110 protein-coding genes, 1 tRNA gene, 1 pseudogene and 1 riboswitch (2 of these 113 cut by a window edge) are annotated in these 115,343 nt (G+C 55.1%); of the genes and pseudogenes, 74 read left to right on the forward strand and 38 right to left on the reverse strand.

Features of this window, described 5'->3' with window-relative positions; translation table 11 throughout:
• The 14 genes from CHU32_RS14590 to tatB all read left to right on the forward strand — a co-directional run.
• Positions 1-142 carry the 3' portion of a TorD/DmsD family molecular chaperone gene (locus CHU32_RS14590; RefSeq protein ID WP_103676935.1) on the forward strand. The gene continues 452 nt to the left of window position 1, outside the view, so the window shows 142 of its 594 coding nt (coding positions 453-594); the start codon falls outside the window, past its left edge; its stop codon occupies positions 140-142.
• Positions 139-2,421, forward strand: coding sequence for a molybdopterin-dependent oxidoreductase (locus tag CHU32_RS14595; RefSeq protein ID WP_103676936.1), 2,283 nt, complete (start codon positions 139-141; stop codon positions 2,419-2,421). The genes CHU32_RS14590 and CHU32_RS14595 overlap by 4 nt, the downstream gene beginning before the upstream one ends.
• Positions 2,418-2,975: a 4Fe-4S dicluster domain-containing protein gene (locus CHU32_RS14600; protein WP_103676937.1), complete on the forward strand. Its 558-nt coding sequence runs from the start codon at positions 2,418-2,420 to the stop codon at positions 2,973-2,975. The genes CHU32_RS14595 and CHU32_RS14600 overlap by 4 nt, the downstream gene beginning before the upstream one ends.
• Positions 2,975-3,742 (forward strand): dimethyl sulfoxide reductase anchor subunit family protein, encoded by a 768-nt coding sequence (locus CHU32_RS14605; protein ID WP_103676938.1) that lies wholly within the window; start codon positions 2,975-2,977, stop codon positions 3,740-3,742. The genes CHU32_RS14600 and CHU32_RS14605 overlap by 1 nt, the downstream gene beginning before the upstream one ends.
• A gap of 80 nt (positions 3,743-3,822) precedes the next feature.
• A complete protein-coding gene (gene hypA, locus CHU32_RS14610; protein ID WP_103676939.1) occupies positions 3,823-4,164 on the forward strand; it encodes a hydrogenase maturation nickel metallochaperone HypA in 342 nt (113 codons plus the stop codon).
• 80 nt (positions 4,165-4,244) lie between these two features.
• Positions 4,245-5,375, forward strand: coding sequence for a hydrogenase 2 small subunit (gene hybO / locus CHU32_RS14615; protein ID WP_103676940.1), 1,131 nt, complete (start codon positions 4,245-4,247; stop codon positions 5,373-5,375).
• Positions 5,372-6,382, forward strand: coding sequence for a hydrogenase 2 operon protein HybA (gene hybA / locus CHU32_RS14620; protein ID WP_103750874.1), 1,011 nt, complete (start codon positions 5,372-5,374; stop codon positions 6,380-6,382). Before hybO ends, hybA begins: the two co-directional genes overlap by 4 nt.
• Entirely contained in the window at positions 6,375-7,544 is a 1,170-nt protein-coding gene (gene hybB / locus CHU32_RS14625) for a Ni/Fe-hydrogenase cytochrome b subunit (protein ID WP_103676942.1), read from the forward strand. The genes hybA and hybB overlap by 8 nt, the downstream gene beginning before the upstream one ends.
• Entirely contained in the window at positions 7,541-9,241 is a 1,701-nt protein-coding gene (gene hybC / locus CHU32_RS14630) for a hydrogenase 2 large subunit (protein ID WP_103676943.1), read from the forward strand. The genes hybB and hybC overlap by 4 nt, the downstream gene beginning before the upstream one ends.
• Positions 9,241-9,735, forward strand: coding sequence for a HyaD/HybD family hydrogenase maturation endopeptidase (locus CHU32_RS14635; protein ID WP_103676944.1), 495 nt, complete (start codon positions 9,241-9,243; stop codon positions 9,733-9,735). The genes hybC and CHU32_RS14635 overlap by 1 nt, the downstream gene beginning before the upstream one ends.
• Positions 9,725-10,216 (forward strand): [NiFe]-hydrogenase assembly chaperone HybE, encoded by a 492-nt coding sequence (gene hybE / locus CHU32_RS14640; RefSeq protein ID WP_103676945.1) that lies wholly within the window; start codon positions 9,725-9,727, stop codon positions 10,214-10,216. Before CHU32_RS14635 ends, hybE begins: the two co-directional genes overlap by 11 nt.
• 2 nt (positions 10,217-10,218) lie before the next feature.
• Positions 10,219-10,467, forward strand: coding sequence for a hydrogenase maturation factor HybG (hybG, locus tag CHU32_RS14645; protein WP_103676946.1), 249 nt, complete (start codon positions 10,219-10,221; stop codon positions 10,465-10,467).
• A gap of 60 nt (positions 10,468-10,527) precedes the next feature.
• A complete protein-coding gene (tatA, locus tag CHU32_RS14650) occupies positions 10,528-10,752 on the forward strand; it encodes a twin-arginine translocase TatA/TatE family subunit (protein WP_103676947.1) in 225 nt (74 codons plus the stop codon).
• 2 nt (positions 10,753-10,754) lie between these two features.
• Positions 10,755-11,102, forward strand: a complete 348-nt coding sequence (gene tatB / locus CHU32_RS14655; protein ID WP_103676948.1) for a Sec-independent protein translocase protein TatB — start codon at positions 10,755-10,757, stop codon at positions 11,100-11,102.
• Positions 11,103-11,672: 570 nt separating this feature from the next.
• On the opposite strand, the gene parE is transcribed toward tatB, so the two are convergent.
• From parE to nudF, 5 genes are read right to left on the reverse strand one after another with little or no spacing between them, the layout of a single operon-like run.
• Entirely contained in the window at positions 11,673-13,565 is a 1,893-nt protein-coding gene (gene parE, locus CHU32_RS14660; RefSeq protein ID WP_103676949.1) for a DNA topoisomerase IV subunit B, read from the reverse strand.
• Positions 13,566-13,592: 27 nt separating this feature from the next.
• A complete protein-coding gene (gene yqiA / locus CHU32_RS14665; RefSeq protein WP_103676950.1) occupies positions 13,593-14,168 on the reverse strand; it encodes an esterase YqiA in 576 nt (191 codons plus the stop codon).
• Complete coding sequence (cpdA, locus tag CHU32_RS14670) at positions 14,168-14,995, reverse strand: 3',5'-cyclic-AMP phosphodiesterase (RefSeq protein ID WP_103676951.1); 828 nt, start codon at positions 14,993-14,995, stop codon at positions 14,168-14,170. The genes yqiA and cpdA overlap by 1 nt, the downstream gene beginning before the upstream one ends.
• A gap of 24 nt (positions 14,996-15,019) precedes the next feature.
• The gene (locus CHU32_RS14675) at positions 15,020-15,442 is read right to left on the reverse strand and encodes a DUF1249 family protein (RefSeq protein WP_103676952.1); all 423 of its coding nucleotides are present in this window, start codon (positions 15,440-15,442) and stop codon (positions 15,020-15,022) included.
• The gene (nudF, locus tag CHU32_RS14680) at positions 15,439-16,071 is read right to left on the reverse strand and encodes an ADP-ribose diphosphatase (RefSeq protein WP_103676953.1); all 633 of its coding nucleotides are present in this window, start codon (positions 16,069-16,071) and stop codon (positions 15,439-15,441) included. The genes CHU32_RS14675 and nudF overlap by 4 nt, the downstream gene beginning before the upstream one ends.
• A 199-nt stretch (positions 16,072-16,270) precedes the next feature.
• On the opposite strand from nudF, the gene tolC reads away from it, so the two are divergent.
• The 3 genes from tolC (at position 16,271) to CHU32_RS14695 (ending at position 19,690) form a co-directional block, all read left to right on the forward strand.
• Entirely contained in the window at positions 16,271-17,713 is a 1,443-nt protein-coding gene (tolC, locus tag CHU32_RS14685) for an outer membrane channel protein TolC (protein WP_281258337.1), read from the forward strand.
• A 139-nt stretch (positions 17,714-17,852) separates the two neighbouring features.
• Positions 17,853-18,524 carry a DUF1190 family protein gene (locus tag CHU32_RS14690; RefSeq protein WP_103750875.1) on the forward strand — a complete coding sequence of 224 codons (672 nt, stop codon included), beginning with the start codon at positions 17,853-17,855 and terminating at the stop codon, positions 18,522-18,524.
• A gap of 5 nt (positions 18,525-18,529) precedes the next feature.
• A complete protein-coding gene (locus tag CHU32_RS14695) occupies positions 18,530-19,690 on the forward strand; it encodes a glutathionylspermidine synthase family protein (protein WP_103676956.1) in 1,161 nt (386 codons plus the stop codon).
• A 361-nt stretch (positions 19,691-20,051) separates the two neighbouring features.
• Here CHU32_RS14695 and ygiD read toward each other — a convergent pair whose 3' ends face one another.
• Positions 20,052-20,840 (reverse strand): 4,5-DOPA-extradiol-dioxygenase, encoded by a 789-nt coding sequence (gene ygiD / locus CHU32_RS14705; RefSeq protein ID WP_103750876.1) that lies wholly within the window; start codon positions 20,838-20,840, stop codon positions 20,052-20,054.
• Positions 20,841-21,035: 195 nt separating this feature from the next.
• Between ygiD and zupT the strand changes: the two genes are divergently transcribed.
• Positions 21,036-21,809, forward strand: coding sequence for a zinc transporter ZupT (gene zupT, locus CHU32_RS14710; RefSeq protein ID WP_103676958.1), 774 nt, complete (start codon positions 21,036-21,038; stop codon positions 21,807-21,809).
• Positions 21,810-21,900: 91 nt separating this feature from the next.
• Here the strand turns inward: zupT and ribB are convergent, their stop codons facing one another.
• On the reverse strand, positions 21,901-22,554 hold the full coding sequence (gene ribB / locus CHU32_RS14715) for a 3,4-dihydroxy-2-butanone-4-phosphate synthase (protein ID WP_103750877.1): 654 nt from the start codon (positions 22,552-22,554) through the stop codon (positions 21,901-21,903).
• A gap of 91 nt (positions 22,555-22,645) precedes the next feature.
• Positions 22,646-22,794, reverse strand: a riboswitch (FMN riboswitch).
• 117 nt (positions 22,795-22,911) lie between these two features.
• On the opposite strand from ribB, the gene ubiK reads away from it, so the two are divergent.
• Positions 22,912-23,214 carry a ubiquinone biosynthesis accessory factor UbiK gene (gene ubiK / locus CHU32_RS14720; RefSeq protein ID WP_103676960.1) on the forward strand — a complete coding sequence of 101 codons (303 nt, stop codon included), beginning with the start codon at positions 22,912-22,914 and terminating at the stop codon, positions 23,212-23,214.
• A 241-nt stretch (positions 23,215-23,455) separates the two neighbouring features.
• Here ubiK and glgS read toward each other — a convergent pair whose 3' ends face one another.
• The 4 genes from glgS to CHU32_RS14745 form a co-directional block, all read right to left on the reverse strand.
• Positions 23,456-23,638 carry a cell surface composition regulator GlgS gene (gene glgS / locus CHU32_RS14725; protein ID WP_103677025.1) on the reverse strand — a complete coding sequence of 61 codons (183 nt, stop codon included), beginning with the start codon at positions 23,636-23,638 and terminating at the stop codon, positions 23,456-23,458.
• A 398-nt stretch (positions 23,639-24,036) separates the two neighbouring features.
• Positions 24,037-25,470 carry a bifunctional D-glycero-beta-D-manno-heptose-7-phosphate kinase/D-glycero-beta-D-manno-heptose 1-phosphate adenylyltransferase HldE gene (gene hldE / locus CHU32_RS14735; protein ID WP_103676962.1) on the reverse strand — a complete coding sequence of 478 codons (1,434 nt, stop codon included), beginning with the start codon at positions 25,468-25,470 and terminating at the stop codon, positions 24,037-24,039.
• Positions 25,471-25,522: 52 nt separating this feature from the next.
• Positions 25,523-28,381, reverse strand: a complete 2,859-nt coding sequence (glnE, locus tag CHU32_RS14740) for a bifunctional [glutamate--ammonia ligase]-adenylyl-L-tyrosine phosphorylase/[glutamate--ammonia-ligase] adenylyltransferase (RefSeq protein WP_103676963.1) — start codon at positions 28,379-28,381, stop codon at positions 25,523-25,525.
• 21 nt (positions 28,382-28,402) lie between these two features.
• A complete protein-coding gene (locus tag CHU32_RS14745) occupies positions 28,403-29,704 on the reverse strand; it encodes a CYTH domain-containing protein (RefSeq protein WP_103676964.1) in 1,302 nt (433 codons plus the stop codon).
• 229 nt (positions 29,705-29,933) lie between these two features.
• On the opposite strand from CHU32_RS14745, the gene CHU32_RS14750 reads away from it, so the two are divergent.
• Positions 29,934-30,554 (forward strand): TIGR04211 family SH3 domain-containing protein, encoded by a 621-nt coding sequence (locus tag CHU32_RS14750; protein ID WP_103676965.1) that lies wholly within the window; start codon positions 29,934-29,936, stop codon positions 30,552-30,554.
• A 68-nt stretch (positions 30,555-30,622) separates the two neighbouring features.
• On the forward strand, positions 30,623-31,864 hold the full coding sequence (locus tag CHU32_RS14755; protein ID WP_103676966.1) for a multifunctional CCA addition/repair protein: 1,242 nt from the start codon (positions 30,623-30,625) through the stop codon (positions 31,862-31,864).
• Between the two features lie 10 nt (positions 31,865-31,874).
• On the opposite strand, the gene bacA is transcribed toward CHU32_RS14755, so the two are convergent.
• Positions 31,875-32,696 (reverse strand): undecaprenyl-diphosphate phosphatase, encoded by an 822-nt coding sequence (gene bacA, locus CHU32_RS14760; protein WP_103677026.1) that lies wholly within the window; start codon positions 32,694-32,696, stop codon positions 31,875-31,877.
• A gap of 214 nt (positions 32,697-32,910) precedes the next feature.
• Positions 32,911-33,279 carry a bifunctional dihydroneopterin aldolase/7,8-dihydroneopterin epimerase gene (gene folB / locus CHU32_RS14765; protein ID WP_103676967.1) on the reverse strand — a complete coding sequence of 123 codons (369 nt, stop codon included), beginning with the start codon at positions 33,277-33,279 and terminating at the stop codon, positions 32,911-32,913.
• Between the two features lie 107 nt (positions 33,280-33,386).
• On the opposite strand from folB, the gene plsY reads away from it, so the two are divergent.
• The 9 genes from plsY (at position 33,387) to ureG (ending at position 41,127) form a co-directional block, all read left to right on the forward strand.
• A complete protein-coding gene (gene plsY, locus CHU32_RS14770) occupies positions 33,387-34,025 on the forward strand; it encodes a glycerol-3-phosphate 1-O-acyltransferase PlsY (protein WP_103676968.1) in 639 nt (212 codons plus the stop codon).
• 579 nt (positions 34,026-34,604) lie between these two features.
• Positions 34,605-36,071, forward strand: a complete 1,467-nt coding sequence (locus CHU32_RS14775; protein WP_103676969.1) for an MFS transporter — start codon at positions 34,605-34,607, stop codon at positions 36,069-36,071.
• 120 nt (positions 36,072-36,191) lie between these two features.
• Positions 36,192-37,019: an urease accessory protein UreD gene (locus tag CHU32_RS14780; RefSeq protein ID WP_103676970.1), complete on the forward strand. Its 828-nt coding sequence runs from the start codon at positions 36,192-36,194 to the stop codon at positions 37,017-37,019.
• A gap of 9 nt (positions 37,020-37,028) precedes the next feature.
• Entirely contained in the window at positions 37,029-37,331 is a 303-nt protein-coding gene (locus CHU32_RS14785; protein ID WP_103676971.1) for an urease subunit gamma, read from the forward strand.
• 9 nt (positions 37,332-37,340) lie between these two features.
• Positions 37,341-37,661, forward strand: a complete 321-nt coding sequence (locus tag CHU32_RS14790; RefSeq protein ID WP_103676972.1) for an urease subunit beta — start codon at positions 37,341-37,343, stop codon at positions 37,659-37,661.
• Complete coding sequence (gene ureC / locus CHU32_RS14795) at positions 37,654-39,357, forward strand: urease subunit alpha (RefSeq protein ID WP_103676973.1); 1,704 nt, start codon at positions 37,654-37,656, stop codon at positions 39,355-39,357. Before CHU32_RS14790 ends, ureC begins: the two co-directional genes overlap by 8 nt.
• Positions 39,358-39,366: 9 nt before the next feature.
• Positions 39,367-39,825: an urease accessory protein UreE gene (gene ureE, locus CHU32_RS14800; protein WP_103676974.1), complete on the forward strand. Its 459-nt coding sequence runs from the start codon at positions 39,367-39,369 to the stop codon at positions 39,823-39,825.
• On the forward strand, positions 39,826-40,500 hold the full coding sequence (locus CHU32_RS14805) for an urease accessory protein UreF (protein ID WP_103676975.1): 675 nt from the start codon (positions 39,826-39,828) through the stop codon (positions 40,498-40,500).
• A 9-nt stretch (positions 40,501-40,509) separates the two neighbouring features.
• Complete coding sequence (gene ureG, locus CHU32_RS14810; RefSeq protein WP_103676976.1) at positions 40,510-41,127, forward strand: urease accessory protein UreG; 618 nt, start codon at positions 40,510-40,512, stop codon at positions 41,125-41,127.
• A gap of 345 nt (positions 41,128-41,472) precedes the next feature.
• Here ureG and tsaD read toward each other — a convergent pair whose 3' ends face one another.
• The gene (gene tsaD / locus CHU32_RS14815; protein ID WP_103676977.1) at positions 41,473-42,486 is read right to left on the reverse strand and encodes a tRNA (adenosine(37)-N6)-threonylcarbamoyltransferase complex transferase subunit TsaD; all 1,014 of its coding nucleotides are present in this window, start codon (positions 42,484-42,486) and stop codon (positions 41,473-41,475) included.
• A gap of 236 nt (positions 42,487-42,722) precedes the next feature.
• On the opposite strand from tsaD, the gene rpsU reads away from it, so the two are divergent.
• The 5 genes from rpsU (at position 42,723) to CHU32_RS14840 (ending at position 50,073) form a co-directional block, all read left to right on the forward strand.
• Positions 42,723-42,938, forward strand: a complete 216-nt coding sequence (gene rpsU / locus CHU32_RS14820; RefSeq protein WP_001144069.1) for a 30S ribosomal protein S21 — start codon at positions 42,723-42,725, stop codon at positions 42,936-42,938.
• A gap of 116 nt (positions 42,939-43,054) precedes the next feature.
• Complete coding sequence (gene dnaG / locus CHU32_RS14825; protein ID WP_103676978.1) at positions 43,055-44,800, forward strand: DNA primase; 1,746 nt, start codon at positions 43,055-43,057, stop codon at positions 44,798-44,800.
• Positions 44,801-45,009: 209 nt separating this feature from the next.
• The gene (gene rpoD, locus CHU32_RS14830) at positions 45,010-46,854 is read left to right on the forward strand and encodes an RNA polymerase sigma factor RpoD (RefSeq protein WP_103676979.1); all 1,845 of its coding nucleotides are present in this window, start codon (positions 45,010-45,012) and stop codon (positions 46,852-46,854) included.
• Between the two features lie 161 nt (positions 46,855-47,015).
• Positions 47,016-48,065 (forward strand): 7-bladed beta-propeller protein YncE, encoded by a 1,050-nt coding sequence (gene yncE, locus CHU32_RS14835; protein ID WP_103676980.1) that lies wholly within the window; start codon positions 47,016-47,018, stop codon positions 48,063-48,065.
• Positions 48,066-48,075: 10 nt separating this feature from the next.
• Positions 48,076-50,073 (forward strand): TonB-dependent receptor domain-containing protein, encoded by a 1,998-nt coding sequence (locus CHU32_RS14840; protein ID WP_103676981.1) that lies wholly within the window; start codon positions 48,076-48,078, stop codon positions 50,071-50,073.
• Positions 50,074-50,102: 29 nt separating this feature from the next.
• Here the strand turns inward: CHU32_RS14840 and mug are convergent, their stop codons facing one another.
• Positions 50,103-50,609 (reverse strand): G/U mismatch-specific DNA glycosylase, encoded by a 507-nt coding sequence (gene mug, locus CHU32_RS14845; RefSeq protein WP_103676982.1) that lies wholly within the window; start codon positions 50,607-50,609, stop codon positions 50,103-50,105.
• Between the two features lie 125 nt (positions 50,610-50,734).
• Between mug and CHU32_RS14850 the strand changes: the two genes are divergently transcribed.
• The 4 genes from CHU32_RS14850 to CHU32_RS14865 all read left to right on the forward strand — a co-directional run bounded on the left by CHU32_RS14850 (position 50,735) and on the right by CHU32_RS14865 (position 53,028).
• A tRNA-Ile gene (locus tag CHU32_RS14850) sits at positions 50,735-50,810 on the forward strand.
• 141 nt (positions 50,811-50,951) lie between these two features.
• Complete coding sequence (locus tag CHU32_RS14855) at positions 50,952-51,449, forward strand: hypothetical protein (RefSeq protein WP_103676983.1); 498 nt, start codon at positions 50,952-50,954, stop codon at positions 51,447-51,449.
• A gap of 350 nt (positions 51,450-51,799) precedes the next feature.
• Positions 51,800-52,489 carry an acireductone synthase gene (gene mtnC / locus CHU32_RS14860; RefSeq protein WP_103676984.1) on the forward strand — a complete coding sequence of 230 codons (690 nt, stop codon included), beginning with the start codon at positions 51,800-51,802 and terminating at the stop codon, positions 52,487-52,489.
• Positions 52,486-53,028, forward strand: coding sequence for a 1,2-dihydroxy-3-keto-5-methylthiopentene dioxygenase (locus CHU32_RS14865; RefSeq protein ID WP_103676985.1), 543 nt, complete (start codon positions 52,486-52,488; stop codon positions 53,026-53,028). The genes mtnC and CHU32_RS14865 overlap by 4 nt, the downstream gene beginning before the upstream one ends.
• Positions 53,029-53,063: 35 nt before the next feature.
• On the opposite strand, the gene CHU32_RS14870 is transcribed toward CHU32_RS14865, so the two are convergent.
• The 4 genes from CHU32_RS14870 to CHU32_RS28450 all read right to left on the reverse strand — a co-directional run bounded on the left by CHU32_RS14870 (position 53,064) and on the right by CHU32_RS28450 (position 55,340).
• On the reverse strand, positions 53,064-53,669 hold the full coding sequence (locus tag CHU32_RS14870; protein ID WP_103676986.1) for a methylthioribulose 1-phosphate dehydratase: 606 nt from the start codon (positions 53,667-53,669) through the stop codon (positions 53,064-53,066).
• Between the two features lie 133 nt (positions 53,670-53,802).
• Positions 53,803-54,669, reverse strand: a complete 867-nt coding sequence (locus CHU32_RS14875; protein ID WP_103676987.1) for an SDR family oxidoreductase — start codon at positions 54,667-54,669, stop codon at positions 53,803-53,805.
• A gap of 12 nt (positions 54,670-54,681) precedes the next feature.
• The gene (locus CHU32_RS14880; RefSeq protein WP_218113739.1) at positions 54,682-55,200 is read right to left on the reverse strand and encodes an O-methyltransferase; all 519 of its coding nucleotides are present in this window, start codon (positions 55,198-55,200) and stop codon (positions 54,682-54,684) included.
• Positions 55,179-55,340: a hypothetical protein gene (locus CHU32_RS28450; RefSeq protein WP_218113741.1), complete on the reverse strand. Its 162-nt coding sequence runs from the start codon at positions 55,338-55,340 to the stop codon at positions 55,179-55,181. Before CHU32_RS28450 ends, CHU32_RS14880 begins: the two co-directional genes overlap by 22 nt.
• Before the next feature lie 103 nt (positions 55,341-55,443).
• Here CHU32_RS28450 and CHU32_RS14885 point away from each other — a divergent pair, with 103 nt between their 5' ends.
• The 5 genes from CHU32_RS14885 to CHU32_RS14905 all read left to right on the forward strand — a co-directional run bounded on the left by CHU32_RS14885 (position 55,444) and on the right by CHU32_RS14905 (position 58,653).
• On the forward strand, positions 55,444-56,091 hold the full coding sequence (locus tag CHU32_RS14885; RefSeq protein WP_103676988.1) for a TetR/AcrR family transcriptional regulator: 648 nt from the start codon (positions 55,444-55,446) through the stop codon (positions 56,089-56,091).
• Between the two features lie 81 nt (positions 56,092-56,172).
• Entirely contained in the window at positions 56,173-56,454 is a 282-nt protein-coding gene (locus CHU32_RS14890; RefSeq protein ID WP_103676989.1) for a PTS sugar transporter subunit IIB, read from the forward strand.
• A gap of 3 nt (positions 56,455-56,457) precedes the next feature.
• Complete coding sequence (locus tag CHU32_RS14895; protein WP_103676990.1) at positions 56,458-57,822, forward strand: PTS galactitol transporter subunit IIC; 1,365 nt, start codon at positions 56,458-56,460, stop codon at positions 57,820-57,822.
• Positions 57,822-58,277, forward strand: a complete 456-nt coding sequence (locus tag CHU32_RS14900; RefSeq protein ID WP_103676991.1) for a PTS sugar transporter subunit IIA — start codon at positions 57,822-57,824, stop codon at positions 58,275-58,277. Before CHU32_RS14895 ends, CHU32_RS14900 begins: the two co-directional genes overlap by 1 nt.
• Before the next feature lie 52 nt (positions 58,278-58,329).
• Positions 58,330-58,653, forward strand: a complete 324-nt coding sequence (locus CHU32_RS14905) for a helix-turn-helix domain-containing protein (RefSeq protein ID WP_103676992.1) — start codon at positions 58,330-58,332, stop codon at positions 58,651-58,653.
• 4 nt (positions 58,654-58,657) lie between these two features.
• Here CHU32_RS14905 and CHU32_RS14910 read toward each other — a convergent pair whose 3' ends face one another.
• Positions 58,658-59,485: an SDR family oxidoreductase gene (locus tag CHU32_RS14910; RefSeq protein ID WP_103676993.1), complete on the reverse strand. Its 828-nt coding sequence runs from the start codon at positions 59,483-59,485 to the stop codon at positions 58,658-58,660.
• Between the two features lie 92 nt (positions 59,486-59,577).
• Between CHU32_RS14910 and CHU32_RS14915 the strand changes: the two genes are divergently transcribed.
• Entirely contained in the window at positions 59,578-60,504 is a 927-nt protein-coding gene (locus tag CHU32_RS14915) for a LysR family transcriptional regulator (RefSeq protein WP_176691674.1), read from the forward strand.
• On the opposite strand, the gene CHU32_RS14920 is transcribed toward CHU32_RS14915, so the two are convergent.
• Both CHU32_RS14920 and CHU32_RS14925 read right to left on the reverse strand, forming a co-directional pair.
• Positions 60,479-60,877 (reverse strand): RidA family protein, encoded by a 399-nt coding sequence (locus tag CHU32_RS14920; protein WP_103676994.1) that lies wholly within the window; start codon positions 60,875-60,877, stop codon positions 60,479-60,481. The two genes, CHU32_RS14915 and CHU32_RS14920, sit on opposite strands and share 26 nt — an antisense overlap.
• A 130-nt stretch (positions 60,878-61,007) precedes the next feature.
• Complete coding sequence (locus tag CHU32_RS14925) at positions 61,008-61,901, reverse strand: AraC family transcriptional regulator (protein WP_103676995.1); 894 nt, start codon at positions 61,899-61,901, stop codon at positions 61,008-61,010.
• Between the two features lie 174 nt (positions 61,902-62,075).
• On the opposite strand from CHU32_RS14925, the gene CHU32_RS14930 reads away from it, so the two are divergent.
• Positions 62,076-62,912 carry an oxidoreductase gene (locus CHU32_RS14930; protein ID WP_103676996.1) on the forward strand — a complete coding sequence of 279 codons (837 nt, stop codon included), beginning with the start codon at positions 62,076-62,078 and terminating at the stop codon, positions 62,910-62,912.
• A 31-nt stretch (positions 62,913-62,943) separates the two neighbouring features.
• On the opposite strand, the gene CHU32_RS14935 is transcribed toward CHU32_RS14930, so the two are convergent.
• Positions 62,944-63,828: a LysR family transcriptional regulator gene (locus tag CHU32_RS14935; protein WP_103676997.1), complete on the reverse strand. Its 885-nt coding sequence runs from the start codon at positions 63,826-63,828 to the stop codon at positions 62,944-62,946.
• 114 nt (positions 63,829-63,942) lie between these two features.
• Between CHU32_RS14935 and CHU32_RS14940 the strand changes: the two genes are divergently transcribed.
• The 3 genes from CHU32_RS14940 (at position 63,943) to CHU32_RS14950 (ending at position 68,161) form a co-directional block, all read left to right on the forward strand.
• Positions 63,943-64,686, forward strand: a complete 744-nt coding sequence (locus tag CHU32_RS14940; protein WP_103676998.1) for a sulfite exporter TauE/SafE family protein — start codon at positions 63,943-63,945, stop codon at positions 64,684-64,686.
• Between the two features lie 228 nt (positions 64,687-64,914).
• Positions 64,915-67,383, forward strand: a complete 2,469-nt coding sequence (locus tag CHU32_RS14945; protein ID WP_176691675.1) for a membrane-bound PQQ-dependent dehydrogenase, glucose/quinate/shikimate family — start codon at positions 64,915-64,917, stop codon at positions 67,381-67,383.
• Between the two features lie 334 nt (positions 67,384-67,717).
• Positions 67,718-68,161 (forward strand): GFA family protein, encoded by a 444-nt coding sequence (locus CHU32_RS14950; protein ID WP_103676999.1) that lies wholly within the window; start codon positions 67,718-67,720, stop codon positions 68,159-68,161.
• An 8-nt stretch (positions 68,162-68,169) separates the two neighbouring features.
• On the opposite strand, the gene CHU32_RS14955 is transcribed toward CHU32_RS14950, so the two are convergent.
• Complete coding sequence (locus tag CHU32_RS14955; RefSeq protein ID WP_103677000.1) at positions 68,170-69,060, reverse strand: LysR family transcriptional regulator; 891 nt, start codon at positions 69,058-69,060, stop codon at positions 68,170-68,172.
• A gap of 131 nt (positions 69,061-69,191) precedes the next feature.
• Here CHU32_RS14955 and CHU32_RS14960 point away from each other — a divergent pair, with 131 nt between their 5' ends.
• Both CHU32_RS14960 and CHU32_RS14965 read left to right on the forward strand, forming a co-directional pair.
• Entirely contained in the window at positions 69,192-69,926 is a 735-nt protein-coding gene (locus tag CHU32_RS14960; RefSeq protein ID WP_103677001.1) for an SDR family oxidoreductase, read from the forward strand.
• Positions 69,927-69,949: 23 nt separating this feature from the next.
• The gene (locus CHU32_RS14965; protein WP_103677002.1) at positions 69,950-70,159 is read left to right on the forward strand and encodes a tautomerase family protein; all 210 of its coding nucleotides are present in this window, start codon (positions 69,950-69,952) and stop codon (positions 70,157-70,159) included.
• Between the two features lie 40 nt (positions 70,160-70,199).
• Here the strand turns inward: CHU32_RS14965 and CHU32_RS14970 are convergent, their stop codons facing one another.
• Together CHU32_RS14970 and CHU32_RS14975 are read right to left on the reverse strand one after the other, a co-directional pair.
• Positions 70,200-71,510: a GGDEF domain-containing protein gene (locus CHU32_RS14970; protein ID WP_103677003.1), complete on the reverse strand. Its 1,311-nt coding sequence runs from the start codon at positions 71,508-71,510 to the stop codon at positions 70,200-70,202.
• Between the two features lie 222 nt (positions 71,511-71,732).
• A complete protein-coding gene (locus CHU32_RS14975; RefSeq protein WP_103677004.1) occupies positions 71,733-72,833 on the reverse strand; it encodes a glycerol dehydrogenase in 1,101 nt (366 codons plus the stop codon).
• A gap of 342 nt (positions 72,834-73,175) precedes the next feature.
• Here CHU32_RS14975 and CHU32_RS14980 point away from each other — a divergent pair, with 342 nt between their 5' ends.
• The 3 genes from CHU32_RS14980 to CHU32_RS14990 all read left to right on the forward strand — a co-directional run bounded on the left by CHU32_RS14980 (position 73,176) and on the right by CHU32_RS14990 (position 76,125).
• The gene (locus CHU32_RS14980; protein WP_103677005.1) at positions 73,176-74,084 is read left to right on the forward strand and encodes a dihydrodipicolinate synthase family protein; all 909 of its coding nucleotides are present in this window, start codon (positions 73,176-73,178) and stop codon (positions 74,082-74,084) included.
• 256 nt (positions 74,085-74,340) lie between these two features.
• Positions 74,341-75,228 (forward strand): HoxN/HupN/NixA family nickel/cobalt transporter, encoded by an 888-nt coding sequence (locus tag CHU32_RS14985; RefSeq protein WP_103677006.1) that lies wholly within the window; start codon positions 74,341-74,343, stop codon positions 75,226-75,228.
• 141 nt (positions 75,229-75,369) lie between these two features.
• Positions 75,370-76,125 carry an IclR family transcriptional regulator gene (locus CHU32_RS14990; RefSeq protein ID WP_103677007.1) on the forward strand — a complete coding sequence of 252 codons (756 nt, stop codon included), beginning with the start codon at positions 75,370-75,372 and terminating at the stop codon, positions 76,123-76,125.
• A gap of 11 nt (positions 76,126-76,136) precedes the next feature.
• On the opposite strand, the gene CHU32_RS14995 is transcribed toward CHU32_RS14990, so the two are convergent.
• Positions 76,137-76,919, reverse strand: a complete 783-nt coding sequence (locus CHU32_RS14995) for a siderophore-interacting protein (RefSeq protein WP_103677008.1) — start codon at positions 76,917-76,919, stop codon at positions 76,137-76,139.
• Positions 76,920-77,135: 216 nt separating this feature from the next.
• On the opposite strand from CHU32_RS14995, the gene CHU32_RS15000 reads away from it, so the two are divergent.
• Complete coding sequence (locus CHU32_RS15000; protein ID WP_103677009.1) at positions 77,136-77,657, forward strand: PadR family transcriptional regulator; 522 nt, start codon at positions 77,136-77,138, stop codon at positions 77,655-77,657.
• Here CHU32_RS15000 and CHU32_RS15005 read toward each other — a convergent pair.
• Positions 77,654-79,174, reverse strand: a pseudogene (locus CHU32_RS15005) (methyl-accepting chemotaxis protein). The gene CHU32_RS15000 and the pseudogene CHU32_RS15005 sit on opposite strands and share 4 nt — an antisense overlap.
• Before the next feature lie 420 nt (positions 79,175-79,594).
• Between CHU32_RS15005 and ygjG the strand changes: the two are divergent.
• Positions 79,595-80,986 carry a putrescine aminotransferase gene (ygjG, locus tag CHU32_RS15010; RefSeq protein WP_176691676.1) on the forward strand — a complete coding sequence of 464 codons (1,392 nt, stop codon included), beginning with the start codon at positions 79,595-79,597 and terminating at the stop codon, positions 80,984-80,986.
• Between the two features lie 236 nt (positions 80,987-81,222).
• Here ygjG and CHU32_RS15015 read toward each other — a convergent pair whose 3' ends face one another.
• The 6 genes from CHU32_RS15015 to CHU32_RS15040 are packed head-to-tail and all read right to left on the reverse strand — an operon-like array spanning position 81,223 to position 87,764.
• Positions 81,223-82,134, reverse strand: a complete 912-nt coding sequence (locus CHU32_RS15015) for a DUF1861 family protein (RefSeq protein WP_103677011.1) — start codon at positions 82,132-82,134, stop codon at positions 81,223-81,225.
• A complete protein-coding gene (locus tag CHU32_RS15020) occupies positions 82,135-83,193 on the reverse strand; it encodes a glycoside hydrolase family 130 protein (protein ID WP_103677012.1) in 1,059 nt (352 codons plus the stop codon).
• Positions 83,177-84,760 carry an alpha-glucosidase gene (locus tag CHU32_RS15025; protein WP_103750878.1) on the reverse strand — a complete coding sequence of 528 codons (1,584 nt, stop codon included), beginning with the start codon at positions 84,758-84,760 and terminating at the stop codon, positions 83,177-83,179. Before CHU32_RS15025 ends, CHU32_RS15020 begins: the two co-directional genes overlap by 17 nt.
• Before the next feature lie 10 nt (positions 84,761-84,770).
• Positions 84,771-85,598, reverse strand: a complete 828-nt coding sequence (locus tag CHU32_RS15030; RefSeq protein WP_103677014.1) for a carbohydrate ABC transporter permease — start codon at positions 85,596-85,598, stop codon at positions 84,771-84,773.
• Positions 85,599-86,465, reverse strand: coding sequence for a carbohydrate ABC transporter permease (locus CHU32_RS15035; RefSeq protein WP_103677015.1), 867 nt, complete (start codon positions 86,463-86,465; stop codon positions 85,599-85,601).
• A 9-nt stretch (positions 86,466-86,474) separates the two neighbouring features.
• Positions 86,475-87,764, reverse strand: coding sequence for an ABC transporter substrate-binding protein (locus CHU32_RS15040; protein WP_103677016.1), 1,290 nt, complete (start codon positions 87,762-87,764; stop codon positions 86,475-86,477).
• A 193-nt stretch (positions 87,765-87,957) separates the two neighbouring features.
• On the opposite strand from CHU32_RS15040, the gene CHU32_RS15045 reads away from it, so the two are divergent.
• The 4 genes from CHU32_RS15045 (at position 87,958) to CHU32_RS15065 (ending at position 94,279) form a co-directional block, all read left to right on the forward strand.
• The gene (locus CHU32_RS15045; protein ID WP_103677017.1) at positions 87,958-88,992 is read left to right on the forward strand and encodes a LacI family DNA-binding transcriptional regulator; all 1,035 of its coding nucleotides are present in this window, start codon (positions 87,958-87,960) and stop codon (positions 88,990-88,992) included.
• Between the two features lie 27 nt (positions 88,993-89,019).
• Positions 89,020-90,393: a phosphohexomutase domain-containing protein gene (locus CHU32_RS15050; protein WP_103677018.1), complete on the forward strand. Its 1,374-nt coding sequence runs from the start codon at positions 89,020-89,022 to the stop codon at positions 90,391-90,393.
• A 13-nt stretch (positions 90,394-90,406) separates the two neighbouring features.
• The gene (locus CHU32_RS15055; RefSeq protein ID WP_103677019.1) at positions 90,407-91,471 is read left to right on the forward strand and encodes an ABC transporter ATP-binding protein; all 1,065 of its coding nucleotides are present in this window, start codon (positions 90,407-90,409) and stop codon (positions 91,469-91,471) included.
• A gap of 789 nt (positions 91,472-92,260) precedes the next feature.
• On the forward strand, positions 92,261-94,279 hold the full coding sequence (locus CHU32_RS15065; protein WP_103750880.1) for an oxidoreductase: 2,019 nt from the start codon (positions 92,261-92,263) through the stop codon (positions 94,277-94,279).
• Here CHU32_RS15065 and rlmG read toward each other — a convergent pair.
• On the reverse strand, positions 94,276-95,412 hold the full coding sequence (rlmG, locus tag CHU32_RS15070; RefSeq protein WP_103676583.1) for a 23S rRNA (guanine(1835)-N(2))-methyltransferase RlmG: 1,137 nt from the start codon (positions 95,410-95,412) through the stop codon (positions 94,276-94,278). The two genes, CHU32_RS15065 and rlmG, sit on opposite strands and share 4 nt — an antisense overlap.
• 83 nt (positions 95,413-95,495) lie before the next feature.
• On the opposite strand from rlmG, the gene CHU32_RS15075 reads away from it, so the two are divergent.
• From CHU32_RS15075 to sstT, 14 genes are all read left to right on the forward strand, one after another.
• Positions 95,496-95,987 (forward strand): M48 metallopeptidase family protein, encoded by a 492-nt coding sequence (locus CHU32_RS15075; RefSeq protein ID WP_103676584.1) that lies wholly within the window; start codon positions 95,496-95,498, stop codon positions 95,985-95,987.
• Positions 95,988-96,067: 80 nt separating this feature from the next.
• A complete protein-coding gene (locus CHU32_RS15080; RefSeq protein WP_103676585.1) occupies positions 96,068-97,093 on the forward strand; it encodes an AAA family ATPase in 1,026 nt (341 codons plus the stop codon).
• Positions 97,068-98,219, forward strand: a complete 1,152-nt coding sequence (locus tag CHU32_RS15085) for a vWA domain-containing protein (protein WP_103676586.1) — start codon at positions 97,068-97,070, stop codon at positions 98,217-98,219. Before CHU32_RS15080 ends, CHU32_RS15085 begins: the two co-directional genes overlap by 26 nt.
• Positions 98,220-98,230: 11 nt before the next feature.
• Positions 98,231-99,964: a hypothetical protein gene (locus CHU32_RS15090; protein ID WP_103676587.1), complete on the forward strand. Its 1,734-nt coding sequence runs from the start codon at positions 98,231-98,233 to the stop codon at positions 99,962-99,964.
• Between the two features lie 14 nt (positions 99,965-99,978).
• Positions 99,979-100,275, forward strand: a complete 297-nt coding sequence (locus tag CHU32_RS15095; protein WP_103676588.1) for a DUF1871 family protein — start codon at positions 99,979-99,981, stop codon at positions 100,273-100,275.
• Complete coding sequence (locus tag CHU32_RS15100; RefSeq protein ID WP_103676589.1) at positions 100,275-100,976, forward strand: SanA/YdcF family protein; 702 nt, start codon at positions 100,275-100,277, stop codon at positions 100,974-100,976. The genes CHU32_RS15095 and CHU32_RS15100 overlap by 1 nt, the downstream gene beginning before the upstream one ends.
• A 21-nt stretch (positions 100,977-100,997) precedes the next feature.
• Positions 100,998-102,317: an SWIM zinc finger family protein gene (locus tag CHU32_RS15105; protein ID WP_245880225.1), complete on the forward strand. Its 1,320-nt coding sequence runs from the start codon at positions 100,998-101,000 to the stop codon at positions 102,315-102,317.
• Positions 102,314-103,861: a DUF5691 domain-containing protein gene (locus CHU32_RS15110; RefSeq protein WP_103676591.1), complete on the forward strand. Its 1,548-nt coding sequence runs from the start codon at positions 102,314-102,316 to the stop codon at positions 103,859-103,861. Before CHU32_RS15105 ends, CHU32_RS15110 begins: the two co-directional genes overlap by 4 nt.
• Entirely contained in the window at positions 103,858-104,952 is a 1,095-nt protein-coding gene (locus CHU32_RS15115; RefSeq protein ID WP_103676592.1) for an ATP-binding protein, read from the forward strand. The genes CHU32_RS15110 and CHU32_RS15115 overlap by 4 nt, the downstream gene beginning before the upstream one ends.
• Before the next feature lie 19 nt (positions 104,953-104,971).
• Entirely contained in the window at positions 104,972-107,296 is a 2,325-nt protein-coding gene (locus tag CHU32_RS15120) for a DUF5682 family protein (protein WP_103676593.1), read from the forward strand.
• Positions 107,281-108,459 (forward strand): VWA domain-containing protein, encoded by a 1,179-nt coding sequence (locus CHU32_RS15125; protein WP_103676594.1) that lies wholly within the window; start codon positions 107,281-107,283, stop codon positions 108,457-108,459. The genes CHU32_RS15120 and CHU32_RS15125 overlap by 16 nt, the downstream gene beginning before the upstream one ends.
• 97 nt (positions 108,460-108,556) lie before the next feature.
• Positions 108,557-109,555 (forward strand): Gfo/Idh/MocA family protein, encoded by a 999-nt coding sequence (locus tag CHU32_RS15130; protein WP_103676595.1) that lies wholly within the window; start codon positions 108,557-108,559, stop codon positions 109,553-109,555.
• Positions 109,556-110,020: 465 nt separating this feature from the next.
• Positions 110,021-110,989 carry a TerC family protein gene (locus CHU32_RS15135; protein WP_103676596.1) on the forward strand — a complete coding sequence of 323 codons (969 nt, stop codon included), beginning with the start codon at positions 110,021-110,023 and terminating at the stop codon, positions 110,987-110,989.
• Positions 110,990-111,246: 257 nt separating this feature from the next.
• Entirely contained in the window at positions 111,247-112,491 is a 1,245-nt protein-coding gene (gene sstT, locus CHU32_RS15140) for a serine/threonine transporter SstT (RefSeq protein WP_103676597.1), read from the forward strand.
• 16 nt (positions 112,492-112,507) lie between these two features.
• On the opposite strand, the gene CHU32_RS15145 is transcribed toward sstT, so the two are convergent.
• The 3 genes from CHU32_RS15145 to uxaC form a co-directional block, all read right to left on the reverse strand.
• Positions 112,508-113,062 carry a YgjV family protein gene (locus CHU32_RS15145; RefSeq protein ID WP_103676598.1) on the reverse strand — a complete coding sequence of 185 codons (555 nt, stop codon included), beginning with the start codon at positions 113,060-113,062 and terminating at the stop codon, positions 112,508-112,510.
• Positions 113,063-113,143: 81 nt separating this feature from the next.
• Entirely contained in the window at positions 113,144-114,631 is a 1,488-nt protein-coding gene (locus CHU32_RS15150) for a UxaA family hydrolase (RefSeq protein WP_103676599.1), read from the reverse strand.
• Between the two features lie 18 nt (positions 114,632-114,649).
• Positions 114,650-115,343, reverse strand: the 3' portion of a protein-coding gene (gene uxaC, locus CHU32_RS15155; RefSeq protein WP_103676600.1) for a glucuronate isomerase. Its footprint extends 719 nt past the window's final position; only the last 694 of its 1,413 coding nucleotides appear in the window; its start codon lies off the right edge, out of view — the gene reads right to left on this strand; it ends in the stop codon at positions 114,650-114,652.

A 115,343-nucleotide genomic window follows, 5' to 3' on the forward strand; every position in this document is an offset into this window, starting at 1 on the left:
GTTTATTTCTGAACACCTGGCGTTATGGTTGCCTCAGTTTGTCGAAAAAATAATAAACAATGCAGTAACACCCTCTATTAAAGCCGCTGCAATGCTGCTGACCAATTGGTTTGGTGAATTAAAATCGAGAGTATTATTATGAGCAATGATTCCGGACGTCTTAATCGACGTACCTTTTTAAAAGGACTCGCCACCTTAGGCGCGGCGTCTGCCCTGCCAGGCGGATTATTAACCTCACGCTGTGCGTTAGCGCAGCCACCTATTCCCTTTAATCCTGATACCTACAAAATTTTTCGTAACGCCTGCCCGCGTAACTGCTACGACACCTGTAGCCTGAAAACCTGGGTGAAAGATGGGGTCATTACCTATGTCGAAGGTGCGAAAGAGTCCACTTATACCCATGGTATGCCCTGCGTGAAGGGACTAAGCTACCCGCGTCGCGTTTACAGCCCGGACCGCATCAAATATCCGATGATCCAGGACGTACGCGGCAGCGGCAACTGGCGTCGCATTTCGTGGGATGAGGCCATGGACCGCATCGCGCGCAAGATGCTGGAAATTAAGAAAAAAGATGGCTCCATGCTCGGGCTGGCAATGACCAAATACTCCGGCAAGTTCGGCGTGCTGAACTATGCCGTTGAAGGGATGATGTCCTCCCTCGGCTATACCACCCGCTTTGCCGGTACGCCATGCTGGCCTGCCGGTATTGACGCCCAGAACTACGACATGGGCGATATGTGGTGTAACGACCCGGAAGATATGGTGAAGGCAAAGTACATCATCATCTGGGGCGGCAACCCGGCGTGGTGCTCAATGCACTCCATGAAGTACATCTATCAGGCGCGCGAAAAAGGCGCGAAGATTGTAGTAATCGACCCGCTGCTGTCGCAGACCGCCGCCAAAGCGGACCTTTACCTGCGCGTGCGCCCGGGCTCTGATGGCGCGCTGGCGCTGGGTATGGCGCGGCATCTTGTCGATAAGGGCCTGGTCAATCGGGATTTCGTTGATAACTACTCCCACGGCTATCCGGAGTTTGAAGCCTATCTGCGCAACAACATTACCGTCGAATGGGCGGCTGAAATTTGCGGCCTGTCAGCTGACGTCATCCGCACCCTTGCCGAAGAGTTTACCGCCGTAAATCCGGCCACCGTATGGATTGGCTACGGCATGCAGCGCCACGTCAACGGCGGGGCCAACGTCCGCGCTATCGACGCCTTTGTTGCCATGACCGGCAATATCGGCGTGGAGGGCGGCGGCGCGCGTTACGGTCATCTGCACACCTGGGGCTTTAACTATAACGCCATGATGCAAAAGCCACCGGCAGGCTCAATTGGCTTTGTGGGTGCGAAAGGCGCAACCAGCGAGTTTGGCGGCAGCGCTGAAGGCGGCGCAGCGGCGCAGTATTCCGATCGTTCGCTGAACATCAACCAGACCGCGCAAAGCATTCTCGACGCTAATGATCCGCCGATCCGCATGCTGTGGGTGGCCTGTAAGAACCCGTTCTCGCAGGATTTCGACCGCAGCAAGATGGAAGAAGCGTTCGCCAAACTGGAAATGGTGGTGTGCGCCGAGCAATTCTTCAATGAAACGGTCCAGCATGCGGATATCGTCTTGCCGGTCACCACCGCCTTTGAAGAGTGGAACGTTGACGCCTCCTACTGGCACTACTGGCTGTCGATCAACCAGCCCGCCATTAAGCCGATGTACGAAGCAAAATGTGATCTGGAAATCGCTACCCTGCTGTCACGCACCATCAATAAGCTGGAACCGGGTTCCTGCACCTTCCCGCAGGAGTTCGATCACAAACGCTGGCTGGATCTCGAGTTCAACGACGGAATGGCGAAGATGTTCGGTATTTCCTCATGGGACGATCTGCTGGACGGCCCGAAAAAAGCCATTATGCCCAGCACCGCCGCCTGGTATGACCGCAAGTTCAAAACTCCGTCGGGAAAATACGAATTTAAATCCGAACTGTGCGAGAAAAACGGCCATACCGCATTGCCGGAGTATAAACCGGAGGCACAAAGCAGCCTGCCGTTCCATCTGTTTACGCCACACGTTCAGTTCGGGCTGCACTCGCAGTTCATCAACCTCGACTGGATGCAGGTGTTCTATCCGGAACCTTTCGTCTACATGCACCCGGCGTCAGCGAAGAAAAAACAGATTGCCGAAGGCGACCTGGTCAAAGTCTTTAACGACACCGGTGACGTCGAACTGCGCGTTAAGGTCACCACCAACGTGCCGGAAGATTTCCTCGTGATGTACGAGGCCTGGTTCCCGAAACGCAAATATAACGTGCAGAACGTGGTGGCTGACACCCCTGCCGATATGGGTCTGATGAAAACCGGCGCACCAGGAGCCGCCATTCACAGCCAGTTTGCTGACATCGTGTTGATCCGTAAGGGAGAGTCTGCCGCATGAGACGCGCATTTTTAGTTAATAGTGATAAATGTATTGGCTGCCGTGGCTGTGCGATGGCGTGCAAGAGTTTTAACCATCTGGAGCCGGAGCGTTTCTGGCGCTACGTCTATCCGCTGGATAAAGCCATTTTCCCGCACGAAGAACGGGCGTTTTATTCGCTTGCCTGTAACCACTGCGAAAACCCGGCCTGCGTAGAAGCCTGCCCGGTCGGTGCCTATCATCGCCGCGAAGACGGCATTGTGGTGCATAACCAGGAGCTGTGCATTGGCTGTAAAAACTGTATTCGTAGCTGCCCCTACGGCGCGCCGCGCTTCAACGAAGAGCTGAAGAAAAGTGAAAAATGCAGTATGTGCTACGAACGTCAGGATATCGGCATGAATCCGGCCTGCGTCGATGCCTGCCCGGTGGGCGCACTGACCATTATCGATCTGGAGAGTAACGACCTGCCGACCAACGCGGTGCAGTATCCGCCAGGCTACCCACAGATGCCGAAGCTGAACCCAGGAACGCGCTTTATTCTGGCGCACGAGCCAAAACAGCCGGGAGATAAATAATGGAAAAATACGAATTACCGCTGGTTATCTTTACCGTCTTAAGCCAGACCTCGGTGGGTATGGCGCTGGTGCTGACCTGGCGTACCTTTAAGGGCGAGATCGAGGGCAGCCGTATTTACTGGCTGATTACCGGTCTGGTACTGGGTGTGGCATCTATTGCGGCGGTGCTGCACCTGGCGCACCCGCTGTTTGCCTATAACGCGCTGCGTAACCTGCAACACGCGTGGCTGAGCCGGGAGATCCTCGGCGCGACGCTGTACGGCGCGGCGATCGGCATTACCTTCCTGGCGAAAGGGCATAAAATCCCCGCCCTGATTGCCTCGCTGCTGGGCGTAGCATTAGTGGCGGTTCAGGGGATGACCTACGCCGCTCCCGCCATGATGGCTATCGCTAACGGAATGACGATGCTGTTCTTCTTCCTCACCGTCTGGGTGATGGGCTGCGCCGCCATTCCGCTGCTGCGTATTAACCCGCTGGTACCGGCGCTGCGTCAGGGCATCCTGATGTTCATGGTGGCAATGATTGCCGCGCCGTTAGTCTGGACCAGCGGTGGCACTGTTATGAAAATGACTGCCAGCACCTGGCTGACCTCGCCGCTCTATCTGGCAAGCCTGGTCTGTTTTATCGCAGCGTTCATCATGACGCGCAAAAACGCCGTCATGCCGAAAGCCACTCTGCTACTGACGCTGGCCGCCGTGCTTCTCAGCCGGTTGACCTTCTTTGGCGATACGGTGAGTTCGATCGTTAATCTTGGTCATCTGTATTAATTAAACGCGGCATAAAACCTCGCTCCCCGCTGCGGCCGGGGGCGGGGACTGACTAACTCCATTTCTGCGGAATACGGCCTATGCATGAGCTGACACTGGCGCTCAATATTGTTCAGATCCTCGAAGAACAGGCGGTAAGCCGAAAGTTTAACCGGGTGAAGCAGGTCTGGCTGGAGATGGGGACGCAAAGCTGCGTGGAGGAAAGCGCATTACGCTTTGGCCTCACGTCGGCAACCCGCAACACGCTGGCAGAAGACGCGCAATTTCATATTGTGCAAACGCCAACGCGCGGCTGGTGCCATAGCTGCTGTCAGGTATTCGAAACTCGCCAGCCAACGGCGGGTTGCCCGCTGTGCCACTCCGTGCAAATTCAGCATGAACAGGCCGACGCACTGCGTATTCGCGAGCTGGAAGTTGAATAACCCGGACGCCGTTCGTCATTTATCGCCGTATTAATCAGCAAAGACATTCAAACCATTAAGAGTATCCTGGAAACTAAACCATGAGTGAACGAGAGAATACGCTCTTTAATGAGGGCGTAAGCCGTCGTAGTTTTATTACGCTCTGTACCGCGCTGGCGGCCTCGCTGGGGTTAAGCGGTAAGGCCTCCGCGCAGATTGCCGGAGCGCTGACCTCCCCTTCCCGTCCGCCGGTGATCTGGATTGGCGCGCAGGAGTGCACGGGCTGCACCGAGTCACTGCTGCGGGCAACGCATCCGACCGTCGAGAATCTGGTGCTTGACGTTATCTCGCTGGAATACCACGAAGTGCTTTCCGCCGCCTTTGGCCAGCAGGCAGAAGAGAACAAACATAACGCCATCGAACGCTACAAAGGTCAGTATGTGCTGGTGGTTGACGGATCTATTCCGTTAAAAGATGGCGGTATCTACTGCATGGTTGCTGGCAAACCAATCGCTGAACATATTCGCGAGGTCGCCGCGAATGCCAGCCACGTGATTGCCATTGGCTCCTGCGCCGCGTGGGGCGGTGTACCGGCCTCCGGCTGTAACCCGACCGGCGCGGTCTCGCTCCAGGACGTGATCCCGGATATTCCGGTGATCAACATTCCGGGCTGCCCGCCGAATCCGCATAACTTTCTCGCGACCGTCGCGCACCTCATCACCTTTAACCGTGCGCCAAAACTGGACGATAAACGCCGCCCCGCGTTTGCTTACGGTCGGCTAATCCACGAAAACTGCGAACGTCGTCCGCATTTTGACGCCGGACGCTTTGCCAGAGAGTTTGGTGACGAAGGCCATCGTCAGGGCTGGTGTCTGTACCATCTGGGCTGTAAAGGGCCGGAGACTTACGGCAACTGCTCCACGCTGGAGTTCTGCGACGTTGGCGGCGGCATCTGGCCGGTGGGGATCGGGCATCCGTGCTACGGCTGCAACGAAAAAAATATCGGCTTCACCAAAGGTATCGCTCAACTGGCGAATGTCAGCCAGCCGACGCCGCGTGCGGAAGTGCCGGATGTCCGGCGTACCGAAGGTGGTGCCGTTTCCCTGAGCGCTATCGGACTGCTGGGCGCGGTCGTTGGCGCGATCGGCGGCGTTAGCGTGATGGCAGTCAAGCAACTGGGGCAACCGCAGGCGACGGATAAAAAAGACGTGAAGACGGAGGAGCGGGCTTGAACAGACGTCACTTCTTTAAGGTCGCCTCCGGCGGACTGCTGCTGGCCGGGGCTGCGCCTGCCCTGCGAGCCGCAGAAACGCCGCGTCAGGCTGCCCCCGGCGCGGTAGGGATGCTATTCGACTCGACGCTCTGCGTGGGGTGTCAGTCCTGCGTGGCGGTCTGCCAGCAGATCAACAATCCGGGCGAGGCCGATTATCATCCCACTGATAATGGCCCGTCTGACAACACCTCGTCGGTTAACGACAAGCTCAGCGCGCGGACCAATAACATTATCCAGATCTGGCGCAGCGGTAACGGCGAGCATAAAAACCAGCTTCAGGACGGGTACGCCTTTATTAAAAAGCAGTGTATGCACTGTGTGGACCCGAACTGCGTCTCCGCCTGCCCGGTCTCGGCGCTGCAAAAAAATCCGGCCACCGGCATTGTGGGATACAACCCGGACGCCTGCACCGGCTGCCGCTATTGCATGGTCGCCTGCCCGTATAACGTGCCGAAATATGATTACAGCGATCCTTTCGGCGCGATCCATAAATGCGAACTGTGTAACCAGAAAGGCGTGGAGCGGCTGGACAACGGCCAGCTACCTGGCTGCACCGAAGTCTGTCCTACCGGCGCGGTGATTTTCGGCCATCGCGACGCGCTGCTGAAAGAGGCAAAAGCGCGCCTGGCCCTGACGCCCGGCTCGCGCTACGACTATCCGCGCCAGCAGGTCGGCAGCAAAGATACGTATTCGCAAACCGTCGCGCATTATCAATCGTCGGTGTATGGCGAAATCGAAGGCGGTGGCACGCAAGTGCTGGTGCTCTCCGCCATTCCTTTCCAGGAATTTGGCTTGCCCGCGCTGGGGCCGCAGTCAACCGGCTCCCGCGCCGAGCACGTCCAGCATACGTTGTACAAAGGCATGATGCTGCCTGCGGCGGCGCTGGCGGGTATCACCTGGCTGGTACACCGTAACAACAAGCAGCACGATGCCGCCCAGTCTGAAGAGGAGAAATCTCATGAGTGATCATACCCATCCGCTTCGTCCGCTGGGCGGAAAATTGTTTACCCGCGCGATCTATCTGTTCGCGCCGTTTGCGGCGATCTGCGGTCTGCTGATCGTCAAACGCCTGGTGATGGGAATGGGCGATGTCACCGCGCTGAACGGTGGCTACCCGTGGGGCGTGTGGATCTCTTTTGATCTGCTGGTCGGCACCGGCTTCGCCTGCGGCGGCTGGGCGCTGGCGTGGGCGGTGTATGTGTTTAATCGGGGGGATTATCACGATCTGGTCCGCCCGGCGCTGCTCGCCAGTCTGTTTGGCTATGGGCTTGGCGGGCTGTCGATCACCATCGATCTGGGACGCTACTGGAATGTGCCGCACTTCCTGATGCCCGGCTACTTCAATACCAATTCGGTGCTGTTTGAAACGGCCGCCTGTATGACAATTTACATCGGCATTATGTCGCTGGAAATGCTGCCCGCGCTGCTGGAGCGGCTGGGCTGGCAACGTCCATTGCGCAAGCTCAACCGGGTGATGTTTATTTTCATCAGCATCGGCGCGCTGCTGCCCTGTATGCACCAGTCATCGATGGGTTCCCTGATGATGATTGCTGGATACAAAGTCTACCCGCTCTGGCAAAGCTACGAGTTTTTGCCGCTGTTCTCGGTGCTGACCGCGTTCCTGATGGGCTTTTCGATCGTAATTTTTGAAGGGTCGCTGCTGAGAGCCAGCGCAACGTTTACCGCTGATGAAACGCCGCTGTTCAGCAAGCTCAGCCGGGTGATTAAGGCGTTGCTGTGGATCTTCGTCGTATTGCGGGTGGGCGAGATTATCTGGCGCGGCAAAGCTGGCCTGGTGCTGGCGGGTAACGGCTATTCCTGGCTGTTTATCACAGAACTGGCGCTGTTTATCCTGCCGCTGCTGATTTTGCATTCCGCCAGCCTTTGCCGCAGCCCGCGCGCCCTGTTCCTGTGCGCACTGTCCGTGCTGCTCGGCGCGGCGATGTGGCGTATCGATTATTCGCTTATCGCCTTTGATCCGGGCAACGGCTATCACTACTTTCCGACCGCCAGTGAACTGCTGATTTCCATCGGCTTTGTGGCGATTGAAGTCGTCGCTTACATCCTGATTATTCGTCTGCTGCCGATTTTACCGGCCAACGCAGCCCCTGTTGAGGTAAAACCATGAGTCAACGTATCACCATTGATCCTGTAACACGCATTGAAGGTCATCTGCGGATCGACTGTGAAATTGAAGACGGCAAAGTGGTGAAGGCCTGGTCGTCCGGCACCATGTGGCGCGGGATGGAGGAGATCGTCAAAGGCCAGGACCCGCGCGACGCGTGGATTATCGTCCAGCGTATTTGCGGCGTCTGCACCACCATTCATGCCATCGCCTCGGTGCGCGCGGTGGAAAATGCGCTGCAGATGGAGATCCCGCTGAACGCGCAGTATATCCGTAACCTGATCCTCTCCGCGCACCAGATCCACGATCATATCGTGCATTTTTATCAGCTCTCCGCCCTCGACTGGGTGGATATCACTGCCGCGCTGAAGGCCGATCCGTCTAAAGCGGAAGCCATGCTGAAAAATGTGTCCACCTGGCCGCTGAACAGCGCCGCAGAGTTTACCCGCGTACAGCATAAAGTTCAGGCGCTGGTGGACAGCGGACAACTGGGAATTTTTGCCAACGGCTACCAGGGCCATCCGGAAATGAAACTGTCGCCGGAGGTGAGCCTGATTGCGGTGGCGCACTATTTGCAGGCGCTGGAATGCCAGCGCGACGCCAACCGCATCGTGGCAATCCTCGGCGGCAAAACGCCGCATATCCAGAACCTGGCCGTCGGTGGCGTGGCAAACCCGATTAATACCGATGCGCCCGGCGTGCTTAACCTTGAACGTCTGATGTACGTGAAGTCGTTTATCGACAAGCTCAGCGATTTTATTGAGCAGGTGTATAAAGTGGACGCGGCAATTTTTGCCGCCAGCTACCCTGACTGGATGAAACTCGGTAAGGCGGCGGATTATTATCTGGCGGTGCCGGATATGCCGGTCAGCCGTAAAGGTGATGTATTCCGCATTCCCGGCGGGTATATGCAGGGCGCTGACTTCAACACTTTCCAGCCGATCGCCTCCCATAGCGATCCGTTTTTGATCAACGGCATTGAAGAGAGCGGCAAGCACGCCTGGTATCAGGATAACAGCCCGCAGAAACCATGGCAGGGCACCACCATTCCGCACTATACCGGCTGGCATGAGGACGACAAATACTCGTGGGTGAAAGCGCCAACCTTCTACGGCAAAACCGTGGAGGTCGGCCCGCTGGCGTGGCTGCTGTGCGGTCTGGCGTCGAAGCACGCCGGGACCGTGACGCATTATGACAGTATTGCCGCGCAGTATCAGGCGCTGACTGGCCATGCCTTAACCCACGATGCCCTGCAATCAACCTGGGGCCGCATTCTGGGACGCGCGGTTCGCACTTCCGTGCTGTGCGACGAACTCCAGGCGCAGTATCAGTTGCTGGTGGACAACATTGCCAAAGGCGATTGTGAGACCTTCATCAAACCGGTGTTCCCGGAAGGTGAAATTCGCGGCGTCGGCTTTGAAGAGGCGTCGCGCGGTATGTTGTCGCACTGGATCGTGATCAAGGACGGCAAAATTGCCAACTACCAGGCGGTCGTACCGTCAACCTGGAACGCCGGACCGCGCAATTTTAACGACGAACCGGGGCCGTATGAGCGCGCGCTGGTCGGCACGCCGGTGGTGGATGCGCAAAAACCGCTGGAAGTGGTGCGTACTGTTCACTCCTTTGACCCGTGCATGTCTTGCGCGGTGCATATGGTCGATTTACGCGGTAAGACGTTGAGTAAGGTAAAAATTCTGTAATGAATATCCTGCTGCTTGGCGTCGGAAACCTTCTGCTCAGTGATGAAGGTGTCGGCGTGCGGACCCTTGAAGCGCTGGAACAGCGCTTCTCTTTTCCCGACGGTGTAGTGCTCCAGGACGGCGGCACCTCGGGGATGGAACTGCTGGAAGTGATGGCCAGCCGCGATCTGATCGTGGTGGTGGATGCGGTACAAAGCGACAGTGAACCCGGGAGTCTGTTTATTCTTGAAGATAAAGACGTGCCCGCGTATTTCACCGAACGCCTTTCTCCGCATCAGCTTGGGCTGGCAGACGTGCTGATGGCGCTGCAAATGACCGACGAGTTTCCGCGCAAGCTGGTTCTGCTCGGTATAGAGCCTGCGTCGCTGGCACCGGGTATGGTACTCAGCCCGGTGGTGGCCCGCGCCATGGAAGCCGCCATTACTCAGGTTATTCGCATTCTGAATAATCACGGTATACAGGTTACCGCGCTGGAGGACAATCATGCCGGGTGAACGCATTGAAGGCTATGCTACCGATCCGTCTGCCCTGATTGAGCGCCTTTTTCAGCAGGTGGCGGAGCGCAGTATGGTCGGCCTGCCCTTTTACCGCCCGCAATTGCCAATTAAAGCCTGCGCCTTTCAGTTGCTTGAAGGGCAATTGTTCGGCGCGCTGCTGACGCCGTGGATGCTACAGCTAATGCTGCTGCCGGGACCGGGGCAGCGCTGGGATTACCGACGTGCCGACGAGCGGCTGGCGCTTGCCTTTCCGCAGGGCGAGATCCTGTTTCGCCCGGGAGAGATCGCACCGGATCTTTACTACCTGTCGTGCTCATTACTGTCGCCAGTCGATCCGGCGCTGAGCGCCGAGCGGGCGGTGGCGCTGGCGGAAAACAGCGTCAGGCTGGCGCTCTCGCTGCCGGTACGTCAGACGTCGGTGATTAATACCGGACGTCGCGCACTTCTGCGCGGCGCACTTTCCGCGAATAAGGGGTAGCCATGTGCATCGGCGTACCGGGAAAAATTGTCGCAGTGGGCGATTGCGTCCACGAACCGGCGTGGGTGGAAATTAATGCCATCAGGAGACAAATCAATATCTCCCTGATTTGCGAAAATTCGCCGCAGGAATTACTGGGCTGTTGGGTGCTGGTTCACGTCGGTTTTGCGATGAGCATGATCGATGAAGACGAAGCCGACAACATCATGGAGATGCTGAAAAAAATCACCGGGGAAGCCATGCTTCCCTGACTCCTACTTCAATAATGCCGCCAGAGCGGCGGTATTTTTTACTGACTATAAGGTTCCATCATGGGCGAAATTAGCGTTACCAAATTATTAGTGATCGTGGTGCTGGTTGCACTGGTCTTCGGCACCAAAAAACTTAGCTCGCTGGGCTCCGATCTCGGGACCGCGCTAAAAGGGTTTAAGAAAGCGATGGGCGACAGCGATAGCACGTCCCAGGATGCCGACTTTCATAATGAGCAACAGGCAGGAAGCCTGAAAGACACCGCCAGCAAATCAGAACAGGCATAACCATGTTTGGCTTTGGCTTCGGCGAACTGCTACTGGTTTTTGTTATCGGGCTGATTGTCCTGGGTCCGACGCGTCTGCCGGTGGTCGCCAGAACGGTGATATCGTGGATCGCCACCATCCGCTCGCTGGGTCAGTCGTTGCAAAATGAACTGGCACAGGAACTAAAGGTGCTGGAACTGGAGGACAAGCTGAAAGCGCTGGAATCCCTGAGCGCAGAAAGCCTGACGCCAGAGTTGAAAAGCTCGCTGGAGGCGCTGCGTCAGGCAACGGATGCCCTGCGACGTCCGCTGGAGGCTGAAGTGATCCCTGCGCCGACAATAGGGACAATCCAGTCAGCACCGGAGGAATGACGCTTTTCGCGCAGCCTCGGATTAGCGTCACTCTGTACCACGGTTGCCCGGCGGCGCTGCGCTTGCGCGGGCCTACGGGTTACGCATAACTTATTGATGTTGATGACTTTCGTAGACCAGGTAAGGCGCAGCCGCCACCCGGCAGCGCAACACCCCGGCGTAAGACTGTACCACGGTTGCCCGGCGGCGCTGCGCTTGCGCGGGCCTATGGGTTACGCATAACTTATTGATGTTGATGAGTTTCGTAGACCGGGTAAGGCGCAGCCGCCACCCGGCAGCGCAACACCCCGGCGTAACTCTGTACCACGGTTGCCCGGCGGCGCTGCGCTTGCGCGGGCCTACGGATTACGCATAACTTATTGATGTTGATGAGTTTCGTAGGCCGGGTAAGGCGCAGCCGCCACCCGGCAGCGCAACGCCCCGGCGTAAGACTGTACCACGGTTGCCCGGCAGCGCTGCGCTTGCGCGGGCCTACGGGTTACGCATAACTTATTGATGTTGATGACTTTCGTAGGCCGGGTAAGGCGCAGCCGCCACCCGGCAATACGGTGTACAGAAGGGAGAAAACCGTTAACCGTCGATTTCCGCCAGGTCGCCTTTCTCCTGCAACCAGTTACGGCGATCTTCGGAGCGTTTTTTGGCAAGCAGCATATCCATCATCGCATTGGTGCGCTGGTCATCTTCGTCGCTGATAGTAAGCTGCACCAGGCGGCGGGTATTCGGATCAAGCGTGGTTTCACGTAGCTGCATCGGGTTCATCTCGCCCAGCCCTTTAAAGCGCTGCACATTAGGTTTGCCCTTTTTACGTTTAAGCTGCTCCAGCACGCCGGTCTTTTCTTCTTCGGTCAGCGCGTAATACACTTCTTTCCCCAAATCGATACGGTATAACGGCGGCAGCGCGACATAGACGTGGCCATGTTTGACAAGGGTGCGGAAGTGCTTCACAAACAGCGCGCACAGCAGCGTGGCGATGTGCAGCCCGTCAGAGTCGGCATCTGCAAGAATACAGATTTTGCCGTAGCGCAGCTGGCTCAGATCTTCACTGTCCGGGTCGATGCCGATCGCCACCGAAATATCGTGCACTTCCTGCGAGGCCAGCACTTCGTCGGAAGAGACTTCCCAGGTGTTGAGGATCTTACCCTTCAGCGGCATGATCGCCTGATATTCACGGTCGCGCGCCTGCTTGGCGGAGCCACCTGCCGAATCCCCTTCCACCAGAAACAACTCGGTGCGATTGAGATCCTGCGCGGTACAGTCCGCCAGTTTACCCGGCAACGCCGGACCGCTGGTCAGTTTCTTACGTACCACTTTCTTCGCCGCACGCAGGCGGCGCTGGGCGCTGGAAATCGCCATCTCGGCCAGCATTTCTGCGGCCTGTACGTTCTGGTTCAGCCACAGGCTGAAGGCGTCTTTCACCACGCCCGAGACAAACGCTGCGCACTGGCGCGACGAGAGACGTTCTTTAGTCTGCCCGGCAAACTGCGGGTCCTGCATTTTCACCGACAGCACGTAGGCGCAGCGGTCCCAGATATCTTCAGCGGAGAGCTTCACGCCGCGCGGCAGAATATTGCGGTACTCGCAGAATTCGCGCATGGCGTCGAGCAGCCCCTGGCGCAGGCCGTTAACGTGCGTGCCGCCCTGCATCGTCGGGATCAGGTTAACGTAGCTTTCAGTCAGCAGCTCACCGCCTTCCGGTAGCCACAGTAGCGCCCATTCCACGGCTTCAGTGTCGCCCGCCAGATTGCCAACGAAAGGTTTTTCCGGCAGCGTAGGTAAACCGTTGACCGCCTCGCAGAGATAGTCATTAAGACCATCTTCGTAGCACCAGCGCTGTTCAGCGTTGTTTACGTTATCTTTAAAAGTGATTTCCACGCCCGGGCAGAGCACCGCTTTGGCTTTCAGCAGGTGCGTCATGCGCGAGACAGAGAAGCGCGGACTGTCGAAAAAGCTTTCGTCCGGCCAGAAATGAACGCTGGTACCGGTATTGCGTTTTCCGCAGGTACCGACCACTTTTAAGTCTTCGACTTTTTCACCGTTCTCAAACGCGATGCGATAAACCTGCCCATCGCGGCGGACCGTCACTTCTACGCGCTTTGACAGGGCGTTAACGACGGAGATCCCCACGCCGTGAAGACCACCGGAAAACTGGTAGTTTTTGTTAGAGAATTTGCCGCCCGCATGCAAACGGCAGAGGATCAGCTCAACCGCCGGTACGCCCTCTTCCGGGTGAATATCCACCGGCATACCACGGCCATCGTCAATGACTTCCAGCGACTGATCGGCATGTAAAATGACGTCCACGCGTTTGGCGTGGCCTGCCAGTGCTTCATCCACACTGTTATCAATGACTTCCTGACCCAGGTGGTTAGGACGAGTAGTGTCAGTATACATTCCCGGACGGCGGCGAACCGGCTCAAGCCCGGTGAGTACCTCAATGGCATCAGCGTTATATGATTGCGTCATGGTGTTTTCGTAGGTCGTTCTGGCCGCTTAGCGCAGGCCGAGAAAATCGATAATCTGTGAGAAATGATCGTCAAAGCCAACAAATGCATGATTTCCGCCCTCTTCAACGGTCTGACGGCAGGCGTCAAAATAGTCCACCGCCTGACGGTAATCAAGCACCTCGTCCCCGGTCTGTTGCAGCAGCCAGATAAGATCCGGCGCTTCCAGCGGGTCGATTTGCATCACTTTGAGATCGTAAATATGGCGAGACTCTAGCACATATTGCTGGCCTGTGTAGGGATTCTCGTTATGGCCCAGGTAATCCGCCAGCAGTTCAAAAGGACGAACCGCCGGATTGACCACCACGGCCGGTAACATAAAGCACTGCGACAGCCAGGTGGCATAATAACCGCCCAGCGACGAGCCGACGATACCCAGCGGCTCGCCACCCAACTCCAGCACCAGCGACTCCAGCAGTTCCGCTGCCTGGGCCGGGAAAACGGGCAACTGCGGCGTCACCATCTCAATATCAGGATAGTGTGTTGCCAGCCAGTCACGCAGCGCGGTCGCTTTTGCCGAGCGCGGCGAGCTATTAAAACCGTGCAGATAAAGAAGCGTAGACATCAATATCCTTCTGAGGCGGTATCCGGGCTAAATTGGGTGCTCTGTAAACGGCACACCTGCGTTACCACCGTGCCGTCGTCGTGCAACTCCAGCCAGCGCCAGCCGGGAGCGATGGTGTCGAGCGTAAAGCTGGCGCAGTGAGGCTTAAATTGAACGCAGGTGGATGGCGTTGCCATCATCCGGCGGCCGTTCCAGTCGAGGTCCAGCTCCTGGTGAATATGCCCGCACAGCATGTGTTTTACACGGGGAAAGCGCGTCAGCACGTTATCCAGCTCTTGCGCGTTGCGCAGGCTGTGTTGATCGAGCCAGCCGCAGCCGGCCGGGAGTGGATGATGGTGAAGTAACAGCAACGTATGGCGGTCGGTCGACTCGGCTAACTTACGCTCCAGCCATTCAAGCTGAAACTCGCTTAGCTCACCGTGTGGGACGCCGAACACCTGGCTGTCGAGCAGCAGAATTTGCCAGTGGTCACCCACCCACACTCGCTTTGCCGGCGAAATACCAGCTTCCTGAAGCGCGCTGTACATGGCAGGCTGAAAATCATGGTTCCCCGGTAACCAAACGCAGGGCGCAGCGAAGCCTGCGATACCCTCAGCAAAGTGCTGATAGGCCGCAGCAGATTGATCCTGAGCTAAATCACCTGTCGCCACGATGAGATCGCATTCACGCTGTTGGGCATGAATAGCGGTCAGTACCGCCTGATAGCTTTCCCAGGTATTTACGCCCAGTAGCGTCTCGTGTTTTTCAGCAAACAGGTGAGTATCAGTAATTTGCAGTATCTTCACTTTGGCCCCACCAGCCAAAGGAAGCGTTAACAGGCTTTCCAAATGGTGTCCTTAGGTTTAACGACGCTATAAAACCGGAATCGCCATCGCTCCATGTGCTAAACAAAATCGTAGCCAGTCGGCTAAAAACTGATTAATTTGATGCTTTTCGTCGCGTTGATGCAACTTTTTATTCGGATAATCATACCGCGCTTTGAAGCGAAAGATCTGCTGGGTTGAACACACTTCCGCGACCATGGCGTCATGATACAGGCGAACCGACATTGATGGCAGGCTCCAGTAACTGACGGCGGGCGCGGTTTGCTCAATCTCCACCAGCGTAGTGTAGCGGGTAGACTCCTGAATAGTTAACCGGTACTGCGCGTTGGCCACCTGATAACTTGCGGTCTCGCCTGGCGCGTCATTTCGCGGCAGCAGACGGCGGAGCTGGGCGAAATTGGTTTCGCACAGACGCATCATTTCGGGGAAGTCAGGTGTATAACGCTTCATTTTTTCCACTCATTCATTAACTCTTGATAATGTAGCTGTAGCCATTGCAGCGCGATGACCGAAGCCGCGTTGTCGATTTTCCCCTCTTCAACCCATTGATAAGCCTGTTCCCGACTTACCACATGAACCCGAATATCTTCGTTTTCATCAGCCAGACCGTGGATTCCTTCTGCGGTCGTGGCGTCCACTTCCCCCACCATTAAGGAGAGGCGTTCACTGGTGCCACCCGGACTTGCCAGATAGCTCATAAATTTTTTTACGCGCCCGACGTCAAGGCCCGCTTCTTCTACCGCTTCGCGCCGCGCGACCTGCTCGACACTCTCGCCCTCTTCAATCATTCCGGCGACCAGTTCCAGCAACCACGGGCTTTCGCTAGTATCGTAGGCGGCAATGCGGATCTGCTCCACCAATACCACTTCATCGCGCACCGGGTCAAAGGGTAGCAAGACGGCGGCGTGCCCGCGTTCAAAAATTTCACGCTGCACTTCGCCGCTCATTTCACCGCTAAACAGGCGATGGCGGAAACGGTATAAATCGAGTGAAAAAAAACCGCTGTACAGTTTTTCACGTGCAATAATTTCTATATCATTTTTTGTATAGGTTACCGCCAGTCCATTTTGTCTGGTCATGATTATCTCCGGGTGACAATAGTGATGAAATTGTGGATTTCTCGCCAGTTTAACTACGGTTTCACAAACTCTATGGTAGATTGGTGCCCATTGATGCCAGATGGCACATAACGCCAACCTTTGAGACTGGCAGATTCTGATACAATCGGCGATTATTTTTTGAATTTGTTTTAGCGCTAAAAATGCTTCTCAACAAGGAATGCAAATGAAGAAATTGCTCCCCATCCTTATCGGCCTGAGCCTGACCGGCTTCAGCGCAGTAAGCCAGGCAGAGAACCTGTTGCAGGTTTATCAGCAGGCGCGTTTAAGCAACCCGGACCTGCGTAAGTCAGCAGCCGATCGCGATGCGGCATTCGAAAAAATTAACGAAGCGCGTAGTCCCTTACTGCCACAGCTGGGCCTGGGTGCAGATTATAACTACAGCAATGGTTTTCGCGATAGTAATGGTCTGGACACCACGTCAAAAAGTGCCTCCCTGCAATTAACGCAGACTATCTTCGATATGTCGAAATGGCGCGCCCTGACGCTGCAAGAAAAATCAGCCGGTATTCAGGACGTCACCTGGCAGGCCGATCAGCAAACGCTGATCCTGAACACGGCCACAGCATATTTTAATGTACTAAGCGCCATCGATGCACTTTCCTATACCGAAGCGCAGAAACAGGCTATCTATCGCCAGTTAGACCAGACGACCCAGCGTTTTAACGTCGGGCTGGTGGCAATTACCGACGTCCAGAACGCCCGTTCACAGTACGACACCGTGCTGGCGAATGAAGTTACTGCCCGTAACAATCTGGATAACGCAGTAGAATCACTGCGCCAGGTCACCGGTAATTATTATCCTGAGCTGGCCTCACTGAACGTCGACACATTTAAAACGAACCGCCCTGAAGCAGTGAACAATCTGCTGAAAGAGGCCGAAAAACGTAACCTGACGTTGTTACAGGCACGTCTGAATCAGGATCTGGCACGCGAGCAAATTCGCCAGGCGCAGGATGGCCATCTGCCCACTCTGGATTTAACCGCTTCAACCGGCGTGTCTGACACCTCATACAGCGGTTCAAAAACCCGTGGCGCGGCCGGATCGCAATACGATGATAACAACGCAGGCCAGAACCAGGTAGGCCTGAGCTTCTCGCTGCCAATTTATCAGGGCGGGATGGTGAATTCTCAGGTTAAACAGGCGCAGTATAACTTCGTCGGTTCCAGCGAACAGCTGGAAAGCGCGCATCGCAGCGTCGTGCAGAACGTGCGTTCCTCTTATAACAACATCAATGCTTCTATTAGTAGCATCAATGCCTATAAGCAGGCCGTGGTTTCCGCCCAAAGCTCTCTGGATGCTTCTGAAGCCGGTTACACCGTTGGTACGCGTACTATTGTTGATGTACTGGACGCGACCACCACACTGTATAACGCCAAGCAGCAACTCTCCAGCGCTCGCTACAACTACCTGATTAATCAGCTCAATATCAAAAATGCCCTTGGCACGCTGAACGAACAGGATCTGGCCTCGCTGAACAGTACGCTGGGTAAAACCGTGCCAACGACGCCGGAAAGCGTGGCACCGGAAGACGCCTCGCAGGCGGCCAGCGCGGACGGCTATTCCGCGACGGCAGTGCAACCCGCTTCAGCGCGCCGTTAAGCCATTTCGTCAGGCGGGACGCCAGTCCCGCCTGAACGTAAGACAACGTAAAGATCCCCTTCCCGCTTCATTTTCGCCCCCCCATCCTCTATCCTGAGCACTATTCATCACGCAATACCTCTGGGTCTGGAAAATAACGATGAAACGGACAAAAACCATTAATTATGCCACGTTCCGCAAAAGCTGGAGCGCGCGCCACCTTCCACCGGGCGCCTTTGCCGTTACTGCCGCGTTTATGCTGGCAGGCTGCGAGAAAACCGACGAAACGGTGTCAACTTATCTCAACGCTGACGACTGCGCCTCGGCGAACCCTGGCAAGAGCGCGGAATGTACTACCGCGTATAACAACGCGCTGAAAGAAGCGGAACGTACCGCACCGAAATACGCCACGCGGGAAGACTGCGTCGCGGAATTCGGCGAGGGCCAGTGCCAGCAGGCTCCCGCGCAGGCGGGTATGGCCCCGGAAAATCAGGCGCAGGCCCAGTCCAGCGGCGGCTTCTGGATGCCGCTGATGGCGGGCTATATGATGGGCCGCCTGATGAGCGGCGGCGCAGGTTTTGCCCAGCAGCCGCTGTTTAGCTCGCGTAACCCGGCAAGCCCGGCCTACGGACAGTACACCGACGCCAGCGGTAAGAATTACGGCGCTGCCCAGCCGGGCCGCACTATGAACGTGCCGAAAACCGCGATGGCCCCGAAACCGGCCACCACCTCAACCATCACTCGCGGCGGCTTTGGTGAATCGGTAGCAAAACAATCCGCCATGCAGCGCAGTAGCGCCTCGGGCAGTTCCTCCCGTTCAATGGGCGGCTGACCGGCATGGAAAGGATCAGCATTAGCGAACGCCCCAACTGGCGGGAGAAGGCCACCGAATACGGGTTTAATTTTCACACTCTGTACGGCGAGCCGTACTGGTGTGAAGAGGCTTACTACAAACTCACGCTGGCGCAGGTCGACAAGCTGGAAGAGGTGACGGCAGAACTGCATCAGCTATGCCTGAAAGTGGTGGAGAAAGTCATCGCCAGCGATGCGCTGATGACCAAATTCTGCATTCCGAAGCATACCTGGGGTTTTGTTCGCCAGTCGTGGCAAACCCATCAGCCCTCGCTGTACTCGCGCCTCGATCTGGCGTGGGACGGCACCGGCGAACCGAAGCTGCTGGAGAATAACGCCGATACGCCAACCTCGCTGTATGAAGCGTCTTTCTTCCAGTGGCTGTGGCTGGAAGATCAGCTTAATGCAGGCCAGTTACCTGCGGGAAGCGATCAGTTTAATAGCCTTCAGGAAAAGCTGATTGAACGCTTTAGCGAACTGCGTGAGCAGCATGGTTTCCAGCTCCTGCATTTAACCTGCTGCCGCGATACGGTTGAAGATCGCGGCACGGTACAGTATCTCCAGGACTGCGCTGCCGAAGCGGGCCTTGCTACTGAGTTCCTGTATATCGAAGATATTGGCCTTGGCGAAAAAGGTCAGTTTACTGATTTGCAGGATCAGGTCATCAGTAATTTGTTTAAGCTGTACCCGTGGGAATATATGCTGCGCGAAATGTTTTCCACCAAGCTCGAGGACGCTGGCGTGCGCTGGCTCGAACCGGCGTGGAAGAGCATTATTTCTAACAAAGCGCTGCTGCCGATGCTGTGGGAAATGTTCCCGGATCACCCGAACCTGCTGCCGGCGTACTTCGCGCAAGACGATCATCCTGTAATGGATAAGTACGTTGTGAAGCCGATTTTTTCCCGCGAAGGGGCCAATGTCTCGATCGTCGAAAACGGCAAAATCCTCGAAGAAGTTGAGGGGCCATATGGTGAGGAAGGGATGATCGTCCAGCAGTTTCACCCGCTGCCGAAGTTCGGTGACAGCTATATGCTGATTGGCAGCTGGCTGATTAACGACCAGCCTGCGGGGATTGGGATTCGCGAAGATCGGGCGCTGATTACCCAGGATTTGTCACGGTTTTATCCGCATATTTTTGTGGAGTAAGCCACGCGATCCCTTTAACAGGGGATACATGTGACAAAGGTGGTCCTTCCGTTCACTTCAATTTCCCGGGATCAACGGCATTATCGTGTCGGTGAACGTGCCAGGGCGGCTCAAAAGCCGCCGCCCAGGCGACCCGGGCGTCCGGCCCGTAAATCGCCGCTTCGCGGTTCCCTCGTCTTATTCCCTCCGGCTTCGGGTCGGGCGCGAGCTTTACATCCTGTAAAGCACACGCCCGCGACGCGCGTCCATGCGCGTCGCCCCGGCCTGCGGGAAACGACTCGGCGATTTACAGCCGGACACAACCCGCGCTGATAGCCTGAAAACTCACTCAGCCGTTTTGCTTACTGATAGCTTTAATTATCTATCCCACCAGCACCGACAACATACTCAAACTCCCCATCTCAATGCCGTCAACCGGGATGGTCACCGGCTCTTCACCATCCCATGCGCCGAGAATATAAAGCAGCGGCAGGAAATGGTCTGCCGTCGGGTTCGACAACGCGCCGCCCTCGTGATCCAGATAGTTCACCAGCGGATGTTCCTCCACCTCGCCCTGCCAGGTCAGATTCGCTTTCACGAAATCGTTAAACGATGTGGCCCACGGGTACGGCGTGTTTTCACCGTGCCAGCGCACGGTGCGCAGGTTATGGACGACGTTACCACTGGCAACCAGCATAATGCCTTCATCGCGTAACGCGGCCAGCTTACGCCCCATTTCAAGATGCCACGCGGCCGGTTTGGTGCTGTCCACGCTGAGCTGCACCATCGGAATATCCGCGTTGGGGTACATTTTGATCAACACGCCCCACGAACCGTGGTCAAAACCCCATGCTTCTTGATCCAGCGTAACCGGGACCGGCGCAAGCAGATCGACCAGACGCTGAGCCAGCGCGGGCGAACCCGGTGCCGGGTAATGCGTGTCGTACAGCGCCTGCGGGAAACCGCCGAAATCATGGATTGTTTTTGGGGTTTCCATCGCCGTCACGCCAGTACCACGCGTGAACCAGTGCGCGGAGATCACCACAATGGCTTTGGGACGCGGCAGGCTTTGACCCAGTTGCTGCCAGGCTCGTGTATAACGATTATCTTCAAGCACATTCATCGGGCTACCATGGCCTAAAAAAAGTGCTGGCATACGGGAACGGGACATGGTGATATCCTTACAAAGAGTATAATTTGATAACATCACAGTACGCCTTTTTTACATCTGATGAACTCAGATAAGCGTGATGATGATCGTCAGAAAATTTGAATGTAAGGATTGTTAAAGGCCGGGCATACCCTCTCGGACATTATGGAAGATGCCTCTATCATGAATGAGAATCATTATCAAAAGGAGTAGTAAATGTCAGTACCTTTAATTCTGACCGTGCTCGCCGGCGCTGCCACCTTTATTGGGGCAGTTCTCGGCGTACTGGGCCAGAAGCCATCCAACCGCTTACTGGCGTTTTCGCTCGGCTTCGCCGCCGGGATCATGCTGCTCATTTCGCTCATGGAGATGCTACCTGCCGCGCTGGCGACGAAGAATATGCCGCCGGTCCTCGGCTACGGCATGTTTATCGTCGGGCTACTGGGCTACTACGGGCTGGATCGTCTTCTTCCTCATTCTCATCCGCAGGATCTGATGCAGGAAAGCGCCCTTCCTGCCACGCGTAAAATCCGCCGCACGGCCATTCTGCTGACGCTGGGTATTAGCCTGCACAACTTCCCGGAAGGTATCGCCACCTATGTCACGGCGAGCAACAATCTGGAGCTGGGGTTCGGCATCGCGCTGGCGGTTGCGCTGCATAATATTCCGGAAGGTCTGGCAGTTGCCGGTCCGGTATACGCGGCGACAGGTTCGCGGGGGAAAGCGGTATTCTGGGCGGGGATTTCAGGCCTCGCGGAAATTTTCGGCGGGGTGCTGGCCTGGCTTATCCTCGGTAGCATGATGTCGCCAGTGGTGATGGCCGCCATTATGGCTGCCGTTGCGGGAATTATGGTGGCGCTGTCGGTAGATGAACTGATGCCACTGGCAAAAGAGATCGACCCGCATAATAACCCAAGTTATGGCGTGCTGTGCGGGATGTCGGTGATGGGGTTAAGTCTGGTGCTGCTGCAAACGATTGGATTTGGCTGAAGTTTTTAGCGCCGGGAAGTACGTGCCCGGTAATGCCACGCTCAAACCATAGGCCCGGTAAGCGCAGCGCCACCGGGCAGGATTGCCGCTCTTAGCTGGCTTTTTGCTCGTGTTCCTGACGATACGCTACCAAATCTTCAATGGTGACCACTGCCATATTATGCTCGCGCGCAAATGTAATACACTCCGGCGCGCGCGCCATCGAACCATCGTCGTTGGTTAACTCACACAATACGCCGGTCGGCTTAAAGCCCGCTAACGTTACCAGATCGATGGTCGCTTCAGTATGACCACCACGCGTCAACACGCCGCCCGGCTGCGCGCGCCGCGGGAAGACATGGCCAGGACGGTTAAGGTCAGACGGTTTTGCGTTATCGGCAATCGCGGCGCGGACGGTGGTCACACGGTCAGCGGCAGACACGCCGGTGGTCACGCCTTCAGCAGCTTCAATGGTAACGGTGAAGCCAGTACCGTAAGCGCTGGTGTTGTTTTCAACCATCATCGGCAGGTCAAGCTGCTGACGACGCTCTTCGGTAATGCACAGGCAGACGATGCCGCTGCCGTGACGGATGGTCAGTGCCATCTGTTCAGTGGTCATGGTTTCTGCGGCGAAGATCATATCGCCTTCGTTTTCACGACTTTCGTCGTCCAGCACCATTACACCGCGGCCTTCGCGCAGCGCAACAACAGCCTGTTCTACGCGCTCAAACGCATTACCAAAGGAAGAAAAAAGAGTCTGATTCATGGTAAAAAAACCTCATTAACATTATGGTTACCAGAATCAGGGCAGACTTAGGAGTCAAAAAAATAACGTGCGCAGGCCGGGCCTGTTGGATCGTTACTCTCTCCCATCCGGACTTTAACCGTCGGCCCCGGAATTACACCGGATCTGCTGACCTTCCGGCAAAGCCAGAAGCGCTCGCGGGCTTTCGACAAAGGTCGATTTACCGCCGGTGGGGAATTACACCCCGCCCTGAGAATAAGCACAGCAACTATAACGCTGTTAACCACATTGGGCAATCCATTCATTTCAAACAATTGTTTATAGAGTGGCTTTCTCAAACTACAATAATGGCAGAGCCTATCTGATCAGGAAACGACAATGATTGACCCGAAAAAAATTGAACAAATCGCCCGTCAGGTCCATGAATCGATGCCGAAGGGAATTCGCGACTTCGGGGAAGATGTAGAAAAGAAAATCCGTCAGGTACTGCAATCGCAGCTTACCCGTCTGGATTTAATCAGTCGTGAAGAGTTTGATGTTCAGACCCAGGTACTGCTGCGTACCCGTGAAAAGCTGGCGCTACTAGAACAGCGTCTGACCGATCTTGAGGGCCGTTCACAGACCACCACGACGGAAGTGAAACCTGCTCCGGCGATCCCACCGGTCGATTCGCAGGACTAATCGCCCGGTAAAGTGGCCCGGTATTTATCGGGCCATCGAGTTGATGACAAACCTGTTTTGCTACTGTGTTCGCTGTTTTGCCGGGTGGCGGCTTCGCCTTACCCAGCCTACAAAAAACATGAACATCAATACGTTATGCGTAAACCGTAGGCCTGTGCAAGCGAAGCGCCGCCAGGCATAATTCCACGGTATAATGTTTGTCAGCAGCCTGAATGGCCCGGTATTTACCGGGCCATTATTTTTATTCGCATACCGTCTGACGTTGATAAAACTCGTAGCGCTGACAGAACCAGCTACGATGCTCTTCATCCATATTTCCGGTTACGTTACTGATATCGATCTGGCGTCCTTCCCTCTGCATCCTGGCAAAACTGCGCGCCAGAAAGTCAAAGTTCTGTACCGAGTACAAGTCCTGTTCGTTCATTTCTACCGCATCTCCCATGTTTTTTTTAAGCGTAGGTCAAATTCCGCAAGGCGTACGTGAGAGTGAAACAAAATTGATCTGAGTGGGTAAAAAGTGTGCGATTATTTATGTGCGGGAGAGAATGATGCCGGATGGCGCTGCGCTTATCCGGCCTACGTCTGATGCAATCTGTCGCCCCGGTAAGCGCAGCGTCATCGAAGAATAACAACGCCAGACCGTAGCCCCGGCAAGCGCAGCATCACCGAAGAATAACAACGCCAGACCGTAACCCCGGCAAGCGCAGCGTCACCGCGGAATAACAACGCCAGACCGTAGCCCCGGCAAGCACAGCATCACCGAAGAATAACAACGCCAGACCGTAGCCCCGGTAAGCGCAGCGTCACCGGGGAAGTAGCCGCTTACTTTTGACTGTCTTTCTGGATCTTACGAATGATATTGGTCGTCGAGCAGCCATCTTCAAAATTGAGCACCAGCACCTCGCCGCCGTTGGCCCAGACTTCTTCACTGCCGGCGATGTCTTCCGGTTTGTAGTCGCCGCCTTTCACCAGCAGATCCGGCAGAATGCCAGCAATCAGACGTTGCGGCGTATCTTCTTCAAACGAGACCACCCAGTCCACCGCTTCCAGCGCGCCGAGTACGATCATCCGCTGTTCCAGCGGGTTAACCGGACGCGAGTCACCTTTCAGCCGTTTAGTGGACGCGTCGCTGTTGACCGCGACAATCAGGCGATCGCCGAGTTTGCGGGCGTTAGCGAGATAAGACACGTGACCGGCATGGAGAATATCGAACACGCCGTTGGTCATCACCACTTTCTCGCCGCGTTTGCGCGCCGCCGCTACGGCTTCCCGAAGTTCCTCTTCATCCATCACGCCAAAGCCGGTTTCCGAACGGCCACGCACCGCGTTTTCCAGCTCAATGGGCGACACCGTTGAGGTCCCCAACTTGCCGACCACCACGCCTGCCGCGGCGTTGGCGAAGTAGCAGGCCTCTTCCAGCGTATTACCCGCAGCCAGCGTCGCCGCCAGCACGCCAATCACCGTATCGCCTGCGCCGGTGACGTCATAGACTTCCTGCGCCTGCGTCGGCATATGCAACGGTTCTTTGCCCGGTTGCAGCAATGTCATCCCCTGCTCGGAGCGCGTCACCAGCAGGGCGCTAAGATCGAAATCGGCAATAATCTTCATGCCACGTTCAACCAGTTCCGCTTCGCTCTGGCATTTCCCGGCTACCGCCTCAAACTCGGAAAGGTTCGGCGTTAATAATGTCGCGCCACGGTAGCGCTCAAAATCAGTGCCTTTCGGGTCAATCAGCACCGGCACGTTGGCCTGACGCGCCAGGGCAATCATTTGCCGGACGCTCTCTAACGCGCCTTTGGCATAATCAGAGAGCACCAGCGCCCCCACATGGCTGAGCGCCTGCTGAATACGATCGTGCATCGGCTGCGGATCGACCCCGGCGAAGCCTTCTTCAAAATCGAGACGGATTAATTGCTGATTACGCGACAAAACGCGCAGTTTGGTGATGGTCGGATGCGTCGGCACAGAAACGAAATCGCACTTCACGTTAACATCAGCCAGCGATTGACTCAGCGCACGCGCGGCGTCGTCAATTCCGGTCAGGCCAACCAGACGCGACGCCGCGCCCAGCGAAGCTATGTTCATCGCCACGTTCGCCGCGCCGCCAGGACGCTCCTCGATGGTATCCACTTTCACCACCGGCACCGGCGCTTCCGGTGAAATACGGCTGGTAGGGCCGTACCAGTAGCGATCCAGCATCACGTCACCAACGACCATGACGTCTGCGCGGGTAAATTCTGGCAGCGTTACTTTCATTCCTGTCTCCTGAGAGATTCATCAGTCATACGTTTTATTGCGCGCGATAATATCACACCTGTTCTGATGTGCACGGCTCCACCAGCCACTTCTGCCAGCTGGCGCTAACCAGCGCGCGTTCTGCGGCAAACGCATCCTGCGGCAAATGCCCCGGCTGCTCCTGAAGCGCGAGGTGGTGCAGTTCATCGCGCAGCGTAGTATATGCCCCGGTCAGTGCCTGCGCCTCCTGCTCATCCATAATGTCATTTTGCGCCAGCAGTTCCAGGATGCGCACATTGTCTGACCAGCGGGTGAGCTTCGGTTGTTGATGGGCGTAACGCAGCACCAGATACTGCGCGATAAATTCGATATCAGTAATGCCGCCCGCGTCGGTTTTGATATCAAAGCGATCGCGGTGTTTGTTGCCAAGATGGGCGCGCATTTTCTCGCGCATCTCACGCACCTCGGTTTGCAATTTCTCGCCCTCACGCGGCGCGCTTAAAATATCACGGCGGATGGCGTCAAACTGCTGATTGAGCAACGGATCGCCGTACACCACCCGGGCGCGTACCAGCGCCTGATGCTCCCAGGTCCACGCCTCATTTTTCTGATAATCAGCAAAGGCTTCGGCAGTGGTGACTAACATCCCCGCCGCGCCAGAAGGCCGCAGCCGGGCATCGACGTCATACAGAATGCCCGACGAGGTACGGGTACTGAACAGATGCATAATCCGCTGCGCCAGCCGCAGGTAGAACTGACGGCCGTCGATGTCGCGGTCGCCATCGGTCATAACGTCCATTGGACAATCGTGCAGAAACACTAAATCGAGATCGGAACTGTAGCCCAGCTCCCAGCCGCCGAGCTTACCGTAGCCAATCACCGCAAAGCCACGACCTTCACGCTCGCCGAGATGCGCAGGACGTCCGTAACGGGCGACCATTTGCGTCCACGCCTGCTGGACTACCGCGTCAATCATCGCCTCCGCCAGCCAGGTTAAGTGATCGCTCACTTTCATCACCGGTAGCGTCCCGGCGATATCCGCCGCCGCAATACGCAGCAGTTGCGCCTGTTTAAACTGGCGCAGCGCTTCAAGCTGCTGTTCTTCGTCTTCCTCTGGCACCCGCAGCAAATACTGGCGTAGTTCATCGCGGTAGGCATCGGTGGCGGTAGGCTGATAAAGCGTACCCGGATCGAGAAGCTCATCCAGCAGCAGCGGATAACGCGCCAGCTGGCTGGCCACCATCGGCGAGGCGGCGCAGAGGGTAATCAAGTGTTTAAGCGCGCCGGGAAACTCGCTCAGCAATTCGAGGTAGGTCGTGCGGGTGACGATGCCGGTAAGTAGCGGCATCAGGCGGGAGAGCGGCACCGGAACGTCGTCACGCGAGCAGACATCGGCCAGCAGATGCGGCATCAGGTGATCCAGCACCTGCCGACCGCGTGGGCCAATGGTGCGTTTATCCAGCTCTTTACGGAAATCGGCGATCAGCGCCACCACTCGCTGTCGGTCCACATCGCTGAGATGCGCCAGTACCGGCGTCGCGTCTTCCTCCTGCAACGCATCCTGCCACAGTTCGCGCCAGCTTTCCGAAAGTTGCTCGTCATGGCTGTCAGGATCATCATCACCGATCAGCTCGTTAAAGACCTGACGCACGCGGCGCATATGCTGTTCCAGCGCGGTTTCCAGCGTCGCCCAGTCGGCGAGGCGCATCCCCCACGCCAGCCGCGCCCGGTTAAGATCGTCGCCCGGCAGGGTCTGGGTCTGCTCATCGTTAATGCTTTGCAGCAGATTCTCCAGCCGCCGCAAAAACAGATATGCTTCGCGCAGGGCCGTTACATCCTCTTCCGGCAGCAGATGCAGCGCTGAGATAGCCGTCAGCGTCGGCAGCAATGCGCGAAGCTGTAATGACGGTTCGCGCCCGCCGCGAATAAGCTGGAACACCTGCACGATAAACTCAATTTCGCGGATACCGCCCGCGCCGAGTTTGATGTTGTCCTTCAGGCCGCGACGCCTGACTTCACGGGCGATCATGCCCTTCATATTACGTAAGGACTGGATGACGCTGAAATCGATATAGCGGCGGAAGACAAACGGACGCAGCATAGCGCGCAGTTCGCTGGCGTAAACGCCCTCGTTATCGCCCATAATGCGCGCTTTAACCATCGCATAGCGCTCCCAGTCGCGGCCCTGCTCCTGGTAATAATCTTCCAGCGCGGCAAAACTTAGTACCAGCGGGCCGCTGTCGCCAAATGGCCGCAGGCGCATATCCACCCGATAAACAAAACCGTCCTGAGTGGGCTGATCCAGCGCTTTAATCAGCCGTTGCCCGAGGCGGGTAAAAAACTGCGCGTTATCCAGCTCGCGACGCCCGCCCTGCGTGGAGCCTTTCTCCGGCCAGGCAAAAATCAGATCGATATCCGAAGAGAAGTTCAGCTCGCCGCCGCCCAGCTTGCCCATCCCCAGGATCAGCAGCGGCTGCGCCTCGCCACGGGCGTTGCACGGCGTGCCCCACTCCCGGCAGCAGGCCGCGTACAGCCAGTCGCGGGCGGCGACAATCAGCGTTTCCGCCAGCGCGCTGAGTTGCTGTAACGTCGCTTCTTCGCTCACCAGCATCAGCGCCTGCGCCCAGGCAATGCGCACCATGATCCGGCGACGGAACAGGCGCAGGGCGTGCATCAATACCGCATCGTCGTTCACCGACGCCAGCGTCTCCTGCAACCATTGCGCATACTGCCGCCACTCCTCCGCCTGCGGCGGATCGCTCTCCAGCGCCGTCAGCCATTCAGGATGCGCCACCACGCCCTGCTGAACGAAATCACTGAAAGTAAGCACTGACTGCGCCTGCTCACTGAGCGTCTGTACCGGAAAATCGTCCGGCAGGCGCTCAAGTACGGTATGCCAGTGCTGCTGTAAGGGCGTAGAAAGCGGCATCATCGGGGATATCCTTTACCTGAATTAACGTTTACCGCTGTGCAGCCAGAACGGCTCCATGGCCAGCGCTTCATTGCGGAAATGTTCAATTTCAATGTGCTGGCGTTTCTTGATGGCGTAAAGCAGGCCCTGCCAGTTCTCCAGCCACGCCTGGGCGACGACGGGATCGTAATTTCCCGCCAGCAGGGTAATGCTGTCGATATCACGGCTCAGGCGGGGGATCTGATCGGCATAGCTGTCACCCAGCGGATACGCGAAGGTTTTGCGCAGTTCAGCCGCGTGGCGCGAGAGGGAAATATCCGCATAACGCTTGAAGGAGTCAGCAAATTTGGCCTGCGCTTTGGCGTCGAGAAAGGGTTGCCAGCCGCGGGTAATCAGCCATTCGGTCAGGTTGAGTTTTGCCAGCGCAATGTTGGCGCTGCTGGCGGCCGTCTCTGCCGATACGTCTGATGCCAGCGTGGCTTCTGACAGCGTGAGCAGGTCACGTAAGCGAGCGCTCGCTTTGCGCGGCACAATGCCGCCAAACAGCGTAAGCGTATGACGAATGAGGCTGATAGCCGCCTGCACGCCCGCTTTCGCCGCCGCATTGCCGCGGACCCACAGTTCTTCGTGATATTGCCACTGAGAAAGCGCTTTTTCGAGCGCCGCCTCGAACGCCTGCTCAACGCTGGCTTTGCGCGGCACAGACAAGATTGTCAGCGGCCTGAGCGGGCGCTCCGGGTTGCCCTGCGCCAGATGATAACCACGCGCGGCTTTGCTCAGGCTACCCTGGCGCAGCACCTCCAGATTCACCAGTTGGCGCGCCAGCTTCAGCAAATCCTGGGTGTCACCGGATAACAGCTCCAGCTCCAGTTCGCTAATCGGCTCCTGCGCGTCACCGGCTTTGACCTCACCGCGATCCAGGGCGATTTCAATACGGCTCGCGCCAACGTCCACCAGCCATTTCTCCCGCTGGAAATCGGTGCTGAACAGCGGCTGTACCTGCTCTGCCAGATGCGCAGGCAGCTCGCCTTCTGGCCAGACTTCAGCCGGGAAAAGCGACAGATCCAGCTCCGGCTGACTCAGTTCGATATTGTATTCCGGGCGCTGATGCAGCCCGCCAACCACGCGTCCGGCGACCTTAATGGTCATTTCATAACGACCGTTATTGCCGCGAATGCGCAGCCCTCTGTCGTGCTGGCGCAGCCAGTTGTCCGGCGTCTCATAGTAGATATTGAGCAGCGGGCTGGCAGGGATGTGTTCTGCCGACAGCGTGTTCAGGTGATTGCGCAGCGTCTCAACGCCGTCGTGGTTAACGATAAACTTCAATTCGATTTCTTGAGCCATGGCTGAATTCTTATGATTACGTTGTTACGAAAGACAATTAGCACGAACTTACGCGCATCTTTTTTGTCAGTAGATAGTATTTTGCGGCAAAATACCATGCACTGTGCGCGTTGAGGGCATAAAAGTTTGGCTTTTCGACCTGGATGATTCCGATTGCTGCTTACGCCATTACGTCGTCAGACTGTTGCCACGACATTCGTTCCACTTCTATGACAATAACGATGATCTAATGCCTAAATTACGCTTGATTGCCTTAACTTTACTCACGCTTAGCGTTTCCACCGTCACGCACGGTGAAGAAAAGCGTTACGTTTCGGATGAACTAAACACCTGGGTGCGCAGCGGCCCGGGAGATAATTATCGTCTCGTTGGCACGGTAAATGCCGGCGAAGAAGTGGCCCTGCTCCAGACGGACGCGGGCACGAATTATGGCCAGGTGCGCGACAGCAGCGGCCGTACCGCCTGGATTCCGCTTAAAGAGCTGAATACCGAACCGAGCCTGCGCTCGCGCGTGCCGGATCTGGAAAATCAGGTAAAAACCCTCACTGATAAGCTCAACGGTATCGACACCACCTGGAACCAGCGCACCGCGGAAATGCAGCAAAAAGTTGCACAAAGTGATAGCGTCATTAACGGCCTGAAGCAGGAAAATCAGAAGCTTAAGAATGAGCTTATCGTGGCACAGAAAAAAGTCAGCGCCGCCAATTTACAGCTCGATGACAAGCAGCGCACCATCATTATGCAGTGGTTTATGTATGGCGGCGGCGTGCTGGGTATCGGGCTGCTGTTGGGACTGGTGCTGCCGCATATGATCCCAAGCCGTAAGCGCAAAGACCGCTGGATGAATTAAGCCAGATTCGCCTTCTCCTCTACACTTACGTATGATTTGGCAACAGACAACGCGTAAGGAGAGGTGGAGTGAAGAGTTATCTGGTCGGTGGCGCAGTCAGGGACAGGTTATTAGGGCTACCGATTAAAGACCGGGATTGGGTCGTGGTTGGCGCAACGCCACAAGAAATGCTCGACGCGGGCTACCAGCAGGTAGGCCGCGATTTCCCCGTGTTTCTCCATCCTGAAAGCCATGAAGAATACGCGCTGGCCCGCACCGAGCGTAAATCTGGCTCCGGTTACACTGGCTTCACCTGCTATGCCGCCCCGGACGTGACGCTGGAAGAAGATTTACAGCGGCGCGATCTGACGGTGAACGCGCTGGCGCAGGATACCGACGGCAAACTTATCGATCCGTATCACGGACAGGCGGACCTGCAAAACCGTCTGCTGCGCCATGTTTCCCCGGCCTTTAGCGAAGATCCGCTACGCGTATTGCGCGTGGCGCGCTTTGCTGCGCGCTACGCGCATCTTAGTTTCCGCATTGCCGAAGAAACGCTGGCGCTGATGCGCGAGATGACCGCCGCCGGAGAGCTGGCGCATCTGACGCCGGAGCGGGTGTGGAAAGAGACGGAAAGCGCGCTCGGTACCCGCAATCCGCAGGTTTATTTCCAGGTTCTCCGCGACTGCGGTGCGTTAAAAGTACTGTTTCCAGAGCTGGATATTCTGTTTGGCGTTCCCGCCCCGGCAAAATGGCATCCGGAAATCGACACCGGGATTCACACTTTAATGACGCTCTCAATGGCGGCGATGCTCAGCCCGGAGATTGACGTGCGCTTTGCTACCCTGTGCCACGATCTGGGTAAAGGTCTGACCCCCAAAGAACTGTGGCCCCGCCACCACGGCCACGGTCCGGCGGGCGTCCGGCTGGTCAGCGAGATTTGTACGCGCCTGCGGGTGCCGAATGAGATCCGCGATCTGGCAAAGCTGGTGGCCGAGTATCACGATCTGATCCATACCTTCCCGCTGCTACAACCGAAAACCATCGTTAAACTGTTCGACTCCATTGATGCCTGGCGCAAGCCGCAGCGCGTGGAGCAGATTGCGCTGACCAGCGAAGCCGACGTGCGCGGTCGTACCGGCTTTGAAGCCAATGATTATCCGCAGGGACGTCAGCTCCGCGCCGCCTGGGAGGTTGCCCGCGCGGTGCCAGTTAGTGAGGTGGTAAAAGCCGGTTTTCAGGGGCCGGATATTCGTGAAGAGTTAACCCGACGCCGCATCCGCGCCGTGGCTCAGTGGAAGAATAAAAACTGCCCTCAGCCGGAAAGCTGAGGGCGGGCGCTTACATAAAGACTGCGTACACCGCTGCCGCGACGATAAAACGGTAAATCGCGAACGGAATAAACGAGATACGTTTGATGATATGCAGGAAGGTTTTGATGGCAATCAGCGCCACCACGAATGCGGTGATGAAACCGACAGCAAACATCGGGATATCGGCAACCGACAGGAAACCAATGCTTTTATAGAGATCCAGCGCGGTGGCCCCCATCATCATTGGCACCGCCAGCAGGAATGAGAATTCAGAGGCCGCGTAACGGCTGACACCCATCAGCATCCCGCCTGAGATGGTCGCACCTGAGCGGGAAAAGCCCGGCCACAGCGCCAGACACTGAAAGCAACCAATCATAAACGCCTGGCGATAAGTCATATCGTCCACACCCACCGCACGCGGCTCTTTCGGCTTCAGGCATTCAGCGGCGATCAGCAGCAGGCCGCCGACCACCAGCGCATACATGACGTTAATTGGGTTAAACAGCGATTTAATCGTGTCGTGGAACACCAGCCCCAGCACCACCGCCGGGATCATTCCAAGCAGGATATGAATAAGCGACAGGCGACCTTTCCCCGTCCCTTCATGCTGCGGCTTGCGACCAAAATGAATGCCAATGAGGCCAAACAGACGCCGCCAGAACATCACCACTACCGCCAGAATGGACCCTAACTGGATCACGACCTCGAAGGTTTTCGCCGTTTCGTCTTCAAAGCCCAGCAGGTGCCCGACGATAATCATGTGCCCGGTACTGGAAACAGGCAGGAACTCCGTCAATCCTTCGACTACGCCCAGGATCGCCGCAATCAGCAGCGAATGCATATCGCTCATTAAGTAAACCCCTAAAAGATAAATGAATGAAGCCTGTACCCTAAATAATTCAAGTTGCAGAAAGGCAGTGACGCAGTGAACCCCGGGAGCGTACTCCAGTACGTGACTGGGGTGAGCGAGGAAAGCCAACGCATATGCAACTTGAAGTATGACGGGTATAAAATAATCCTGCATTATGACCAGCGTCATCGCGCTGGGTTTAATAATACTTTATTTAAATGTTTTCTTTAGGAATATTGCCACGCTCAATAACAACCCCGACGCTGGCCGCGCGTGCTACCGCCCCCGGTTTGCTGACTTTAATGCGTACCCACGGCGACGGAAAACGTGACAGCAGCAGAGTGGCCACCTCCTCCGCGACGCGTTCTACCAGCGCAAAACGTCCGCCTTCAACATGACTGACCACCAGCTCGCTGACGTCGGCGTAGCTCAGGCAGTCTGCAACATCATCGCTGGCCGCCGCTTTACGGTTATCCCAGGCCATTTCGATATCGAACATCAGCTTTTGTTCGATGGTTTGCTCCCAGTCATACACGCCAATAGTGGTGATTACCGAAAGTTGCTCTATAAATACAATATCCATCATGACCTGCCTGCTTTTTGGCTAAACCGGATACCACTTCCGGCGAATTATGCGTATTATCCACAGATGCAGAGAATAAACCGATTTTTTCTAAACGGAACAGCGTTATGAGTGCAATCGCGCCTGGAATGATCATCCTCGCCTACCTTTGCGGCTCAATTTCCAGCGCCATTCTGGTCTGCCGCATTGCAGGTTTACCCGATCCGCGCGAAAGCGGCTCCGGTAATCCGGGGGCGACCAACGTCTTAAGAATTGGCGGCAAGGGAGCAGCCGTAACCGTACTGATTTTTGATGTCTTAAAAGGCATGTTGCCGGTCTGGGGCGCGTACGCCCTCGGCGTCGCGCCGTTCTGGCTGGGGCTGATTGCTATCGCCGCCTGCCTCGGGCACATCTGGCCAGTCTTCTTTCACTTTCGCGGCGGTAAAGGCGTGGCGACCGCGTTCGGCGCGATTGCGCCTATTGGCTGGGATTTGACCGGCGTAATGGCGGGGACCTGGCTGCTGACGATTTTGCTGAGCGGCTACTCGTCGCTGGGCGCGATTGTCAGCGCGTTGATCGCGCCGTTCTACGTCTGGTGGTTCAAACCACAGTTCACCTTCCCGGTATCAATGCTTTCGTGTCTGATCCTGCTGCGTCATCACGACAATATCCAGCGGCTCTGGCGGCGTCAGGAAACCAAAATCTGGACGCGGCTGAAGAAGAAAAAGCCAAAAGATGCGGGCGAGGACGGCGGGCGTAATGCCTGATGGCGCTTCGCTTATCAGGCCTACAGATTATTCATAATCACTGGCCACAATGGTGTCGTAATGCCTGATGGCGCTTCGCTTATCAGGCCTACGGATTATCCATAACCACTGGCCGCAATGGTGTCGTAATGCCTGATGGCGCTTCGCTTATCAGGCCTACAGATTATTTATAACCACTGGCCGCAATGGTGTCGTAATGCCTGATGGCGCTTCGCTTATCAGGCCTACAGATTATTCATAACCACTGGCCGCAATGGTGTCGTAATGCCTGATGGCGCTTCGCTTATCAGGCCTACAGATTATTCATAACCACTGGCCGCAGTGGTGTCGTAATGCCTGATGGCGCTTCGCTTATCAGGCCTACAAAACGTTTCAGCGTTACGTCTCCATAATAAATGATCCTCCCATCGTAGGCCGGATAAGGCGTAGCCGTCATCCGGCATTACGCCGCGCTGGTCACTTGCGTCACTATCCGCCATTGCTGCCCTTCCGTTATGACTTATAACCAAATGTGATTTAGCTCACTTTCCTGCGCTGGGTACTCTTTCACAACACATCGCCAACACAACTATACAAAAAATGACTGAAATCACTGAACCTGCTGCCGTTACAACGTCAGGCAACGCTCCCGGCGGCGACATTAAATGGGTGCGGAACGCCTCTGATGTTACGCAACTGGTTAACGCCGGATCGCAGGGGCGCGCCAATGCGCGGATCGTCATCGGCATTGCGCTCGGCGGTATCTTCCTTGATGCTTACGATCTCGGCGCGCTGGCGTTTGGCATCAAAGATATTACCCGTGAATTTAACCTGACGCCCGCCGGCACCGGGATGGTGGCCTCTGCTATCACCTTCGGCGCGATTGTTGGCGCGTTAATTGGTGGCTATCTCACCGACAAAATCGGGCGCTATCGGGTATTTATGGCCGACATGATTTTCTTCGTGGTAGCCGCCATCGCCTGCGCCTTTGCGCCGAATGAATACGTGCTCGCCGGGGCACGCTTTGTGATGGGGCTTGGCGTCGGCATCGATCTTCCCGTGGCGATGGCCTTTCTCAGCGAATTCGCCAGGCTAAAAGGCCCCGGTAACAAAGCCGCCAGCGTTGCCATGTGGTGCCCGACCTGGTATGCCGCGATCAGCATCTCTTATCTGCTGGTGCTGTTCTTTTATGCCATTTTGCCGGAAAGCCACAGCGACTGGCTGTGGCGCATCATCCTTGGTTTTGGGGCCATTCCCGCGCTGGTGATTATCGCCATTCGTAGCCGCTACATGAGTGAGTCCCCGGTCTGGGCGGCAAACCAGGGCAATCTGAAAGAGGCCGCATCGATACTGCGTAAGGCGTATAACATTAACGCGCATGTGCCGCAGGATGCGCTGGACAGGCCCGCGCCGGTGGTGAATAAAGCCAGATGGCAAAATTATCTCAATCTGTTTCGCGGCGTGTATTTACGCCGTACCACGCTGGCAACGCTGCTGTCGGTGGTGTCGTCATTTGCCTATAACGCCGTGGCGTTTGGCCTGCCGGTGATTATCTCCAGCTTCTTTGTGCAATCCATGCTGACCACCATTCTGATTTCGCTGGCGCTGAACCTGCTGTTTGCCTTTGTCGGTGGCCTGCTGGCCGTGCGGCTGGTGCCGCGTTTCGGCGCGTGGCGGATGTCACTTGGCGGCTATGCCTGTCAGTTGATTGCGCTACTGGTGCTGGCGCTGATCGGGCGACCGGACGGCGCGACGGAAGGCGTCATTTCCGTTGCCATGCTGGCGCTGTTCTTATTTGGCCAGGGCTTTGGCCCGGGGGCGCATACCATGGCGTTTGCATCGCTCAGCTATCCGACCTCGCTGCGCGGCGTCGGCGTTGGCCTCAATCAGACGCTGATGCGTAGCAGCTCAACATTATCGCTATTTCTGTTCCCGCTGCTGGTAGCTTCGCTGGATACCGCCGTGTTCTGGGTTATCGCCCTCGCACCGCTGATCGGCCTGCTGTCGCTACTGGCGATCCACTGGGAGCCGTCAGGCTACGACATCGACGCGGAAGACTACCGCTAATCCCCCTGAACGGCGCAGCACTGCGCCGTTTGCCTTATCCATCCATAAGCGTCTCATATGACAGAGTTGATTTCTGCCAGGGCATACTGAAGCAGGACATCAAGCGCGGACGGATGCAGTATGGCAGTTGCCCAGGTTACTGATAAAACATACAAAGGCTGGCAGGCTTCGCTTGCGTTGCAGTTTTTTCATACCCCGGAAAAAACGCTGCTGCGCTCGGCCCGTCACTACGGCCCACTTACGGTACAGCGGCCTTTTTATCCTGAAGATGACACCTGTCATCTTTACCTGCTGCATCCGCCCGGCGGAATTGTGGGTGGCGATGAGCTGGATATTACCGTGACGCTGGACGCCAGAAGCCATGTACTGCTCACCATGCCCGGTGCCAGTAAATTTTATCGCAGCGCCGGGGCCACGGCCCGGCTGACGCAACACTTTTATCTGGCCGCAGACGCCGCGCTGGAGTGGCTGCCGCAGGATGCCATTTTCTTTCCCGGCGCGCAGGCCCGGGTGCAAACCGTTTTTCATCTTTGTACCGGCTCCCGCCTGCTGGCCTGGGATCTGCTGTGTCTCGGTCGCCCGGTTATCGGCGAAACCTTTGATCATGGCTGTCTGAATAACCGGCTGGAGGTCTGGAAGGACGACCAGCCGCTGCTGATTGAACGCCTGCACCTGGCGGATGGCGATCTGTCGCCCGTCGCTGACCATCCGTGGGTCGGCACGCTGCTGTTTTACCCGGCCAATGAAACATTGCTGGAAAGCGTGCGTGAAAAACTTGATGTGCTGGGCGCGTTTGCTGGCGCGACGCTGACAGAAGGCCTCCTGACGGTGCGCTTTCTTGGCGACGATAATCTGATTTGCCTGCGGGCGATGCGCGACATCTGGTGTGCTATGCGCCCTCACCTGCTGCAAAAAGCGCCTGTCCTTCCCCGAATCTGGCAGACATAAGAGGTCCCTGTGGAACTGACGCCGAGAGAAAAAGATAAGCTGCTGCTCTTTACTGCGGCCCTGGTGGCGGAAAGACGCCTCGCCCGCGGTCTGAAACTTAACTATCCGGAAGCCGTGGCACTGATCAGCGCATTCATTATGGAAGGCGCGCGCGACGGCAAAAGCGTGGCGGCGCTGATGGAAGACGGACGCCACGTTTTAAGCCGCGATCAGGTCATGGAGGGCATCCCGGAAATGATCCCCGATATTCAGGTCGAGGCCACGTTTCCGGACGGATCGAAGCTGGTCACCGTCCACCATCCGATTATCTGAGGAGGAAGCATGATCCCAGGCGAATACAAGATCCAGCATGGCGACGTTGAGATCAACACCGGACGTCCAACCCTGACGGTGATTGTCGAAAACCACGGCGATCGGCCGATTCAGGTCGGATCGCACTATCACTTTTACGAGGTGAATCCGGCGCTGAAGTTCGATCGTGAACGGTGCAAAGGGTATCGGTTAAACATCGCTTCCGGTACGGCGGTACGTTTTGAACCCGGACAGAAGCGCGAGGTGATACTGGTGGCGGTCGCTGGCGCACGGCGGATCTTCGGTTTTCGCGGTGATGTGATGGGTAGTCTGGAGGCAGATCATGACTAAAATTTCCCGCCGGGCGTGGGCGGATATGTTCGGTCCCACCACCGGTGACAAAGTGCGACTGGCGGATACTGAGCTGTGGATCGAGGTGGAAAAAGACTTCACCACGCCCGGCGAAGAGGTGAAATTCGGCGGCGGCAAGGTGATCCGTGATGGCATGGGCCAGGGGCAAATGCCCGCCAGCGAGTGCGTGGATTTGGTGCTGACCAACGCGCTGATTGTCGATCACTGGGGGATCGTTAAAGCCGATATCGGCGTAAAAGACGGGCGGATTTTTGCGATCGGTAAAGCCGGTAATCCGGATATTCAGCCCGATGTGACGATCCCGATTGGTGTGGCAACGGAGGTCATCGCCGCCGAAGGTAAAATCGTGACGGCGGGCGGCGTGGATACGCATATTCACTGGATCTGTCCGCAGCAGGCGGAAGAGGCGCTGATTTCCGGCGTTACCACCATGATCGGCGGCGGCACCGGTCCGGCAGCCGGCACCAACGCAACGACGTGTACTCCCGGCCCGTGGTACATCGCCCGTATGCTTCAGGCGGCGGACACGCTGCCGGTGAACATCGGCCTGCTCGGCAAAGGCAACGGGTCGAACCCGGCGACGCTGCGTGAACAAGTCGCCGCGGGCGCAATCGGCCTGAAAATTCATGAGGACTGGGGCGCAACACCCGCTGCTATTGATTGTGCGCTGACGGTAGCGGATGAGCTGGATATTCAGGTGGCACTGCACAGCGACACCCTGAACGAGTCCGGTTTCGTTGAGGATACGCTGGCGGCAATCGGCGATCGTACAATTCATACCTTTCATACTGAAGGCGCAGGCGGCGGGCACGCGCCGGATATTATCACTGCCTGTGCGCACCCCAATATTTTGCCCTCTTCGACTAACCCGACGTTGCCCTATACCGTTAACACCATTGACGAGCATCTCGACATGCTGATGGTCTGTCATCATCTTGACCCGGATATTGCCGAAGACGTGGCGTTTGCCGAATCACGCATCCGTCGGGAGACCATTGCCGCTGAAGATGTGCTGCATGACATTGGCGCGTTTTCCCTGACCTCTTCGGATTCGCAGGCGATGGGGCGCGTCGGCGAGGTGATCCTGCGTACCTGGCAGGTGGCGCACCGGATGAAGGTCCAGCGCGGCGCACTGCCCGAAGAAACGGGCGATAACGATAATGCTCGCGTTAAGCGCTATATCGCCAAATACACCATCAACCCGGCGCTGACGCATGGGATCGCCCATGAAGTCGGCTCAGTTGAAGCGGGCAAACTGGCGGATTTAGTGGTCTGGTCGCCCGCCTTTTTTGGCGTCAAACCGGCGACCATCGTCAAAGGCGGGATGATCGCCGCCGCGCCGATGGGCGATATCAACGCCTCCATTCCCACCCCGCAGCCGGTGCACTACCGTCCGATGTTCGGCGCGCTGGGCGCGGCTCGCCATGCCTGCCGGATGACGTTTATTTCGCAGGCGGCACAGGCAGATAACGTGGCGCAACGGCTAAATTTACAAAGCGTTATCGGCGTAGTGAAAGGCTGTCGAACGGTGAAAAAGCGCGACATGATCCATAACGCGCTGCAACCTAACATTACTGTTGATGCTCAGACCTATGAGGTGCGGATAGACGGGGAACTGATTACCAGCGAACCAGCAGACGTGCTGCCTATGGCTCAACGCTATTTTTTGTTTTAAGGAGTCGCAATGCTCTATCTCACCACCCGAATTACCGCCCCTTCCCGCGTGACGGCGACGGTAACGCTGCCCATTGATGTACGTGTCAAAAGCCGGGCCAGAGTCACCCTCAGCGACGGCCGCGACGCCGGATTAATGCTACCGCGCGGCCTGCTGCTGCGCGGGGGCGATGTATTAAGCAGCGATGATGGACGAGAGATTGTTGAGATTATTGCTGCTGACGAACCGCTCTCGGTGGTGCGCTGTGCCGATCCTTTTCTGCTCGCCAAAGCCTGCTATCACCTTGGCAACCGCCACGTGCCGTTGCAGATCCTGCCGGGTGAGCTGCGTTATCACCACGATCATGTGCTGGACGATATGCTGCGCCAGTTGGCGCTCGAGGTGACGTTTGCTCAACTGCCGTTTGAGCCAGAAGCCGGAGTCTATTCCGCCGGGGCCCATTCACACTCACATTCGCACGCGCATTAAATGACGGACCCGGTTCAATTACTGCGCCTGATGCAGCTTACCAGCAGCAGCCTGCCGGTCGGCTCGTTTACCTGGTCGCAGGGTCTGGAATGGGCGACAGAAGCCGGCTGGATTACAGATAGCGCCACCTTTCATCGCTGGCAACGACAGCAGATGGAGCACAGTTTTTTTCGCGTTGATCTGCCGATTTTTGCCCGCCTGTACCGGGCCTGTGCGGAAAACAATATCGACGAGGCCCGACGCTGTACGGCGTACCTGCTGGCCTGCCGCGAGACCCGGGAACTGCGGGAAGAAGAACGTAATCGCGGTGCGGCGTTCACCCGCCTGATAACCGACTGGGAGCCGGACTGCTCCCCGGCATGGCGCGCCCTGTTTGCCCAAAGCCAGCTCTGTGGTATGGCCTGGCTCGGCGTGCGCTGGCATCTCGACCTGCGTGCGCTGGCGCTCAGCCTCGGCTATAGCTGGATCGAAAGTGCAGTGATGGCAGGCGTTAAGCTGGTGCCGTTCGGCCAGCAGGCGGCACAGCAGTTGATCCTTTCCCTGTCTGAGCGCTATGCGGCAGGCATGGAACGGGCGCTCGCGTGTGAAGCGTGCGATATCGGGTCAGCCACCCCGCTCAGCGCTATCGCCTCTGCACGTCATGAAACCCAATATTCGCGTTTATTCCGTTCCTGAGGAGGGAGCATGTCACAGATTACTCATCCGCTGCGCGTCGGCGTCGGCGGCCCGGTCGGGTCCGGTAAAACGGCGCTGCTGGAAGCCTTATGCAAGGCCATGCGTAACACTTATCAACTGGCCGTCGTGACTAACGACATCTACACCAAAGAGGATCAGCGCATCCTGACCGAAGCGGGCGCGCTGGAGCCGGAGCGGATTGTCGGCGTCGAAACCGGCGGTTGCCCGCATACGGCTATCCGTGAAGATGCTTCGATGAACCTGGCGGCAGTCGAAGCGCTGAGCGAAAAGTTTGGTAATTTGGATCTGATTTTTGTCGAGAGTGGCGGCGATAACCTGAGCGCGACGTTCAGCCCGGAGCTGGCGGATTTAACGATTTATGTCATCGACGTGGCGGAAGGGGAAAAGATCCCGCGTAAAGGCGGCCCGGGGATCACGAAATCCGATTTTCTGGTCATCAATAAAACCGATCTTGCCCCGTATGTCGGCGCATCGCTGGAGGTAATGGAGCGCGATACCCTGCGCATGCGCGGCGATCGGCCATGGACGTTCACCAACCTGAAAAGCGGCGACGGGCTGGGGAAAATTATTGCGTTCCTGGAAGATAAAGGGATGTTGAAGCGGTAAATGGCCTGGTACTGTAGAGCGATTTTCCTGGTGGCGCTGCCGGGCTGGTCGGGCCTGTAGCGGCTTTTTTATGCGTCGCTCCCCCTCACCCTAACCCTCTCCCTGAGGGAGAGGGAACCGTACGGAGATAATACCGACCCCGGAGCCTCTTACTCCCTCAGGGAGAGGGAGCCGCACGGAGAGAATACCGACCCCGGGGCCTCTTACCCCCTCTCCCTCAGGGAGAGGGCCGGGGGGAGGGTGGCTTACGCCGCAGGCAACTCCGCCAGCGGCCAGCGCAAGCAATACCGACCCCGGAGCCTCTTACCCCCTCTCCCTCAGGGAGAGGGCTGGGGTGAGGGTGGTTTACGCCGCAGGCAACTCCGCCAGCGGCCAGCGCGGGCGTACGGTCACACCGAGATCCGCCGTGGCCCCGGCTTTAAACCGTACCATTCCGGCATAGGCGATCATCGCGCCGTTATCGGTGCAGAACTCTGGTCGGGCATAAAACACCTCGCCCCGGCGTTTTTGCATCATCTCTGCCAGCTTCGCGCGCAGGGTACGGTTAGCACTGACGCCCCCCGCCATCACCAGACGCTTAAACCCGGTCTGATCCAGCGCACGCTTGCACTTAATCATTAAGGTATCCACCACCGCATCTTCAAATGCGCGGGCGATATCGGCACGGGTCTGCTCGTCCGCCTCATTATTACGGATCGTATTCGCGGCGAAGGTTTTCAGCCCGGAGAAGCTGAAATCCAGCCCCGGACGGTCAGTCATCGGGCGTGGAAACACAAAACGTCCTTCCGTTCCCTGGGCGGCCATTTTCGATAGCATCGGGCCGCCGGGGTAATCCAGTCCCAGCAGTTTGGCGGTTTTATCAAATGCTTCGCCCGCCGCATCGTCAATCGACTCACCCAGCAGCTCGTACTGGCCAATACCGGTGACGCTGATAAGCTGGGTATGTCCGCCGGAAACCAGCAGTGCGACGAACGGGAACTCAGGCGGATTTTCTTCCAGCATCGGGGCCAGCAGGTGCCCTTCCATATGATGCACCGCAATCGCCGGAACGCCCCAGGCAAATGCCAGCGAACGTCCGACCGTGGCACCGACCAGCAGCGCGCCGACCAGCCCAGGCCCTGCGGTGTAGGCCACCGCGTCAATCTCTTTTGCCGCAAGCCCGGCTTCTTTCAGCGCCGCCTGAATCAGCGGCACGGTTTTGCGCACGTGATCGCGGGAGGCCAGCTCCGGCACCACGCCGCCGTAGTCAGCGTGCAATTTCACCTGACTATACAGTTGATTGGCTAACAGACCGTTTTCGTCGTCGTAAATGGCGATGCCGGTCTCATCGCAGGATGTTTCAATACCCAGTACACGCATGGCTTGTTTTACCTCATTTCAGTACCGCGCAGTGTAGGACCAATGCGGGTTGAAGTAAAACTTTGTTCGCCCAGGCCACAAGGCTCGTGTATACTCCCCACCCTTATTAAAGTCCCTTTCAAAATCGCATCGGTGCTTTACAAAGCAGCAGCATTTGCAGTAAAATTCCGCACCATTTTGAAATAAGCTGGCGTTGATGCCAGCGGCAAACCGAATTTATTAAAGGTGAGAGTTAGATGCCGGTAATTAAAGTACGTGAAAACGAGCCGTTCGACGTAGCACTGCGTCGCTTCAAGCGTTCCTGCGAGAAAGCAGGTGTTCTGGCGGAAGTTCGTCGTCGTGAGTTCTATGAAAAACCGACTACCGAACGTAAGCGCGCTAAAGCTTCTGCTGTGAAACGTCACGCGAAGAAACTGGCTCGCGAAAACGCACGCCGTACTCGTCTGTACTAATGTTTTGAGAGCACAGGCTCTCATTTAACAGACTGAGTTGTAGTGGTAAGGCCGTGCTTCCGGAAGGAATGCGCGGCTTATTTTCGTTTACGAGTTGGTAAAATTGTACGGGGCTTATGGCTGGACGAATCCCACGCGTATTTATCAATGACCTGCTGGCGCGCACCGACATCGTCGATCTTATCGACGCGCGGGTGAAGCTTAAAAAGCAGGGCAAGAATTTCCATGCGTGCTGTCCGTTCCATAACGAAAAAACCCCCTCTTTCACCGTTAACGGTGATAAGCAGTTTTATCACTGCTTCGGCTGTGGTGCGCACGGCAACGCCATCGACTTTTTGATGAACTACGACAAGCTCGAGTTCGTCGAAACCGTTGAAGAACTGGCCGCCATGCATAACCTGGAGATTCCTTACGAAGCAGGCAGCGGGCCAACGCAGATTGAGCGTCATCAACGGCAGACCCTTTATCAGTTGATGGATGGCCTGAATACGTTTTATCAGCAATCCCTTACGCATCCCGCCGCAGAACCCGCGCGCCAGTATCTGGAAAAACGGGGGCTTAGCAGCGACATCATTGCGCGGTTTGCCGTAGGCTTTGCGCCACCGGGCTGGGATAACGCATTAAAACGTTTTGGTGGTAACAGTGAAAACCGTCAGTCGTTAACCGACGCGGGCATGCTGGTCACCAACGATCAGGGACGCAGCTACGACCGCTTCCGCGACCGGGTAATGTTCCCGATTCGCGACAAGCGTGGCCGGGTTATCGGTTTTGGTGGACGCGTACTGGGTAACGATACGCCGAAATACCTGAACTCCCCGGAGACCGATATTTTCCATAAGGGCCGTCAGTTGTACGGGCTTTATGAAGCGTTACAGAACGCGGCGGAACCGCCGCGTTTGCTGGTGGTCGAAGGCTATATGGACGTGGTGGCGCTGGCGCAGTTTGGCATCAATTATGCCGTCGCGTCGCTGGGGACCTCTACGACTGCCGATCATATTCAGTTGCTGTTCCGCGCCACGCAGAATGTGATTTGCTGTTATGACGGCGACCGCGCCGGACGTGATGCCGCATGGCGCGCGCTGGAAACCGCGATGCCGTATATGACCGACGGTCGGCAACTGCGCTTTATGTTCCTGCCCGACGGCGAAGACCCGGATACGCTGGTACGTAAAGAGGGTAAAGAGGCGTTTGAAGCGCGAATGGAACATGCTCAGCCGCTGTCAGCGTTTTTGTTTAATAACCTGTTGCCACAGGTCGATTTAAGTACCCCGGATGGCAGCACGCAGTTGGCAGCCCTCGCGCTACCACTGATTAACCAGGTACCAGGCGACGCGCATCGCATTCAGTTACGCCAGACGCTGGGGCTGAAATTAGGCATTTTCGACGACAGTCAGCTTGATCGTTTAATGCCAAAACAAGCAGAAAGTGGCACGCCACGCCCGGCTCCTCAGCTAAAACGCACGACCATGCGTATACTGATAGGACTGCTGTTACAGAACCCGGATTTAGCACCGCTGGTGCCGCCACTGGCCGGTCTGGATCAAAGTAAGCTGCCCGGGCTTGGCTTATTTGCAGAATTGGTCAACACTTGTTTGTCACAGCCTGGCCTGACCACTGGGCAACTTTTAGAACAGTATCGTGGCACAAATGAAGCCGCCACCCTTGAAAAACTGTCGGTATGGGACGATATAGCAGATAAAGCGATTGCAGAAAAAACGTTCACCGACTCGCTTAACCATATGTTTGATTCGTTGCTCAAGCTGCGCCAGGAAGAGTTAATCGCTCGCGATCGCACGCATGGCCTGAACAGCGAAGAACGCCGGGAACTCTGGACATTAAACCAGGAACTGGCAAAAAAATGAATTTAACGGCTTAAGTGCCGAATATCGTTCGGGTAAATCCCGACAGCCGCACTGAAGGGCAGCGGCAAAAATATAAGCAAGCCCTCATTAAGTCATACAGGCCGTCGTTTCACCTGCGTCAGCGCAGCGTGAAAGATGAAATGTATTATGTTGGCGGTTCATTTCGCCGACCGACACCAACCTCATGAATTAAGTGTGGATACCGTCTTATGGAGCAAAACCCGCAGTCACAGCTGAAGCTTCTTGTCCAACGTGGTAAGGAGCAAGGCTATCTGACCTATGCCGAGGTCAACGACCATCTGCCGGAAGATATCGTCGACTCAGATCAGATCGAAGACATCATCCAGATGATTAACGATATGGGTATTCAGGTGATGGAAGAAGCACCGGATGCCGACGATCTGTTGCTTGCTGAAAACTCAAACAATACCGACGAAGATGCTGAAGAGGCGGCTGCGCAGGTACTTTCCAGCGTTGAATCTGAAATCGGGCGTACCACTGACCCGGTCCGCATGTATATGCGTGAAATGGGTACCGTTGAACTTCTGACCCGTGAAGGTGAAATTGACATCGCCAAGCGTATCGAAGACGGTATCAACCAGGTCCAGTGCTCCGTGGCTGAATATCCGGAAGCGATCACCTATCTGCTGGAGCAGTACGATCGTGTAGAAGCGGAAGAGGCTCGCCTTTCCGATCTGATCACCGGTTTTGTCGATCCGAACGCTGAAGAAGATCTGGCTCCGACGGCAACGCACGTTGGCTCCGAGCTGTCCAGTGAAGAAATGGATGACGAAGACGACGACGATGATGATGACAGCGACGATAGCAGCGACGATGACAACAGCATCGATCCGGAACTGGCGCGCGAGAAATTCGCTGAACTGCGCGAGCAGTACATCGTCACCCGTGACACGATCAAGGCCAAAGGCCGCAGCAACGCGGCATCTCAGGGCGAAATCCTGAAATTGTCTGAAGTCTTCAAGCAGTTCCGCCTGGTGCCAAAACAGTTTGATTACCTGGTTAACAGTATGCGCGTCATGATGGATCGTGTGCGTACCCAGGAACGCCTCATCATGAAGATGTGCGTTGAACAGTGCAAAATGCCGAAGAAAAACTTCATCACTCTGTTTACCGGCAACGAGACCAGCGAAACCTGGTTCAACGCGGCGATTGCGATGAACAAGCCATGGTCTGAAAAGCTGCACGACGTCTCTGACGAGGTGCATCGCAGCCTGCAAAAATTGCAGCAGATTGAAGAAGAGACCGGCCTGACCATTGAGCAGGTAAAAGATATCAACCGTCGCATGTCCATCGGTGAAGCGAAAGCGCGCCGGGCGAAAAAAGAGATGGTTGAAGCGAACTTACGTCTGGTTATTTCTATCGCCAAAAAATACACCAACCGTGGTCTTCAGTTCCTCGATCTGATTCAGGAAGGCAACATCGGTCTGATGAAAGCGGTTGATAAGTTTGAATACCGTCGTGGTTACAAGTTCTCCACTTATGCAACCTGGTGGATTCGTCAGGCGATCACTCGCTCTATTGCGGATCAGGCGCGTACCATCCGTATTCCGGTGCATATGATTGAGACCATCAACAAGCTCAACCGTATCTCCCGCCAGATGCTCCAGGAGATGGGCCGCGAGCCAACGCCGGAAGAGCTGGCTGAGCGCATGCTGATGCCGGAAGACAAAATCCGTAAAGTGCTGAAAATCGCTAAAGAGCCTATCTCCATGGAAACGCCAATCGGCGACGATGAAGATTCGCATCTGGGTGATTTCATCGAGGACACCACCCTCGAGCTGCCGCTGGATTCGGCTACCACCGAGAGCCTGCGTGCCGCCACCCATGACGTGCTGGCTGGCCTGACCGCCCGTGAAGCGAAAGTCCTGCGTATGCGTTTTGGTATTGATATGAATACCGACCACACGCTGGAAGAAGTGGGTAAACAGTTCGATGTTACCCGCGAACGTATCCGTCAGATCGAAGCCAAGGCGCTGCGTAAACTGCGCCACCCGAGCCGCTCTGAAGTGCTGCGTAGCTTCCTCGACGATTAATCGCGTCTGCTCTCGAAAAGCTCCCTCCGGGGAGCTTTTTTTTTGGCATTTTTGTAAGGAATAAAAAACTGACAGGGATAATCGTCCCAACATGCGATTGCAAATGATATTTATTTTCATTATCATTTTTCTTTTCGTAAACAACTGTAAAGAAAAATGACATGAATCTCAAAACATTAAAAAATCAATCCCTCTGCGCGCTCACTCTCTGTATGGCACTTCACGCTGGTTCCAGCCTGGCAAAGGACTTCACCGAGAAGCAATTCACTTCTCAGGCTCTGGGTCACGGAGTGTATGAACTGGCTTATGACGCCGGGCAAAAATCTCTCTATGCCGCCTCCGCGCCCTCTTTCGATAAGGACAAAACCGCCGGGGAAGTGTTTCAGCTTGCCGCCGATTCACTGAAAATTGATAAGCGGATCGCCACCCAACGCCGTCCTTTCGCGGTCTCTCTGGATGAACCCAACCACATTCTCTGGTTAGGCAACGCGCTGGACGGCTCCCTGACCCTGCTGGATACCCGCAGCCACAAAGAACTGAAAACCATCCAGCTCGCAAATGCTGAGAATAATGCCCACGTCCGGGAAGTGGTGCTCGATAAAAAGCACCGTCGTCTCTATGTTTCTGGTATTGGCAGTGAAGGTAAAGGCGTGTTGTGGGTTGTCGACGCGCAACACCAGACGCTACTGCATACGCACAAACAGACCGATGCAGTCGGCTTTGCCGTTGATGAAGCAGGTGACAAAGTGTATGCCGTCACTGGCAAAGGCGAACTGATTACCCTGGACGGCAAAACCTCACAGATACTCTCTCGCGTAAACGTTGATCCTGCCGAGCCAAAACATTACTTCCTGAACATCGCCCTCAACACGGCCAAAGGGGTTGGCTTTATTGCCGATACCAATACCGCCGACGTGCTGGTAGTGGAACTCGCCTCCGGCAAGATCCTCCACCGGGTTGCGACGCCAAACTCCATTGCCGCCGTCTATAACCCTGCGCGCAACGAAGTGTATGTCACCCATCGTAATGCCCGTCAGATCAGCGTTATCGACGCCAGTACTTACAGCCTTAAACACACCATCAAAACGGCAGCCATGCCTAACAGTATGGTGCTTTCTCCTGACAGCAAAACGCTGTTCGTCAGCGTAAAGCAGGATGAAAAAGCCAGCCAGGCTGACTACGTGCTGAAAATCGATTTAACCCAATTCTGAGGACGGCGTAATGATTAACCAGACCCGCACGGCGCTGGCGATGTCGCTCGCCCTCGCCAGCCTTCCTGCGTCCGTTTTCGCGCAAGAAACAACGCCTGACAACGAAGAGCAACTTGTCGTGACCGCCACCGGCTTCGCGCAGGAGCGCCGCGAGGCCCCAGCCACCATCTCCGTGGTCGGCGAAAAAGAGTTGAATACCCGCTCTAACCAGAACGTTACTGAAGCCCTGCGGGAGATGCCCGGTGTACTGGTGGGTAACGGCAACGGCAGCCTGGCGACAGGCGACGTTCAGATGCGCGGCATGGATTCGACCTATACCTCTTACATGGTCAACGGTATCAAACAAGCCACCCGCGAATCCCGCCCTTACGGCCACCATATCGGCACCGAAGCGGCCTTTTTGCCGCCGATGGCCGCTATTGAGCGCATCGAAGTGATCCGTGGGCCAATGTCTTCCCTGTACGGTTCTGACTCCATCGGTGGCGTGGTTAACGTCATCACCAAAAAAGCGTATAACCTCGATAAATGGACGGGCGTGCTGGAAGATAACTACTTCCTGCAGGAGAAGAGTAAGTTCGGTAATACTAACCAGACCAACGCCTTTTTGATGGGGCCGGTCATTCCCGGCAAGCTCGGGGTAAGCCTGGCGGCAGATTATCTTGACCGCCGTGATGACGATAGCCAGTCCGACGAACGCTTTGTGAAGCACCAGGCAGGCAATCTTGATGCGACCATTAACATGGCACCGACCGACACCCAACTGTGGGATTTAAACGTCGTCAAAGGCCATCAGGAGAAATCGCACAACGATAAAGCATGGTACTGGGGCTTTGACCGCGACGCCGCATCACTGTCTCAACATGCCTGGTATGGCGACGACCTGCTGGAGGTGAAGAACTTCATCAGCTATGAGAACGCCAAAACGGAATACCGTGTGCCGGGCATGGACTCGCAGTTTATCCGCCAGCGTAACTATGAGGCTAACAGCGCGAACACCTTCTCGCTTGGCGACCACAAGCTGACGCTGGGGATCAACTTCACCCGCAACGAACTGAATGACACCTTCGGTATCGAAGACAAAGTCGTGCCGGGCGTGACGCCGGTCAGCAAAATCACTCGTGACGGCTGGGCAGTATTTGCTGAAGACGCCTGGATGATGGTGCCAGACTTCACCCTGACTACCTCAGCCCGTCTGGATCACGATAGCTACTTTGGCTATCACGCCACGCCGAAGCTGTATGGCAACTGGACAATCGATGAAAACTGGGCGCTAAAAGGCGGCGTATCGGCGGGCTATAAAAAACCCGATCTTCGTGAGAATAACGAAGGCTTCACCAGTGTTTACGGCGCATACCCTTATTCTTTCATTGGCATCGGTAATGATGACCTGAAACCCGAACAAAGCGTTAACACTGAGCTGGGTGTGTACTGGCAGCAGGATGCGCTGGCGCTGGATGCAACGGCATTCTTCACCAAATTCAAGGATAAGATCAGCGACTATACCATCTGTACCGCAACGGCCACGCAAAAATGCATTTACAACGGTTATGAAGCGGAAGAAGTCTCGCAGTATTTCAACATCGGCGACGCACAAATCTATGGTCTGGAGCTGAACGGGGACTGGCAGGTCACGGCAGCGCTGAAGGCTAACGCCAACTACACCTGGACCCACAGTGAACAAAAAAGCGGTCAGTACAAGGGTGAAGCGCTGAGCGACTACCCAAGCAGTATGGCCAACCTGTCGCTGACGTGGAATGCGCTAACCGATCTGGAGTTGTGGACGAAAGCCAGCTGGCGCAGCAATACGCCAGACACCGGCAAATCGACATCAACCGAGGCGTATGCACTGGTCGATACAGGCGCACGCTACCATCTCAATAAGGACATCACGTTAATGGCGGGGATCTATAACCTGTTCGACGCCAACCCGATTTATACCACGACCTACGATCGGTCATCGCTGCTGGAAGGACGTCGCTACACGATGGGCGCACGCGTCGAGTTCTGATAGTAAAGCCGGAGTCTCAGGCTCCGGCTTTACATTCCCCGCGCCATCAGCGCCTCATCCAGCTCCCGATACGCCGCCACCAGCTTATCCAGCGTCGCACGGTTCAGGCCGCTGGGATTGGGCAACACCCAGACCTGCGTCGCGCCTATCGTCACAGCCTGCTTGCCCCACGCCACGCCGCGCTGGCTGAACGCCTGCTCAAACGCCTGCTTGCCGAGGATCGCCAGTGCATCCGGCTGATAATCCTCAATCTTTTTCACCAGCTCACGCCCGCCCGTGCGCAGCTCATGTAAATTCACCTCACTTGCCTGTACCGTCGGGCGTGCCACCAGCATGGTGATACCGCAACGCGTATCCAGCAAATGCTGCTCTTCTTCCGGCTTAAGCTGCCGCTCGGTAAACCCGGCCTGATGAATAACTTTCCAGAAACGGTTGCCGGGATGGGCGAAATGAAAACCGGTATGCGCCGAGGACTTCCCCGGGTTGATGCCGCAGAACACTACCCGTAAGCCAGGGGCGAGGATATCGTTAATCATGCTTTCTCCGGATGAATAGATCGAAGTGAAAGTATAAGAGATTGAAAAGCCATTGTTTATAAAAACAGCAGGCAGTATTTTATGGCTGGATCGCCTCGTCGAGTTACTTTATAATTCCCCGCCACGGCCCCTTAGCTCAGTGGTTAGAGCAGGCGACTCATAATCGCTTGGTCGCTGGTTCAAGTCCAGCAGGGGCCACCAGATTATCGATTAAAATCAGAATACTAAGCCACTTAATGACTAAGTGGTTTTTTTATAGCTGGGACAATGCATCAATCAGTGTTCCACATGTTCGAGTTTCAGTTCTCTGAGGTTCGATATTGCACAGCAAAAGGAATTGTTATGGCACTCACTAAATGTAAAGAATGCAGTAAAGAAATTTCAAACTCCGCAAGAATTTGCCCTCATTGCGGCGTTAAAGATCCCGGTTTAAGCGCAAAACAGAAATATATTGGCTGTCTGATAGTAATTGTCATTGCAGCGGTTATCGTCTACTTCATGTGCAGCGGTGAAGAGAAGAAAGTTGAGGCCGCAAAGGTGTGTTCTGCCACCGATCTCCAGTGCAACTATGATAAAAACATGTATGACGCTATTACCAAATGTAAGCCGTTGGTCGAACAGGCCGCTAAGAATGAATTTGAATGGAATGATGGCATATTTGGTCTTATATTTTCTCACGCCCGCATTAACAGCCAAAAGAACCAGCTAACCTATATTGGTGACAAGGTTAAATTTACTAATATCTTCAATGCTAAAATATATATGACCTATTCATGTACATTGGATCTGAAAACGAAAGACGTTGTCGATTTTAATATTCATGAGGGAAAGATCCAATAACACAGATTTCATGCAGATCAAGGGCCTGAGAGGCATCTGAGGCCCGTTATTTTTACAGCAGTACACACTTCTGGTACACCAGAGCCTCGCGAACATTCAGTCATCTCTCAATCTGGAAAGCCGGTTTGCCCTCATCCCCCCCCTGACAGCACCTTGATGAGGCCAGATCGCGCATCGCCCGTCTGGCATAAAAAGCGCGGCAATGCCCCTGCCGTGCCTGGTTCAATCCCCGTATTGAACCTCCCGCCCCACAATGTTACCCTCCCTGTTAAAGACGCATAGACGTCCAGACGACTATAACAACATTCCGACTGCGCTCGCCCCGGCGCAACACCGACTCTGGAGAGACCATGATCCGCGCTATTGTGACCGACATTGAAGGCACCACCAGCGACATTCGCTTCGTGCACGACGTTCTGTTCCCCTACGCCCGTGAGCGGCTGGCGGAGTTTGTCAATGCGCAGCAGTACGCTGAACCGGTGAAAACCATTCTCGATAATTTGCGCGAGGAAATTCACCAGCCAGCGGCAACGGCGCAGGAACTGACGGCAACCCTGCTTGCGTTTATGGATGAAGACCGTAAATCGACGGCGCTGAAAGCATTGCAGGGGATCATCTGGCAGGAGGGCTACGTGAACGGTGATTTTACCGGCCATCTCTACCCGGACGTGCTGCCTGCACTGGAAAAATGGAAGTCACAATCTATTGATTTATATGTTTATTCCTCAGGCTCAGTCGCGGCGCAGAAATTGTTATTTGGCTACAGCGACGAAGGTGATATTACTCATTTATTCAGCGGCTACTTTGATACGCGGACAGGTGCGAAACGTGACGCGCAGTCCTACCGTAACATTGCTGAACAACTGGGACATCCCCCGGCGTCGATCCTGTTTTTGTCTGATATTCATCAGGAACTCGACGCGGCGGAAGAAGCAGGATTACGCACGCTGCAACTGGTGCGTGAAGATCGCGATCCGGCCAGTCATCATCCCCAGGTTCAGCGTTTTGACGACATTCATCCGGAGCAGATCCCCTCATGAGCGCATTAACCATTTTCTCAGACAAAGATGCCAGTCAGCACCTCTGGCACAGCACCGATGCCGGTGAGATCCAGCAGCAACTGAATGCCAAAGGCGTGCGTTTTGAACGCTGGCAGGCTGACCGCCAGCTCGGTAATGCCCCGACGCCGGAAGTTGTCATCAACGCGTATCAACACGCGATTGATAAGCTGGTTGCTGAAAACGGCTATCAGAGCTGGGATGTCATTAGCCTGCGTGCCGACAACCCGCAGAAAGACGCAATGCGGGCGAAGTTCCTTAATGAACATACCCACGGCGAGGATGAAGTACGATTTTTCGTCGAAGGCGCAGGGCTGTTCTGCCTGCATATCGGCGATGAGATTTATCAGGTGCTGTGTGAAAAGAATGATTTAATTTCGGTGCCCGCCGGGACGCCGCACTGGTTCGATATGGGTTCGCAACCGAATTTTACCGCCATCCGTATTTTTGATAATCCGGAAGGCTGGATTGCAAATTTCACCGGTGATGCTATTGCCGATGCCTACCCTCGCCTGCCCTGATGTTTACACGCCCGGCTCACTGTCGGGCAGTGTATTTATGCGTAACGGCGGCGCAGTAGTTCACATTCAAACAAGAATTCCAGCCCTTCCAGTTGACGTCGCGCTTCAGCGACATCTTTTCCCCAGCAGGTCAAGCCATGACCGCGCAGCAGAAAGCCGTAGCGCAGTGGTCGGGTCTGCGCATAGTCTTCGATCCGCGCAGCCAGCGCGTCAATATCCTGATCGTTATCGAATATCGCGATCGGCACGGTGTCCAGATGGTTATGCTGGCCACTAAGGGTTTTTTGCATCTCATACCCCTGAAGCGCCAGCGTCTGGCTGGTTTCAAGGCGGGACAGCACGGTGGCGTTAACGGTATGCACATGCAGCACTACACAGGCCTCAGGGAATAGCCGGTAGATCAGCGTATGCAGCCCCGTCTCGGCGGAAGGCTTACGTCCGGAGGGCGCAGTATTATCGGCAATGGCGACCTGTAAAAAATCATCACTGGTCAGGCTGCCTTTGTCGCGCCCTGATTCGCTAAGCCAGCACCACGTTTCATCCTGGCGCACTGACATGTTACCACCGGTTGCCGGTGCCCAGCCTTTCGCCCCGATCCAGTGACAGGTGGAGACCAGGTGTCCGAGTCTTTCTTGCCACATAATGGCTCCTCAATGCATGGTTTTTAGACGTCTAAACGGCTATTTCTGTGATAGTAACATTGTGAGCCTAACTGGACAATATTTGTTATAAAACGGTTACAGAAAGCCCGTATGAGGGGCTTCCTGCGGAGGGTCAGAGAGAGTAGTAAGAAGGGTGATTCAGATCGGTCAGCAGGTCCGCTTCCTGTGGCTGCCAGTTAAGCAGACGACGAGTCTGTTCACTGCTAACCGCCATATCCGCCGCCGCCATCATGGCAAACCAGCCAAAGTGCTCCGCTTCCCGTTCACCCGAGGGCAGACCAAGATTACGGCCAATGGTTTGCGCAATGGTGCGCAGGGGGATCGCCTCTTCGGCGACTGCATGGTAAACCTGTTCTGTCACGCCCTGCTCCAGCGCCAGGCGATAAACCCGGGCTGCGTCAAGACGGTGTACGCCTGACCAGCAGTTATTACTGTTGCCTGGCCAGGCAGAAATCCCCTTCTCCCGCGCCAGACGGATCAGGATCGGCAGAAAACCGTGATCGCCGATGCCGTGAACCGAAGGTGGCAGACGCACGGCAGCAGCGTGGATGCCCCGCGCGTTCAGCGCCCTGGCGGCGGATTCCGATTTACGCAGCGAGGCCGGATTAGGCAAATCCAGCTCCGTTGCGCCTTTGGGTAAGCCGGAAAGACCGGAAGTTACCAGCAACGGACGGTCAGAGCCTGCCAGCGCGTCGCCCAGCAATTCAATGGTCCGCCTGTCCTGCTCGCAGTTCTCGATAAAGCGGGAAAAATCATGATTGAACGCCGTGTGAATCACCGCATCAGCGTTCGCTGCCGCCTGCGTGAGTACCCCGACGTCCTCCAGCGATCCTTTCACGGCCTGCGCCCCTGCCGCCGTCAATCGGACTGCCTGCTCATCTGCCCGAACCAGACCGGACACCTGATGCCCATTGCTCAGCAATTCTTCAACTACCGCGGAACCCAGCCAGCCGCTGGCACCGGTCACAAATACATGCATCGCTCTCTCCCGTTAACCCAGTTTAATGGATAGTTCTACGTCATCAGCAAATGACACGGACAGGAAGCCGTTTGCTGTGTCTCGTACATATGCCAGATACTCCGGGCTATGATCGGCATCATCAGCCACAATCAGCGCACCTGGCCGCAAATGTGGTTCCAGCAGAGCCAGAATCTCCGGATAGAGTGCCTTAGCCCCATCCAGTAATAGCAGATCAATAGAGGCGGGTATATCCTGCGCCAGGGTTTGTAACGCGTCCCCTTCGCGGATCTCTACAAGGTCGGCCAGCCCGCCAGCAAGCATGTGTTCACGTGCCCGCGCCACTTTTGCCGGTTCAAATTCACTGCTGATAAGTACACCGCCACCGTTATCCCGTAGCGCTGCCGCCAGATGCAGAGTAGAGATACCAAATGATGTGCCAAACTCGACAATGGTCTTTGCTCGGGTGCTGCGTGCCAGCATATACAGAAGTTTACCGGTCTGGCGCGAGACGGGTAACCAGAGATCCTTCAGCAGCCCATAAAAATCCATATATTCGTTTTGCTACGCATCAGACGCTCACTTTCATGATGTGAAAGTGTCGCCAGTACCGGGCTGGTAGCGGCATCGGCTTGTTGCAACAATTTATCCAGTAAGGATGACAGCGGTGCAGAGGTCAGGGTAGAGGTCATATCGTGATCCTGAAATAAAAATATGAATAATTCGTCGTATTGATATAATGCGATGAATTATTCACATTCGCTATTCGCATTCTTCAACTGAGTTTTTTCATCAATGACATCACGCCCGATCCCGCGTATTTCCTCACGTAAACAGCCAAAGCAGGCGCGTTCCGCCGGGCTGGTCGCTGCGATTTTGCAGGCCGCTATTCAGGTTTTACAGAAAGAAGGTGCGGCACGTTTTACCACTGCGCGAGTGGCGGAAAAGGCCGGGATCAGTATTGGTTCGCTGTACCAGTATTTCCCAAACAAAGCCGCGATATTATTTCGTCTCCAGTATGACGAATGGCAACAGACCACCGCCCTGCTGCAACGGATTATTGAAGACCAGCGCCAGACGCCTCATGCACGCCTGCGCAAACTGGTGCATGCCTTTATCCAGTCCGAATGCGAAGAAGCGGCGATGCGCGTGGCGCTCAATGATGCAGCGCCCCTTTACCGGGATGCCCCGCAGGCCCGGGAAGCAAAATCAGCAGGAGAAGCGTTGTTTATGGCCTTTACGGCCGAACTGCTTCCACACGCGCCGCAGGCAGTGCGTGCACTGGCCTGCGAAATGCTCATGACAACCTTAAGCAGCGTGGGCCGTGCTCTTTCAGAAACCCCGCGTTCATTATCCGAAATTACCCTACGGGCAGAGGCGCTGGCGGATATGTTCGATGCCTGGCTGGGCAAAACAGCAGAAGACGCACTTTTGTGTACTTAGTGTGTAAAATTACACACTGATCACACATCTGTTTTTCCTCACATGCTTTAATCTCTCTTAACAAACAACGAGGGATTACCGATGAAACATATGATGATTTGTTGCGGCGCTGGCGTCGCTACCAGCACTATTGCCTTAAATAAATTGCAGGACTTTCTGAAAAAAGAGAATTTGCTCGATAAGGTGAGGATCTCCCAGGGTACGGTCGCGGAGGCAAAAACCCGTGACGATGTTGATTTTATTGTTTCCACCTCACCGGTCTCGCTGTCTGTTCCGGTGATTAATGCCCTGCCGCTATTAACTGGCATGGGCGTGGATAAAGTTTTCAGCAGCGTGAAAGAACATATTCTCGCCGAGGGATAATCTATGTTTATTGTCGATTACATCGTTAATTTAGGGGCATCGGTGATGATGCCGCTTATCTTTATGATCCTCGGGCTGATATTACGTATCCCGGTATCACGGGCGATTAAAGCCGGTTTAATGGTGGGTATCGGATTTATTGGCTTAAGTATTACCGTTAATCTGATGATTGATTCCCTGACGCCAGTCAGCCACGCCATTGTCGAACGCTTCGGATTAAATTTCTCGGTTCTGGATGTAGGCTGGCCTGCCGCGGCGGCCGTGGCGATGGGCACGCGCGTCGGCGCGCTGGTGATCCCGGTGTGCGTGGCGATTAATATGCTGATGCTATATACCCGCACCACCCGCGTACTTAACGTTGATGTCTGGAACCTCTGGCATCACGCATTTACCGGGTCACTGGTTACGGTAATTACCGACAGTCTGTGGCTCGGTATTTTTGCCGCCGGTATTAACTGTATTATTACGATGGTAATTGCCGATCGTACCAGCAACGATGTGGAAAAATACCTGAATCTGCCGTCTATTTCCGTGCCACACGGTTTTTCGGCTTCATTTGTACCTGCGGCATGGCTGGTGAATGCCATTGTCGATCGTATTCCGGTCGTACGGGATATTAAAATTGATACCGAAGCCATTCAAAAACGGCTGTCGATTTTAGGCGACCCGGCCTCGCTCGGGGCTATTATCGGCGCGCTGCTGGGAATTATTGCCGGGATTGAGGTGAAAGCGATTTTACAGACCGCGATTACCATGGCGGCGGTGATGACCATTATTCCCCGGATGGCGAAAATGCTGATGGAAGGGGTTTATCCCATTAGTGAACGTATTCAGGAAATTGCACAATCTCGCGCCGGATCGTTTGGCAAAATTGCGATTGGTCTGGATTCGGCGGTGAGCGTTGGCCACCCCGTGACCCTTTCCGTTTCCATGCTGATGATCCCGGTGATGCTGGTGCTGGCCGCCATCGTGCCGGGTAACCAGTTTTTACCATTTGCTTCACTGACCGGTTTACCCTTCGCTTTCGTGCTGGTTACTGCCGTCTGCCGGGGCGATATGTTCCGCACGCTGCTGACAGGTTTATTAACTCTGAGCCTGGCGCTGTTGATCGGTACCAACCTCGCGCCGATTGTCACCAGCACCGCCGTCAGCACCGGTTTCTCTCTGCCGCAGGGTACCACCAGTATCAGCAGCGTGGACTACGCCGGCGCTATGCTGCCGTGGGTCATTATCCAGAGTTTCTACTTTAAAGTGGCGGGCGTTGCGGTACTCAGCCTGTGCACCCTGGGCCTGGTACTGTGGAACCGACGCAAGCTGCAACAGGAAAACAGCCTGATGGCGGAAGCGGCACAGAAGGAGGAGGCGTAATGTTATTTAGCCCGCAACGTGTATTGATTTTCAACGACCCGGTCAGCCGAAGCGATGCCCTGCGCCAGCTGGCCGCTACGCTGGAAGCGGAAGGTCTGGTTAAAGCGTCGTTTGCTGAGGGCGTATTAGCCCGCGAGGCGATTTACCCTACCGGGATCTTTATGGAAACCCACAGCATTGCCATTCCGCACACTGAATTTGAGCATGTAAACCAGACCGGCTTTGCGGTTGGCATCAACCACAGCGGTATTGAATTTCAGCGGACGGATGAACCTGACGAGACCGTTAAACCTGACATTATCGTTATGATGGCCATCGATCCTGCCTGCGAAAAGGTCGCGATCATCCAGTCGCTGTTTGCCCTGCTGGCGGATAAGGCAAAGGTGGAGAATTTGTGTGAACTCGCCCCGGAGGACATCGCAAAAGAGTTCACCAACGCCGTCATCACACGGTAAACTTCCCGTTGTCGGATTTACTGTGTTGACGCCGGAAACGCAAGGGAAAAAGATGCTTCGAATCAGCGATGTTATTGAGCTAACGATGGTCAGCCGTAAGACCATCTATAACGCCATCAACAGCGGGCGGCTGAAGTATCAGCTGGTCACTGTGGATAATCGTCAGGTTCGGATGTTTCATGAAGAGGATGTCCTGCAGGCGTTCCCGAAAAACAGCCGTTCGCTGACCCAGGAGCAGGAGATCCAGGCCTTGAGGGAAGAAGTTGCTTCCCTCAAGTTTGCCTTAACGGAACTGCAAAAAGCGGTTAACGCCATGGACCCGGAAAGCGAATACGAAATGAAAGCGGTGAAAAGCCCGCCGAAAAAAATGCCGTAATGGATCAGACCCTCTTATCCACGCTCAGCGCTACCGTTTTATGTACTTCAAGAAGCTGTAAACGCCCGTTTAATGCCTCCCGGATAGAGTGATACGCCTTACTGCCCAGCGCCAGACGGAACGGCGGGTGGTCGGCATCCGCCGCCGCAATAATCGCATCCACGGTTTTCACCGCATCGCCGTTAATGGCAATGGTGCCTTCTGCCAGCCCCCGTCGTACCTCACCGGCTGGTGTATTATCATAGCAGGCCAATGGCGCAGCGATATCAACGCCTGCGGCGAAATTCGTTTCCGTTGGCCCCGGTTCCGCCAGTATAAAATCAATGCCGAAGGGAGCGACTTCCTGAGCGACAGATTCAACAAACCCTTCAATACCCCATTTGGTCGCATGATAGAGGCTGAAATTGGGCCAGGCCATTTGCCCGCCCTCGGACGAGACCTGCACGATGCGCCCGCCCTTTTGCTGACGCAAATACGGCAGCGCCGCGCGAATGAGCTGAATGGAGCCGGTGAGATTGGTGGCAATTTGCCGCTCAATTTGCGCGTCGCTGACCTCTTCCGCCGCACCAAATAAGCCGTATCCCGCATTGCTGACCAGCACGTCAACGCGGCCCTCAAATGCCTGCTGTACCACGCGGCGTAACGCAGTAGTGTCAGTGACGTCCAGTATCATGACCCGCAAACGCTCACCATAGATCGTCTGCAGATCGTCCAGCGCGCCGGGTTTACGCAGGGTGGCAATCACGCTATCGCCACGCGCCAGCAGACGCTCGGTCATTAATCGCCCCAGCCCGCTGGAGGTGCCGGTAATAAACCAGGTTTTTGTCTTCATGCTCGACTCCGTAAAAGAGGTTAACTCACCACAACAGGTTATGGCACTATCACTGACATGATAAGACTCACCAAATGGCATGCAGAGGTGAAATGAAATCACCAGTGAAAACCCCGACGCTCTCCGATCTGAAAGCGTTTATGGCCGTTGCGGAACAGCGCAGTTTTCGCCGCGCGGCGGATCTGTCCGGCGTTACCCGCTCGACCTTAAGCCACGCCATTCGCACCCTGGAGGCGCGTCTCGGGGTTCGTCTGCTGCACCGAACCACCCGCAGCGTGTCGTTGACCGCCGCCGGAGAACAACTATTGCGACGTATCTCTCCGCATCTGAACGGCCTGGCGCTGGCGCTGGAAGAGGCGGCAGACGCTCAGGGTACCCTGCTCGGGACGCTGCGCATTAACGGCGGTGAAGAAGCAATCTATTTATTGTTGAACACGGTGGTGCCGGAGTACCAGGCGCGCTATCCCGGAGTGGAGCTGGATTTGGTGGTCGACGGCCGGCTGGTAGATATTGTTGCGGAAGGTTTTGATGCCGGGCTACGGCTGGCAGAAGATGTGCCGGCGGATATGGTGGCAGTGCGATTTAGTGAAGACGTGCGTTTTCTGGCGGTGGCATCGCCGGATTATCTGGCCAGGCACCCTGCTCCCGCGACACCGGACGAGCTGGCAAATCATCATTGTATTCGTCAGCGTCTGCCCAGCGGCAGGCGCTATCGCTGGGAATTCGCCCGCCACGGACAGAGCATGGCGCTGGATGTGCCCGGCACGCTGACGCTCAACAGTTCACCGCTGATGGTGGAGGCTGCGCTTAACGGGCTGGGCATCGCCTATGTCCCGGAAATGCATGCCCGAACGGCGCTTGATGACGGCAGGCTGGTCACGGTACTGGAACCGTGGTGCCCGCCGATCCCCGGTCTGTGCCTGTGGTTTCCGGCTAACCGTCACATGCCCGCCAGCCTGCGGGCGCTTATCGAGCTGATAAAAGAAAAACGCGTTAGTCAGTCGGCAGGCGGGCAATGACTTTAATTTCAAAGCGAAAGCCATACAGCCAGGTGACGCCGACTCCCGTCAGCGTCGGCCAGGGCGCGTCCCCCCAGTATTCCGGCAGCACCTTCCAGACCGTATCCAGCGTGGTTTCAGGGTCAACCAGATAAACGGTGACATCCACCACATCCGCGAAGGTACAGTCTGCCGCCGCCAGCACGGACTGTAAGTTATCAAACGCCAGGCGAATTTCCTGCTCCAGTTCAGGTGCGGGTGAACCGTCTTCACCACTGCCGACCTGCCCTGAGACAAATAAAAACCCGCCGGATTTCACAGCAGGTGAATAACGATTTTGCTCATAGAGAACCTGACGTCCGGCAGGAAAGACGATATCTTCTGGCTTTTTCATATGACCCCCCTCTTGCAACACAACAGCGTGTTAAAAGGGATGATAATTGCCCCTGCGCACAACCACTATGCCTGCAAAATGGGATGCGCTGGTGAAGATGATTCAACGATAGTTTACAGGGCGAGAACATTTACACTGGCGGAAACAACGCAAACGCCGCTTTCATTTCTTTCGCCTCCTCACCCGGGCTGCGGCCAAACTGGCGGCGGAATTCGCGGTTAAACTGTGACGGGCTTTCATAGCCCACCCGAAACGCGGCGGCAGCGGCGGTCAGATTATCGCGGATCATCAACAGCCGCGCCTGGTTCAGGCGGATCGACTTAATATATTGCAACGGTGAGGTGCCGGTGACCTGCTTAAAATGCTTATGGAAAGCAGGAACGCTTAATCCGGCATCTCCGGCCAGCGTATTGACCGGGAGCGGCTGCGCGCAGTCGCCGTGAATGCGCTGTAGCGATCGGGCAATACTGGCAAACTGACCGTGGTGGGCCAGCGCGGCGCGGATGGCGCTTCCGCGATCGCCAATCAGCACCCGGTAGTACAGCTCCCGCACAATTTGCGGCCCGAGAATACTCGCTTCCTCCGGGCAAGCCAGCGCGCGCAGCAGACGTAGCGTGGTATCAGCAAGAGGTTGATCGAGCGGAGTGGAAATAATCCCTTCAGGCGCAGCGTCCACGGACGTTGCCGGGCGCTCCAGTACCAGCGCCAGTTCAGATAGCACGCGCAGATCCAGCGTCACTGCCACGGCCAGCAACGGTTCTTCTGCACTGGCTTCAGTTTCTGTCGAGAAAGGCAGCGGCACCGACAGGACCAGATAATGCTGCGGATCGTAATGGTAAACCCGGTTTGCCAGATAGCCTCTTTTATGCCCCTGGCAAACAATCACAATACAGGGCTCATACACCACCAGCGTACGCGCCAGCGGGCGGTTGGAACGCATAAAACGCACGCTCTCCAGCAATGAGCATGTATAACCTTCGTGCGGAGCCAGGCGGTTAAGGAGCGACACCATCTCATCCATCATGCTACCCCCGTTGATAATTAAGCAATCATACTGCCGTTTATCCGTCCCAAAGTGAACGCCGTAAATACAATCAGGCAATCATCAGAGAGGAATGCGCCTGTTTTGCGCTCCCGCATCTCACTAGCATTGAGCGTGCAACCTTACCCGTTCATTTAGCAAATATCAGGAGTCATTATGAGTAAAACATGGCTGATTACCGGCGCGTCACGCGGACTAGGGCTGGAAATGGCACGAGCCGCGCTGGCGGCAGGCGATAACGTCGTGGCAACGGCACGTAACGTCAGCAGCGCCAGTCGCGCCTTTACCCAACACACTGATCGCCTGCTCTTAACGCCGCTGGATGTCACCGACCCTGCTGCACCGCAAGCGGTGGTGGATGCCGCGCTGGCGCGGTTTGGTACAATTGATGTGCTGGTCAACAATGCGGGTTACGGTCAGTTAGGCCTTTTCGAAGAAACGCCAGAAGACGATATACAGCGCCAGCTTGAGACTAACGTCAATGGCCTGATGCGTATGACCCGCGCCGTGTTGCCAGCGCTGCGCCGCCAGCGTTCCGGGCATATTATCAATATCAGTTCTATTGCCGGGCTGGTCAGCTTTGATTTTTGTACGCTGTACGGCACGTCTAAATTTGCGGTGGAAGGCTTCAGTGTTAACCTCGCCCGCGATCTGGCCCCCTTTGGCATCAAAGTCACGGTAGTGGAGCCGGGCATGTTTCGCACCGACTTCCTTGACGATCGTTCGGTGCGCTTTTCTGGCAATCCGCTTGAGGACTACGCGCAAGCCCGCGAAGACGCAGAAACCCTGTATAAGAACTTTAACCACCAGCAGCTCGGCGATCCGGTGAAATTCGGCGCGGCGATTGTCGAACTGGCGAATACCGCAGAACCGCCGCTCCATCTACTGCTTGGCTCTGATGCACTGAAAATGGCTCGCGACGATTTGGCCCTGCGCCAGGCGGAGATTGAGCGCTGGCAGCACTTATCGGCCTCAACCGATCACACTGATTAACTGCTTAAGCGCCGCGCAATGCGGCGCATGCTCAGGCGGTTTTGAGGTGGCGAACTAAGCTCTTCATGCCGGGATCAAGCGCCTGCCACGAACGGTAGCAAATACACAAGGTTCTTCTGGCCCAGCGATCGGACAATGTGAGTGAGTGGAAGCGAAAGCGTGAATGATATTTATCGGCAATCACGGCGGGCACGATCCCAAACCCGATCCCCTTTTCCACCATTTCACACAGCCCTTCGAAGGTACTCATTCTGACCCTGAGATTAAGATCGTTTCCCAATGCGCCGGCATGGGTACAAATATGATCCTGAAGCGCACTGCCCGGATAAAGTCCGACAAAAGGTTCATGGATAATGTCAGTAAAAGAGACCGCCTGCTTTCCATAAGCCGTATGGCCAGGTGGAACAATGACGACCAGATGATCGTTCGCGATGGGTTCAGTTGTTAATCCACTGGTATCCACCGCATCAGAAACAATTCCCGCATTCCCGGAACCGGCTAACAGAAGCGCGATAATATCCTCGCTGGTACGTTCCTCCAGCTCAATATGCACATCAGGATGCGACGCCAGCCAGGGTGCGAGCCGCGCCGGAAGAAATGCAGTTAACGCCGATGTATTGGCATAGAGTTTTAGTGTTCCGCGCACACCTGACGCGAACGTTTTTAATTCTCGCCTCAGTTGCTGATGTTGTTCCAGCAGCGGACGGGCATATTTTGCCAGCGTTTCGCCCGCTCCGGTCAACGTTACGCCTCTGGGATGGCGTACCAGCAGCGGCACGCCGACATCCGCTTCCATCAGCCGCAGCCTTTCACTGGCCGATGCCAGCGCCAGATGTGCTTTTATCGCCCCTTGCGTAATACTGCCCGTCTCGACAATACACATAAATAACTGTAAATCCGCCAGATCCAGTCTCATGACATTCGCCCTTTTGCCTTCGGTTTTACCGTAGCCTGCGAAGAATAATCCGCATTGTGACCCACACCTGCGGGTGTTTCAATCAGGCATCATTGACGACGAAAAGATAATCCGATGAATGATATTGTCTGGTTTTATTTAATAGCCATCTTTATTGCTGCGGGTCTGGTGAAAGGTGTGACGGGGATGGGACTGCCTACCGTGGCAATGGGTTTGCTGGGCACCTTTATGCCGCTGCCCGTCGCGGCGGCGTTGCTGGTGATCCCTTCGCTGGTAACCAATCTCTGGCAATTGTTTTGCGGCCCGGCCCTTAAGGTATTGTGGTCACGGCTATGGCTGATGATGACAGGCATTGTGGTCGGCACCCTGGCTGGATCAGCATTTTTAATCAGTATCGACCCGGGAACATCTGCTTTTCTTCTCGGGGCGGCATTAATGATCTATGCCGGTTACGCCCTGTATTCGCCGGTCCTGAATGTGGCGAAAAGGCATGAGCGCTGGCTCTCACCGATCACTGGCGCAAGCACCGGGATTATCACCGGCGTAACGGGAGTATTTGTGATGCCAGCGGTACCCTATCTTCAGGCGCTTAACTTGAGTAAAGACGAACTGGTACAGGCACTGGGGCTTTCCTTCACCGTCTCTACCCTGGCGCTCGCTGGCGGGTTATATCTACATGATGCGTTTCAGCTTAACCAACTTTCTCTGTCATTATTTTCCGTGATACCAGCATTAGTCGGAATGGGGATAGGGCAAAAGATAAGAGTGAAAATTAGCGCAAAAACATTCCGCAAATGTTTTTTACTTTTTTTAATACTTCTGGGCGTTGAATTAACCCTGAGACCATTACTGTTTTAAATAAAATGTAACCGCTCCTGAATAGTTACTTTCAGAAATAATATTACCACCCAAGTTTAATTTATTGTTTTATATGGTATTGCCGCATGGTTAGCAAGGTGTTAATGAACAAAAAGTGGCGTATTACTTTACGCGTATTGATTTATAAGTCAGACAAACTAACTTTACAAATGCAGTAATTATAAATCGTAAATTTACGTACTTTTAATATGGCATAAGGAAAAGACTTTGGAGACGTCAAATAGAATACCCAGACTATCGGTCTGGAATATCCTGTTTGCCACCGTACTCATCTTATTTGGGGCCGCCATGGTGTATGGCGGCGTCCAGTTAGTCATGTTAGGTGGAAACTGGTATTACCTTTTAGCCGGTATCGGCTGCATCATCGCAGGCGCACTCATCTTCGCCAGACGGACGAGCGCCGTATACTGGTTCGCGCTGGTCTTTATAGGGACGTTAGGGTGGACGATTCAGGAATCGGGGCTGGATTACTGGCGCTGGGTTCCCCGCTTTGACATCATGCTGCTGCTCGGGATTGTCTTTGCTTTCCAGCTCCCGCGCTTAAAACCGGGGCTGAGCCGCACGTTTTCCCGCACGCTGGCAGGCGTGTTTATCCTGGCGTTTATTGTGGCTGCGGTCATTCCGTTTAGCGATCTGAATACCACGCCTGCAACTCACGTTCCGTCGCCAGGCGAGCACTCTTACGCGGCGGATACCGGAACAGGTAAAGCCTCGCAGCCCGATCCCGGTGACTGGTACACCTACGGCGGCTCGCTTGCCTCCCAGCGCTTCGTTAATGCCTCGCAGATCACGCCTGATAACGTGAAGGATCTGAAATTAGCCTGGCAGTTTCGCACCGGCGATTTACCCAAAGCGCGCTGGGGCGGTGAAAATACGCCGATAAAAGTCGGTGATACGTTGTACACCTGTACGCCGCACAATCAGGTGTTCGCCCTTGATGCCGCTACGGGGAAAAAGAAATGGCAGTTCGATCCTAAAGTGAGCGACAAATCCATTCCCTATACGGCGGCCTGCCGTGGGCTGACCTGGTTTGACGCGCAAACCAACAGTCATCTTTCTGTCGGCGAAAATGCATCTGCCGCCACGCCTGCGGTAGCGACTACTGGCGCGGTATGTGAGCAGCGTATTATTTTGGGTACTCTTGATGCCCGCGTAATTGAACTGGATGCGAAAACCGGCGAGGTATGCCGTGATTTCGGCAACCAGGGTACGGTGAATCTCGCTGAAGATATGGGCGAAGTTTATGATGGCTATGTGGCCATCAACTCTGCCCCGGTGGTGATCCGCGACACGCTGGTGGTCGGCCATCAGACCATCGACGGTCAGCGCGCGTTTGGCCCGCCGGGGGTGATTAAAGCCTACGATGTGCGCAGTGGGAAACTGAAATGGGCATGGGATGCAGCTAACCCCGATGACAGCACGCCCAAAACTGGCCCTGACGCCTACAAACGCGGTTCGCCAGATGTCTGGACCTCATTTACCGGTGATGACAAGTTAGGGCTTATCTATCTGCCCGTCGCGAACTCATCAGGCGATTACTGGAGTAGCTCACGCACTGAGGCAGAAAACAAATACGCGGTGTCGCTGACGGCGATTAACGTGGACACCGGTCTTCCGGCATGGTCCTTCCAGACGGCGCATAAAGACGTCTGGGATTACGATCAGGGTTCACAGCCCACGCTGGTGGATTACCCCGGTAAAGATGGCAGTGTACCGGCGATTATCGTACCGACCAAACAGGGCGAGATTTATGTTCTCGACCGCCGGACAGGGAGATCACTGTTTGGCGTTGAAGAACGCGCCGTTCCCGGCGGCGGGGTAGAGCCGGAAGCGCGCTCGCCTACCCAGCCCTACTCGCTGTTCCATCACCTGAGCAAGCCCGATCTGACGCCGAAAGATATGTGGGGATTAACGCCGCTCGATCAGTTAGTCTGCCGTATTCAGTTTCAGAAGGCCGGTTATAAAGGCCAGTACACGCCACCGGAATCTCAGCGCCATACCATTGAGTATCCAGGGTATAACGGCGGTTCCGACTGGGGCAGCGTGGCGGTCGATCCGCAGCGCGGGTTAATCATTGCCAACTACAATGATATGCCGAACTACAACATTCTCGTGCCGCGCGCCAAAGCCGACAAGCTGGGCTGGAAACCGCGCGATGAAATTACTCATAATCCACACGATGAAGGCCATGCTGAAGGTGCAGGCGATCCGCAAATCGGTGTGCCGTATGCGGTAAACGTTAACGCGGGCTGGCGCTTGCCGATAACGGGAATGCTGTGTAAGGAGCCACCTTACGGTGGTATTCGCGCGATCGATATGCGTGACGGCCGCACCGTATGGGATCGCCCTTTAGGAACCGCCCGGCGTAATGGGCCATTTGGCCTGCCGACAGGGCTGCCTATTAACATCGGTACGCCAAATAATGGCGGCTCGGTGGTTACGTCCAGCGGGCTGATCTTCATCGCGGCAGCAACGGATGACCTGATTCGGGCCATTGATATTACCAGCGGTAAAACCGTCTGGAGCGCCCCGCTTCCCGCTGGCGGCCAGGCGAACCCGATGATCTATACTCAAAATGGACGCGAGTATGTGGTCATTGCCGCAGGTGGGCATCACTTTATGGAGACGCCTGCGGGGGATTATGTTCTCGCGTATGCGCTGCCGGAGAAAAAGTAACAGAGTAAGACGCGCGCCGGGATGGCGCGCTCATATCTGGCTCCGCAAAACGATGCCGGGTGGCGGCTTCGCCTTTCCCGGCCTACAAATAATTACCAGTCAACAACGCATTAACCACCAGAAATATTGTCCACGGCGGTATATCTCACAAGTTGTCCACCCGTAGGTCTGTGCAAGCGCAGCGCCGCCAGGCATATCGTCCACGGCGGTATATCTCCCGGGCGCGTTAACACAAGTTGTTCACCCGTAGGCCTGGGCAAGCACAGCGCCGCCAGGCATATCGTCCACGGCGGTATATCTCTTTTACGACACCTCACCATACAGGAGAGAACTTATGACCACATCACTCGAGCCCCATCGCGGACAGTGTCACTGCGGCGCGGTGCAGTTTGAAGTCAAACTCAGCGATAGTTTCAATACCATTCGTCGCTGTACCTGTTCGTATTGCCGGATGCGCGGCGCGGTGGTGGTTTCTGCCGAAGCGGGCGGGATCACTTTTTTTCGCGGCGAAGAGGTGCTGACCAGCTACCGTTTTAATACCGGCAAAGCACAGCACTTCTTTTGTTCGCGCTGCGGCATTTATACTTATCACCAGCGGCGCTCTAATCCCAATCAATTTGGCGTCAATGTCGCCTGTCTGGAAGGCGTCAGCCCATTTGATTTCCCGGCTGTGCCCGTTTATGACGGCGTAAATCACCCTAACGACAACAATGGGGTTTCACTTCTGGCCGGAACCCTGATCTTCAGGCCGACGGAAAAGGACCAAACCGGGGCCTGAGCATGTTGTCATAACGCCCGGGCGAAAATATCGCTGACCCAGTTCAGGAATACATCCAGACGGCGTGAAGCCCGGCGCTCACCCGCATAGATAGCATTGATTTGTAAAGAGCCAGGTGGATATGCCGCCAACACTTCCACCAGCTCACCGCGCCGCAATTGCTCCTCAAAGCGATAGCGGGGAGCCTGAATAAGTCCCAGTCCCTGCGCCGCCAGCGCTGCCGCGGTATCCGAATTATCCGTCATCACCCGGGCGGGTAACAGGCGGGATTCCGTGCGGCCATTGCGAATAAAATTCAGCGGCATCACGTCGCCACTTTGCGATGACACAAAGCCGATCATGTGATGAGAGGCCAGATCGTCAGGGCTGCGCGGGGTTCCGTATGCGGCCAGATAGTCCGGGCTGGCACAGGTAATTTCCGGCAGATAGCCCAGCCGACGCAGTCGCAAGCTGCTGTCCTCCGGCACGCCAACCCGGATCACACAGTCGATGCCCTCACGCACCAGATTAACAAAGCGATCCGTTTGCCCAAAGGTAATGACGATATCCGGATACTGACGGAGAAAGCCAGGCAACTCCGGCACCAGGAACGTCCGTGTCAGCAGGCCGGAGGCGTTGATACGAAGATGGCCACCTGGTGCTGCTTTGCGAAAAACACTCCAGGTATCTTCAATGTCCCCCAGCACCGCCCTGGCGCGGCGGTGAAACTCTTCGCCCTCCGGTGTTGGCTTGACCTCACGCGTGGTACGTGCCAGTAACTGTACGCCAGTTTCCTGTTCCAGCTGTTTTATCGCATTGGTCGCCGTGGACCTGGCAATCCCCAGCGCCTGTGCCGCGTGTAAAAAACTGCCCCCTTCTACAATGCGTACAAAAAGCTGTAGCTGCTGAATTTTGTCCACCGGATGCTCCTCGTTTCAGTCTCCTATTATTAGTGAGAAATGAATTATCATGTCAATTTTCAGACGATTATTTTTAACAAACCGTTGGCTATAGTGCTTGTGAAGATGATTGATTAACGGGAGCACAAGCTATGCAGAACACAAAAGTCGCAATTGTGACAGGCGCGTCGCGCGGTATCGGTGCTGAGATTGCCCGCGGCCTTGCCGCTGACGGCATCGCAGTTGTGGTTAATTACGCGCGCAGCAGTGAGCAGGCTGATGCCGTCGTTGCCGACATTACCTCCACTGGCGGTAAAGCGCTTGCTATACAGGCCGATATTGCCGGGCCTGATGCGGCAGAAAAGCTGTTCCGCGCCGCTGAAGACGCCTTCGGCAACGTCGATATTCTGGTTAATAATGCCGGTGTGATGGAACTGGCACCGATTTCGGCTACCGCCGATGACAGCTTTGAGCGTCAGCTCGCCATCAATCTGGCCGCCCCCTTTCGCCTGATGCGTGAAGCCGCTAAACGTCTGAACGACCAGGGGCGCATCATCAATTTTTCCTCAAGCGTTGTGGGACTGTATCAGCCGCAGTACGGCGTCTATGCGGCAACGAAAGCAGCCATTGAAGCCCTGACGCATATCCTGCCTAAAGAGCTGGGCGCGCGCGCCATCACGGTTAACGCAATCGCCCCCGGCCCGGTGGCAACGGATCTTTTCCTTAACGGGAAAAGCGACGAACTGGTTGAACGAATTAAAAATATGAACCCGCTGGGCCGCCTTGGCGAACCGCAGGACATCATGCAGGTGGTCCGTTTTCTGGCAGGTCAGGAAAGCGGCTGGATTAACGGCCAGATCATTCGCGTTAACGGCGGCGTGATCTGATCCTTTTATAAGTGGAGAAAACGATGCCTTTCGTGAATATTAAAACGCCAGAAGCCGCGCTGAGCGCGGAGCAGAAAGCGGAAATTGGACACCGGATCACTGACCTGCTGGTCGAATACTTCTCTGAACATGCCCGTGCACATACCATGGTGCTGATCGAGGAAGTTAAAGATGGCGGTTATTACCGTGCCGATGCGCCTTTTAGCATTCCCCCGCAATACCGGGCGAGGTAAATGAACTCCCGGTTGATAAAATATTGGCCGGGATTTGCCACTACTCTGTACCGCTGACCACCTGATTACGCCCCTGTTTTTTTGCCTTATAAAGGGCGGTATCAGCCTGATAAATCAATTCGCTGGCAATACTGTGTAACGGTTGTTCGCCAAAGCGGGCTTTCGCATCATAGAGCGTCGCCACACCGATACTGATCGTTAAAAAGCCCGTCGGACTGGAAACATGCGGAATATTTAACGCGGTCACGCTCGCGCGCAGGCGTTCAGCGACGAGGAGCGCACCGTTGATATCGGTACGCGGCAGGATCACCAGAAACTCTTCGCCGCCATAACGGCTGATGTTATCTTCCGGCCGCAGGCTGGCGGATACCAGCGCTTTAGTAACCGCACGCAGGCAATCATCACCGGACTGATGTCCCTGGTTATCGTTGAAATTTTTGAAAAAGTCGATGTCTGCCAGGCAAATAGAGAGCGGTAACCCTTGTTCAAGCGCAAGCGCGATTTCATTGAGCAGAAACTCATCCATATGACGGCGATTAAACAGCCCGGTCAGATGATCCAACTGGGCAAACTGCTGCAGCACCTGGTTTGCACTCGCCAGCTTTTGTTCTGCCAGTCGGCGAGCGGTAATGTCTACCCAGGTTACCGATAACCCGATAACGTTATCCGTGGCATCATAAACCGGTACCGGCTGCGTATAGTAATAACGCTCGCAAAACATGACCTCCCGTCCGGGAATATCCACGCTGTTATCCGCCGCCACAAAATCCTGCAAAAATTGCTGCCAGCATTCGGGCATGACATCAGGAAAATAATCGGCCACATCACCGCTTCCCGCACTGGCAAGCAGTCGCGTCATCGCCTTATTCGACATGACGATGCGCCCGTTTAAATCAATCATGCAAAGTGCAACGGGCGTAGTGTCATAAATGGTCTCCAGCTGTAATACGCGCTCGCCAAGCGTGGAAATATTGCGATCGATACCGCGATAGCCGCTAAGGTTACCCTGGTCGTCAAACAGCGGAATGCCACTGGTTTCCAGTACCACAATAGTGCCATCAATCCGTCTGTTACGGTTTACCAGCCCGGAAAAGGCTCGTTTCGCGGTCACGATCTCCGTAAACGCCAGCCCAACCCGCTCGGCTTCTTCCGGTGGCATAAAATCGAATGGCGTCCGGCCCAGCACATAGTCCGGCGGATAGCCCAGCAGCTCGGTCACCACCCCGGAAACCCAGGTATAGCGCCCCTGGGCATCCACTTCCCATAGCCAGTCAGAATTATGATTAAGCAGATCAAACAGATGCTTTTCATCAACTTCATGGAAATAAGGACGCGTTTTTTCATTCGTCATGGAGATGCTCAAATTGCGTTAAACAAAAACCAGGCCAGGGCAATAGAAGCTATTAAGATACAGGGAAGCGCGAGGCGAGAATAGTGATCATTGATGCAGTGAATATAAATATTCTTAATATATCCGCTATAAATGATTTTTGAACGTCAGATGACGAAAACAATGGGACAGGATGTGGAAAGAAAAAGCCCGGTGGTGTAAACCCACCGGGCGCGGGGCATATTAACGTTTTGCTTTCAGGCGGCGGCCTTCTGCATCTGCCGCACGCATTGCTGCCAGTACATTGACCGGCGTTACCTCGTAAGGCTCGTTATGCATGGTTTCGCCAGCCTGGCAGGAAGCCTCGGCGGCTTTCAGCAGATCGTCATCGCTGACATCCGACAGACCAATATCCGCCAGTGTAGTTGGCAGGCCCAATTCCAGGCAGAATTCATAAACGGTGCTAATCAACTCCGGATCGCGATCGGTCAGCATCAGCATTGCTAACGTACCAAATGCGACTTTCTCGCCGTGCCAGTAACGGTGAGTCTGAGGCAGCACTGTCAGGCCATTATGAATGGCGTGCGCAGCAGCCAGACCGCCGCTTTCAAAGCCAAGCCCAGAAAGCAGCGTATTAGCTTCGATAACGTGCTCCAGCGCAGGCGTGACTTTCTGCTGCTCACAGGCATTTTTCGCCTGGACACCATATTTCAGCAGCGTATCAAAGCACATGCGCGCCAGACCGTATGCTGACATTGGGCCTGGACGACCGGTCATGTTTCCAGCCAGTTTTACACGGCAATCGTCCGCTTCGAACCAGGTCGCCAGCGCATCACCAATGCCGGACAGCAGGAAACGCACCGGAGCCTGAGCAATAACGGCAGAGTCCACGACCACCACATCAGGGTTGCGTGGGATCATCAGATAACGTTTAAACTGCCCTTGCTGGGTATAAATAACCACCAGGGAGCTGCATGGCGCATCGGTTGACGCGAGGGTCGGCACGATAACGATCGGGCGCTTTAAGGTTGCGCCGGTAGCTTTTGAGGTATCCAGCGTTTTCCCGCCGCCAATCCCGACAATAACTTCCGCGCCACAGGCTTTTGCCAGGCCGCAAATACGCTCAATTTCTTCGTCTGAGCATTCACTGTTGAAAATTTCAACCTGATAATCCAGCTTACCTTTCAGCGCGCCATCGATTTTATCGCCCAGCTTTTGATGAACAATCGGGTCCTGCAGCACGAGGGCTTTTTTACCAAGGCGCAGAATTTCATCTGCCAGAGAGTGTTCGATTGCACCAGCGCCTTGAACATAGCGTCCGGGGAAAATAGCCGTAGTAATCATAAAATCTCCTTATAAATAATTACAGTTCCATATAGGGAACCAGAGTTCTTATCTTCCTACTATCTTTACCCCATATTTAAAATCCGTCAACAACAGAATAGAAGATTCACTTTTACGTTATTCATGAAAAGAATATTTCGTAATTAATTTATTTATATTAATTATGCACGTTAATTGCACGTAAAATATTAACATTTAATATATACAGTCGATCAGATCACATAAATACTCACCACGACATTCCAGCGCAAAATATCTATTGCACCAAATTCTGATTAGGTAAATAATTCTCCGAACAGAACAATGGTTCCACATACAGAACACAAGGATGACAGTCTACACATGAATCTTGATCAATTTAAAGGGATATTCCCCCCCGTTCCCACTATCGTCACCCGCCAGGGCCAGCTTGACCGCGAAGGCATGGCACGCCTGCTCGATAAGGTCATCAACGATGGCGCAAATGGCATGCTGATCCTGGGCAGCGGCGGTGAATTTAGCCACATGTCGCATCAAATGCGCCTTGAAGTTGCTGAATTTGCGCTCGAACACGTTGCAGGCCGCGTGCCCGTCATGATTGGCATTGCTGCGCCGGGAACCGATGAAACCATTGAGTATGGTCTGCATGCTGAGAAACATGGCGCGGCAGCGGTTCTGGTCGTTAACCCCTATTATGCTGTTTTAAATCCCGAGTTCATTTATCACCATTATCGCAAAATTGCAGAAAGCCTGAAAACGCCAGTTCTGCTTTATAACTTCCCGGCCTTAACCGGGCAGGATATTGGCCTGGATGTTATCGAACGTCTTGCCCGCGATGTCCCTAATATTGTGGGTATTAAGGATACGATTGATAATATCAGCCATACCCGTGAAATTATTAATCGGGTGCATGCTTTCCGTCGGGACTTTATTATTTTCTCCGGCTATGACGAATATATGCTTGATACCCTGATCCTTGGTGGTCATGGTGGCATTCCGGCAACGTTTAATATTGCGCCGCAGATTACTGGCGGCATTTATAAAGCGTTTATTGAGAAAAACTACGCAGAAGCGTTTGAAAAACAGCGCACGCTGGCCAAATTGTCTTCACTTTACGCTATTGAATCGCCGTTCTTTGGGGTCATCAAAGAGTGTATCAAAGCCGCTGGTACCGATATCTCCACTGACGTTATCGCGCCAACGCAAAAACTTTCTGCACAAAAAATAGAGCAAGCGAAAACCATTCTTCGCTCCGCAGGCATCATCAAGTAATCCAGCGGAAAATATGCTCTGCGTGTGTCAGGCTACAGCATGTTCTGTAGCCTGACAAAACAGGGAATTTAAGGACACTATGACGATGAACACACCTTATCCAGTCATTAAAATCAACGACAATGACGATGTTGTTGTTGCCCGCTTCCAATCGCAAAGCTGGTTCGCGCACCGATAATCGCCGTACCGACTTCCATAGGTTACGGTATTTCTGCGGGCGGACAGGTGGCGTTAAACGCCTGCCTGGCAAGCTGCGCTGGCGTGGAGCTACGGTCTGCGTCACGCCGTGGATGCCGATCATATCGCCGCCATCGATAGCGTAACGCGTAAAATGCTGCAGCAGAAAAAATATACGCCGGGCGTGGGAGCCTGGTTTTCCCTCGGCCATTCCAGCATTGTGATACTCGCGACCGTCGCCATTGCCCTGACCGCCACGGCTTTTCAGCAACAAATGGGCTGGTTACATGATTATGGCGGCATTATTGGTACCCTGGTTTCTGCCACCTTTCTGATTGTGCTGGCACTCGTCAACCTGATGATCCTGCGCAGCGTCTGGCAGAGCTTTCAACGGGTCAAACAGGGACAAACGCCGGATGCAGCTGAATTGAATCTCTCTGCAGGCGGGCTGATGAGTCGCATTATGGCCGGCAGTTTTAAGCTGGTGAATAAATGCTGGCATATGTATTTCGTCGGCTTTTTATTTGGTCTCGGTTCTGATACGGCAACGGAAGTCGGGTTGCTGGCAATCTCGGCGACCGGAGCCTCCACGGGCATGTCAATCTGGGCGATTCTGGTCTTCCCGGCGCTGTTTACCAGTGGCATGGCATTAATTGATACCATCGATAATTTATTAATGATTCATGCCTATGGCTGGGCCTTTAATAAGCCACAGCGAAAACTCTATTATAATATGACGATTACCGGCACCTCAGTTATTATTGCGCTATTTATAGGCGGGCTGGAGGCATTAGGTCTCATCGTAGAAAAATTCGATTTACAGGGTAATTTTTGGCAATGTATTAACGCCATGAATGATAATTTAGGTGACGCCGGGTTCTGGGTCATTGCCATATTTGTGGTCTGCTGGGTGGTTTCCGTCCTTAACTACCGCTGGAAAAACTACGACGCCCTGCCAGTAAACTGACTTTCCGTTTTAACTGCCCGCGGCAAAATGTCCGCGGGCGGCCATCATTCGTATTGCAAAGGAACTCAAAGCAAGTATAACTATGCTCCTCAATTAGAGTATAATCTTTATCATTCTTCTGGCTGGCTATTGAACTTAATTATGCTATCAAATTCAACCACCTCAGTCCCCGCACTCGATAAGACCATCAGGATCTGCAACTATCTTTTTGCTTCACCGGGTGCCACGTTCAGCCAGATCCAGCAGGACCTTTCTCTCCCTAAAAGCAGCACGTCCTCTTTGCTTAACGCACTTACCGTGCACCATATATTACGCCAGGAAAAAGGCCGCTTTTATCTTGGGCTTAAATTGTATGAGTGGGGGAACAAGTCTCTGGAGCAGTTTGATATCCGCAATATTGCACTACCGGTGCTGGAAAGAGTGCGTAACCAAACCGGCCTGACTTGTCATTTAGGCGTGCTGGACGAGCTTTCTCCCATCTATATTCTGAAACTGGAAAGTAACCATCCGATTGGTATTCGTACCTGGGAAGGGAAAAAATTACCGCTGCACAGTTCAGGCGTGGGCAAGGCGCTGTGTGCCTGGTTGCCGGAAGAGAAAATTAACGTTCTGCTGCCTGATGAAGACCTCCCCCGCTTTACCGACACCACTATTACCAAAAAGAGTGCTCTGATGGCAGAGTTTGCCAGCATTCGAAATCGGGGATGGGCTTATGATAACGAAGAAGATTGTCCGGGCGTGTTTTGCATCGCTGCGCCAGTTTTCGATCACAAACATAATGTCATCGCCGCAATCAGTGCCTGCGGCGTACAGCTTCAGCTTCCTGAAGAGAAGATCGCCGAAATCTCACAGCTGATCATGAACGCCTGTCGCGATCTCTCCGCCAGGATGCTGTAGCCTTTACACCGTCAGCGCTTCAGGGCTTCTTTTTTATGCCAGTAGGCCACGCAGCGTAACAATTGTGGATCACACGCCTGCCCGTCAAACACGGCTGAGAAATTTTTCACCGCCTCGCCTTCTCCGGTCAGCCAGATAAAGTAATCTTCAGGTGGAAGGGTAAGCTGCTCCAGCTGCACTATAATGGCCTGCTCATCGTGACCGACAATCCACGTGATGTTGAAATCCTTCAGGTGAGCCAGATAGTCCTTCAACGCCTCATCATGCACGCTAACGATCGCCTGCACCTGCGGACGCTGTGCCAGACGCTGTAGCCCCTCCAGCCGGCGACGCAGCGCGGGCATACCGGACTCGTCGCAAACATATAGCTGCCAGGCATAATCTTCCGGCACAACCAGCGATCCGCGTGGTCCACCGATCGTCAATGTATCTCCCACGCGAGCGTTAACCGCCCAGGTACTCGCCACACCACCAGCATGGATAAAGAAATCCAGCGCCAGTTCATGGCGTTCAGCATCGTAAAGCGGCGTATAGTCACGTGCCACGGGGCGTATGCCGTCGGCCCAGACAATGCCTTCATCGGTTACCGTGGGTGGAATGAGGCGCGTTCCCGGCTGGGGAAAGAAAATTTTGGTATGGTCGTCAAAACCTTGTGAGGAAAATCCCTCCAGCGCCTCGCCTCCCAGTACAACGCGCTGGAAGCCTGCGCCAATACGTTCCACGCGCAGCACGCTAAGCTCGCGAAAGCGCAGTTCATTACGTACACGCTGTGGATAGCGTGATTTTTCAGTCATCGTGTCGCCTTTTGTGAATTAAGATATATCTAAATACGTTTTCCAAATGATAATGATTGTTAGTTAACAAAAAAGCAAGCGATTTATGATATACAAAGGTAATGACCTTAATACCTTTAAAAAACCATTAAAATCATTACGCTATAAGAGATGCCGCTTGCCTGTAACAGGCATTAAGATATAATTTAGATATATCAAATACCAAAGGAGTTTTTTATGTCAGGGTTTGCACAGGACGATGAACATCATTCTCACGGGCGTAGTGGCGGACGCCGTCAGCGTTTCTTTGGCCATGGTGAGCTTCGGCTGGTGATCCTCGACAGATTGCGCCGCAATTCCAGCCATGGCTATGAGATCATTAAAGAGATCGAAAATCTGACGCAGGGCAACTACATCCCAAGTCCAGGGGTAATTTACCCAACGCTTGAGCTTTTACAGGAACAGCAGTTAATTACTATTACCGACGAAGATGGCGGACGTAAAAAAATCGCCATTACCATGATGGGCCAGCAGTGGCTGGAGCGGAATCGGGAACAACTGGCACAGATTCATGAACGCATCAGAATGCGCTGCGTCGGCTACGAATTACGCAAAAACCCGCAGATGAAGCGTGCCATCGACAACCTGAAGGCGGTGCTGGATTTAAAAGTGAATCGTGAAGAAACCAACGCCGCGCAGCTTAAAAAAATTATCGGTATCATCGACCGCGCGGCGTTTGAGATCTCCCAGCTTGATTAATGCAGCACGGTGACTGCATCTTCCAGGCGGCTGGCCCGGTATTTCACCATCGCTGAAATGGCCGCGCTTTCTTCTACCAGCCCGGCATTTTTCTGGGTGATGGCATCCAGCTCTGCTACGGCACGGGTCAGCTCGGCCAACCCCGTGGCCTGTTCGGAAGTTGAGCTACTGATTTCGCCAATCAGTCGGGTGACGTTTTGCACCTGTAATACGATATCTTCCATGGTTTGCCCCGCAGCGTGTACCTGCTCGGAGCCTGACTGCACTTTGCTGGCACTGGCATCAATAAGCTTACGGATATCATTTGCGGCACTGGCACTGCGGCTGGCGAGATGACGGACTTCCCCCGCCACCACCGCAAATCCTTTCCCCTGTTCCCCCGCGCGTGCAGCTTCTACAGCCGCGTTAAGCGCAAGAATATTGGTCTGGAAAGCGATGTCATTGATAAGCGTGGTAATGGAGCCAATACGCTGGGTGCTACTGGCAATTTCATCCATCGTTTTAACCACCGTTTCCATTGCCTTACCGCCATGAGTCGCCGCACTGCTGGCCGCACTGGAAAGTTTATCGGCCGCCGCCGCCGTCGCGGAGTTATTCTGCACCGACACCGCCATCTGGCTCATGGTTGCTACGGTCTGCTGGACGTTAACTACCGTTTGACGGGTACGTTCATTCAAATCTTCATTGCCCTTCGCCATCGTGTCGCTGCCGTCACGCACGCTGGCCACCTGACCTGCGACATCGTTCATCAACCAGCGGCTCATCAGGCCCAGTTGCCCGACGGCACGCAGGGTTAGTCCCAGTTCATCGCTACGATGAAACGGCTCAACGTAACTCTTTTCACCGGTTGCCACGCTGAGGGCTTCGCGCGCGACCTTTTCCACTGGCCGAATAATCTGCCATTCAACGCAGGCGCTACCCAACATAACCAGTAAAGCGGTATAAAAGAGAGACCATAAAGGCGCAGCGCCCGCACTCAACGCCCCAGCGAGGGCAAGAAAAAGAAACATCATCACGCCGCGTGCGCGCCAGCGTAGCGGCAGGGAATTCAGCCGCCCTCTTATACCTTTACTAATCACCCTGCCCTTATAGATGCGCTTATGGCAGCGACCGGCCTGTAACGCCTGATACAACGGCGTGACGGCCGCCACTTCATCAGCCTGAGCTTTGGTACGAATCGACATGTAGCCGGTAATTTTACCTTCGCGCACCATCGGTGCCACATTCGCCCGAACCCAATAATGGTCACCGTTTTTGCAGCGGTTTTTGACGATACCAGTCTAGGGCTCTCCCTGCTTGAGGGTAAACCACATATCGGCAAACGCGGCTTTGGGCATATCAGGGTGGCGAACCAGATTGTGCGGTTGCCCCGTTAACTCCGAAAGTGAAAACCCACTTACCTGCACAAACGTATCATTAGCATGGGTGATAATACTGCGCAGGTCGGTCGTGGACATAAGGGTCGTATTGTCGTCCAGTAAATGCTCACGTTGGGTAACAATAGAAGCGTTAGACATAGCTGCATCCTTTGCACGTTATTTGGATGTTAATTTTTTGATGTATTGTTATGTCGGCGATAATTTCTTTATCTTTAGTTGTTAAATTTGATTTAGATCGCAATTTGCGATTAAACCTTATTATTTACAGGATTATTTAATTTATTGATTTTTAATATTTTCATCCCGAAATAGTTCTCCGCCGTGCTCATTCGTGGTGCACAACACGCCCTGAAATAGCGCAACCGTCTGATTCGCTTGCCATCTCTGCTTACTGGTTCAGCCATTCCCTTCGTCTGCGGATATTCAACATGATTAAATATTGCCCAATTCTGTTTTTACCTGGTGTTTATCCTGATTTCAGCGAACCTCGTCGAAGTGGCGCAATCCCTGCAATACTTAGTGCAGTATCATGTGATACGCGCGCCCCTGGAGCCTATTTTGAACAGACTACCTTCCAGCGCATCGGCGTTAGCCTGTACCGCGCACGCATTGAATCTCATTGAGAAGCGAACGCTTGATCATGAGGAAATGAAAGCACTTAACCGAGAGGTGATTGATTACTTCAAAGAGCATGTAAATCCAGGTTTTTTAGAGTACCGAAAATCTGTTACCGCAGGCGGGGATTACGCAGCCGTAGAGTGGCAAGCAGGAAGTTTAAATACGCTTGTCGACACCCAGGGTCAGGAGTTTGTGGATTGCCTGGGTGGGTTTGGCATTTTTAACGTGGGGCATCGTAATCCGGTCGTTGTATCCGCCGTACAGAATCAGCTCGCTAAACAACCCCTTCATAGTCAGGAACTGCTCGATCCTCTGCGAGCCATGCTGGCAAAAACGCTGGCAGCACTTGCGCCGGGCAAACTGAAATACAGCTTTTTTAGCAATAGCGGCACGGAGTCAGTGGAAGCCGCGCTGAAGCTCGCCAAAGCGTACCAGTCACCGCGCGGCAAATTTACCTTTATTGCTTCCAGCGGCGCATTCCATGGCAAATCCCTGGGGGCATTGTCGGCCACCGCGAAATCCACCTTCCGCAAACCTTTCATGCCGCTACTACCAGGCTTTCGTCACGTCCCTTTCGGCGATATTGACGCCATGCGTCTGATGCTGAGCGAATGCCAGAAAACCGGCGATGACGTGGCGGCGGTGATCCTTGAGCCCATCCAGGGTGAAGGTGGCGTTATTCTGCCGCCGCCAGGGTATTTACCTGCGGTACGTAAACTGTGCGATGAATTTGGCGCGCTGCTGATTCTGGATGAAGTGCAGACCGGAATGGGACGCACCGGCAAAATGTTTGCCTGTGAGCATGAGAACGTGCAACCAGATATTTTATGTCTGGCAAAAGCGTTGGGCGGCGGCGTGATGCCGATTGGCGCGACCATTGCCACCGAAGAGGTTTTTTCGGTGCTGTTTGATAATCCTTTCCTGCACACCACCACGTTTGGCGGCAATCCACTGGCATGCGCCGCCGCGCTGGCGACCATTAACGTTCTGCTGGAGGAGAATCTTCCCGCGCAGGCTGAACAGAAAGGCGATATGCTGCTGGACGGTTTTAAACTCCTCGCCCGCCAGTATCCGGCGTTGATTCAGGATGCACGTGGTAAAGGGATGTTGATGGCGATTGAGTTTATCGACGGGGAAACGGGATATAGTTTTGCCAGCCAAATGTTCCGCCAGCACATTCTGGTGGCCGGCACGCTGAACAACTCGAAAACCATTCGTATTGAACCGCCGTTAACGCTGACCATCGAACAGTGTGAAATGGTGCTGAAAGCCGCAGGTAACGCGCTGGAAGCCCTGCAAACCACACAGCAGGAACCGGAAGCGGAGCAGTAAGTTTGTTCCCCGTCGTTTTTGACGGGGGACAATTTCTGCAGACTGAGGGCCATGCCCGGTGGCGGCTTCGCCTTACCGGATCTACAAATGGCTGCGCAAAACTCACGCCACCACGATATCTTCAGGCCCGTAACGGCCCGCGGCTTTGTTATATTCCCGAACCCGACCTCAGCTTCTGCCGTCCGTAGGCTGGGTAAGGCGAAGCCGCCACCCGGCAGGCCGCGTCTGACGGCCCATCAGGCGCTGAACGGATCGCGAATGCTTCGCCACTGCACTTCACAATCGCTGGTGCCGCAGAATAAACGCACGTCTTCACCAGGTAAGCCATACAGGCCGCCGGAAAAAACCACGTCACACAGGTCTTCACGCTTGCTGGCCCCGGGTAAAAAATCATCCCGGCAGGTGATGATGTTTATAGGGGTGCTCCCCCCATTGCACGGATCAAAAATAAACGATGCCGCATAATAGTGCCGCTGCTGCTGCGCATCAAAGCGCGCCACGTGCGCCAGCACGCCCACGCGTCCGTCTGCCAGCAGGTGCGCTTCATTGGCACCACACCAGTCGCTTTCATTAACCTGCTCCAGCAGCGTGGCGCGGGACAACCGCTGCGCGTTCAACTCGCTCAGGCGGTCAATGATGGTCCAGCCAATCGTTCCGCGTCCGCCGGGCTGCCCCTGGGGACGGGTAAAGATCAGAATTCGCCTGTCCGCCAGTTGCACCAGACGAATGTCTTTCATTCCCCATGGGCCAACGCTTAACATGCGTAGCCGGTAAAGCGACGGTCCCCACCAGAACTGCGTGCGCCAGCGTAATACGTTGCCATCAGCAGCAAATTCCACCTCTACGCCGCCCAGCATTAACTGGCCATCTATCCGGCAGACAAACGGGTCCTGAAGGGGAAATACCGGTGCATCCGGCAGCAAACGCGCCTCATCGCCGCCCTGCCAGTGAAAAAAGCGCACCTGTGAACGCTCGCTGTCGCGCTGTTCTACCCGCGCGGCGATAAGCCAGCGTTCGCCGTCGCGAAACGGCGCGGTCGGGTTATACACATCAAACCCTTCCACGCCCTGAAAGCGTAGTTTTCCCCGCGCCGAAGGCTGACGTCGCGCCAGATAGTCGCGATACAACGCTTCCACTGGCGCACGCATTTATGCCAGCCCCAGATGTTGCCACAGCGCGTCAAGCGGCATGGTCGCCAGCGCCACTTTCTCATCCGCCGCGCCGTACCAGACGTGCAGCACCTCGTCACGCACCAGCGCACCACAGGTGAACACCACGTTGCCAAAGAAACCTTCGCGCTCATACGGTGCGGTCGGCTCCAGCAGTGGCACCGGCGACTTCGCCAGTATTACCGTCGGATCGTTGAGATCCATCAGCAGCGCACCGAGACAGTAGCGCTGATCGGCATCCACACCGTGATAAATCTCCAGCCAGCCGCGATCGGTTTTGATCACCGGCGCACCGCCGCCGGATTTACGGCAGTCCCACGCGTCGCCGGAGCGTCCGAGCAAATGGCGATGGTTACCCCAGTGCAGCATATCCGGTGATTCACAGATCCAGATCTCCGGATGCCCGAAGTGGCACGGGGCCGGGCGCGTCAGCGCCTGATATTTGCCGCCCACTTTCTCCGGGAAGAAGCAGACATCGCGGTTATCAGGGCACAGGATCAGGCCCTTTTTCTCCACCGTAACAAAATCACGGGTGACTGCCAGCGCGGTAGAAATACCCAGTGAAGAGACCGCTGAATAGTTGATGTACCACAGGTCATCAATATGAGTGATACGTGCATCCTCGCAGCCAAACTCTTCGTACTGTGTATCTGCGGTGATGAACGGTTGCGTGTCGATGCGGAAGTTAACGCCATCGCGACTACGTGCCAGCCGCAGGTGCGACATAGAGGTCAGCCAGACTTGCGCCGGATCGCTTTTCAGCACGATAACGCGCGGATCGCTGAAGTCATAGCGATCGTCACGGCGATCGAAGGCGCGCGTCGTGACCGTCCACCCCTGCGCCCCCTTCTCCAGCAACGGAACCACGATCTGCTGTGGATCGTCGTTTACCACGCTTTCAGCCACGCGCAGCAGCAGGATAATTTCACCGTTGTATTCCGTCACGCCGGTATTAAACGCGCATTCCACTTTCAAATATGGCTGTGAAGGAACCACATCTGCCGGAACGATCAGAGGATTTTTACTGTGCCTTTCCATGACGACTCCTTTTAATTAAAAACTGATTTTTGGTAATCCATGCAGCATCGTCACCGCTGAGAACGTCAGCCTTAATGTCGTGCCATGGATTAAGAATGGGTTCGCCAAAATTAATGGCAACCCATACCTGCTCATCCGCCGTCTCGCGCGAGAACCAGATGCAGGAATGGGTTAATTTCAGCGTGCTATAACGCCCGTAACGTAGCGCATCGGTAGTGTTACGCAGGGCGATAAGTTTGTGATACGCCTGCCACAGCGACCCGGCATCCTGCTGCTGTGCCGTCGCGTTGAGCGCCTGCGAGCGGGCGTCGATCGGCATCCACGGGGCTGCGTCTGAGAACCCGGCATAGGTGCCGTCGTCCCACGGCAGCGGCGCGCGCGACCCGTCGCGTGAGCGTTCAAGCGCGACGGCCAGCGCCTCGTCTGCCGACATCCCGGCATCAAGCGCGGTCTGATAATGGGTGCGGCCCTGAATATCAAAAATTTGTTCTACCGACCGGGCACGATAATCGGTCAGCCCCAGCTCCTCCCCCTGAAAAATAAAGGGTACACCGCAGGCGGTTAGCTGAAGCGCGAGCACCGCGCGGGCGCGGGCGACATCGCGCTCGCCTTCGCCAAAGCGGCTTATCATTCTCGACATATCATGGCTGGAGAAAAACAGCGTTGGCAGGCCAGGCTGTTGCTGTTGCATCGCTTCCAGTTCGGTAAACAACCGCGCAGCATCGAAGGTTTTCTGGCTGCCGAGATTAAAGTTAAACACCACGTCCATCAGATCCAGCCCCTGATAGCGGCGCAGCACATTAAGATCTTCACTGCCAATCTCGCCAATCAGAAAGAAATCGCCGCGCTGGCGCACATAGCGGCATAACCGCCGTAGCGCATCGACAATCCCCGGCTGGTTAATGTCGTGGTCGTGGCGCTGCTCGCCGTTCTCCTGCGGGTTATCCGCGAGGATACCGTCGGTGGTCAGGAAGTTAATAACGTCAAAGCGGAAACCGTCGACCCCCTGCGCAATCCAGAAATCGACCACCTGGCGAATTTCCTTTTCAACCTGCGGGTTCGCCCAATTGAGATCCACCTGCTGCGGCGCGAATTTGTGGTAGTAGTACTGCCCGGTATCCGGCTCCGCCGTCCATGCGCTGCCGGAAAAGAATGACTGCCAGTTATTCGGCTGGTCGGTAAAAATAAAGTAATCACGATAGCGGCTGGCGGGGTTATTCCACGCGTCTTTAAACCACGGATGTTCAGAAGAAACGTGATTCACCACCAGGTCGATGATTACCCGAATGCCGCGCGCGTGACAGCCTGCCACCACCCGCCGGAAATCGTCCATCTCACCGAAGCGCGGGTCCACGGCGCAATAGTCGCTGATATCGTAGCCGTTATCGACCAGCGGCGACGGGTAAAACGGGGTGATCCAGATAGCCCCAACGCCCAGTGCGGCCAGGTAATCCAGCTTTGTCAGCAGACCCGGAAAATCGCCCAGGCCGTCCTTGTTGCCGTCGCAAAACGACGGCAGGTAAATCTGGTAACAGACGCTTTGCTGCCACCACGGAATAGCGTTCACGCGAATCTCCTTATTTCAGCGACAGCGACATACCCTGCAGGAAATATTTCCGGAACAGGATAAACAGGATAATAATCGGCAGCATCTGCACCACCGCTCCCGCCAGCACCGGCCCCAGATAAATACCGTAGGATTTACTGAAGGTGGCCAGCAATACGGAGAACGGCATTTTGTCCGCCTCGCGCATGACAATCAGCGGCCAGAGGAAGTTGTCCCACGAGCTGGAAAAGGTAAACAACGCCACAATCGCCAGAATGGCCTTATTCAGCGGCATCATGACGTGGCGCAGAATCCCCCACAGGCTGGCGTGATCGAGACGGGCGGCATAGAGATAATCATTGGGCGTGCCTTTAAAGCTTTGCGACACCATAAATATTCCCCAGGCGCTCATCGCATAAGGCAGGATCATCGCGCTGTAGCTGTTAATTAACCCCAGTTCGCGCATCAGAACGAATTGCGGAATAATGAACATAAATGCCGGGAATACCATTTGCACGATGAGTAAGTTTTTAAACGCATGCCTGCCGCGAAATTCCGTTTTCGCCACCGCATAGCCCACCAGCATTGACGTGACGGTCACGCAGGCGGTAATAGTGAGTGAGACAAATAACGAGTTAAATAAGGTGCGCAAAAAGGGTTTATCCGCACGATTACTGTTATCGAACAGGAACGTATAGTTATCGAACGACCAGTGCCCGGAAAACAGCGCGGTGGTGTAAATCTCCGCCGTCGGTTTTAACGAGGCAATCACCATCCAGATAAACGGATAAAGCCAGGTCAACGCCAGTAAAAGCATGGCGGCATGGACGATCAGACTTAGCGGCGTGAGTTTTTTCATTCACACGATCTCTATATTTTTTTCAAACAGTTTTCTGAACAACCAGATAATAAGGAAGCTGCACGCCGCCACAATGATGGACATCGTTGCCGCCCAGGTAGGCTTCATTTTCTGGAAGGCCATCTCATACATCACCACCATCGGGCTGGTAGTACTGTCCAGCGGACCGCCGCCGGTAATGAGATAAGGCTCGGTAAAGATGCTGAACGCCACGGTGATCGCCAGTACCATTACCATCACGATCTGCGCGTTCATCATCGGCAGGGTAATCGCCCAGCCCTGTTTAAAACGTCCGGTTTTATCCAGCAGCGCCGCACTGTAAATATCGTTCGGAATTGCCTGCATCCCGGAATAGAGGATCAACCCGTAATACCCCACGAATTTCCAGGTGACGATCAGCGCGATAGAGAGCATCGCGCAATCCGGGTTAGTAAACCATGGCACTGATACGCCGAGCCACTGTTGTAAAAAATGGTTTACCGGACCAAATTCGCTGAATAACTTCGAGAAGACGATCGAGTACGCCACCCCGGAAGAAATATTGGCCAGTAAGAAACTCAGTGCAATAAAGCTTTTACCATATTTAATCCGTTTCAATCCGGCCGCAAATAGCAGCGAGGCAATAAAGACAATCGGCAAATAATAAAGCAGGAAACGCGCCACGTTGAGCATTGATTTCCAGAACAACGTATCATGCATCACGCCGATAATATTTTGTAAGCCGGTAAATTTGGGTGTACCGATAAACTGCCACTGCGTCACGCTCAATACTACCAGCCAGGCCAGCGGGTAGAACCAGAATAACAGCGAGTACCCTATCCATGAGGAGGCCAAAAGGCCTCCGGTACGTGAATCATATCCTGCCATAGATCCCTCTTATTTGTTCAGCAGGCCGTCAATTTCCGTTGCAGACTGGTTTAGCGCTTCTTTGGCATCCGTATGTTTAAAGATCACCTGTTCAAGCATTTGCGTCATGCTGCGCTGAATTTCCGTAGTCTGGGTTGTCGCAACCGGCGGCAATGCCACATCCACGTAAGAAGCGATCTCTTTTTCCAGCGGGTTTTTAGCAAAGTAATCGACAAAGATGGGGTTAGTCATCAGATCAGAGCGTGCAGGCGGCATACCGGTGGTTTCCAGCCAGGCGAGGTCGTGTTCGGCCTTACCGTAAACCCACTGGATGAAAGCCCAGGCTTCAGTTTTATGTTTACTGGTGCTGAAGATGACAAGCCCTTTACTGTCGCCGAAAGTATGCGGATGCGCGGTACCCTGCTGCGTCAGCATCGGACCGATTTTGATGCTCTTTAAGATTTCCGGATACTGTTTGCGATAGCGGGCGATATCCCATGGACCACGCGCGGAGGCCAGTACCTGACCTGTCGCCAACGGATCGTCTGCGGCGGTAAAGTCGTAGCTGCTCCAGTTGTTGTTAAACACTTTGCCCATGAAATTCAGAACCGCAATGCCCGCATCATCGTTAAACTGCGCTTTGTTGTCGGCCATGTAACTCTTACCGCCACTTTGCGCGTAGTACAGCGGGATCAGGTCAAACCAACGTTCCCACCAGTTCTTGCCGGCGGTCATCTGGATCACATAGCCCTTGTTGTCCGCCGTGCGTTTTTCTGCCAATGAATACAACTCATCATAGGTAGTCGGAACATGATCTACGCCGTACTGTTGCAGCAGATCGCCGCGCCACCACCAGACGATAGGGTTCACATACAGCGGTAACACATTTTGCTGGCCTTCCAGCTGCCATGCCGGCAGAAGCGATTCCATATGACGATTTTTCACCAGCTCGTCATAGCCTGGCATTTTGGACAAGTCTTCCAGTTGGCCCACTTCTGCCAGTTGACTGGCGAAGCCGATAAAGATATTGCTGGAAAGATCGGGTTCGGTTCCGGAAGCCAGGGCGTTCATGATGGCTTCTTCAGAACTGCTTGCTGCCGGAATGGCAGTAAATTCGACGGGGGTATGAGACGGGTCCTGGTTCCACTCTTTCACCATGGTGTTCCAGAAAGCCTCTTCATTTTCGTTAGGCGCAACCCACATTTTAATCGGAGTTTTCGCGCCTTCGCTGGCGGCGGGTTTTTCATCCGGCCCGCAACCTACGATGCATAGACTGAGAAGTGCCGAAGCCGTCCATTTCGCTACTGTTGCAACTTTCACAATTAATCTCCCTGACTCTTGGTAAGAGGTGTCCTGCTTCATCCTACTTGTTAGAACGTGGAGTAAACTAACACCAGTTTTTTATGTTTAACGTTAAACACGTCACATTTTGCTTTTTGTTTAACGTTAAACTTAGCAATCAGGATTTCAGATAAACCAATAACAGTGATTATCAGCATATAACGTTAATAAAATGAAAAATAAAGATAAAATTACAACAAAGTCACTGGCACAGGCGCTGGGGGTTTCACATACCACCGTCTCGAATGCCTGGACTAACCCGGATAAGCTTTCGAGCGTTCTGCGCGAACGTATCTTTCGATACGCTGAAGAAGTGGGCTTTAAAGGACCAGATAAACTCGCCCGGGCGCTTCGCACCGGTAAGTCAGACACCATCGGCATCATTTTTAATGACTCAATGAGCTATGTGTTTATTGATGCGCACGATATTAGCCTGATGCGCGGTATTGCGACCCAGTGCGAGAAGCTGGATAAGAACCTGGTGCTAATCCCGCTGCGTAAGCGCCAGAAGGCAGAAATCGCTCCTATCACCACTCTGGTGGATGGCTACATTCTTAACGCAACGCACAATAATGAGGCGATTATCCAACAGACGCTGGCGCGCCAGCTCCCGGTCGTGACGCTGGATTTTCGTCTGCCGCAATACAGCAGCGTCTCGATTGATAACGCCGGCGCAATGGCGGAAATCTCCCGTTACCTGATTGGTAAAGGTCATCGTCAGTTTGGCATTATCGCTTTCTCGGCCAGTAAAAACTCGTGCGGAATGCGTGAATTAAGCCAGCCGGTGACCGGTGACAACCTGGTGATGGTTACGCGTGTTAACGCCTGTCGGGACACCTTTATTGATCATGATATAGATCCTGCAACCTGCTGGCTGTACGAAACCCGTCACGATGAAGCGCATGGCGCACAAGCCGCTGAGGCCCTGCTTGCAGCACATCCAAGCATCACTGCGCTGATTTGCCTTTCTGACCGCTTTGCGCTGGGCGCGATTCAGCATTGTCAGCAACATAAGATAGCCGTCCCACAGCAGGTGGCGATTACTGGTTTCGATAACTTAGCCATTGATACCGGCGGGCCGACGCTCACCACCATCTCACAGGATGCAGCCCAAAAAGGCGAAATTGCAGTAGAACTTTTGTTACAAAACGGGCCAATTACCCATTATGCGCTGGAGCACCAGCTGATTATTCGGGAGTCGGCCTGAGTTAATCCCCTTAAGAAAGAGCAGATTATGGATGAACTGAACTGTTTTAAAGCCTATGACATTCGTGGCGAAATCGGCGTGACTCTCACACCGGAAATCGCTTTTCGTATCGGACGCGCTTACGGGAGCTGGCTACAGCCTCATCGGGTAGTGATTGGGGCCGACGTGCGTCTCAGTTCCGATGAACTTAAAGCCTCGCTGGCGGAAGGGCTGGCCCTGAGCGGCGCTGACGTTATTGACCTCGGACAGACCGGTACCGAGGAAATCTACTTCGCCACCCGGGAACTGAAGGCAGATGGCGGTATTCAGGTGACGGCCAGCCACAATCCCGCACAGTATAACGGCATGAAGCTGGTGCGTAAGGATGCTCGCCCCATCAGTAACGATAACGGTTTGCTGGAAATTAAGCGGCTTGCCGAAAGCAATCAGTGGCCGCAGGGCGATCGCCGGGGCAGTGTTATTCGCTTTGATAATCGCCCTGCCTGGGTCGCGCATCTGCTGCAATATTTGCCGCATAAACCACAACGTCCACTGCGCATCGTTGTCAATGCTGGCCACGGTACTGCGGGTCCGGCGCTCGACGCTATTGATACCGCCCTGCGTGTCCAGGGTATTGAAATCGACTTTATCCGCATTCACCATCGCCCGGACGGCCACTTCCCGGCAGGGGTGCCTAATCCGATGCTGGAAGAAAATCGTCGCGCAACCTGCGAGGCGGTACTCGCGCATCACGCCGATCTTGGCGTGGCGTGGGACGGCGATTTCGACCGCTGTTTTTTCTTTGATGAACACGGCGAATTTATCGAAAGTTATTATCTGGTGGGGATGTTTGCCGGCAATTTTTTACAGCAGGCCCCCTGCAGCACCATTCTTCTCGACCCGCGCTTGACCTGGAATACGCTTGAGACCGTCGCCCGGCATGGCGGCCGCGCGGTGATCAGTAAAACCGGCCACGCCTTTATCAAGGCGCGGATGCGAGAAGAGAATGCGATTTACGGCGGCGAGATGAGCGGCCACCACTATTTCCGCGACTTTGGCTACTGTGACAGCGGCATGATCCCGCTGATGCTGATGCTCAATATTCTCGGCCAGGGACGCCAGCCGCTCTCCCACTACGTTCAGGAGGCGCAGGCACGCTACCCCGTTTCCGGCGAAATTAACCTTGAGGTCGCCTCGCCAGACGCGGCACTGACAAACATCGCCGCGCATTATGCCTGTACAGAAGCAACGCGCAGCGATATTGACGGGTTAAGCCTGGATTTTGCCGACTGGCGCTTTAACCTACGCGCCTCCAATACCGAACCGCTGTTAAGACTCAATGTCGAAACTCGCGGTAATACCGCGCTGCTTGCGAAAAAAACCGAAGAGTTAAAGCAACTTATTACCCTGAGCCAGCAATAAGAAAGGATGCACAATGACGGCCCTGACACTACGCAACATTCATAAAAAATACGACAAATCGACCATTATCGAAAATCTGTCGCTGGATATCGCCTCGGGCGAGTTTATTGTCCTCGTCGGTCCTTCCGGCTGTGGTAAATCGACCCTGCTGCGCATTATTGCCGGTCTGGAGCTGCCAGACGGCGGGATGCTGAAAATGGGCGAAGAGGACGTCACCCGGCTCGCGGCGGGCAAACGTAATCTCTCCATGGTTTTTCAGTCTTACGCGCTCTATCCCCACATGACAGTGCGGGAAAACCTGGCGTTTGGATTAAAAAACATTAAAACGCCCACAGAGGAGATCGACAAACGCATCCAGCACGCGTCACGGATGCTGAAACTGGAAGAGATGCTGGAACGGTTGCCGCAGAATCTTTCCGGCGGCCAGCGTCAGCGCGTGGCGATTGGCCGCTCCATCGTCCAGCAGCCGGAGCTGTTTTTGTTCGACGAACCGCTGTCGAACCTTGATGCTGCGCTGCGTGTAGAGATGCGCCAGGAGATCCAGCAACTGCATAATACCCTGCACAACACCATGGTTTACGTTACCCACGATCAGGTGGAAGCGATGACCCTCGCGGACCGCATCGTGGTGCTCTATAAAGGCAAAATTGAGCAGGTTGGTACGCCGCTAGAGCTTTACAATACGCCCGCCAACTTGTTTGTGGCGGAATTTATCGGTACGCCAAAAATCAATGTGCTACCGGCGGTATGGCGGGAAGGCGCACTATGCATCACGGATAATTTAGCGCTGCCGCTAAGCAAAGCACCGCAAGGTGTGCAGGAAGGAGATAAGCTTTTCGTTGCGCTGCGCCCGGAGCATTTGCAGTATGAGGGCGATGGCGACTTCACGGTGAGCGCACGCACGCGGTTATGCGAATTGCAAGGGGATTCCACCCTGGTATGGCTGGATCTGGACGGTCATCCCATTTGCCTGAAATCCTTCCGCCAGTTGAGCTTTACCCAGGGAACCATGCTTAACCTGTCGATTGCTGAGCAGCATCTTCACTTGTTTGATAGCCTGGGGAAACGGCTTCCCTGAGATCGGGTTTTACACGCTTTAAGGGGGTGGCGAGGGGCGTGGTCTGGAAATGTTCTGCCCAGGTATTCGCCGCTCCCCCACACCCTAACCCTCTCCCTCAAGGGAGAGGGAACGGTATGGCGTGGCGTCAGCACCGGCGATCATCCGACCTTACGTTGCGACACCGGACGCGCTGGCTCAAGACGGGCCAGCAAACTCACCCCGAACGCCGGGCTGCCCCCTCTCCCTCAGGGAGAGGGCGGAGGTGAGGGTGGTTTCCGCCAGCCTTTTCCCCCTCACCCTAACCCTCTCCCTCAAGGGAGAGGGAACAGTATGGCGTGGCGTCAGCATCGGCGATCATCCGACCTTACGTTGCGACACCGGACGCGCTGGCTCAAAGCAGCCAGCAAAACTCCCCCCGAACGCCGGGCTGCCCCCTCTCTCTCAGGGAGAGGGCGGGGGTGAGGGTGGTTTCCGCCGGCCTTTTCCCCCTCACCCTCTCCCTCAAGGGAGAGGGAACGGTATGGCGTGACGTCAGCACCGGCGATCATCCGACCTTACGTTGCGACACCGGACGCGCTGGCTCAAGACGGGCCAGCAAATTCACCCCAAACGCCGGGCTGCCCCCTCTCCCTCAGGGAGAGGGCGGGGGTGAGGGTGGTTTCCGCCCAGGCTGTACCGCTCCCCCACCCCCACAATCTTTGAATCCCATCACAATCACCGCAACGATCTTTTCCCTTTTCCACCGCGCCCGCTAAATTAGTAACTCATCCGACCACATAACAATAATTTTACATACTGGAAGCAATTATGAGCTACCCGTCGCTATTTACACCGCTCGATCTGGGCTTCACCACCCTGAAAAATCGGGTGCTAATGGGTTCCATGCATACGGGCCTGGAAGAGCGCCCCGATGGGCCGGAAAGGCTGGCGGCGTTTTATGCGGAACGTGCCCGTCACGGCGTGGCGCTGATTGTTACTGGTGGCGTTGCCCCTTCTCTTTCCGGTGTCACGATGGAAGGCGGCGCAGTATTAACGGACCCCGCCCAGGTCGCGCACCATCGTCCGATCACCGATGCGGTACATCAGGAAGGCGGCAAAATTGCGTTGCAAATTCTGCATACCGGACGCTACAGCTACCAGCCACAGCCGGTCGCCCCTTCCCCTCTTCAGGCCCCGATTAACCGCTTTGCGCCACGTGAGTTAACGCATGGCGAGATCCTGGCGCTGATTGATGATTTTGCCTGTTGCGCCATGCTGGCCCGGCAAGCAGGCTATGATGGCGTAGAAGTGATGGGCTCTGAAGGTTATCTGATCAACGAATTTCTGGCAGCACGCACCAATCAGCGTGACGACGAGTGGGGAGGAGATTACACCCGCCGCATGCGTTTTGCGATTGAGGTGGTGCGCGCCATCCGTGCTCGTGTCGGTGACGAATTTATTATTATCTATCGCCTGTCGATGCTCGATCTGGTAGAAAATGGCGGCACGCTGGCAGAAACCATCCGGCTGGCGCAGACGCTTGAGTTAGCGGGAGTCACTCTTATTAACACCGGCATCGGCTGGCATGAAGCTCGCGTTCCCACCATCGCCACCCCTGTTCCACGCGGTGCGTTTAGCTGGGTGACGCGTAAACTGAAGGGAAAAGTCACGATCCCGCTGATCACCACTAACCGAATTAACGATCCGCAGATCGCGGAGGCGATCCTCGCCCGTGGCGATGCGGATATGGTCTCCATGGCGCGCCCTTTTCTTGCCGACCCGGAGATCCTCTCTAAAGCGCAGGCTAATCGGGCTGACGAAATCAATACCTGCATTGGTTGTAATCAGGCTTGTCTGGATCAGATTTTCGCCGGCAAGGTGACCTCATGCCTGGTTAACCCGCGCGCCTGCCATGAAACACTCATGCCCATCCTCCCCGCCCGCAAAAAGAAAAATCTGGCAGTGATCGGCGCAGGTCCGGCAGGACTTGCCTTTGCGGTCAACGCCGCGTCACGCGGGCACCGCGTGACGCTATTCGATGCGCAGGGCGAAATCGGCGGACAGTTTAACATTGCCAAACAGATCCCCGGCAAAGAAGAGTTTTATGAAACGCTGCGCTACTACCGACGAATGCTTGATCTCACCGGTGTAACCCTTCAGCTCAACCATGTCGTTACGGCGGATCGGCTTTCCTTATTTGATGAAGTGATCCTCGCCAGCGGTATTGAACCCCGGCGTCCCCCCATCGACGGCCTCGATCATCCAAAGGTGCTGACCTATCTCGACGTCTTACGGGATAACGCGCCGGTGGGTGAACGGGTGGCCATTATTGGCTGTGGCGGCATTGGTTTTGATACCGCGATGTACCTGAGCCAGCCCGGCGATCCCACCAGCCAGAATATTGCTGAGTTCTGTGTCGAATGGGGAATCGACACCAGTCTTAATCAGCGCGGCGGCCTGCGCCCGGAAGGCCCGCAACTCCCGAAAAGCCCGCGCCAGATAGTGATGCTCCAGCGCAAAGCCAGCAAGCCGGGCGACGGTCTAGGCAAAACCACCGGCTGGGTGCACCGTGCCACGCTGCTGGCGCGCGGGGTAAAAATGATCCCCGCCGTCAGCTATCAGAAGATTGACGACGACGGATTACACTTATTGATCGGCGGCGAGCCGCAGGTATTGAACGTGGATCATGTGGTGATCTGCGCAGGCCAGGAGCCGCGCCGCGAACTGCTCGACCCGCTGAGAGCGGCGGGCAAGACGGTGCACGTAATCGGTGGCTGCGACGTGGCGCTGGAGCTGGATGCCCGACGCGCCATTGCGCAGGGCACCCGGCTGGGGCTGGAAATTTAGCGCCTGCGACCCAACTTGACCGCCTTCAGCACCACAAATTTGCTGTTGGTGGCAATCGTCTCGCAGTTACCGAAAATCTTCTTCAGCTTGTGGAAGTAGTCGAGATGACGGTTGGCAACAATATACAATGCGCCGTTAATTTTCAGACAACGGCGTGCATGATGGAACATCTCCCACGCGATGTTATCCGTCAGCGCATGCTGCTGATGAAACGGCGGGTTGCACAGCACGGCGTTGAAGCGGAAAGGCTCCACGCCGGAGAGCGCGTTGTTGATCATAAACTCACAGCGATCCAGTGCATCCGGCAGGTTGGTTTCTACGTTCAGACGGCTTGACGCGACTGCCATCGGCGATTCATCGACAAACACCACTTTCGCTTCGGGGTTCTTATCCAGCAGCGTGAGGCCAATGACGCCGTTACCACAGCCCAGATCAACCACTTCGCCTTCCAGATTTTCCGGCAGATGCTCGATAAAGAAGCGTGCGCCAATATCCAGCCCGGTGCGCGAGAAGACGTTAGCGTGATTATGGATAGTCCAGTCGGTGCCTTCCAGCGTCCAGCTCAGCGTTGGTGAAGCCTCTGCCAGTGCCGGATTGCTGAAAGTGCAGTTAATCAGCCGCGCTTTTTTCCATGCCAGCGTGGTCGTGGTCGGGCCAAGCACCTTCTCAAAAATCGCCAGCGTGGAAGTATGGATATCGCGGGCTTTCGCCCCGGCAATAATGCGTGTTTGCGGCGTCACCACGTCGCGTAAGGCGCGCAGTTGTTGCTCGAGCAGCGCCATTGTCTTCGGGATCTTAATCAAAACAATACCCGGCGCTTGTGGATACGGCGCAGTGCTGTCGAGGAACGTTACGTTGCCTTCCGGAATATCATTGTGACGTAAGTTTTCCCGCGTACCGAGTTCGCTTAAGTACGAATCGCCGATGCTAAACGGCTTGTGCTCCGCCAGCGCGCAGCTCAATGCGCCGAACGTATCGTTAAAAATCAGGATAGGGCCGCTGATGACGGTATCGTCCAACTGTTGCAGCAGATAATCATCCGCTGCTTCCCACGCCTGTAGCGGGTTGACGTCATCCGTTTCAGGGAAGCGTTTAAGATCCAGTGAACGGAAACCGTTGTCTATGTGGCTCATCGGCCCTCCAGAATGGTAAAATTGCGGTGTTATCCCTAAAAGGGTGCGTGAGTATACACTTTTTATGTTTGGCGTGGGCAAAGATGAATCAACTTACTTATTTACAGGGCTACCCGGAAAACCTGCTGGTTCAGGTGCGCACGCTGATTGCCGAACAGCGGCTCGGCGAGGTGCTGCAAAAGCGTTATCCCGGAAATCACGCGTTCACGACTGATAAAGCCCTCTGGCAATATACTCAGGATCTAAAAAGCCAGTATCTGCGCAATGCGGCACCAATCAATAAAGTGATGTATGACAATAAGATCCACGTATTGAAAAACGCACTGGGTTTGCATACGGCTATCTCACGCGTACAGGGCGGAAAGCTAAAAGCAAAAGCGGAAATCCGCGTGGCTACCGTGTTTCGTCATGCACCGGAGCCGTTTTTGCGCATGATCGTGGTTCACGAACTGGCGCACCTGAAGGAGAAAGACCATAACAAAGCCTTTTACCAGCTCTGCTGTCATATGGAACCGCACTATCACCAGTTGGAGTTTGATACCCGACTATGGCTGACGCATCTGGACCGGGCGTAAATCCGAAAAAACAGCTGACAAGGTAGAATTTCACTTGCACTGGCGTAAAATAACCCTGTTTTTATATACAGGGATTGTTTATGTTGACGCTGACTCCTCATGCGCTGGATGCGCTACTTGATAAACTCATTTCCGCCACTCTTCATACACCGCTGTTTATCTGGGGCGCACCGGGGATTGGTAAAAGTCAGGTTGTGCATCAGGTGGCACAGCGTCATCACTTACCCGTTATTGATGTTCGTTTGAGCCAGTTGATGCCTGGTGATATCCGCGGGTTGCCAGTGGCTGATCATTCCTCTCGCCAGTCTGTTTTCTATCCTCCTGACTTTCTTCCCACCGATCCCGCCGCACAGGGCATTCTGTTTCTGGATGAATTTAATCAGGCACCGCCAGCAATGCAGGGCATCACGCAGCAACTTATTCTCGACAGGCGGGTGGGCAGCTATCAACTGCCGGCGGGTATTACGATTATTGCCGCCGGTAACCGTAAACAGGATCGCACAACGGTTTACGATCTGCCCGCGCCGGTTGCCAATCGTTTTTTGCATCTGACGCTCAGCGTTGATTTATCCTGCTGGCGGCGTTACGCCCAGCAGCAGAATGTACATGAACATATTCTCGCCTTCCTTGCGTTTCGTGGCGACGATTTGCTGCACAAAATAGCAGCCGATAGCCCCGCCTGGCCCAGCCCTCGCAGCTGGATGATGGCGAACGATCTCTATCAGCAGGGGCTACCCGTTGAACTGGCCGTCGGTTCAGGGTGTGCGACCGAATTTGAAGCGTTCACGGAAATCTATCAGTCCCTGCCGGACATCGACCATATTCTGCAAGGTAAAGCGGCCTCCACGAGCCGTTTTCCTCATGATCCCAGCGCGCGTTGGGCAACGATAACCGCGCTGGTGCTGCGGCAACAGGAGGCAAAAAGCGCGTTCAATGCAGCATGCTGGCTGGTGAAACAGGCCAGTGCCGAGTGGCTTCAGCGTTTCTTCAGCGAACTTCTTCCGCTGTTGCGCGAGAATAATCAGCTTTCAGCGTTTGCTAAGCAGGTCGATAAACATGCCGAAGTAAAACGGTGGCTGGATGACTATTTACAACGCTACGCCTGACGACTCGCTCTGGCAGGAAAAATGGCAAACTATGCGTATCCGTTTGATGCGTAAATCGCCCTTTTTCGGCACGCTGGCGCTGTATCTTGCTCTGGAAGAAGACGACCAGTTGCACCATTTCCAGGTCGATGCACGTTCGATGTTTGTTAATCCTGCGCACATCCTGCAACTCGACGAACCCACGCTGGAGTTTCAATTTTTACATGCGCTGCTGCATATTGCCCTGCAACATCCGCAGCGGATGGGAAACCGCGACGCACAAAGATGGGAAGTCGCGTGTGATATTGTCGTCAACGGCATTATTGCCACCCATAACGACACGCTGAAAGCACAGAGAAAAGCGACGTTTCGCCTGCCACCAGACATGTTGCGCGACACTGCACTCGAACAGTTGTGCGTCGAGGAAATTTATCAATTGCTGGTGAAACAGCCGCAACGCTGCCAGGCGTGTAGTAAGGAAGGCCCCGGGGAAAATTGCTTACGCCGCGGCGGGCAAGCCGAATCGCAAACTACGCCGTGGCGTAAGGCCCTGGAGTCCGTCCGTCAGGTGCAGCGCCATCAGGGGGACGATCCGCTCGCGGCTTTTCTTGATGTAGCAGAAGCGGTCGGGCCGCAAATCCCCTGGCGCGAGTTACTCTGGCACTACCTTACCCCTTCTGCCAGCGACTTCTGCCAGTGGGATCGGCGTTTTGTCTGGCAGGAAAGCTATCTGGAATATCTCGAAGATCAACGGGTGACTGTCGCTATTTGTGTTGACACCAGCGGCAGTATCAGTACGTCCGAGCTGTCTGCCATGCTTGAGGAAGTTCAGGCTATCGGACGGTGCTATCCCGATCTGACTATCCTGTTGTGGTATGCCGATGCGGCGCTTTATGGCCCCTGGGAGCTTGACACATCATCCCCGAATATACCTGCGCCCGTGGGCGGTGGCGGGACGGATTTTCGTCCCTTCTTTCAGCGCGTAACATCGCTCACTTGTCCGCCTGCCGTTGTGCTCTACATGACCGATGGTTATGGGAAATTCCCCGCGCAGACGCCCTCTCTGCCGACAATTTGGCTGGTGCCCCCCGGAGGCGCACGCCCTAAGCAGTTCCCTTTTGGTCAGGTTATTCAGCAACTAAATTAAGGATAATCAACATGTTCACGCTCTTAGAAAATGCCCGCAGCAACACGGTTGGAAAAATTCTCGCCGGGACCGAATTCAAGCTTTTACTGCTGGAGCATGGCTGGGAAGGGTTACCTGTCAGCTTTATTCGTACCGTTGCCAAATCAGCCGACGCGCCGTTGAAATCCCTGATGCAAATCATCGGGCGGCTTTCGTTAAAAGAGCAGGATGATGTCATGCGCAATGGTCGCAACACCTTTGCGCAAATGGCGATTTTATGGCCCGAGCTGTTTGATGCCTTGCAGATTTGGCAATGCGAGAACCAGCAGCAGGCGTTTGATAAATTAAGCGCCTTGCAAAACGTGCCGCAACATTGGACCCCGCTTGATTCTCCTGAAAATAAATGGGCTTTTGTTTATTTCTGTGGTTCCCCTTCTGTAGAAGGCCGTTTCATTGAACAGCTCAGCAAGAACACCACCGATAATAGCCTCCTGATTCATACGCTTTGCCGTCACCCTTCCCCGCAGGTACGTCATACGCTGTTGGTGTATTGTCAACTGATCCGCGACGATCTCCTTTTCCTGCTGGATGACGCTGACGCAGGCGTGCGTAGCCTGCTGCCAATGCACTTAACGGAAGACAGCGTCATCCTGGAACGGCTTAGCAGGGATGAAGAAGAACTGGTACGTTCCGCCGTGGCGGAATTTACGCCCGATGAAAACCTCCAGCGGCGTCTGGCGGAAGATGCCAGCCCGCTGGTAGCCCTGCGCTTGCTGCATAATAAAACGCTGTCTGACAATGTACTGGAGAGGCTAACGCGTCATCCTTGTGCGCTACAACCCACCGATCCGCGAAACAATTTCCATGCCCGGCGGCACGAGGAAAATAAGGCTGAACTCGCCTCCAGACTGAGACAACTCATCAACCCCACGCCCGAGTCTTGCGATCGGCTGCGCGACGATCGCATCTTTGAAATGAACTGCTTGCTGATCCACCATCCCCGTGTGCCGGAGACCTTTCTCCAGACCGTTGCCACGTCGTCATATAAAAATCTGAAGCGGGAGCTTGTTGTGCGCGACGTTTTGCCGCAACAGGTGATTGATACGCTATTTCAGGATGAAGACAGCGAGATCGTTAATGCGCTCAGAAGACAGTGCATGAGCAAAGGCATCCCCTGCGAGCTGGATTTTGCCGCGCTGGCCAATTCCAGTGACAAAGATGAGGTATACCTCGCCGCCCAACATCCTCAGTGCCCTGCCGATCTGCTGGAACATATTTACCTTAAAGGCGATTTCAAAGTCCGTTCTTTTGTCATCTGGAACGTTGGCGCACCGCTTTCTCTGCTGGAACGCTGCCTTGAGGAATACCGGGATACCAGCGACATTAATTTGCAATTTTTTGTGCTGGGCGGGCTGGCAAGTGCGCCCAACAGTAGCGAGGAGATCCTGCTTACTCTTGCCGACCATCCAAACCAGTCTGTGCGCTGGAGCCTTAGCGACCGCACACAGTTCTTCCCGGCGCTACTGGAAAAACTTATCCACGATAAAAAAGCAGACGTTCGCGCCTGGCTGGCGCAAAACCCGGCGTGTCCGGAATCGGCATTAGTGGCCCTGGCCGGCGATAAATCCGTTAAGGTACGTCGTAGGCTGGCCAAAAACCCCAACGTGCCCCTGTCTGTGCTGGAGGCACTGGCCAACGACGGTGACGCCCGGACCGCACGCATTTGTAAGCGGCATTATAATGTTCGATTGAAAGCGCAAAAATAAATCAAGGAGTGAAAATGATGCGATCCTTTATTACTACACTCATCAACGCCTGGGACCCAATGACGCTTCAGCCCGGACGGCTGGCTCCCGAAGATGAATACGATCTGGAAATCAAAAAAATCATGCGTTTTCTTCAGACGGCAGAAAAGCTCGATGAAACGACATTGAGCGATGCCATCAGCCACATATTTCACCGAAGCTTTTCAGGGTGTTATGCCTCCAGAGAGGAACGGCGTATTGCGCGGGAAATCCTGCGCCACCTCCAGGCGCGAGACGATGCTGTTGCGGTAATGAACAAGGAACGCGCCTGATGCACATAATAGAAAGCGTAAAGCCCCTGATGCGGCTTGTGTTTTCCCGCCAGTGCTTCATTCTTTGTGCTCTGCTGGCGCTGATTGCCGCTGGCATCATCTTTTATGCCCAGCACGTCATTGTTGAGGCGACCCAACAGCGTACCTGGAATGACGTGCACACCATTCCTGGCCGCAAAGTGGGCCTGGTGCTCGGCGCAAAGCCGGGTAACCGCTACTTCAACCGACGCATTGATGCCGCCGCCGATCTCTACCATGCGGGAAAAGTGAAATGGCTGCTGGTGAGCGGCGATAACGGCAACAAACATTACGATGAACCTTCTGCTATGCAGCAGGCACTGATTGCCAAAGGCGTTCCGCAAAGTGCGATTTTCTGCGACTACGCCGGGTTTTCTACCCTGGATTCCGTCGTACGCACTCACGACGTTTTTGGCGAAAATCGCATTATTATCATTTCGCAGCAATTTCATAATCAGCGTGCCATTTGGCTGGCACAACAGTATGGCATTGATGCGATCGGCTACAACGCGAAAGACTTAAACAATAAGCATGGAAGATATACACAACTGCGGGAAAAACTGGCCCGCGTTAGCGCCGTGCTGGATGCCAAAATATTCCATCGCCAGCCAAAATATCTCGGCCCGCGTGTCGTCATACAGCCCAATGTCAGCAGTGGCTGTCCGGCAACGCCCGCCGCATAACACAGGAGCCAGCACAGGAAGATGATGGAACTTACCGTTGAAACAGTGTTAGCCCAGGCCCCGGACAATGCCTCTGTTAAGGCGGCTCGCGGGTTGGTCGCCCCGGCAAAATGGCAGAGTCTGGCGGGCAACGAATTGACGCTCTGGGGAGAATGCAAAGGTAGCGGCTCCCGTCCCTATCAGGTGCGTGTCGATCTCAATGATATGGCCTGTAAATGCTCATGTCCCAGTCGTAAATTCCCCTGTAAACACGCACTGGCGCTACTGCTTCTGCGGGTACAAAACGGCGACACCTTTACGTCAGGTGAACCGCCGGAGTGGGTAACCGAGTGGCTGGCCTCCCGGCAGCAGCGTGCGGAGCGCAAAGAAGAAAAAGCGCAAAAAGCGAAAACCGTCGATCCCCAGGCCGCTGCTCGTCGCGATGCGGCACGGTGGGAACGGATGGCAGCAGGGGTAGATGAGCTGGAGCGATGGCTGAGCGATCGGACCCGTTACGGCATCGCGCAACTGTCAGGGAAATCAAACCCCTGTCGCGACATCGCAGCGCGTATGGTGGATGCCCAACTGCCCGGAATAGCCGCCAGACTCAAACAGATGGATGAGCTTATTGATGCCGGCAGCGACTGGCCTGCTCGCCTGCTGGGGCAGATGGGTGAAATTCAACTCTTACTTGATGCTTTCCGACAGCGGGGATCATTAACCCCTGAGGAACAGGCTGACCTGCGCACGGCGCTGGGGATCACAACGGATAAAAACGACGTTGCCGATCAAACCGCCATGGACGATAGCTGGCTCATTCTCGGCCAGCATATCGAAGAAGAAGGCAAGCTCTGGCGTCGCCGGGTGTGGCTGTACGGGCAAGACAGTCAGCGAACCGCTTTACTACTTGAGTATTCTCACGGCGCAAAACGCTTCGAACATCTTTATGTCACCGGGCAGGCGGTGCGAATGACGCTGGCCTTTTATCCCGGTGCCGCTCCCGTGCGTGCCCTGCCGCTGACCACGCCCGTGCCAGCACCTGTCTTTGCACCGCCGGTAACTTCACTTGCGCAAGCCCTGGATGCCATGACCGACATGCTGGCAAGCCACCCCTGGCAGTGGCCAATATTAATGATGCTAAGCGGTATCTCACTCACATTGATAGATGCGCAATGGCAGTGTCAAACCGCGCAGGGTCATCTCCTGCCGACCCGCCTCAGCGCCCAGGAGCGCTGGGAGCTGCTGGCTATAAGCGGTGGTACGGAAATAGCGCTTATCGGTGAATGGGATGGCGAATGGCTGCAGCCCCTCAGCGCGTGGGACGGTAGCACTATGATCTGGCAAGCAGGAGATGCATTATGACACTGTTGAATACTCTGGCAAATCAAGTGATTGGTGGCACAGAGAAGCGTGTACCTCAGATCCCTGTCATGGATAATGCTATCGGCCATCTGTTGTCTGAACTGACTGAACAGGCGACGCCAGAGCAAAACGTGCTTCGTGCAGCGGGGATATTGTCGCTATGTGAGCATGCAGGTTGGCAACCCGCGCAGAGGGAGAACCTTACGCTGACGCCAGCACCTGCTGAAACCCGTGAGGTCATTGACGATCGCGGTACGCTGCAAACTCTGCTCAATGATGCCCCCCAGCGCTTACGCTATCAGGCCCTGACACAAGTTGCGACATCTGGCATGCGGCCCGCGCCGCGGTTACTTCCGGCGCTGTTGGAATTAGGGCGCAAAGAAAAGCTGCTAAGTCCTGCGGTCAAAGCGGTTTTAGGCGAACGAGGACGCTGGCTGGCGAATCTCAATCCGCAATGGGACTGGGTGTGCGCGATACCGGATGAAAATACGGCTGCCGAAGCGCGTGAACGGTTGACACAGGATCGTTCTGACTTGCATGCCAGGGAACGGGCGGCCCTGCTGGATGTGCTGGCTCAGGACTTGTCCAGTGCTGATGAACCATTGCTCGACGCTTTTCTGTGCGATCGCAGTAAAGAGGTGCGCCTCGCGGCGGCTGAGATGTTGTCCACGCTGCCTGATAGCGCCTATGTCGCCCGCATGACCAGTCGGGTCAGCGCGTTATTGCATGAAAAGGAAGAGACGTCATTGCTGCTCAGGCTTAAAAAACGGTTATCCGGCGAGCGCGTCCCTGAATATCAGCTTGACGCCCCGGAGCAGTTTGCTGATGAGTGGAAACAGGATGCGCTGGAAGAAAAAAAAGGGGCTGGCGAACGGCTGGGACAACGCGCATGGTGGCTTTATCAACTGATTCGCGCCGTCCCGCTACGCTGGTGGCAGCAGCAGTTGCAGGCTACTCCGGCAGAATTGTTAGCCTGGGCGGCGAATACCGACTGGCAGGCCGTACTGCTTCGGGCCTGGCTGGCGGCCACCCTGCGTGAACGCAATAGTGAGTGGGCAGAAGCCTTTGTCTCGCTGATCCCGGAAGGACACATCAACACTAACTTAGCCGATGTTTATATCGATCTCTTCGAGCTACTGGCACTTATGCCGCTGGCACAACGGCAAGAAAGAATTTTTCATCAGCTTGTCGCCTTTGATGTCAACAAACAAAAGTCCATCAGGCTTGGCAATTTATGCAGCCAGCTGGAACGCACGTTGCCACTTGAGGCATCCCCCTTTGACCCGCAACTGGCAGCGCAAGTCGTGACCACACTTCATCAATGGGTGCAGCAAAAGCACGCGGTGTATGACTATGAGCTACGTCATGCCATCGGCGATATCGCCTGCCTGCTGCCTGCCGATATGCTTGATGACGTCATTAATCACTGGCCGCGCGACGCCAGTCAGGAGCCTTGCTGCGAAGAGGTACTTCATCGTCTTTCTATCGTCGTTGCCTGGCGCAAAAACCTTCAAACCCTTTTTAGCAGAGAGAATGCATTATGAGTAATACCAGCGCAGTGAATATTTTACGTCGGCATGCTGAAGAACAGTTTGCGCAGGAGCTGGCCGAATTACAGAAAGTGGACAACCGCCCGCGCCCCGAAAACTGGGTTATCTCCCCGTGGGCCGTGGCAACCTATCTGCTGGGTGGGCGGCTGGATAATGGTTTTGAGGTGACGGCAAAATATATTGGTAACCGCAGGATCATCGAAACGGCGGTCGCTACGCTGGCAACCGATCGCGCGCTGCTGCTGTATGGCGTACCCGGTACGGCGAAATCCTGGGTATCCGAGCATTTAGCCGCAGCGATTAGCGGTGACTCCACGCTGATCATTCAGGGCACGGCAGGCACCAGCGAAGAGCAAATGCGCTACGGCTGGAACTATGCTGAGTTGCTCTCTAAAGGGCCGTCCCGCGCCGCGCTGGTGGAAAGTCCCCTGATGCGCGCGATGGCGCAGGGCCAGATTGCCCGCGTAGAGGAGTTAACCCGTATCCCGGCGGATGTGCAGGATACGCTGATCACCATCCTGTCAGAAAAAATGCTGCCGGTGCCGGAACTGAATGATGAGGTCCAGGCGGTACGCGGCTTTAATGTCATCGCCACCGCCAACAACCGTGATAAGGGCGTGAATGAACTCTCTTCTGCCCTGAAACGCCGCTTTAATACCGTCGTGTTGCCGGTGCCAGCCAGTGAAGATGAGGAAGTCAATATTGTCTCCCGCCGGGTTGCCGAACTTGGGCAGGCGCTGCAACTCCCTGCCGAGCCGCCTGCATTGAAAGAAGTACGCCGTGTGGTGCAAATTTTCCGTGAACTGCGTAACGGGCAAACGGAAGACGGCAAGATGAAAATTAAATCACCTACCAGCACGCTGAGTACCGCCGAAGCCATCTCGGTGATCAATAACGGTATGGCGTTGGCCGCGCATTTTGGCGACGGCGTACTCCACAGCCGCGATATTGCTGCCAGCCTGGTGGGTGCGGTGATTAAAGATCCGGTGCAGGATGACGTGGTGTGGCGCGAGTATCTGGAGACTATCGTTAAAGAGCGGAGCGACTGGAAAGATCTCTATCGCGCCTGTCGTGATATCGATTAATAAGCGGGTATGAGCTGATATGTCCGATCACACTGTTCATCTGTTCGGTATTCGCCATCACGGCCCTGGCTGTGCGCGAAGCCTGTTGACGGCGCTGGAAGCGTTACAGCCCGACTGCCTGCTGGTTGAAGGCCCGCCCGACGGCGAGGCGATGCTGCCGCTGATCCCGCATGAAAACATGCAGCCTCCGGTGGCACTGCTTATCTATGCACCTGAGCAGTCACAACGCGCCGTGTTCTATCCTTTTGCCCACTTCTCGCCCGAGTGGCAGGCGCTACGTTACGGGCTGGAGCGTCAAATCGCCGTGCGGTTTATGGACCTGCCCATCGCCCATCAGTTTGCACTTGAGCAGGCGCAGGAAAACGAAACGTCGGAGACGCTGGCGCAAGAAGCACACGAGGAAACGGCTCCCTCCGTTGCACCCGCAGAAGAGATGGAAGAAGAGGCCAGCCACTTTTATGGCGATCCTCTCGACTGGCTCGGCCGCGCCGCCGGTTATCAGGACGGCGAAAGCTGGTGGAATCACATGGTCGAAGAGCGCGCAGACGATCTAACGCTTTTTGATGCCATTCGTGAGGCGATGACCGCCCTGCGTCAGGACTCACCGGTCGCCGAGCGCAGCGCAGCAGAGCAGCACCGGGAAGCACTGCGCGAAGCCTGGATGCGCAAAGTTATTCGTCAGGCGCAGAAAGAGGGATTCTCACGTATTGCCGTCGTCTGTGGAGCATGGCACGTTCCGGCGCTGGAGAACGCTCCCCCGTTAAAAACGGATAATGCACTGCTGAAAGGGCTGCCCAAAATGAAGGTCGAGGCGACCTGGACGCCGTGGAGCAATCAGGCGCTGAGCCGGGCCAGTGGCTATGGTGCAGGTATCCATGCGCCAGCGTGGTATGGGTATTTGTGGCAAAATCAGCAGCCTGCAATGCGCAGTATCGGCTGGCTGGCCCGTGCGGCCGCCCTGTTTCGCGAGGCGGATATTGACTGCTCCAGCGCCCATATCATTGAAGCCGCACGGCTGGCCGAAGCGCTGGCGGCAATGCGTGAACGGCCTCAGCCCGGGCTTGACGAGTTGTGCGAAGCGTTGCAGACCGTGGTCTGTATGGGTGAAAGTGCTCCGCTGGAATTGATCCGCTCCCGCCTCATTATTGGCGACGGCATTGGCTGCATCCCGGATGAAACGCCAGCCGTCCCCCTTCAGCGCGACCTCATGCAATTGCAAAAATCGTTGCGTCTTAAACCAGAAGCCAGCCAGAAAACGCTGGATCTGGACTTACGTAAACCGAACGATCTGGCGCGTAGTCATTTGCTCCACCGTCTGACACTGCTGGGCATTGTCTGGGGGCAGCGGCAAAAAGAAGGGTACAGCGCAAAAGGTACCTTCCATGAAATCTGGTCATTATGTTGGGAACCCAGGCTGGCGATGGACATTATTACCGCCAGCCGCTGGGGAAATACCCTCCTTGAGGCCAGTACGGCGAAAAGCCTCGATCTCGCCCGCCAGACCACGCATTTACCGGCGCTGGCATCGCTGATTAATACGGTGCTGCTCGCTGACCTGAGCGAGGCAATCACGCCGGTAGCACGGGCGCTTGAATCGCTAGCTGCGACCAGCGGAGATACCGCGCATCTGCTGGAAACCCTGACGCCGCTGGTAGCAATTGTGCGTTATGGCAACGTGCGTCAGACCGACAGCAGCATGGTCAACGCGGTGCTGGCAAGCCTGGCTCCGCGTGCTGCTATTGGTTTACCGGCAGCCTGCTCGTCACTGAACGATGAAAGCGCAGCCGCCATGAAGCCGCGTATTACCGACGCACACAGTGCGCTGGCCTTGCTGGAAGAGGAGTCGCTACTGGGCGAGTGGTATCAGGCGCTGGGTCGGTTAACCCGGGGCGAGGGTCCGCATCCACTGCTTCAGGGGCTGGCAACACGTTTGCTGTTTGATGCCGGGCAAGGTTCGCTGGAGGATACCGCAACCCTGATGAGCCGGGCGCTCTCGTCTGCGGTGCCACCAGCAAACGCAGCAGCCTGGGCAGAGGGTTTCCTCAATGACAGTGCCATGCTGCTTCTGCATGACGACACGTTATGGCAGGTGCTGGATGACTGGCTGGCCGGGCTGACTGCTGACCATTTTCGCACCATTCTGCCGATGATGCGTCGTACGTTCGGCCAGTTTACCTCACCCCAGCGTCAGCAACTGGGCGAACGCGCCAGCCAGCAGCATAACGCCACCTCCGCCATCGCCAGTAGCGAGGCTGAGTGGGATGTACAGCGTGCGGCGCGTACAGTTCCTTTATTACGTCGAATTCTCGCCCTTCCTCCGGAGGCACCATGCAAAACACAATAAACCACGACAGGGATGAAAACGAACGCCTGCGGCGCTGGCGGCTGGTGCTCGGTAACGATGCCAATAACGCCTGTGGCGTCACGCTAACCGAGCAGGAAAGCGAGATGGATTTAGCCCTCGCCGCCCTGTACCAACCGGATGGCAAAAACGGTCTGCGCGGAGGCAATGAGGCATCGTCGCCAAAAGTGGCGCGCTGGCTGGGCGATATTCGTAAGTATTTCCCCGCTTCGGTTGTCCAGTTGATGCAGAAAGACGCCTTCGAACGTCTCAATCTGCACCGGATGCTGCTGGAGCCTGAAATGCTCGCCAACGTACAGCCGGATGTACATCTGGTCTCGACGTTAATGTCGCTTCGCGGGGTGATCCCCACCAAAACGAAAGAGACGGCCCGGCTGGTGGTGCATAAAGTTGTCGATGAGCTGATGAAAAAGCTCGAAGAACCGATGCGCAGCGCGGTCAGCGGCGCACTCAACCGCGCCGTGCGTAATCGCCGTCCGCGCCATGCAGAGATTGACTGGCAGCGCACAATCCGCGCTAACCTGCGCCACTGGCAGCAGGACTACCAGACTATTGTTCCCGAAACGCTGATCGGCTATGGGCGCAAGTCTCAGCGTACGCAAAAAGAAATCATTCTGTGCATCGACCAGAGCGGCTCTATGGCTTCCTCCATCGTCTATTCCAGCATTTTTGGCGCGGTGATGGCCTCATTGCCTGCGGTCAAAACCCACCTGGTGGTCTTCGATACCGCCGTGGTTGATATGACTGAACAGCTTGACGATCCGGTGGAGTTACTGTTTGGCGTACAGCTGGGCGGCGGCACGGATATCAACCGCGCGGTGGGTTACTGTCAGTCGCTGGTGCGCGATCCGCAAAACACGATTCTGGTGCTGATCTCCGATTTGTATGAAGGTGGCGTGGAACGTAACCTGCTTCAGCGTGCCAGTGAACTGGTGCAGTCCGGTGTACAAACTATCGCCCTGCTGGCGCTCAGCAATGAGGGTGCGCCTTTTTATGATAAGGCGCTGGCGGCTAAGCTGGCGGGGCTGGGTGTGCCCTCCTTTGCCTGTACCCCGGATCACTTCCCCGGCATGATGGCAGCGGCAATTCGCAAGGAAGACATCAACTTATGGGCGGCGCAGCAGGGCATGATTGCCACCCGATAATCTGAAAATTGTCCGCACGTGAGGGCTACGCAACTTTTTCAGCGCCGCCAGTATGCTACTCTGCACGCTGACGCTTTGGCTAAAGGACCTACGATTTATGATACGTTTCGCAGTCATTGGCACAAACTGGATCACCCGTCAGTTTGTCGATGCCGCCCATGAAACCGGTAAATTTACGTTAACCGCCGTTTATTCGCGCCGTCTGGAGCAGGCGCAGCACTTCGCCAGTGATTATCCGGTAGAACATTTGTTTACCTCGCTGGAAGAAATGGCTAACAGCGACGCCTTTGATGCGGTGTATATTGCCAGCCCAAACTCCCTGCACTTCCCGCAAACGCGACTGTTTCTCAGCCATAAAAAACATGTGATTTGTGAAAAACCGCTGGCGTCTAACCTGCGGGAAGTCGAAGAAGCGATTGCCGTGGCGCGGGAAAATCAGGTGGTGCTGTTTGAAGCGTTTAAGACCGCCAGCCTGCCTAATTTCCTGCTGCTGCAACAGTCGCTGCCCAAAGTGGGCAAAATCCGTAAGGCATTTATTAATTACTGTCAGTATTCCTCCCGCTATCAGCGCTATCTGGACGGCGAAAATCCAAACACCTTTAATCCGGCGTTTTCTAACGGGTCGATTATGGATATCGGCTTTTACTGTCTGGCCTCAGCGGTGGCGTTGTGGGGCGAGCCGCACAGCGTTCAGGCTTCGGCCAGCCTGCTGGCAAGCGGTGTGGATGCCCACGGCACGGTGGTGCTGAACTACGGTGACTTTGACGTGACGCTGCACCACTCCAAGGTAAGCGATTCGGTGCTGGCGAGCGAGATTCAGGGTGAGAATGGATCGCTACTGATCGAAAAAATCTCCGAGTGTCAGAACGTGGCTTTTGTGCCGCGCGGCGGCAAAGCGCAGGATCTCACTCAGCCACAGCATATCAATACTATGCTCTACGAGGCGGAGGTTTTTGCACGGCTGGTAGAAACCCGTGAGGTTAATCATCCGGGGCTGGCGGTAAGCCGGACCACCTCAACGTTGCAAACGGAGATCCGTCGCCAGACCGGGGTGGTATTCCCGGCGGATGACGTGAGCACGCAGGTGAGCGCGTAAAACTGTGTAAAAGGCAGGTTGCAGAGCATTGACCCGCTGAATGCCCTGTCATACTTTGTTACCTGCAAAGGGGAGTAACTTCATTGCCGGTGGATCGTCATTACGATACGGAAATCCGTATCCGGTCGCCGGGCAACGCGGGTTACGCTGACGTCTGCCGGATGGCGCTGCGCTTATCCGGCCTACAAAAAGCAGCTCTGATACGCACTGCGTACCCGGCTCTGCAATGTAGATCCGATACGCCAAATGCCATCCGGTCTACCAATCGTAGGCCCGATACGCCAAACGCCATCCGGTCTACCCCATCGTAGGCCCGATAAGCGAAGCGTCATCGGGCAGGCAACCAGCGTGACATGACGTTGTAAGTGAGACCTTGCCGGAAGGCGAGGTCTGTGCATGAAACACGCAACGGCTGACGTCTTCTGACCTCAGCCGTTATTGTTTTTATGCGTAAGGAGTTACTCTATGAATACCGTCGGCACACCGTTGTTATGGGGCGGATTCGCAGTTGTGGTGGTGATTATGCTGGCTGTCGATCTGCTGTTGCAGGGGCGACGCGGCGCTCACACCATGTCGATGAAACAGGCCGCCGCCTGGTCTCTGGTCTGGGTCAGTCTCTCTTTGCTCTTTAACGCCGCCTTCTGGTGGTATCTTGCGACGACGCAAGGTCGCGCCGTCGCCGATCCGCAGGCGCTGGCCTTTCTCACCGGCTACCTGATTGAAAAAGCGCTGGCGGTAGATAACGTCTTCGTCTGGCTGATGCTGTTCAGCTATTTTGCCGTGCCTGCCGCCTTACAGCGTCGCGTGCTGATCTACGGCGTGCTCGGCGCAATTATCCTGCGAACCATCATGATTTTTGCCGGTAGCTGGTTGATAACCCAGTTTGAGTGGCTGCTGTACGTTTTCGGCGCGTTCCTGCTGTTTACCGGCGTCAAAATGGCGCTGGCGAAAGAAGGCGAAGGTGGGATCGGTGAAAAGCCGGTGGTACGCTGGCTACGCAGCCATTTGCGCATGACGGATACCATTGAGGGCGAACACTTCTTCGTGCGTAAAAACGGCCTGCTGTTTGCCACGCCGCTACTGCTGGTGCTGATCCTGGTTGAGCTGAGCGACGTGATCTTTGCGGTTGATAGCATCCCGGCGATCTTTGCGGTGACCACCGATCCCTTTATCGTCCTGACCTCGAACCTGTTTGCGATCCTCGGCCTGCGTGCAATGTACTTCCTGCTGGCGGGCGTTGCGGAACGCTTCTCCATGCTGAAATACGGGTTGTCGATTATCCTGGTATTTATCGGTATTAAGATGCTGATCGTCGATTTTTACCATATACCGATCGCCATCTCCCTGAGCGTGGTATTTGGTATTCTGGTCATTACGCTGCTGATTAACTTTTGGGTAAATTACCAGCGCGATAGGCAACAGCAGCGGCGGTAACCTTCCGCCACGCCTGCACACAATGTAGATTGGCGAAATCAATGGCCCGACGGCGGTTGGGCTTTTTTGCTTAATATGTCACAATATTGTTAATTAAAAGTTATAAAACATGATCCGCTCATAAAATCCAGCATATTTCGCTTCCCGAACCTTGTTCTTTCCTTATACTCGACCAGGCAAACACTTTGTTACATCCTGAAAAATTCGTCATTAGAGCGAGCACGGGATGAGCAACAACACAATGAAAGGATCGAAAAATGACAACGCAACGTACACCGGGGCTATTGCAGCGCGTGGCCCAGGGGAGCCTGGTTAAGCAAATTTTGGTGGGCCTGATACTGGGTATCTTAGTGGCATGGATTTCAGCGCCAGCGGCGGTCGCCGCAGGATTGCTGGGCACACTGTTCGTCGGCGCACTTAAAGCCGTCGCGCCAGTGCTGGTGTTAATGCTGGTCATGGCGTCAATCGCCAATCATCAGCACGGGCAAAAAACCAATATTCGTCCGATTTTATTTCTTTATCTGCTGGGCACCTTCTCTGCCGCCCTCGCCGCCGTGGTATTCAGTTTTGCCTTCCCGTCAACGCTACACCTGGCCAGCAGCGCAAATGACATTGTGCCGCCGTCCGGTATTGTGGAGGTGTTGCGCGGCTTACTGTTAAGTATGGTCGCCAACCCGATCGACGCTCTGCTTAACGCCAATTATATCGGTATTCTGGTATGGGCCGTTGGCCTGGGTTTTGCCCTGCGCCACGGCAACGATACCACTAAAAATCTGGTTAACGATGTGTCTGACGCGGTTACCTTTATGGTAAAAATGGTTATCCGTTTCGCACCGATTGGTATTTTTGGTCTGGTTTCTTCGACGCTGGCGACCACCGGCTTTGCCGCCCTGTGGGGCTATGCGCAGCTATTGGTCGTGCTGGTTGGCTGTATGTTGCTGGTCGCGCTGGTAATTAACCCGCTGCTGGTTTTCTGGAAAATCCGCCGTAATCCATTTCCGCTGGTATTTACCTGCCTGCGTGAAAGCGGTGTTTATGCCTTCTTTACCCGCAGCTCTGCCGCAAATATTCCGGTCAACATGGCGCTATGCGAGAAGCTGAATCTGGACAGGGATACCTATTCCGTTTCCATCCCGCTGGGTGCCACCATCAACATGGCCGGTGCAGCTATCACGATCACGGTACTTACCCTGGCGGCAGTCAGTACGCTGGGGATACCGGTAGATCTGCCGACGGCGCTGCTACTAAGCGTAGTAGCCTCACTGTGTGCATGCGGCGCATCCGGCGTAGCAGGCGGTTCGCTACTGCTGATCCCACTGGCGTGCAATATGTTTGGCATCCCGAACGATATCGCGATGCAGGTCGTCGCGGTAGGCTTCATCATCGGTGTATTACAGGATTCCTGTGAGACCGCGCTGAACTCTTCTACCGATGTGCTGTTCACGGCGGCGGCGTGTCAGGCTGAAGATGAACGGCTGGCGAATAACGCTCTGCGTAACTAAAAGTACCGCCTCTCCACTACCGGGTGGAGGGGCTTTCTTGCTGTACGCTTTTTTCAATCTTAAACGGATCGATACCGCGGCGCTGCATGCGCCAGAAGCGAATAATATTCAGGCCGTTCATCACCAGAAAGCTACCCTCAATCAGCGTGCCCCCAATTGAGCCGAGCCAGAAGTTATGCGCTACCCAACAGGCGGTGGAGCACCACATGACGCAGCGAGTCGTCAGCCCTTTACAGCGAAACAATGCCCAGGTGCTGACGGTGGTACCAATAATCGGCAGCAGCTCCATCGCATGTTCCAGCCTGCTGAGGCCAAGCACCAGCGTCAGGACGATAAAAACGCCCATCACCCATAGCCGCCGCGTTTTCATTGAGATGACGGTACGGATCGCATTAAGCTCCGCACTCATGCCCGCGGGAAATGCGCCCATCAGAAAAAAGTGCAGCCCGATTACCGCACTGTATACAGCAAGCTGAAGTTTGAAGCGCCGCTCATCGCGGTTGATAAAGGTAGTAATACCAATCAAAAAGGCGATGACACCAACGCCCTGGGCCAGCCAATACGTGGTCATGACAAATCCTTAGCGGACAGGAGAAATAGAAACGGCGCTTCATTATATGAAACGCCGTTTTAAAATGCTAACTATCAATATTTACAGCGTGACGCCACTTTTAAAAATCGCCAGCTCGCGGAAATCGTTGCGCTCGTTGCAGGCTTTTTTGCCGCTGGCGATGTCGACGATGGTGTCGACGAATTCGCTCAGCAACTGCGGCATGGCTTTGCCGTGAATAAGCTGCCCGGCATCAAAATCAATCCAGTGCTTTTTCTTCGCGGCCAGTTCGCTGTTGGTGGCAATCTTAACGGTCGGCACAAAACCGCCGTACGGTGTGCCGCGACCGGTACTGAACAGCACCATATGACATCCGGCTCCGGCCAGCGCACTGGTGGCGACCGCATCGTTACCCGGCGCGCTCAGCAGGTTAAGGCCTGGGGTTTTCAGCCGCTCGCCGTAGCGCAGCACATCAACCACCTGACTGGAACCCGCCTTTTGCGTACAGCCCAGCGATTTATCTTCAAGCGTCGTGATACCGCCCGCTTTGTTGCCCGGCGACGGGTTTTCATAAATCGGCTGATTATGGGCGATGAAATACTGCTTGAAATCGTTGACCATGGTCACCAGCTTGTCAAACGTCTGTTCGTCGCGACAATGGCTCATCAGCAGTTGCTCTGCGCCAAACATCTCCGGCACTTCGGTCAGCACAGTGGTACCGCCGTTGGCAATGACGTAGTCAGAGAAGCGGCCAAGCATCGGGTTGGCCGTGATCCCGGACAGACCGTCTGAACCGCCACACTCCAGGCCGAATTTCAGCTCGCCCAGTCTGCCCGGCTCGCGCTTGTCGTGGCGCATGACCTCATATAACTGATGCAGATGCTCCAGCCCGGCTTCAATTTCGTCGTCCTGATGTTGCAGGACCATAAAGTGCACGCGCTCCGGATCGAAATCGCCCAGCGTCTCGCGGAACACATCGACCTGATTGTTTTCACAGCCGAGACCGATAACCAGCACCGCGCCCGCGTTCGGGTGACGCACCATGTTTTGCAGCATGGTACGGGTATTGATATGGTCGTCGCCCAGCTGCGAGCAGCCGTAGGTGTGACTAAACAGGAAAACGCCATCGGTGCCTTGCGCGTCGTTGGTCTCTTTTAAAAAACGATTCTGGATCTGCCGGGCGATGCCGTTGACGCAGCCCACCGTCGGTAATATCCACAGCTCATTACGTACGCCAACGTCACCGTTGGCGCGGCGGTAAATTTGAACTTCTCGATCCGCAGGCTGTACTTCTTCAGCCTGGAAATCAGGTTGATAGCGATACTCGTCCAGATCGCTGAGGTTAGTGCGCGTGTTATGGGCGTGGATATGTTCCCCTGGCGCAATATCCGTCAGCGCATGACCAATAGGCAGACCATATTTTGTGACGTTTTCCCCTTTCGCAATGGCACTCAGGGCAAACTTGTGCCCACGCACCACGTCCTGACGCAGCGTGACTGACTGCCCGTCAACGGTCACTTGCGTACCGTTTTCCAGGTCAGCCAGCGCGACGGCGACGTTGTCCTGCGAATGGATCTTAATGTATTGCATATCAACCAACCTCAAGGCTTAGTTCAGTTCAATGGCGAAGTAGTCACGCGCATTGTTAAAGCAGATATTTTTTACCATCTCGCCCAGCAGCTGGATATCCGCCGGGGCTTCGCCCGCATGCACCCAGCGGCCAATCATCTGGCACAGAATGCGACGGAAGTATTCATGGCGGGTATAGGAAAGGAAGCTACGGCTGTCGGTCAGCATACCCACGAAGCGGCTTAGCAGGCCCAGCTGCGCCAGTTGGGTCATCTGGCGTTCCATGCCGTCTTTCTGATCGTTAAACCACCAGCCGGAACCGAACTGCATTTTGCCCGGCATGCCTTCGCCCTGGAAGTTGCCAATCATGGTGCCCAGCACTTCGTTATCGCGCGGGTTCAGACAATACAGGATGGTTTTCGGCAGCAGGTTTTGCTCGTTCTGTTTGCTCAGCAGCTTAGACAGCTCTTCTGCCAGCGGACGGTCGTTGATGGAGTCAAAACCGACGTCCGGCCCCAGCAGTTTGAACTGGCGCTGGTTGTTATTGCGCAGCGCACCGATATGGTACTGCTGCACCCAGCCGCGACGGGCGTATTCTGCGCCAAGGAACACCAGTACGGCGGTTTTGAACTGGGCAACTTCATGCTCGTTCAGGCTCTCACCGGCGAGGCGACGCGCCAGAATGCTGTCCAGCTCACTTTCATTCGCTTCGGCAAATAGCACCACGTCAAGC

It is taken from the genome of Superficieibacter electus, assembly GCF_002915575.1.
Lineage (GTDB): Bacteria > Pseudomonadota > Gammaproteobacteria > Enterobacterales > Enterobacteriaceae > Superficieibacter > Superficieibacter electus.

Bases quoted from the DNA above. Each gene is read 5' to 3' on its own strand.
- CHU32_RS15055 (WP_103677019.1), top strand. From the start codon at position 90,407: ATGACGGCCCTGACACTACGCAACATTCATAAAAAATACGACAAATCG.
- bacA (WP_103677026.1), bottom strand. From the start codon at position 32,696: ATGAGCGATATGCATTCGCTGCTGATTGCGGCGATCCTGGGCGTAGTC.
- CHU32_RS14895 (WP_103676990.1), top strand. From the start codon at position 56,458: ATGTTTATTGTCGATTACATCGTTAATTTAGGGGCATCGGTGATGATG.
- CHU32_RS14920 (WP_103676994.1), bottom strand. From the start codon at position 60,877: ATGAAAAAGCCAGAAGATATCGTCTTTCCTGCCGGACGTCAGGTTCTC.
- ygiD (WP_103750876.1), bottom strand. From the start codon at position 20,840: ATGTCCCGTTCCCGTATGCCAGCACTTTTTTTAGGCCATGGTAGCCCG.
- tolC (WP_281258337.1), top strand. From the start codon at position 16,271: ATGCAAATGAAGAAATTGCTCCCCATCCTTATCGGCCTGAGCCTGACC.
- mug (WP_103676982.1), bottom strand. From the start codon at position 50,609: ATGATTAACGATATCCTCGCCCCTGGCTTACGGGTAGTGTTCTGCGGC.
- CHU32_RS14900 (WP_103676991.1), top strand. From the start codon at position 57,822: ATGTTATTTAGCCCGCAACGTGTATTGATTTTCAACGACCCGGTCAGC.
- CHU32_RS14695 (WP_103676956.1), top strand. From the start codon at position 18,530: ATGGAAAGGATCAGCATTAGCGAACGCCCCAACTGGCGGGAGAAGGCC.
- CHU32_RS14885 (WP_103676988.1), top strand. From the start codon at position 55,444: ATGACATCACGCCCGATCCCGCGTATTTCCTCACGTAAACAGCCAAAG.
- rpoD (WP_103676979.1), top strand. From the start codon at position 45,010: ATGGAGCAAAACCCGCAGTCACAGCTGAAGCTTCTTGTCCAACGTGGT.
- CHU32_RS14635 (WP_103676944.1), top strand. From the start codon at position 9,241: ATGAATATCCTGCTGCTTGGCGTCGGAAACCTTCTGCTCAGTGATGAA.
- CHU32_RS14960 (WP_103677001.1), top strand. From the start codon at position 69,192: ATGCAGAACACAAAAGTCGCAATTGTGACAGGCGCGTCGCGCGGTATC.
- nudF (WP_103676953.1), bottom strand. From the start codon at position 16,071: ATGACCAGACAAAATGGACTGGCGGTAACCTATACAAAAAATGATATA.
- CHU32_RS14675 (WP_103676952.1), bottom strand. From the start codon at position 15,442: ATGAAGCGTTATACACCTGACTTCCCCGAAATGATGCGTCTGTGCGAA.
- CHU32_RS14595 (WP_103676936.1), top strand. From the start codon at position 139: ATGAGCAATGATTCCGGACGTCTTAATCGACGTACCTTTTTAAAAGGA.
- mtnC (WP_103676984.1), top strand. From the start codon at position 51,800: ATGATCCGCGCTATTGTGACCGACATTGAAGGCACCACCAGCGACATT.
- hypA (WP_103676939.1), top strand. From the start codon at position 3,823: ATGCATGAGCTGACACTGGCGCTCAATATTGTTCAGATCCTCGAAGAA.
- ureC (WP_103676973.1), top strand. From the start codon at position 37,654: ATGACTAAAATTTCCCGCCGGGCGTGGGCGGATATGTTCGGTCCCACC.
- CHU32_RS14875 (WP_103676987.1), bottom strand. From the start codon at position 54,669: ATGCATGTATTTGTGACCGGTGCCAGCGGCTGGCTGGGTTCCGCGGTA.
- ubiK (WP_103676960.1), top strand. From the start codon at position 22,912: ATGATTGACCCGAAAAAAATTGAACAAATCGCCCGTCAGGTCCATGAA.
- CHU32_RS28450 (WP_218113741.1), bottom strand. From the start codon at position 55,340: ATGACCTCTACCCTGACCTCTGCACCGCTGTCATCCTTACTGGATAAA.
- zupT (WP_103676958.1), top strand. From the start codon at position 21,036: ATGTCAGTACCTTTAATTCTGACCGTGCTCGCCGGCGCTGCCACCTTT.
- CHU32_RS14865 (WP_103676985.1), top strand. From the start codon at position 52,486: ATGAGCGCATTAACCATTTTCTCAGACAAAGATGCCAGTCAGCACCTC.
- CHU32_RS15075 (WP_103676584.1), top strand. From the start codon at position 95,496: ATGAATCAACTTACTTATTTACAGGGCTACCCGGAAAACCTGCTGGTT.
- CHU32_RS14925 (WP_103676995.1), bottom strand. From the start codon at position 61,901: ATGATGGATGAGATGGTGTCGCTCCTTAACCGCCTGGCTCCGCACGAA.
- CHU32_RS15045 (WP_103677017.1), top strand. From the start codon at position 87,958: ATGAAAAATAAAGATAAAATTACAACAAAGTCACTGGCACAGGCGCTG.
- ribB (WP_103750877.1), bottom strand. From the start codon at position 22,554: ATGAATCAGACTCTTTTTTCTTCCTTTGGTAATGCGTTTGAGCGCGTA.
- CHU32_RS14970 (WP_103677003.1), bottom strand. From the start codon at position 71,510: ATGACGAATGAAAAAACGCGTCCTTATTTCCATGAAGTTGATGAAAAG.
- CHU32_RS14690 (WP_103750875.1), top strand. From the start codon at position 17,853: ATGAAACGGACAAAAACCATTAATTATGCCACGTTCCGCAAAAGCTGG.
- CHU32_RS14930 (WP_103676996.1), top strand. From the start codon at position 62,076: ATGAGTAAAACATGGCTGATTACCGGCGCGTCACGCGGACTAGGGCTG.
- hybC (WP_103676943.1), top strand. From the start codon at position 7,541: ATGAGTCAACGTATCACCATTGATCCTGTAACACGCATTGAAGGTCAT.
- CHU32_RS15135 (WP_103676596.1), top strand. From the start codon at position 110,021: ATGAATACCGTCGGCACACCGTTGTTATGGGGCGGATTCGCAGTTGTG.
- CHU32_RS15130 (WP_103676595.1), top strand. From the start codon at position 108,557: ATGATACGTTTCGCAGTCATTGGCACAAACTGGATCACCCGTCAGTTT.
- CHU32_RS14745 (WP_103676964.1), bottom strand. From the start codon at position 29,704: ATGGCTCAAGAAATCGAATTGAAGTTTATCGTTAACCACGACGGCGTT.
- CHU32_RS14890 (WP_103676989.1), top strand. From the start codon at position 56,173: ATGAAACATATGATGATTTGTTGCGGCGCTGGCGTCGCTACCAGCACT.
- CHU32_RS15090 (WP_103676587.1), top strand. From the start codon at position 98,231: ATGTTCACGCTCTTAGAAAATGCCCGCAGCAACACGGTTGGAAAAATT.
- CHU32_RS14870 (WP_103676986.1), bottom strand. From the start codon at position 53,669: ATGTGGCAAGAAAGACTCGGACACCTGGTCTCCACCTGTCACTGGATC.
- yncE (WP_103676980.1), top strand. From the start codon at position 47,016: ATGAATCTCAAAACATTAAAAAATCAATCCCTCTGCGCGCTCACTCTC.
- CHU32_RS15015 (WP_103677011.1), bottom strand. From the start codon at position 82,134: ATGCGTGCGCCAGTGGAAGCGTTGTATCGCGACTATCTGGCGCGACGT.
- yqiA (WP_103676950.1), bottom strand. From the start codon at position 14,168: ATGTCTACGCTTCTTTATCTGCACGGTTTTAATAGCTCGCCGCGCTCG.
- CHU32_RS14840 (WP_103676981.1), top strand. From the start codon at position 48,076: ATGATTAACCAGACCCGCACGGCGCTGGCGATGTCGCTCGCCCTCGCC.
- CHU32_RS14600 (WP_103676937.1), top strand. From the start codon at position 2,418: ATGAGACGCGCATTTTTAGTTAATAGTGATAAATGTATTGGCTGCCGT.
- CHU32_RS14605 (WP_103676938.1), top strand. From the start codon at position 2,975: ATGGAAAAATACGAATTACCGCTGGTTATCTTTACCGTCTTAAGCCAG.
- CHU32_RS15020 (WP_103677012.1), bottom strand. From the start codon at position 83,193: ATGGAAAGGCACAGTAAAAATCCTCTGATCGTTCCGGCAGATGTGGTT.
- CHU32_RS14910 (WP_103676993.1), bottom strand. From the start codon at position 59,485: ATGAAGACAAAAACCTGGTTTATTACCGGCACCTCCAGCGGGCTGGGG.
- CHU32_RS14855 (WP_103676983.1), top strand. From the start codon at position 50,952: ATGGCACTCACTAAATGTAAAGAATGCAGTAAAGAAATTTCAAACTCC.
- CHU32_RS14780 (WP_103676970.1), top strand. From the start codon at position 36,192: ATGGCAGTTGCCCAGGTTACTGATAAAACATACAAAGGCTGGCAGGCT.
- glnE (WP_103676963.1), bottom strand. From the start codon at position 28,381: ATGATGCCGCTTTCTACGCCCTTACAGCAGCACTGGCATACCGTACTT.
- CHU32_RS15100 (WP_103676589.1), top strand. From the start codon at position 100,275: ATGCACATAATAGAAAGCGTAAAGCCCCTGATGCGGCTTGTGTTTTCC.
- CHU32_RS14995 (WP_103677008.1), bottom strand. From the start codon at position 76,919: ATGACTGAAAAATCACGCTATCCACAGCGTGTACGTAATGAACTGCGC.
- hldE (WP_103676962.1), bottom strand. From the start codon at position 25,470: ATGAAAGTAACGCTGCCAGAATTTACCCGCGCAGACGTCATGGTCGTT.
- hybG (WP_103676946.1), top strand. From the start codon at position 10,219: ATGTGCATCGGCGTACCGGGAAAAATTGTCGCAGTGGGCGATTGCGTC.
- CHU32_RS14980 (WP_103677005.1), top strand. From the start codon at position 73,176: ATGAATCTTGATCAATTTAAAGGGATATTCCCCCCCGTTCCCACTATC.
- CHU32_RS14880 (WP_218113739.1), bottom strand. From the start codon at position 55,200: ATGGATTTTTATGGGCTGCTGAAGGATCTCTGGTTACCCGTCTCGCGC.
- dnaG (WP_103676978.1), top strand. From the start codon at position 43,055: ATGGCTGGACGAATCCCACGCGTATTTATCAATGACCTGCTGGCGCGC.
- CHU32_RS15150 (WP_103676599.1), bottom strand. From the start codon at position 114,631: ATGCAATACATTAAGATCCATTCGCAGGACAACGTCGCCGTCGCGCTG.
- CHU32_RS14940 (WP_103676998.1), top strand. From the start codon at position 63,943: ATGAATGATATTGTCTGGTTTTATTTAATAGCCATCTTTATTGCTGCG.
- CHU32_RS15120 (WP_103676593.1), top strand. From the start codon at position 104,972: ATGTCCGATCACACTGTTCATCTGTTCGGTATTCGCCATCACGGCCCT.
- CHU32_RS14990 (WP_103677007.1), top strand. From the start codon at position 75,370: ATGCTATCAAATTCAACCACCTCAGTCCCCGCACTCGATAAGACCATC.
- CHU32_RS15065 (WP_103750880.1), top strand. From the start codon at position 92,261: ATGAGCTACCCGTCGCTATTTACACCGCTCGATCTGGGCTTCACCACC.
- CHU32_RS14790 (WP_103676972.1), top strand. From the start codon at position 37,341: ATGATCCCAGGCGAATACAAGATCCAGCATGGCGACGTTGAGATCAAC.
- CHU32_RS14965 (WP_103677002.1), top strand. From the start codon at position 69,950: ATGCCTTTCGTGAATATTAAAACGCCAGAAGCCGCGCTGAGCGCGGAG.
- CHU32_RS15085 (WP_103676586.1), top strand. From the start codon at position 97,068: ATGACTATTTACAACGCTACGCCTGACGACTCGCTCTGGCAGGAAAAA.
- CHU32_RS15080 (WP_103676585.1), top strand. From the start codon at position 96,068: ATGTTGACGCTGACTCCTCATGCGCTGGATGCGCTACTTGATAAACTC.
- parE (WP_103676949.1), bottom strand. From the start codon at position 13,565: ATGACGCAATCATATAACGCTGATGCCATTGAGGTACTCACCGGGCTT.
- CHU32_RS15115 (WP_103676592.1), top strand. From the start codon at position 103,858: ATGAGTAATACCAGCGCAGTGAATATTTTACGTCGGCATGCTGAAGAA.
- CHU32_RS14750 (WP_103676965.1), top strand. From the start codon at position 29,934: ATGCCTAAATTACGCTTGATTGCCTTAACTTTACTCACGCTTAGCGTT.
- plsY (WP_103676968.1), top strand. From the start codon at position 33,387: ATGAGTGCAATCGCGCCTGGAATGATCATCCTCGCCTACCTTTGCGGC.
- CHU32_RS15095 (WP_103676588.1), top strand. From the start codon at position 99,979: ATGATGCGATCCTTTATTACTACACTCATCAACGCCTGGGACCCAATG.
- CHU32_RS15000 (WP_103677009.1), top strand. From the start codon at position 77,136: ATGTCAGGGTTTGCACAGGACGATGAACATCATTCTCACGGGCGTAGT.
- tatA (WP_103676947.1), top strand. From the start codon at position 10,528: ATGGGCGAAATTAGCGTTACCAAATTATTAGTGATCGTGGTGCTGGTT.
- CHU32_RS14805 (WP_103676975.1), top strand. From the start codon at position 39,826: ATGACGGACCCGGTTCAATTACTGCGCCTGATGCAGCTTACCAGCAGC.
- sstT (WP_103676597.1), top strand. From the start codon at position 111,247: ATGACAACGCAACGTACACCGGGGCTATTGCAGCGCGTGGCCCAGGGG.
- CHU32_RS15030 (WP_103677014.1), bottom strand. From the start codon at position 85,598: ATGAAAAAACTCACGCCGCTAAGTCTGATCGTCCATGCCGCCATGCTT.
- CHU32_RS15125 (WP_103676594.1), top strand. From the start codon at position 107,281: ATGCAAAACACAATAAACCACGACAGGGATGAAAACGAACGCCTGCGG.
- CHU32_RS14975 (WP_103677004.1), bottom strand. From the start codon at position 72,833: ATGATTACTACGGCTATTTTCCCCGGACGCTATGTTCAAGGCGCTGGT.
- tatB (WP_103676948.1), top strand. From the start codon at position 10,755: ATGTTTGGCTTTGGCTTCGGCGAACTGCTACTGGTTTTTGTTATCGGG.
- rlmG (WP_103676583.1), bottom strand. From the start codon at position 95,412: ATGAGCCACATAGACAACGGTTTCCGTTCACTGGATCTTAAACGCTTC.
- CHU32_RS15050 (WP_103677018.1), top strand. From the start codon at position 89,020: ATGGATGAACTGAACTGTTTTAAAGCCTATGACATTCGTGGCGAAATC.
- ureE (WP_103676974.1), top strand. From the start codon at position 39,367: ATGCTCTATCTCACCACCCGAATTACCGCCCCTTCCCGCGTGACGGCG.
- CHU32_RS14905 (WP_103676992.1), top strand. From the start codon at position 58,330: ATGCTTCGAATCAGCGATGTTATTGAGCTAACGATGGTCAGCCGTAAG.
- glgS (WP_103677025.1), bottom strand. From the start codon at position 23,638: ATGAACGAACAGGACTTGTACTCGGTACAGAACTTTGACTTTCTGGCG.
- folB (WP_103676967.1), bottom strand. From the start codon at position 33,279: ATGGATATTGTATTTATAGAGCAACTTTCGGTAATCACCACTATTGGC.
- tsaD (WP_103676977.1), bottom strand. From the start codon at position 42,486: ATGCGTGTACTGGGTATTGAAACATCCTGCGATGAGACCGGCATCGCC.
- CHU32_RS15145 (WP_103676598.1), bottom strand. From the start codon at position 113,062: ATGACCACGTATTGGCTGGCCCAGGGCGTTGGTGTCATCGCCTTTTTG.
- ureG (WP_103676976.1), top strand. From the start codon at position 40,510: ATGTCACAGATTACTCATCCGCTGCGCGTCGGCGTCGGCGGCCCGGTC.
- CHU32_RS15110 (WP_103676591.1), top strand. From the start codon at position 102,314: ATGACACTGTTGAATACTCTGGCAAATCAAGTGATTGGTGGCACAGAG.
- rpsU (WP_001144069.1), top strand. From the start codon at position 42,723: ATGCCGGTAATTAAAGTACGTGAAAACGAGCCGTTCGACGTAGCACTG.
- CHU32_RS14915 (WP_176691674.1), top strand. From the start codon at position 59,578: ATGAAATCACCAGTGAAAACCCCGACGCTCTCCGATCTGAAAGCGTTT.
- CHU32_RS14950 (WP_103676999.1), top strand. From the start codon at position 67,718: ATGACCACATCACTCGAGCCCCATCGCGGACAGTGTCACTGCGGCGCG.
- CHU32_RS15035 (WP_103677015.1), bottom strand. From the start codon at position 86,465: ATGGCAGGATATGATTCACGTACCGGAGGCCTTTTGGCCTCCTCATGG.
- hybB (WP_103676942.1), top strand. From the start codon at position 6,375: ATGAGTGATCATACCCATCCGCTTCGTCCGCTGGGCGGAAAATTGTTT.
- CHU32_RS15105 (WP_245880225.1), top strand. From the start codon at position 100,998: ATGATGGAACTTACCGTTGAAACAGTGTTAGCCCAGGCCCCGGACAAT.
- hybE (WP_103676945.1), top strand. From the start codon at position 9,725: ATGCCGGGTGAACGCATTGAAGGCTATGCTACCGATCCGTCTGCCCTG.
- CHU32_RS14935 (WP_103676997.1), bottom strand. From the start codon at position 63,828: ATGAGACTGGATCTGGCGGATTTACAGTTATTTATGTGTATTGTCGAG.
- hybO (WP_103676940.1), top strand. From the start codon at position 4,245: ATGAGTGAACGAGAGAATACGCTCTTTAATGAGGGCGTAAGCCGTCGT.
- CHU32_RS14775 (WP_103676969.1), top strand. From the start codon at position 34,605: ATGACTGAAATCACTGAACCTGCTGCCGTTACAACGTCAGGCAACGCT.